Origin of the sequence: Microbacterium oleivorans NBRC 103075 (assembly GCF_001552475.1) — a bacterium.
Taxonomy (GTDB): Bacteria; Actinomycetota; Actinomycetes; order Actinomycetales; family Microbacteriaceae; genus Microbacterium; species Microbacterium oleivorans.
Genome location: NZ_BCRG01000008.1, coordinates 1 through 113,729 on the forward strand (window position 1 = coordinate 1; position 113,729 = coordinate 113,729).

Annotated in this window: 106 protein-coding genes and 1 riboswitch (1 of these 107 running past the window's edge); of the genes, 53 read left to right on the top strand and 53 right to left on the bottom strand. The window is 70.3% G+C overall.

The genetic code is table 11. The annotated features are described in order from the left end of the window. Positions 1-425: LPXTG cell wall anchor domain-containing protein (locus tag MO1_RS08965; protein ID WP_157526402.1), on the top strand; the 425-nt coding region annotated here is incomplete at its 5' end. A gap of 63 nt (positions 426-488) precedes the next feature. Here the strand turns inward: MO1_RS08965 and MO1_RS08970 are convergent. The 6 genes from MO1_RS08970 to MO1_RS08995 form a co-directional block, all read right to left on the bottom strand. After that, positions 489-1,673, bottom strand: coding sequence for a thiolase family protein (locus MO1_RS08970; RefSeq protein ID WP_036309751.1), 1,185 nt, complete (start codon positions 1,671-1,673; stop codon positions 489-491). Further along, positions 1,670-2,860, bottom strand: a complete 1,191-nt coding sequence (locus tag MO1_RS08975) for a bifunctional 2-methylcitrate synthase/citrate synthase (protein WP_036309749.1) — start codon at positions 2,858-2,860, stop codon at positions 1,670-1,672. The genes MO1_RS08970 and MO1_RS08975 overlap by 4 nt, the downstream gene beginning before the upstream one ends. Before the next feature lie 22 nt (positions 2,861-2,882). Continuing rightward, positions 2,883-3,782, bottom strand: coding sequence for a methylisocitrate lyase (gene prpB / locus MO1_RS08980; protein ID WP_036309748.1), 900 nt, complete (start codon positions 3,780-3,782; stop codon positions 2,883-2,885). 157 nt (positions 3,783-3,939) lie between these two features. Then, a complete protein-coding gene (locus MO1_RS08985) occupies positions 3,940-5,466 on the bottom strand; it encodes an MmgE/PrpD family protein (protein WP_036309746.1) in 1,527 nt (508 codons plus the stop codon). Continuing rightward, complete coding sequence (locus MO1_RS08990) at positions 5,463-6,131, bottom strand: GntR family transcriptional regulator (RefSeq protein ID WP_036309744.1); 669 nt, start codon at positions 6,129-6,131, stop codon at positions 5,463-5,465. Before MO1_RS08990 ends, MO1_RS08985 begins: the two co-directional genes overlap by 4 nt. Positions 6,132-6,218: 87 nt before the next feature. Beyond that, positions 6,219-6,806: a TetR/AcrR family transcriptional regulator gene (locus MO1_RS08995; protein WP_036309742.1), complete on the bottom strand. Its 588-nt coding sequence runs from the start codon at positions 6,804-6,806 to the stop codon at positions 6,219-6,221. A 68-nt stretch (positions 6,807-6,874) separates the two neighbouring features. On the opposite strand from MO1_RS08995, the gene MO1_RS09000 reads away from it, so the two are divergent. Together MO1_RS09000 and MO1_RS09005 are read left to right on the top strand one after the other, a co-directional pair. Beyond that, entirely contained in the window at positions 6,875-7,852 is a 978-nt protein-coding gene (locus MO1_RS09000) for a zinc-binding dehydrogenase (RefSeq protein WP_036309741.1), read from the top strand. A gap of 49 nt (positions 7,853-7,901) precedes the next feature. Further along, positions 7,902-8,435 (top strand): ribonuclease H family protein, encoded by a 534-nt coding sequence (locus MO1_RS09005; protein WP_036309740.1) that lies wholly within the window; start codon positions 7,902-7,904, stop codon positions 8,433-8,435. Position 8,436: 1 nt separating this feature from the next. Here the strand turns inward: MO1_RS09005 and MO1_RS09010 are convergent, their stop codons facing one another. Next, positions 8,437-8,913: an NUDIX hydrolase gene (locus MO1_RS09010; protein WP_060915838.1), complete on the bottom strand. Its 477-nt coding sequence runs from the start codon at positions 8,911-8,913 to the stop codon at positions 8,437-8,439. 16 nt (positions 8,914-8,929) lie between these two features. After that, a complete protein-coding gene (locus MO1_RS09015; RefSeq protein ID WP_060915839.1) occupies positions 8,930-9,943 on the bottom strand; it encodes an aldo/keto reductase family protein in 1,014 nt (337 codons plus the stop codon). A gap of 160 nt (positions 9,944-10,103) precedes the next feature. Between MO1_RS09015 and MO1_RS09020 the strand changes: the two genes are divergently transcribed. Genes MO1_RS09020 through MO1_RS09030 form a run of 3 tightly spaced genes read left to right on the top strand, consistent with a single transcriptional unit; the run spans position 10,104 to position 12,954 of the window. Beyond that, positions 10,104-11,147, top strand: a complete 1,044-nt coding sequence (locus MO1_RS09020; protein ID WP_036309736.1) for an ABC transporter substrate-binding protein — start codon at positions 10,104-10,106, stop codon at positions 11,145-11,147. Continuing rightward, entirely contained in the window at positions 11,120-12,196 is a 1,077-nt protein-coding gene (locus MO1_RS09025) for a FecCD family ABC transporter permease (RefSeq protein ID WP_036309845.1), read from the top strand. Before MO1_RS09020 ends, MO1_RS09025 begins: the two co-directional genes overlap by 28 nt. Further along, positions 12,193-12,954, top strand: a complete 762-nt coding sequence (locus MO1_RS09030) for an ABC transporter ATP-binding protein (protein WP_060915840.1) — start codon at positions 12,193-12,195, stop codon at positions 12,952-12,954. Before MO1_RS09025 ends, MO1_RS09030 begins: the two co-directional genes overlap by 4 nt. Before the next feature lie 60 nt (positions 12,955-13,014). Here the strand turns inward: MO1_RS09030 and rlmN are convergent, their stop codons facing one another. Beyond that, entirely contained in the window at positions 13,015-14,271 is a 1,257-nt protein-coding gene (rlmN, locus tag MO1_RS09035) for a dual-specificity RNA methyltransferase RlmN (RefSeq protein ID WP_036309732.1), read from the bottom strand. A 58-nt stretch (positions 14,272-14,329) separates the two neighbouring features. Here rlmN and MO1_RS09040 point away from each other — a divergent pair, with 58 nt between their 5' ends. The 3 genes from MO1_RS09040 (at position 14,330) to MO1_RS09050 (ending at position 18,804) form a co-directional block, all read left to right on the top strand. Further along, positions 14,330-15,223 (top strand): PRD domain-containing protein, encoded by an 894-nt coding sequence (locus MO1_RS09040; RefSeq protein ID WP_036309730.1) that lies wholly within the window; start codon positions 14,330-14,332, stop codon positions 15,221-15,223. A 216-nt stretch (positions 15,224-15,439) separates the two neighbouring features. After that, on the top strand, positions 15,440-17,299 hold the full coding sequence (locus tag MO1_RS09045) for a beta-glucoside-specific PTS transporter subunit IIABC (protein WP_036309728.1): 1,860 nt from the start codon (positions 15,440-15,442) through the stop codon (positions 17,297-17,299). Between the two features lie 86 nt (positions 17,300-17,385). Next, positions 17,386-18,804 (top strand): glycoside hydrolase family 1 protein, encoded by a 1,419-nt coding sequence (locus MO1_RS09050; protein WP_060915841.1) that lies wholly within the window; start codon positions 17,386-17,388, stop codon positions 18,802-18,804. A gap of 17 nt (positions 18,805-18,821) precedes the next feature. Here MO1_RS09050 and mmuM read toward each other — a convergent pair whose 3' ends face one another. Next, positions 18,822-19,697 carry a homocysteine S-methyltransferase gene (gene mmuM / locus MO1_RS09055; protein WP_060915842.1) on the bottom strand — a complete coding sequence of 292 codons (876 nt, stop codon included), beginning with the start codon at positions 19,695-19,697 and terminating at the stop codon, positions 18,822-18,824. A gap of 55 nt (positions 19,698-19,752) precedes the next feature. Between mmuM and MO1_RS09060 the strand changes: the two genes are divergently transcribed. Beyond that, a complete protein-coding gene (locus tag MO1_RS09060; protein ID WP_060915843.1) occupies positions 19,753-20,220 on the top strand; it encodes a GNAT family N-acetyltransferase in 468 nt (155 codons plus the stop codon). Positions 20,221-20,255: 35 nt separating this feature from the next. After that, positions 20,256-21,104 (top strand): Cof-type HAD-IIB family hydrolase, encoded by an 849-nt coding sequence (locus MO1_RS09065; RefSeq protein WP_036309720.1) that lies wholly within the window; start codon positions 20,256-20,258, stop codon positions 21,102-21,104. A 121-nt stretch (positions 21,105-21,225) separates the two neighbouring features. Here MO1_RS09065 and MO1_RS09070 read toward each other — a convergent pair whose 3' ends face one another. Genes MO1_RS09070 through MO1_RS09080 form a run of 3 tightly spaced genes read right to left on the bottom strand, consistent with a single transcriptional unit; the run spans position 21,226 to position 23,631 of the window. Further along, a complete protein-coding gene (locus MO1_RS09070; protein WP_036309718.1) occupies positions 21,226-22,056 on the bottom strand; it encodes an SDR family oxidoreductase in 831 nt (276 codons plus the stop codon). A gap of 16 nt (positions 22,057-22,072) precedes the next feature. After that, on the bottom strand, positions 22,073-22,843 hold the full coding sequence (locus tag MO1_RS09075) for an enoyl-CoA hydratase/isomerase family protein (RefSeq protein ID WP_060915922.1): 771 nt from the start codon (positions 22,841-22,843) through the stop codon (positions 22,073-22,075). A 26-nt stretch (positions 22,844-22,869) separates the two neighbouring features. Further along, positions 22,870-23,631, bottom strand: a complete 762-nt coding sequence (locus tag MO1_RS09080; RefSeq protein WP_036309714.1) for an SDR family NAD(P)-dependent oxidoreductase — start codon at positions 23,629-23,631, stop codon at positions 22,870-22,872. Positions 23,632-23,756: 125 nt separating this feature from the next. Here MO1_RS09080 and MO1_RS09085 point away from each other — a divergent pair, with 125 nt between their 5' ends. Then, positions 23,757-24,482, top strand: a complete 726-nt coding sequence (locus MO1_RS09085; protein ID WP_060915844.1) for an aminoglycoside 3'-phosphotransferase — start codon at positions 23,757-23,759, stop codon at positions 24,480-24,482. Positions 24,483-24,486: 4 nt separating this feature from the next. Here the strand turns inward: MO1_RS09085 and MO1_RS09090 are convergent, their stop codons facing one another. Then, positions 24,487-24,681, bottom strand: coding sequence for a hypothetical protein (locus MO1_RS09090; protein WP_060915845.1), 195 nt, complete (start codon positions 24,679-24,681; stop codon positions 24,487-24,489). Positions 24,682-24,734: 53 nt separating this feature from the next. Between MO1_RS09090 and MO1_RS09095 the strand changes: the two genes are divergently transcribed. Beyond that, on the top strand, positions 24,735-25,136 hold the full coding sequence (locus tag MO1_RS09095; protein WP_306307176.1) for an MmcQ/YjbR family DNA-binding protein: 402 nt from the start codon (positions 24,735-24,737) through the stop codon (positions 25,134-25,136). A gap of 9 nt (positions 25,137-25,145) precedes the next feature. Next, positions 25,146-25,649 (top strand): GNAT family N-acetyltransferase, encoded by a 504-nt coding sequence (locus MO1_RS09100; RefSeq protein WP_060915846.1) that lies wholly within the window; start codon positions 25,146-25,148, stop codon positions 25,647-25,649. Positions 25,650-25,782: 133 nt separating this feature from the next. On the opposite strand, the gene MO1_RS09105 is transcribed toward MO1_RS09100, so the two are convergent. The 3 genes from MO1_RS09105 to MO1_RS09115 form a co-directional block, all read right to left on the bottom strand. Beyond that, positions 25,783-26,577, bottom strand: a complete 795-nt coding sequence (locus tag MO1_RS09105; protein ID WP_060915847.1) for an energy-coupling factor transporter transmembrane component T family protein — start codon at positions 26,575-26,577, stop codon at positions 25,783-25,785. Continuing rightward, positions 26,574-27,959 (bottom strand): ABC transporter ATP-binding protein, encoded by a 1,386-nt coding sequence (locus MO1_RS09110; protein WP_060915848.1) that lies wholly within the window; start codon positions 27,957-27,959, stop codon positions 26,574-26,576. The genes MO1_RS09105 and MO1_RS09110 overlap by 4 nt, the downstream gene beginning before the upstream one ends. A 74-nt stretch (positions 27,960-28,033) precedes the next feature. After that, the gene (locus MO1_RS09115; protein ID WP_060915849.1) at positions 28,034-28,672 is read right to left on the bottom strand and encodes an ECF transporter S component; all 639 of its coding nucleotides are present in this window, start codon (positions 28,670-28,672) and stop codon (positions 28,034-28,036) included. Then, positions 28,665-28,774, bottom strand: a riboswitch (TPP riboswitch). Its footprint overlaps the gene before it by 8 nt. A 39-nt stretch (positions 28,775-28,813) precedes the next feature. Here MO1_RS09115 and MO1_RS09120 point away from each other — a divergent pair. Beyond that, positions 28,814-30,154, top strand: coding sequence for a D-alanyl-D-alanine carboxypeptidase family protein (locus MO1_RS09120; protein ID WP_060915850.1), 1,341 nt, complete (start codon positions 28,814-28,816; stop codon positions 30,152-30,154). 3 nt (positions 30,155-30,157) lie between these two features. Here MO1_RS09120 and MO1_RS09125 read toward each other — a convergent pair whose 3' ends face one another. From MO1_RS09125 to MO1_RS09160, 8 genes are all read right to left on the bottom strand, one after another. After that, a complete protein-coding gene (locus MO1_RS09125) occupies positions 30,158-31,090 on the bottom strand; it encodes a J domain-containing protein (protein WP_036309702.1) in 933 nt (310 codons plus the stop codon). 1 nt (position 31,091) lies between these two features. Next, entirely contained in the window at positions 31,092-32,153 is a 1,062-nt protein-coding gene (locus MO1_RS09130; RefSeq protein ID WP_036309700.1) for an enoyl-CoA hydratase/isomerase family protein, read from the bottom strand. A gap of 44 nt (positions 32,154-32,197) precedes the next feature. After that, positions 32,198-32,674, bottom strand: a complete 477-nt coding sequence (locus tag MO1_RS09135) for a hypothetical protein (RefSeq protein WP_036309699.1) — start codon at positions 32,672-32,674, stop codon at positions 32,198-32,200. A 71-nt stretch (positions 32,675-32,745) separates the two neighbouring features. Further along, positions 32,746-33,573 carry a uroporphyrinogen-III synthase gene (locus tag MO1_RS09140; protein ID WP_060915851.1) on the bottom strand — a complete coding sequence of 276 codons (828 nt, stop codon included), beginning with the start codon at positions 33,571-33,573 and terminating at the stop codon, positions 32,746-32,748. A 174-nt stretch (positions 33,574-33,747) separates the two neighbouring features. After that, positions 33,748-34,014: a hypothetical protein gene (locus MO1_RS09145; RefSeq protein WP_036309695.1), complete on the bottom strand. Its 267-nt coding sequence runs from the start codon at positions 34,012-34,014 to the stop codon at positions 33,748-33,750. Beyond that, complete coding sequence (locus MO1_RS09150; RefSeq protein WP_060915852.1) at positions 34,004-34,414, bottom strand: phage holin family protein; 411 nt, start codon at positions 34,412-34,414, stop codon at positions 34,004-34,006. Before MO1_RS09150 ends, MO1_RS09145 begins: the two co-directional genes overlap by 11 nt. Next, positions 34,411-34,821 (bottom strand): hypothetical protein, encoded by a 411-nt coding sequence (locus MO1_RS09155; protein WP_060915853.1) that lies wholly within the window; start codon positions 34,819-34,821, stop codon positions 34,411-34,413. Before MO1_RS09155 ends, MO1_RS09150 begins: the two co-directional genes overlap by 4 nt. Before the next feature lie 88 nt (positions 34,822-34,909). Further along, positions 34,910-36,325, bottom strand: coding sequence for a protoporphyrinogen/coproporphyrinogen oxidase (locus MO1_RS09160; RefSeq protein ID WP_060915854.1), 1,416 nt, complete (start codon positions 36,323-36,325; stop codon positions 34,910-34,912). Between the two features lie 50 nt (positions 36,326-36,375). Here MO1_RS09160 and MO1_RS09165 point away from each other — a divergent pair, with 50 nt between their 5' ends. Beyond that, positions 36,376-36,951, top strand: a complete 576-nt coding sequence (locus MO1_RS09165; RefSeq protein WP_036309688.1) for an HhH-GPD-type base excision DNA repair protein — start codon at positions 36,376-36,378, stop codon at positions 36,949-36,951. An 83-nt stretch (positions 36,952-37,034) separates the two neighbouring features. Here the strand turns inward: MO1_RS09165 and MO1_RS09170 are convergent, their stop codons facing one another. After that, the gene (locus tag MO1_RS09170) at positions 37,035-38,423 is read right to left on the bottom strand and encodes a glycine--tRNA ligase (RefSeq protein WP_036309687.1); all 1,389 of its coding nucleotides are present in this window, start codon (positions 38,421-38,423) and stop codon (positions 37,035-37,037) included. Positions 38,424-38,526: 103 nt separating this feature from the next. Then, complete coding sequence (locus tag MO1_RS09175) at positions 38,527-38,901, bottom strand: DUF4870 domain-containing protein (protein WP_036309838.1); 375 nt, start codon at positions 38,899-38,901, stop codon at positions 38,527-38,529. Between the two features lie 133 nt (positions 38,902-39,034). Here MO1_RS09175 and MO1_RS09180 point away from each other — a divergent pair, with 133 nt between their 5' ends. The 4 genes from MO1_RS09180 to MO1_RS09195 all read left to right on the top strand — a co-directional run bounded on the left by MO1_RS09180 (position 39,035) and on the right by MO1_RS09195 (position 43,361). Next, complete coding sequence (locus tag MO1_RS09180; RefSeq protein ID WP_036309685.1) at positions 39,035-40,507, top strand: SPFH domain-containing protein; 1,473 nt, start codon at positions 39,035-39,037, stop codon at positions 40,505-40,507. Further along, positions 40,504-40,995: a hypothetical protein gene (locus tag MO1_RS09185; protein WP_036309684.1), complete on the top strand. Its 492-nt coding sequence runs from the start codon at positions 40,504-40,506 to the stop codon at positions 40,993-40,995. Before MO1_RS09180 ends, MO1_RS09185 begins: the two co-directional genes overlap by 4 nt. Positions 40,996-41,077: 82 nt before the next feature. Next, complete coding sequence (locus tag MO1_RS09190; protein ID WP_036309682.1) at positions 41,078-41,878, top strand: SDR family oxidoreductase; 801 nt, start codon at positions 41,078-41,080, stop codon at positions 41,876-41,878. A gap of 82 nt (positions 41,879-41,960) precedes the next feature. Further along, positions 41,961-43,361, top strand: coding sequence for an MFS transporter (locus MO1_RS09195; protein WP_060915855.1), 1,401 nt, complete (start codon positions 41,961-41,963; stop codon positions 43,359-43,361). 118 nt (positions 43,362-43,479) lie between these two features. On the opposite strand, the gene MO1_RS09200 is transcribed toward MO1_RS09195, so the two are convergent. Further along, entirely contained in the window at positions 43,480-44,691 is a 1,212-nt protein-coding gene (locus MO1_RS09200) for an MFS transporter (protein WP_060915856.1), read from the bottom strand. Positions 44,692-44,746: 55 nt separating this feature from the next. Between MO1_RS09200 and MO1_RS09205 the strand changes: the two genes are divergently transcribed. Both MO1_RS09205 and MO1_RS09210 read left to right on the top strand, forming a co-directional pair. Next, positions 44,747-45,121: a MerR family transcriptional regulator gene (locus MO1_RS09205; RefSeq protein WP_060915857.1), complete on the top strand. Its 375-nt coding sequence runs from the start codon at positions 44,747-44,749 to the stop codon at positions 45,119-45,121. Between the two features lie 69 nt (positions 45,122-45,190). Continuing rightward, complete coding sequence (locus tag MO1_RS09210) at positions 45,191-45,460, top strand: hypothetical protein (RefSeq protein WP_060915858.1); 270 nt, start codon at positions 45,191-45,193, stop codon at positions 45,458-45,460. A gap of 17 nt (positions 45,461-45,477) precedes the next feature. Here the strand turns inward: MO1_RS09210 and menC are convergent, their stop codons facing one another. Beyond that, positions 45,478-46,611 (bottom strand): o-succinylbenzoate synthase, encoded by a 1,134-nt coding sequence (gene menC / locus MO1_RS09215; protein ID WP_060915859.1) that lies wholly within the window; start codon positions 46,609-46,611, stop codon positions 45,478-45,480. Between the two features lie 66 nt (positions 46,612-46,677). On the opposite strand from menC, the gene MO1_RS09220 reads away from it, so the two are divergent. Then, on the top strand, positions 46,678-47,859 hold the full coding sequence (locus tag MO1_RS09220; protein ID WP_060915860.1) for a cobalamin-independent methionine synthase II family protein: 1,182 nt from the start codon (positions 46,678-46,680) through the stop codon (positions 47,857-47,859). 9 nt (positions 47,860-47,868) lie between these two features. Here the strand turns inward: MO1_RS09220 and MO1_RS09225 are convergent, their stop codons facing one another. Together MO1_RS09225 and MO1_RS09230 are read right to left on the bottom strand one after the other, a co-directional pair. Continuing rightward, positions 47,869-48,564, bottom strand: a complete 696-nt coding sequence (locus MO1_RS09225) for a hypothetical protein (protein ID WP_060915861.1) — start codon at positions 48,562-48,564, stop codon at positions 47,869-47,871. A gap of 18 nt (positions 48,565-48,582) precedes the next feature. Beyond that, entirely contained in the window at positions 48,583-49,473 is an 891-nt protein-coding gene (locus MO1_RS09230) for a WcbI family polysaccharide biosynthesis putative acetyltransferase (RefSeq protein WP_060915862.1), read from the bottom strand. Between the two features lie 132 nt (positions 49,474-49,605). Between MO1_RS09230 and MO1_RS09235 the strand changes: the two genes are divergently transcribed. Together MO1_RS09235 and purU are read left to right on the top strand one after the other, a co-directional pair. Beyond that, entirely contained in the window at positions 49,606-51,090 is a 1,485-nt protein-coding gene (locus MO1_RS09235; RefSeq protein ID WP_060915863.1) for a peptide MFS transporter, read from the top strand. Positions 51,091-51,154: 64 nt separating this feature from the next. Then, on the top strand, positions 51,155-52,033 hold the full coding sequence (purU, locus tag MO1_RS09240; RefSeq protein ID WP_036309658.1) for a formyltetrahydrofolate deformylase: 879 nt from the start codon (positions 51,155-51,157) through the stop codon (positions 52,031-52,033). 194 nt (positions 52,034-52,227) lie between these two features. Here the strand turns inward: purU and MO1_RS09245 are convergent, their stop codons facing one another. From MO1_RS09245 to MO1_RS09255, 3 genes are read right to left on the bottom strand one after another with little or no spacing between them, the layout of a single operon-like run. Then, positions 52,228-52,752 (bottom strand): 2'-5' RNA ligase family protein, encoded by a 525-nt coding sequence (locus MO1_RS09245; RefSeq protein ID WP_060915864.1) that lies wholly within the window; start codon positions 52,750-52,752, stop codon positions 52,228-52,230. Next, positions 52,749-54,731 carry a M13 family metallopeptidase gene (locus MO1_RS09250; RefSeq protein WP_060915865.1) on the bottom strand — a complete coding sequence of 661 codons (1,983 nt, stop codon included), beginning with the start codon at positions 54,729-54,731 and terminating at the stop codon, positions 52,749-52,751. The genes MO1_RS09245 and MO1_RS09250 overlap by 4 nt, the downstream gene beginning before the upstream one ends. Before the next feature lie 34 nt (positions 54,732-54,765). Then, on the bottom strand, positions 54,766-56,556 hold the full coding sequence (locus MO1_RS09255) for an alpha/beta fold hydrolase (protein WP_060915866.1): 1,791 nt from the start codon (positions 56,554-56,556) through the stop codon (positions 54,766-54,768). Between the two features lie 129 nt (positions 56,557-56,685). On the opposite strand from MO1_RS09255, the gene MO1_RS09260 reads away from it, so the two are divergent. The 4 genes from MO1_RS09260 to araA all read left to right on the top strand — a co-directional run bounded on the left by MO1_RS09260 (position 56,686) and on the right by araA (position 61,704). Further along, positions 56,686-57,678 carry a substrate-binding domain-containing protein gene (locus tag MO1_RS09260; protein ID WP_060915867.1) on the top strand — a complete coding sequence of 331 codons (993 nt, stop codon included), beginning with the start codon at positions 56,686-56,688 and terminating at the stop codon, positions 57,676-57,678. Positions 57,679-57,893: 215 nt separating this feature from the next. After that, positions 57,894-58,589 (top strand): L-ribulose-5-phosphate 4-epimerase, encoded by a 696-nt coding sequence (locus tag MO1_RS09265; protein ID WP_036309653.1) that lies wholly within the window; start codon positions 57,894-57,896, stop codon positions 58,587-58,589. After that, positions 58,586-60,205, top strand: a complete 1,620-nt coding sequence (locus MO1_RS09270) for a xylulokinase (RefSeq protein WP_060915868.1) — start codon at positions 58,586-58,588, stop codon at positions 60,203-60,205. The genes MO1_RS09265 and MO1_RS09270 overlap by 4 nt, the downstream gene beginning before the upstream one ends. Beyond that, positions 60,202-61,704, top strand: a complete 1,503-nt coding sequence (gene araA, locus MO1_RS09275) for an L-arabinose isomerase (protein ID WP_036309650.1) — start codon at positions 60,202-60,204, stop codon at positions 61,702-61,704. Before MO1_RS09270 ends, araA begins: the two co-directional genes overlap by 4 nt. A gap of 166 nt (positions 61,705-61,870) precedes the next feature. On the opposite strand, the gene MO1_RS09280 is transcribed toward araA, so the two are convergent. From MO1_RS09280 to MO1_RS09315, 8 genes are all read right to left on the bottom strand, one after another. Then, positions 61,871-62,404, bottom strand: coding sequence for a hypothetical protein (locus tag MO1_RS09280; protein ID WP_060915869.1), 534 nt, complete (start codon positions 62,402-62,404; stop codon positions 61,871-61,873). Then, positions 62,404-62,814: a DUF4383 domain-containing protein gene (locus MO1_RS09285; protein WP_036309646.1), complete on the bottom strand. Its 411-nt coding sequence runs from the start codon at positions 62,812-62,814 to the stop codon at positions 62,404-62,406. The genes MO1_RS09280 and MO1_RS09285 overlap by 1 nt, the downstream gene beginning before the upstream one ends. A 164-nt stretch (positions 62,815-62,978) precedes the next feature. Further along, positions 62,979-64,919 carry a DUF2264 domain-containing protein gene (locus MO1_RS09290; RefSeq protein WP_060915870.1) on the bottom strand — a complete coding sequence of 647 codons (1,941 nt, stop codon included), beginning with the start codon at positions 64,917-64,919 and terminating at the stop codon, positions 62,979-62,981. Positions 64,920-64,932: 13 nt separating this feature from the next. Further along, positions 64,933-66,039, bottom strand: a complete 1,107-nt coding sequence (locus MO1_RS09295; protein ID WP_060915871.1) for a glycerate kinase — start codon at positions 66,037-66,039, stop codon at positions 64,933-64,935. After that, positions 66,036-67,079: a LacI family DNA-binding transcriptional regulator gene (locus MO1_RS09300; protein ID WP_036309641.1), complete on the bottom strand. Its 1,044-nt coding sequence runs from the start codon at positions 67,077-67,079 to the stop codon at positions 66,036-66,038. The genes MO1_RS09295 and MO1_RS09300 overlap by 4 nt, the downstream gene beginning before the upstream one ends. A 45-nt stretch (positions 67,080-67,124) precedes the next feature. Further along, positions 67,125-67,997, bottom strand: a complete 873-nt coding sequence (locus MO1_RS09305) for a sugar phosphate isomerase/epimerase family protein (RefSeq protein WP_036309639.1) — start codon at positions 67,995-67,997, stop codon at positions 67,125-67,127. Beyond that, positions 67,994-69,196, bottom strand: a complete 1,203-nt coding sequence (locus MO1_RS09310; protein ID WP_060915872.1) for a dihydrodipicolinate synthase family protein — start codon at positions 69,194-69,196, stop codon at positions 67,994-67,996. The genes MO1_RS09305 and MO1_RS09310 overlap by 4 nt, the downstream gene beginning before the upstream one ends. 3 nt (positions 69,197-69,199) lie before the next feature. Beyond that, complete coding sequence (locus MO1_RS09315) at positions 69,200-70,327, bottom strand: Gfo/Idh/MocA family protein (RefSeq protein WP_036309836.1); 1,128 nt, start codon at positions 70,325-70,327, stop codon at positions 69,200-69,202. Positions 70,328-70,723: 396 nt separating this feature from the next. Here MO1_RS09315 and MO1_RS09320 point away from each other — a divergent pair, with 396 nt between their 5' ends. From MO1_RS09320 to MO1_RS09340, 5 genes are read left to right on the top strand one after another with little or no spacing between them, the layout of a single operon-like run. After that, complete coding sequence (locus tag MO1_RS09320) at positions 70,724-71,989, top strand: ABC transporter substrate-binding protein (RefSeq protein WP_036309636.1); 1,266 nt, start codon at positions 70,724-70,726, stop codon at positions 71,987-71,989. A 19-nt stretch (positions 71,990-72,008) separates the two neighbouring features. Beyond that, positions 72,009-72,959 carry a carbohydrate ABC transporter permease gene (locus MO1_RS09325; RefSeq protein ID WP_036309634.1) on the top strand — a complete coding sequence of 317 codons (951 nt, stop codon included), beginning with the start codon at positions 72,009-72,011 and terminating at the stop codon, positions 72,957-72,959. Further along, positions 72,953-73,846: a carbohydrate ABC transporter permease gene (locus tag MO1_RS09330; protein WP_036309633.1), complete on the top strand. Its 894-nt coding sequence runs from the start codon at positions 72,953-72,955 to the stop codon at positions 73,844-73,846. Before MO1_RS09325 ends, MO1_RS09330 begins: the two co-directional genes overlap by 7 nt. Continuing rightward, positions 73,846-76,905, top strand: a complete 3,060-nt coding sequence (locus tag MO1_RS09335; RefSeq protein ID WP_060915873.1) for an alpha-mannosidase — start codon at positions 73,846-73,848, stop codon at positions 76,903-76,905. The genes MO1_RS09330 and MO1_RS09335 overlap by 1 nt, the downstream gene beginning before the upstream one ends. A 12-nt stretch (positions 76,906-76,917) precedes the next feature. Further along, complete coding sequence (locus tag MO1_RS09340) at positions 76,918-78,603, top strand: hypothetical protein (RefSeq protein WP_060915874.1); 1,686 nt, start codon at positions 76,918-76,920, stop codon at positions 78,601-78,603. Positions 78,604-78,615: 12 nt separating this feature from the next. On the opposite strand, the gene MO1_RS09345 is transcribed toward MO1_RS09340, so the two are convergent. The 6 genes from MO1_RS09345 to MO1_RS09370 all read right to left on the bottom strand — a co-directional run bounded on the left by MO1_RS09345 (position 78,616) and on the right by MO1_RS09370 (position 85,470). Next, positions 78,616-79,278, bottom strand: coding sequence for a hypothetical protein (locus MO1_RS09345; protein WP_036309627.1), 663 nt, complete (start codon positions 79,276-79,278; stop codon positions 78,616-78,618). 1 nt (position 79,279) lies between these two features. Beyond that, on the bottom strand, positions 79,280-80,215 hold the full coding sequence (locus MO1_RS09350) for a carbohydrate ABC transporter permease (RefSeq protein WP_018187507.1): 936 nt from the start codon (positions 80,213-80,215) through the stop codon (positions 79,280-79,282). Continuing rightward, on the bottom strand, positions 80,212-81,204 hold the full coding sequence (locus MO1_RS09355; protein WP_060915875.1) for a carbohydrate ABC transporter permease: 993 nt from the start codon (positions 81,202-81,204) through the stop codon (positions 80,212-80,214). The genes MO1_RS09350 and MO1_RS09355 overlap by 4 nt, the downstream gene beginning before the upstream one ends. 67 nt (positions 81,205-81,271) lie before the next feature. Beyond that, complete coding sequence (locus tag MO1_RS09360) at positions 81,272-82,558, bottom strand: ABC transporter substrate-binding protein (RefSeq protein WP_036309623.1); 1,287 nt, start codon at positions 82,556-82,558, stop codon at positions 81,272-81,274. A gap of 234 nt (positions 82,559-82,792) precedes the next feature. After that, positions 82,793-83,698, bottom strand: a complete 906-nt coding sequence (locus MO1_RS09365) for a glycoside hydrolase family protein (protein ID WP_036309621.1) — start codon at positions 83,696-83,698, stop codon at positions 82,793-82,795. Next, positions 83,695-85,470, bottom strand: coding sequence for an ABC transporter ATP-binding protein (locus tag MO1_RS09370; protein WP_060915876.1), 1,776 nt, complete (start codon positions 85,468-85,470; stop codon positions 83,695-83,697). The genes MO1_RS09365 and MO1_RS09370 overlap by 4 nt, the downstream gene beginning before the upstream one ends. Positions 85,471-85,643: 173 nt before the next feature. Between MO1_RS09370 and MO1_RS09375 the strand changes: the two genes are divergently transcribed. The 4 genes from MO1_RS09375 (at position 85,644) to MO1_RS09390 (ending at position 89,024) form a co-directional block, all read left to right on the top strand. Continuing rightward, a complete protein-coding gene (locus MO1_RS09375; RefSeq protein ID WP_060915877.1) occupies positions 85,644-85,976 on the top strand; it encodes a hypothetical protein in 333 nt (110 codons plus the stop codon). Positions 85,977-86,197: 221 nt separating this feature from the next. Further along, positions 86,198-86,608 carry a fluoride efflux transporter FluC gene (locus MO1_RS09380; protein WP_036309834.1) on the top strand — a complete coding sequence of 137 codons (411 nt, stop codon included), beginning with the start codon at positions 86,198-86,200 and terminating at the stop codon, positions 86,606-86,608. After that, positions 86,605-86,985, top strand: a complete 381-nt coding sequence (crcB, locus tag MO1_RS09385) for a fluoride efflux transporter CrcB (RefSeq protein ID WP_060915878.1) — start codon at positions 86,605-86,607, stop codon at positions 86,983-86,985. The genes MO1_RS09380 and crcB overlap by 4 nt, the downstream gene beginning before the upstream one ends. Before the next feature lie 80 nt (positions 86,986-87,065). Further along, a complete protein-coding gene (locus MO1_RS09390; protein WP_060915879.1) occupies positions 87,066-89,024 on the top strand; it encodes a DUF6807 family protein in 1,959 nt (652 codons plus the stop codon). 83 nt (positions 89,025-89,107) lie between these two features. On the opposite strand, the gene MO1_RS09395 is transcribed toward MO1_RS09390, so the two are convergent. Next, positions 89,108-90,025, bottom strand: coding sequence for a carbohydrate ABC transporter permease (locus MO1_RS09395; RefSeq protein ID WP_036309609.1), 918 nt, complete (start codon positions 90,023-90,025; stop codon positions 89,108-89,110). Continuing rightward, complete coding sequence (locus MO1_RS09400) at positions 90,015-90,950, bottom strand: carbohydrate ABC transporter permease (protein WP_036309607.1); 936 nt, start codon at positions 90,948-90,950, stop codon at positions 90,015-90,017. Before MO1_RS09400 ends, MO1_RS09395 begins: the two co-directional genes overlap by 11 nt. Before the next feature lie 125 nt (positions 90,951-91,075). On the opposite strand from MO1_RS09400, the gene MO1_RS09405 reads away from it, so the two are divergent. The 4 genes from MO1_RS09405 (at position 91,076) to MO1_RS09420 (ending at position 94,749) form a co-directional block, all read left to right on the top strand. Further along, complete coding sequence (locus MO1_RS09405; RefSeq protein ID WP_060915880.1) at positions 91,076-92,206, top strand: hypothetical protein; 1,131 nt, start codon at positions 91,076-91,078, stop codon at positions 92,204-92,206. 238 nt (positions 92,207-92,444) lie between these two features. Further along, positions 92,445-93,728 carry an ABC transporter substrate-binding protein gene (locus MO1_RS09410; protein ID WP_036309604.1) on the top strand — a complete coding sequence of 428 codons (1,284 nt, stop codon included), beginning with the start codon at positions 92,445-92,447 and terminating at the stop codon, positions 93,726-93,728. Between the two features lie 69 nt (positions 93,729-93,797). Beyond that, complete coding sequence (locus MO1_RS09415; protein ID WP_060915881.1) at positions 93,798-94,472, top strand: rhamnogalacturonan acetylesterase; 675 nt, start codon at positions 93,798-93,800, stop codon at positions 94,470-94,472. Positions 94,473-94,488: 16 nt separating this feature from the next. Further along, entirely contained in the window at positions 94,489-94,749 is a 261-nt protein-coding gene (locus tag MO1_RS09420; protein ID WP_255209248.1) for a hypothetical protein, read from the top strand. A 7-nt stretch (positions 94,750-94,756) separates the two neighbouring features. Here the strand turns inward: MO1_RS09420 and MO1_RS09425 are convergent, their stop codons facing one another. Then, positions 94,757-95,713 carry a M24 family metallopeptidase gene (locus tag MO1_RS09425; protein WP_060915924.1) on the bottom strand — a complete coding sequence of 319 codons (957 nt, stop codon included), beginning with the start codon at positions 95,711-95,713 and terminating at the stop codon, positions 94,757-94,759. Positions 95,714-95,883: 170 nt separating this feature from the next. On the opposite strand from MO1_RS09425, the gene MO1_RS09430 reads away from it, so the two are divergent. The 7 genes from MO1_RS09430 to MO1_RS09460 all read left to right on the top strand — a co-directional run bounded on the left by MO1_RS09430 (position 95,884) and on the right by MO1_RS09460 (position 103,672). Beyond that, positions 95,884-96,876, top strand: a complete 993-nt coding sequence (locus MO1_RS09430) for a LacI family DNA-binding transcriptional regulator (protein ID WP_060915882.1) — start codon at positions 95,884-95,886, stop codon at positions 96,874-96,876. Between the two features lie 120 nt (positions 96,877-96,996). Further along, the gene (locus MO1_RS09435; protein WP_060915883.1) at positions 96,997-98,358 is read left to right on the top strand and encodes a Gfo/Idh/MocA family protein; all 1,362 of its coding nucleotides are present in this window, start codon (positions 96,997-96,999) and stop codon (positions 98,356-98,358) included. Beyond that, entirely contained in the window at positions 98,355-99,287 is a 933-nt protein-coding gene (locus MO1_RS09440) for an NAD-dependent epimerase/dehydratase family protein (protein ID WP_060915884.1), read from the top strand. Before MO1_RS09435 ends, MO1_RS09440 begins: the two co-directional genes overlap by 4 nt. After that, entirely contained in the window at positions 99,284-100,183 is a 900-nt protein-coding gene (locus MO1_RS09445; protein ID WP_060915885.1) for a 5-dehydro-4-deoxyglucarate dehydratase, read from the top strand. Before MO1_RS09440 ends, MO1_RS09445 begins: the two co-directional genes overlap by 4 nt. Continuing rightward, complete coding sequence (locus MO1_RS09450; protein ID WP_060915886.1) at positions 100,180-101,271, top strand: mandelate racemase/muconate lactonizing enzyme family protein; 1,092 nt, start codon at positions 100,180-100,182, stop codon at positions 101,269-101,271. The genes MO1_RS09445 and MO1_RS09450 overlap by 4 nt, the downstream gene beginning before the upstream one ends. After that, complete coding sequence (locus MO1_RS09455; RefSeq protein ID WP_060915887.1) at positions 101,268-102,716, top strand: aldehyde dehydrogenase (NADP(+)); 1,449 nt, start codon at positions 101,268-101,270, stop codon at positions 102,714-102,716. Before MO1_RS09450 ends, MO1_RS09455 begins: the two co-directional genes overlap by 4 nt. After that, complete coding sequence (locus MO1_RS09460) at positions 102,713-103,672, top strand: serine hydrolase domain-containing protein (RefSeq protein WP_060915888.1); 960 nt, start codon at positions 102,713-102,715, stop codon at positions 103,670-103,672. Before MO1_RS09455 ends, MO1_RS09460 begins: the two co-directional genes overlap by 4 nt. Before the next feature lie 299 nt (positions 103,673-103,971). On the opposite strand, the gene MO1_RS09465 is transcribed toward MO1_RS09460, so the two are convergent. Beyond that, entirely contained in the window at positions 103,972-106,098 is a 2,127-nt protein-coding gene (locus MO1_RS09465; protein WP_060915889.1) for a beta-galactosidase, read from the bottom strand. A 137-nt stretch (positions 106,099-106,235) separates the two neighbouring features. Here MO1_RS09465 and MO1_RS09470 point away from each other — a divergent pair, with 137 nt between their 5' ends. Together MO1_RS09470 and MO1_RS09475 are read left to right on the top strand one after the other, a co-directional pair. After that, positions 106,236-106,919 (top strand): hypothetical protein, encoded by a 684-nt coding sequence (locus MO1_RS09470; RefSeq protein ID WP_060915890.1) that lies wholly within the window; start codon positions 106,236-106,238, stop codon positions 106,917-106,919. 595 nt (positions 106,920-107,514) lie between these two features. Next, positions 107,515-108,297, top strand: coding sequence for an alpha/beta fold hydrolase (locus MO1_RS09475; RefSeq protein ID WP_060915891.1), 783 nt, complete (start codon positions 107,515-107,517; stop codon positions 108,295-108,297). A 48-nt stretch (positions 108,298-108,345) separates the two neighbouring features. Here MO1_RS09475 and MO1_RS09480 read toward each other — a convergent pair whose 3' ends face one another. Further along, on the bottom strand, positions 108,346-109,209 hold the full coding sequence (locus tag MO1_RS09480; protein ID WP_060915892.1) for an AraC family transcriptional regulator: 864 nt from the start codon (positions 109,207-109,209) through the stop codon (positions 108,346-108,348). 93 nt (positions 109,210-109,302) lie between these two features. On the opposite strand from MO1_RS09480, the gene MO1_RS09485 reads away from it, so the two are divergent. Then, positions 109,303-112,527, top strand: coding sequence for a DUF5107 domain-containing protein (locus MO1_RS09485; protein WP_060915893.1), 3,225 nt, complete (start codon positions 109,303-109,305; stop codon positions 112,525-112,527). Then, positions 112,524-113,729, top strand: partial view of a cellulase-like family protein gene (locus MO1_RS09490; RefSeq protein ID WP_060915894.1) — the 5' portion only. Its footprint extends 99 nt past the window's final position; the window shows 1,206 of its 1,305 coding nt (coding positions 1-1,206); its start codon is at positions 112,524-112,526; its stop codon lies beyond the right edge, outside the window. The genes MO1_RS09485 and MO1_RS09490 overlap by 4 nt, the downstream gene beginning before the upstream one ends.

Here is a 113,729-nt window from a genome sequence, read left to right on the forward strand (position 1 = left end):
CCGAGCCCAGCGAGCCGGTCGCAGGCGGGGACGCCGAAGCGTGGGCGACCGTGACGCTGAGCGCCACCAGGGTCGAGCAGGGTGGGTCGTTCCGCGCCGAGGTGTCGGGCCTGACCGCGGGGCAGCGGATCACGGCGACGCTGTTCAGCGATCCGATCGTGATCACCGGGATTCCGGCAGCGGACGCCGACGGTCGCCTTGCGTTCACCGTCGCCGTCCCGGACGACCTCGAGACCGGCGCCCACACTCTGGTCCTGCGCACCGACGGCGAGGAGGACATTCGCATCCCGATCACCGTGGTCCTGGCCGGGAGTCTCGCGAACACCGGCGGCGACCCCGTGCCACTCATCGCGCTGGTCGGCGGAGCGGGCGTCCTGCTGGTGCTCGGCGCGATGCTGATGCGCCGACGTCGTCAGCAGGTCTGATCGTGTGACAGTGACGGCCCTCGCCGACAGGCGGGGGCCGTCACTGGTGAACGGATGCCGCGGTCAGGCGTCCCAGCGTCGCAGCAACGCCGCGAGCGCCTGCCCGCCGCCGATGCACATCGTCACGATCGCGTACTCCCCACCCGTCCGCTGCAGCGTCAGCGCGGCGCGGACGGTCAGGATCGTGCCGGTCGCACCTACGGGGTGGCCGAGCGCGATCGCGCCACCGTACGGATTGGTCCGTTCCGGATCGAGCCCCGTATCGCGCATCACCGCGATCACCTGCGACGCGAACGCCTCGTTGAGCTCGACCGTCGCGACGTCGGCAGGACTCAGCCCCGTCTGGGCGAACAGCTTCCGGAGCGCGAGTGTCGGCGCGTACCCCATGATCGCCGGGTCGAGCGCCGCGGTCGTGACGGCCTCGATCGTCGCGAGTGCCGGCAGTCCCTCGGCACGCACGTCGGACTCGCGCATCAGCACGGTCGCCGCGGCGCCGTCGTTGATGCCCGACGCGTTCCCCGCCGTCACCGTGCCGTCCGCGGTGAACGCCGGGCGCAGCCGTGCGAGCGCCTCGAGCGTGGTGTCCGGACGCGGATGCTCATCGAGCGTCACCTCCACGGGCCGCCGGTCGGTGGTCGTCGTGGCGACGATCTCCTCCCCGAACGCGGCGCGCGCGGCATCCGTCGATGCGCGACGCTGGGACTCGACGGCGTAGGCGTCCTGCTCAGCGCGCGTCACGGCGAACCGCTCGGCGACGGTCTCGGCGGTCGTCCCCATGTGCCGACCGCTGAACGGGTCGGTGAGCATCGCAAGGGTGCCGTCGAGCAGCTGGCGGTGCCCCAGGGTGGCACCCGAGCGGGCATCCATGTCGTAGAACGGCATCCGCGTCATGTTCTCGGCACCGCCCGCGACGGCGGCGTCGATGCCGCCCCAGCGCAGCTCCTGCGCCGCCGACCAGATGGACTGCAACCCCGACCCGCACAGCCGGTTGACCGTGAAGGCGGGGGTGTCGTCGGCGAGACCGGCGGCGAGCGCGATGCGCCGGGCGATGTACGCGTCGCCCGCGACCTGACCGATCGTCCCGATCACGACCTCGCCGACACGCGCGGAGTCGACTCCGGAGCGCCCGAGCGCGGCCGACACGGCCTGCGCTCCGAGTTCGTGGGCAGGAGTGCCGCGGAACGCACCGTCGAACCGGCCGACGGGGGTGCGTGCTCCGGCGACGACGACGATGCGCTCGACACTCATCCGGCGGCTTCCTCCGGCCGCTCCAGCGCCTCGACCTCGGCGGCATCCGGAACGTAGCCCTCGATGTGCCGTTCGTTCGAACCGCTGTACGCGGCGAGGGGACGGATGAGTGCGTTGGATGCCTGCTGTTCCATGATGTGCGCCGTCCAGCCGGTGATGCGCGCGGCGATGAACAGGGGCGTGAACGTCAGCGTGTCGAAGCCCATGAGGCTGTACGCCGGACCCGACGGATAGTCGAGGTTCGGGTAGATGCCCTTCCGCGACACGAACTCGGACTCGAGCGTCTCGTAGAGCTCGGCGACGTCGGGGCGGTCGTAGTGCGCGACGAGCGTGTCGAGCGCGGCCTTCATCGTGGGCACGCGCGAGTCGCCGCGCTTGTAGACGCGGTGACCGAACCCCATGATCTTGCGCTTGGCGGCGAGGGCGTCGTCGAGCCAGGCCACGACGGCGTCGGCCGAACCGATCTCGTCGAAGATATGCATGACGGCCTCGTTCGCGCCGCCGTGGAGCGGTCCTTTCAGCGCGCCGATCGCACCGACGACGGACGAGTACAGGTCGCTTAGCGTCGACGCGATGACGCGGGCGGTGAACGTCGACGCGTTGAAGGAGTGCTCGGCGTACAGGATCATCGAGCGGTTGAACGCGTCGACGACGGCCTCGTCGGGCTCCTCGCCGAACGTCATCCAGAGGAAGTTCGCGGCGTAGCCGAGGTCCTCCCGCGGCTCGACGATCTCCTGGCCGCGGCGACGGCGCTGACCGTACGCGACGATCGCGGGGAGGATCGCGAACAGACGGATGCTGCGGTCCAGGTTCTCCGCCGGGGTGCCCGCGGCATCCAGCACGTTCGCGATACCCGCGGTCTCGAACGATCCGAGCAGGCTCACGACGGTTCGCGCCTCGTCCATCGGGTGCGCCGAGGTCGGCATCGCGTCGATGAAGGCGCGGATGTCGTCGGGAAGCGAACGGTTCGCCCGCTCGACCGCCTGCAGTTCGGCGAGCTGATCGGCCGTCGGCAGTTCGCCGTGCCACAGGAGGTACGCGACCGCTTCGAACGGCTGCGTCGCGGCCAGCTCCTGAACGGGATAGCCCCGGTACAGCAGCGAGTTCGTCTCGGGGTTGACCTTGCTGATCGCCGTCGTGTCGGCGTGGACGCCGGCCAGGCCCTTCTTGATGTCGGGGTCGGTCATGCTCGCTCCTGCTCCTCGACCGTCATCGGTCGATCCGGAAAGTGAAGACGTTCGTGTCGAAGTGGTTGTACGACTCGTAGTCGATGAGGTCGTACAGATCGGCGCGGTGCTGCATCTCGCCGAGACGGGGCGTGAGGTGCCCCTCATCGATCAGCGTATCGAGCGCACGCTCGGCCGCGCCCATCGCGATCCGCAGGAGCGACACCGGCCAGATGACGATGTTCACCCCGACGTCTCGCAGCTGATCGACGGAGAAGAGGTCGCTCTTGCCGAACTCGGTCATGTTGGCGAGGATCGGCACGTCCACGGCGGCCCGCACCGCGGCGAACTCCTCGAGGCTCCGCATGGCCTCGGGGAAGATCGCGTCGGCGCCCGCGTCGACGAGTTTGCGGGCGCGGTCGGTCGCGGCATCCAACCCGTCGACGGCGCGGATGTCGGTGCGCGCCATCACGAGGAAGTTCGGGTCGCGGCGCGCGTCGACGGCGGCACGGATGCGCTTGAGCGCCGTGTCCTCGTCGACGACCGCCTTGCCGTCGAGGTGGCCGCACCGCTTGGGGTTCACCTGGTCCTCGATGTGCGCACCGGCGATGCCGGCGTCCTCGAGGGTCTGAATCGTCCGCGCGACGTTCATCGGCTCGCCGAAGCCTGTGTCGGCGTCGATGATCGCGGGCAGCTCGGTCGTGCGGGCGATCTGCTGACCGCGAGCGGCGACCTCGGTGAGCGTCGTCAGCCCGATGTCGGGCAGTCCCAGGTCGGCCGAGAGGACGGCGCCCGAGATGTAGACACCCTCGAACCCCTTCCGCTCGATGAGTCGGGCCGACAGCGGGTTGAACGCGCCGGGGAAGCGGAGGAGCTCCCCGGTCGCGAGCCGCTCACGGAAGAGGCGGCGCTTCTCGTGCGCGGGAGTCTGTGCGTACAGCATCAGCAGGCCTTCCTCTCGACGGACTGTTCCGTCCTCAGCCTCGACGGATCGGAGCCCCCGACCGGGACCGCGGAATCCCGCGGATGCAGACCGCCGCCCGGCCGAACGCGCGAGCGCAGAGACTGAATCCCGAACGCCCGGCCCATCAGACCGATCATCAGAAGAGTCCCTTCGGTGCCGGCGCGGCCTCGAGGACGCCCGCCTTCGCGACGACGTCGAGCTGACGCACCTCTTCGGCGGTCAGCTCGGGCAGCCGCTCGACGAGCGCGAGGAACCGGTCGATCTCGGCGGGTTCGAGTACGGGCTCGGCCAGCAGGCGGAACTTCCGGACGTAGTCCGCCCGCGCGAATGGGCGGGCGCCGAGCGGGTGCGCGTCGGCGACGGCGATCTCGTCGACGACGGTAGAGCCGTCGGTGAGGGTGATCTCGACCCGACCGCCGAACGCCTTCTCGTCGGGGTCCTCCGAGTGGTAGCGCCTCGTCCACTCAGGATCCTCGGCGGTCGTCACCCTGTGCCAGAGCTCGACCGTGTCGGGCCTGCCGGCGCGCTCGGGTGCGTAGGAGTCGACGTGGTGCCAGCCGCCGTCCTGCAGCGCGACGGCGAAGATGTACGGGATCGAGTGGTCGAGCGTCTCGCGCGACGCGGTGGGGTCGTACTTCTGCGGGTCGCCGGCGCCCGAGCCGATCACGTAGTGCGTGTGGTGGCTGGTGTGCAGCACGACCGAGGCGATGTTCGCCGGGTCGCGCAGCTCGGGACGCTCGGTGCCGAGCTTCCGGGCCAGGTCGATCCACGCCTGCGCCTGGTACTCGGCCGAGTGCTCCTTCGTGTACGTGTCGAGGACGCCGCGCTTCGGTTCGCCTGCGGCAGGCAGCGGCACGTCGTACGCGGCGTCCTTGCCGTCGAGGAGCCAGGCGATGACGCCGTCCTCCCCCTCGTAGATGGGCGAAGGGGAAGTCTCGCCGCGCATCGCCCGGTCGACGGCCTCGACCGCCATCTTCCCGGCGAAGGCGGGAGCATGCGCCTTCCACGTGGAGATCTCGCCCTTGCGCGACTGTCGGGTCGCGGTCGTGGTGTGGAGGGCCTGTCCGACGGCCTGGTAGATCGTGTCGACGTCGAGGCCGAGGAGGGTTCCGATGCCGGCGGCGGCCGACGGGCCGAGGTGGGCGACGTGGTCGATCTTGTGCTTGTGCAGGCTGATCGCGCGCACGAGGTCGACCTGGATCTCGTAGCCCGTCGCGAGCCCGCGGACGAGTGCCGCACCGTCGGCACCGACGTGCTGCGCGACCGCGAGGATCGCGGGGATGTTGTCACCCGGGTGCGAGTACTCCGCGGCCAGGAACGTGTCGTGGTAGTCGAGTTCACGGACGGCGACGCCGTTCGCCCACGCCGCCCATTCGGGGCTCGTGCGGGTCTCGTTCGGGACGCCGAAGACCGTCCCGCCGTGACCGTTCGCCGACACCGGGTGCGACAGCGCCTGCGAGCGTGCGGCGCTGACGGGGCGACGGGTGAGGGATGCCGCGGCCACCGCCGCGTTGTCGATGATCCGGTTGACGATCATGTCGACGACGTCGGCCTCGACGGCGACCGGGTCGACGGCGACCCGCGCGATCTTGTACGCGAGCTGCTCTTCGCGGGGCAGGGGTTCGTCGCTGCGGTACACGCGGACGTGGTGGGTGACAGTCATGTCGGTTCCTCCGGAGAGTCGGTGGTCAACGAATCGAGAATCGAGGTCAGGGCGTTGTGCAGGTGGACATGCGTCGCGTGGGCGGCGAGGTCGACGTCGCCCGCCGCGATCGCACGCGCGATGAGCTGGTGTTCGGCGACGGAGGCGATCAGCCGCTCGGGCTTGTCGCGCGCCAGCCGGCGCACGCGGACGAGGTGCGTCCGAACGGTCCGGAGCGCCGAGCTGAGGTAATCGTTGCCGACCGCGGCATCCAATTCGGCGTCGAACCGACCGATGAGGCGGTAGTAGGCGTCGGCGTCGGATGCCGGTCCGCCCGCGGTCTGCGTCGCCGCGAACTCCTCGGCGAGCGCATCGAAGACCGCCCGATCGGCGGTTCGCGCCGCGAGCCTCGCCGCGGTCTCCTCGAGTGCGCGGCGCACGTCGAAGAGGGCGCGGATGTCGTCGGCATCGATGCCGCTGACCGCCGTCACTCGAGGCGACACCTGGGTGACCAGGCCGTGGGAGGCGAGCCGGGCGAGCGCTTCGCGGAGCGGGGTCCGGCTCACGCCCAGGCGTGCCGCCTGCTCCGCCTCACCGAGCACGGTGCCTGGGGCGAGCGCGCCGGACTGGATCTCGTCGAGCAGGGTTGCGTACGCGCGATCGCTGGCGCGCTTCCCGTGACTCACTCCATCAGTGTATGCACTGTCGTGCTCGAGTGAGTCTAGAAAGAGATATCAGAGCGCTTGGGTATACACACAAGTGCGACGGACGAATCAGCCGCGCCAGCCTGCGACCAGTGGGCCGACCGCGTCGAGACCCCGGATCGCGGCATCCGCATCGGTCCGCGCGAGGGCGAGAGCGGCGATGACGAGGGATGCCGTGGCTTCGGCGAGCGGCGAGGTCGACGCCGGCGTGAGGTCGGGACGGGCGGCGGCAACCCCGGTCGCGACGGCGCCACGCACGTCGTCGAGGTAGGCGTTGACCAGCTGACGGACCTCGGGTTCATCGTCGACGAGGGGGCCGCAGGCCGCATTGATGAGGAGGCATCCCGACCGGGCGCGCGACGACCCGTCGGCGATCGCCCCGCGCATGCCGGCGATGTACTCGCTGAGCGCTTCGGGACCGGGCTCGGAGTTCCGGAGCGGCTCGAGTCGCACGCGCACCACCTCGTCGAGGTACCGGGCCACGACCGCCTCGAAGAGACCCTTCTTGCTGCCGAAGGCGTGGTAGATGCTCGATCGCTTGAGTCCGGTCGCCTGTTCGAGCTCGCCGATGCCGGTTTCGGCGTAGCCGCGCGCCCAGAAGACGTCGCGCGCGGCGCGGATGACGTCGTCGCGGTCGTATGCGCTGGTGCGACCCATGGTGGATCCTCTCGGTCACTCGTAGTATATTGTACCGATCGTTACAAAATGACGCTATGGAGGAAAACATGCGCGCAGTCACCCACCCCGTTTTCGGCGAACCGGCCGACGTCCTCGAGACGACCGACGTCTTCGACCCGACGCCCGGTGCCGGCGAGGTCCGCGTACGTCTCCTCGCATCGCCCATCCACAACCACGACCTGTGGACGATCCGCGGCACCTACGGCTTCAAGCCCGAACTTCCCGCCCGCTCCGGCACCGAGGCTGTCGGCGTCGTCGAAGAGCTCGGCGAGGGTGTCGAGAACCTCCAGGTCGGCCAGCGCGTCGCCACCGGCGGCACCTTCGGCGTGTGGGCCGAGCAGTTCGTCGCTCGCGCGGCAGGCCTCATCCCCGTCCCCGAGGGCCTCCCCGACGAGCAGGCCGCTCAGCTGGTCTCGATGCCGTTCAGCGCCATCAGCCTCATCGACTTCCTCGACCTGAAGCCCGGTGACTGGATCGTCCAGAACGCCGCCAACGGCGCCGTCGGCCGGATGGTCGCCCAGATGGGTCGTGCTCGCGGCCTCAACGTCGTCGGCCTCGTCCGCCGCAGCGCCGCCGTCGCGGAACTCGCCGAGCAGGGCATCGACCGCATCGTCGCCGTCGACACCGACGACTGGCAGGACCAGGTCGCCGAGATCACAGGCGGCGCCTCGATCGTCGCCGGCGTCGACTCGGTCGGCGGCGAGTCGAGCGGCCACGTCCTCTCCCTCCTCGGCGAGAACGCCACGCTCGTCGTCTTCGGCGCGATGGACGCTCCCGTCATGCAGCTCGCCTCGGGACCGGTCATCTTCCGCCACATCACGATCAAGGGCTTCTGGGGCAGCAAGGTCAGCACCGAGATGGATGCCGCCAAGCGCGGCCAGCTGTTCGGCGAGCTCGCTCAGCACCTCTCGTCCGGCGTCCTGACGCTGCCCGTTTCGGCGACGTTCCCGCTCGAGCAGGCGCGCGAAGCCGCCCGCGCGAGCCTCACCGCCGGTCGCGTCGGCAAGGTCCTGCTGCGCCCGTGAGGCGCGACCCGCGCGCAGCCACCGTGTCGCGCGCGGGTAGCGTGGTCGGGTGACCGATTCCTCCCGTTATGTCGTGGCCACCGACGGCGCCTGCAAGGGCAACCCCGGACCGACCGGATGGGCGTGGGTCGGTGAAGACGGCCACTGGGCCGCGGGCTCCGTCATCCAAGGCACAAACAACGTCGGCGAGCTGCTCGGACTCCTGAAGGCGATCGAGGACCACGCCGACGTCAGCGAGCTCGTCGTGCAGGCCGACTCGAAGTACGCCATCGACACCTATGAGAAGTGGATGGACGGACACCGCCGGCGCGGCTGGAAGACCTCGACGGGCGCGCCGACGAAGAACGTCGACCTCCTGGAGCAGCTGATCGTCGCGCGCGACGCCCGCCGGGCCGCGGGGCTCCCCGACGTCGTGCTCGAGCACGTCCGCGGCCACCGCGGCCATGTCCTCAACGAGTGGGCTGACGAGCGCGCCGTGCGCGGGGCGGAACACGCGGCATCCGGCAAGGAGTCGGCATGGTCCTCGCTCGGCGGCCGTCACGAGAAGCTCGACGTGTCCGAGGCGCCCAAGAAGAAGCGCTGACTCAGCGAGCCTGGGCGAGCACGTCACCCAGCCGGTCCAGTGCGGGCCGCTGGCCCTTCACCACTCGCTCGCGCGCGCGGTCCAGCGGCATCCATTCGGCCCGGTCGACCTCGGGGAACGATGCCGTTTTGCCCGACCGCGGCGGCCATTCCATCTCGAACTCACCGAAGACGAACTCGGATGCCTCGAACCCCGATCCGTCGACGACGAAGACCGTCACGCGCTTGCCCGATGAGTACGCGAACGTGCCGAGCTCGGCGTAGTCGGCCTCGGGCGGCTCGACGCCGAGCTCCTCGCGGAACTCCCGCTTCGCGGCATCCAGCGCATCCTCGCCCTCGTCGAGTTCCCCCTTCGGGATCGACCACGCACCCTCGTCCTTCTTCGCCCAGTACGGCCCGCCCATGTGAGCGACGAACGCCGACACCCCGCCCGTTCCGTCGAGACGGTAGAGCAGGATGCCGGCGCTGTGCGTGGCCACGGACGGGCGGCGCTCGTCAGATCAGGCGCGCCTTCGGCGAGACGGAGTACGTCTCCTCCGGGTCGGTGACCGCGACGGGTGCTAGCGCGTCGTTGATCGCCGCGTACGTGTCGTCGTCGAGTTCGATACCCGAGGCCTTGACGGTGTCCTCGAGCTGCTCGGGACGCGACGCCCCGATGATCGCCGCGGCGATGTTCGGGTTGTGCAGCACCCAGGCGAGGGCGAGCTGCGGCATCGTGATGCCTGCCCCCTCGGCGATCGGCTGCAGCTTCTGCACGGCGGTGAGGGTCTCATCCTTCATGAAGCGCTTGATCATGTCGGATCCGCCCTTCTCATCCGTCGCGCGCGAGCCTTCGGGCAGCGGCTGGCCGGGCTGGTACTTGCCGGTCAGCACGCCCTGCGCCAGGGGCGACCAGACGATCTGCGAGATGCCGAGCTCTTCGGAGGTGGGGACGACCTTGCCCTCGATGACCCGCCACAGCGCGGAGTACTGCGGCTGGTTCGAGACGAGCTGGAAGCCGAGCTCCTTCGACAGCGCGTGTCCGGCGCGGAGCTGCTCGGCGGTCCACTCGCTGACACCGATGTAGAGCGCCTTACCCTGGCGGACGATGTCGGCGAACGCCTGCATCGTCTCCTCGAGCGGAGTCTCGTAGTCGTAGCGGTGCGCCTGGTAGAGGTCGACGTAGTCGGTGTTCAGTCGCTTGAGCGAGCCGTTGATGCCCTCGAGGAGATGCTTGCGCGACAGACCGTGGTCGTTCGGCCCCTTGGGACCGGTCGGCCAGTAGACCTTCGTGAAGATTTCGAGTGACTCGCGCCGCTGGCCCTTCAGCGCGTCGGCGAGAACCGACTCTGCCGCCGTGTTGGCATACGCGTCAGCCGTGTCGAACGAGCTGATACCGAGATCGAGGGCCTTGTGGACCGTCGCGATCGCCGCGTCGTTCTCGACCTGCGATCCATGCGTGAGCCAGTTGCCGTAGGTGAGTTCCGTGACCTTGAGGCCGCTGTTGCCGAGAAATCGATAGTTGACCATGGCTTCGACGCTACTCCCGCCGCCCGCGGGTGGGGCGCGGCCTTGACACGGTCACGCCGACAGCGAAAGCGAACGGCCCCGCACCCGTCGGCGGAAAGGTAAGGCTTACCTTGCTACCATCGATCATCGACGTCCCCGGCCCCCCGACGAGAGACCATCGATGCCCTTCCCCCGCCGTTCCGCCCTGCTCGCCACCTTCACCGCCCTCGCGCTCGCCCTGTCCGGATGCGGCGCTTCTGAGGTCGTCACCGAGAAGGCGGCCGCGACCGGCGAGCGCTCGACCGACTACCCCGTGACGATCCAGAACTGCGGCCGGACCGTCGAGGTCGATGAGGCGCCGCAGCGAGTCGTCTCGCTCGACCAGAACTCCACCGAGATCCTGCTGTCTCTCGGCCTCGCCGACCGCATCGTGGGCACCGCGTCGTGGACCGACCCGGTCCTCCCCTCGCTCGCCGACGAGAACGCGAAGGTGCCGCGCCTGGCCGACAACGCACCCACGTACGAGGTCCTGCTCGGCGCCGACCCCGACTTCGTGACCGCCTCGTTCGGGCGCCACTACGCCGAGGGCGGCGTCGTCACACGAGACCGGCTCGCTGAGACGGGCATCGGCTCCTACCTCTCCCCCACCGACTGCGCCGATGACCGCAGCGTCAACGCCGGCGGAACGCGCACGACCGCGCTGACGGTCGACGATCTCTACACCGAGATCCGTGAACTCGCGACCATCTTCGACGTCCCCTCCCGCGGCGACGCACTCATCGCCTCGCTCGAGAAGCGCGCCGCAGCGGCCGTGGAGGGTGTCGATTTCGGCGGCCAGAAGGTCGTCTTCTGGTTCGCCGACACCCGCACGCCGTACATGGCCGGTGGCCGCGGAGCAGCCGCGATCCTCGCCGACAAGACGGGGATGACGGGTGCGTTCGCCGACCAGACCGACGACTGGCCGGCCGTGTCGTGGGAGGCCGTCGTCGACGCCGACCCCGACGTCATCGTCCTCGGTGATCTGCAGCGGGACCGCTTCCCCGGCGACCGCCTCGACGACAAGATCGCCTTCCTCGAGAACGATCCCGTGACCCGCGTCCTCCCCGCCGTGAAGGAGAAGCGGTTCATCGCCCTTCACGGCGCGGAGATGAACCCCTCCATCCGCTTCGTCGACGGGCTCGAGAAGATCCGCACGTGGTGGGACGAGAACGAGGCAGGGCGCTGACTTCCGCCGCCGTCCTGCCGCAGCGCAGGACCCGCCGCATCCCGACCCTCGTGCTCGCGACGGTCGCTTCGCTCGGCGTCATCATCCTCACGATCGCTGTCGCGCTGACACTCGGGCCGGCGAACGTGTCCCTCGTCAACGTCCGCGATGTCATCACGAATCACCTCGGCGTCACCGACATCCCGGTGCGCGTCGCAGCCGATGCGATCGTCTGGCAGGAGCGGCTGCCGAGGGCGCTCGTAGCCGCCGCGTGCGGCGCAGGCCTCGGCCTCTGCGGCGTCATCCTGCAGTCGCTGCTGCGAAACCCGCTCGCCGACCCATTCGTCCTCGGCGTCTCATCGGGAGCGTCGACGGGCGCCGTTCTGTTCGGCGTGTTCGGTCTCGGCGGCGGTGTCCTCACCCTGTCGGGCGGCGCGTTCGCGGGAGCGCTCGTCGCGTTCGCCCTCGTCCTCGTCATCGCGCGTTTCACCGGCGGCGGCACCGCCTCGTTCGTCCTCGCCGGGATCGCTGCCACCCAGTTCTTCTCCGCTCTCACCTCCCTCGCTGTGTTCGCGTTCGCCGACTCCGATGAGACCCGCGGCGTGATGTTCTGGCTGCTCGGCTCTCTCGAGGGCGTCCGCTGGGATGACGTCGCGCTCTGCGCCGCCGTCGTCCTCCTCGGCGCGATCGTCGCGTTCGCCTCGGTGCGCCCGCTCGACGCGTTCGCGTTCGGCGACGACGTCGCGGCATCCCTCGGCATCCACGTCGCACGCACTCGAATGCTGCTCCTCGTCCTCACCGCGTTGATCGCCGCGACCCTCGTCAGCGTCGCCGGCGCGATCGGGTTCGTCGGGCTCGTCCTCCCGCACGCCGCACGCCTGCTCGTCGGCTCGCGTCACGCCCGCGTCATCCCCGTGACGATCGCCCTCGGCATGGTCTTCATGATCACGGTGGATGCCGTCTCCCGGGTCGCGTTCGCGCCGGTGCCGCTCCCGGTGGGCGTCGGCACGGCGCTCATCGGCGTGCCGGTCTTCGTCGCCCTCCTCGTTCGGCGGAGGAGGCGCGCATGAGTCTCGTCGCGGAACACGTGTCGTGGCGTCGCGGCGGGACGCTCGTCGTCGACGATGTCTCGCTCGCGCCGACGCCCGGATCGGTCGTCGGACTCCTCGGCCCCAACGGCTCGGGCAAGTCCTCGCTCCTCCGCGTCCTGCAGGGCATCTCCCACCCGGACGCCGGCCGCGTGCTCCTCGACGGGTCCGACATCCGTCACCAGCGCCGCCGCGACCTCGCTCGCAGCGTCGCCGCCGTCACGCAGCACGCGACGACCGAGGTCGACCTCACGGTCCGCGATGTCGTGCGGCTCGGCCGCACCCCGCATGCCTCGCTCTGGGGTTCGAACGGCGCCCGCGACGACGCGATCGTCGACGCCGCCCTCGCGCAGGCGGGTCTGACCGCGAAGTCGGACTCCCGGTGGCACTCGCTCTCAGGCGGGGAGCAGCAGCGGGCACAGATCGCGCGGGCCCTCGCGCAGGAAACCCGCGAGCTGCTCCTCGACGAGCCGACGAACCACCTCGACATCCGCCACCAGCTCGAGCTCCTCACGCTCGTGAGGAGCCTTCCGGTGACGGTCGTCGTCGCCCTGCACGACCTGAACCTCGCCGCGATGTTCTGCGACGAGGTGCTCGTCATGGCCGCGGGCCGGGCTGTTGCGGCAGGCCCGCCGGCCGAAGTCCTCACGGACGGCCTCATCGAAGAGGTCTACGGCGTGAAGTGCCGCGTCACGATCGACGGCGGTCGGCCGTCGATCGCCTTCACGCCACCGGCGTGAGGAAGAACACACACGCCACCGGCGTGAGGAAGGACACAGACCCCGCCGGAGTGATCCGGATCAGACGGATGCCGCTGCGACCTGGTCCTCTTCGGTCGCCACGAGCTGGCCGCAGGCACCGTCGATCTCCTTGCCGCGGGTGTCGCGGAGGGTCGTCGGGATGCCGGCCTCGTTGAGGCGTCGGACGAACTCGTTCTGCACGTCGACATCCGACGAGGTCCAGATGGAGCCGGGGGTCGGGTTCAGCGGGATCGGGTTGACGTGCACCCAGCCGCGACCGCGCGCGTTGAGCTTGTCGGCGAGCAGATCGGCGCGCCAGGCGTGGTCGTTCATGTCCTTGATGAGCGCGTACTCGATCGACACGCGGCGCCCGGTCTTCTCGAAGTACTCGCGGGCGGCGTCGAGCGCCTCGTCGACCTTCCAGCGCGAGTTCACCGGGATGAGCTCGTCACGCAGGAGGTCGTCGGGAGCGTGCAGCGACAGCGCGAAGGTGACCGGGATCTCCTCGTTGCTCAGTTTGCGGATCGCCGGCACGAGGCCGACGGTCGAGATCGTGATGCCGCGGGCGCTCATGCCGAGGCCGTGCTTCTTGTCGACCATCGTGCGGACGGCCGTCATGACGCGGGCGTAGTTGGCGAGGGGCTCGCCCATCCCCATGAAGACGATGTTCGTGACGCGCTCGTCCTTGTGTCCCACCTTGCGGGGGTCACCGAGGCCGCCGTCGGCGATGAGGCGGTTGGCGCGCACGACCTGGTCGACGATCTCGGCCGCCGACATGTTGCGGGTGAGACCCGCCTGGCCGGTGGCGCAGAACGGGCAGTTCATGCCGCACCCGGCCTGGCTCGACACGCACAGCGTGATGCGGCCGGTGTACCGCATGAGGACGGACTCGACGAGGGCGCCGTCGTGCAGCCGCCACAGGAACTTGATCGTGTCGCCACCGTCAGTCTCGAGCCGGCGCACCTCGGTCATGAGGTTCGGCATCAGACCTGTGACGAGCTCGTCGCGGTTGCCCGCGGGCAGGTCGGTCATGTGCGCGGGGTCGGAGGTGTAGTGCTGGAAGTAGTGCTTCTCGAGCTGACCGGCGCGGAAGCCCGGCATCCCGAGCTCCTTCAGCTTCTCGACCCGCTGGTCGTGGGTGAGGTCGGCGAGGTGGACGGGCGGCTTGCCGCGCTTGGGGCTCGCGAACTGCAGAAGCGGGCGACCCTCGGCATCCTTCGCCTGGGTCCACCCCTCGGTCGTGGGACGCACCTGCTTGGGCGTCGTCGTGCGCACGGCGGACATGCCCTCAGGGCGCGCGGGAGTGGACTCGGTCATAGGTTCCAGGCTACCGGGACGGGCTGGGCGGATGCCGGGCGGCCCTAGACTCGTCGCCATGACGGATGGGGCTCCGCAGCGACGCGGAACGGTTGTGCACAAGGTGCTCAACAACAACGTCGTCATCTCGCTCGACGAGCAGGGCCGCGAGCGCGTCCTCATGGGGCGCGGGCTCGGGTTCCAGCTCAAGGCGTCGGACACCCTCGACACCGCCAAGGTCGAGAAGACCTTCATCCTCGACACCGGGGAGGACGGCGAGCGCGAACGTCGGATGCTGACCGACACCCCGTATCCGATCGTCGAAGCGGTCACCCGCGCGGTCGACCAGGCCGAACGCATGCTCGGCCACCAGCTGGGCCGTCCCCTCACGATCGCCGTCATCGACCACGTCCAGTTCGTGCTCGACCGACTGTCCCAGGGCATCCGCATCCCCGTGGCGAACATGCCCGAACTGCGCGTGCTCCACCCCGCCGAGTTCGCCGCGGCGAAGACCATGGCCGAATCGATCTCGGCGGCGCTCGAGACGGAGCTCCCCTCCGAAGAGGCCGTCTTCCTGACGATGCACGTGCTCAACGCGACCCGCGACGAACCGAACGGCACCGCCGCGCTCCTGTTCCGTCGGGTGCAGCACGTCGTGAGGACGGTGGAGAACGGTCTCGGAGTGACCCTCGACGTCGAAAGCCCTGATTACGCACGCTTCGTCCTGCACATCCAGTTCCTGCTGCAGCGTCTCGTGTCGCGGACGATGCTCCGCAGCGGAGACAGCTCGTTCTTCGAGTTCGCGAAGCACAGCTACCCCCGATCGTTCGAGATCGCGCAGGAGGTGAAGGCGTACGTGAAGGCGGCGACGGAATCCGAGCTGACGGATGAGGAGCTGCTGTACGTCATCGTCCACGTCGAGCGCCTGGCGACGCAGGTCGGTGCGGAGCCCGCCGCCACGACCGAGAAATGACCCTCGCATCCCATTCGGATGCATGCTAACGTGACGTCTCGCAGGGCGATGTCGCCTTGCACGCGACGGATTGTTACTGCGGCAGCAGGCAAAACCTGAACTCACATCGCTTTCGAGCGATGAACGAGTTCAGGTTTTTTTATTGCCCGGAAACAGGCCCGACGCGTGTGCCACCCGAGACTGCCGCGCCGATGCGGCAAGGAAGAGCGTGTCCCCATGGACTACTCGAAGACCGCGGCCGGCGTCCTCCAGGGCGTCGGCGGAGAAGAGAACGTGAGTTCTCTCGTGCACTGCGCAACCCGTCTGCGCTTCGTGCTGAAGGACGAAGCGAAGGCCGATACCGCCGCCGTCAAGGCGACTCCCGGTGTCGTGACCGTGGCACAGGCCGGCGGCCAGTACCAGGTCGTCATCGGCAACGACGTCCCCGACGTCTACGCCGAGATCGGCAAGATCTCGAAGCTCGGCTCGGCTGCAGCCGACGGAGCCGCGAACACTGCCCCGAAGGGCAACCTGTTCAACCGCTTCATCTCGATGATCTCGTCGATCTTCACCCCCGTCCTCTGGGCGCTCGCCGGAACCGGTCTGCTGAAGGCGTTCCTCGCCGCCGCGGTCACGTTCACCTGGCTCGCGACCGACACGACGACGTACGCCGTGCTGAACGCACTCTCCGACGCCTTCATCAACTTCCTGCCGATCGCCCTGTCGATCACCGCCGCCCGCTATTTCAAGGCGAATGAGTGGACCTCGCTCGCCATCGCCGGCGCGCTCGTCTACCCGACGATGACCGGACTCGTCGGCCAGCCGGACCTCACCTTCTTCGGCATCCCGTTCACGATGGTCAGCTACGTCTCGAGCGTCATCCCGATCATCGTGATCGTGTGGCTGCAGAGCTACGCGGAGAAGTTCCTCTACCGCGTTCTCCCGGGTGCTGTGAAGCGCTTCATGACCCCGATGATCGTCGTGCTGCTCGCCGTGCCGCTCGTCTTCGTCGTGGTCGGTCCCATCTCGGACCTCATCGGCGGCGGCCTCGGCAAGGGCATCGGCTGGGTCTTCGAAAACGCACCGTGGGCCGGTGGCGCCATCATGGGCGGGCTCTGGCAGGTCTTCGTGATCTTCGGTCTGCACTGGGGCCTCGTGCCGCTGTTCACCCTCGAGTTCCAGACCACGGGTCAGATCCTGCTCGTCGGCCCCGTCTTCGCCGCAGTCCTCGCGCAGGCCGCCGCCGTCGCCGGTGTCTGGGTGCGCGCACGCAACAAGAACCTCAAGTCGCTCGCCGCTCCCGCCACCCTGTCGGGCTTCCTGGCCGGCATCACCGAGCCCGCCATCTACGGCATCAACCTGCCGCTGAAGCGCCCGTTCGCCTTCGGCATCGTCGGCGGCGCCCTCGGTGGCGCGATCATCGCCCTCGGCGGCGTCTTCGCGAAGGCATTCGTCGTCCCGTCGGGACTCGCCCTGCCTGCCCTCCTCGGCAACGGCAACATGATCATGCTCGGCATCGGTCTGCTCGTCGCGATCGTCGTGCCGTTCCTGCTGACCGTGATCGTCGGCTTCGTCGAGCCGACCGAGGATGCCGCCCCCGCACCGGCCTCGGCGGAGAACGACCTCGCCGTCCTCAGCCCGCTCGACGGCACGGTCGTCGACCTGTCCGAGACCCCGGATGCCGCGTTCGCCGAAGGCGCGCTCGGTGACGGCGTCGCGGTCCTCCCCCGCAGCGGCGCTCTGTACGCGCCGTTCGACGCCACGGTAGCGGCGGCGTTCCCGACCGGCCACGCGATCGGCCTGCGTCACGCGGACGGCGCCGAGGTGCTCATCCACATCGGCATCGACACCGTGAAGCTCGGCGGGAAGCACTTCGACGTGAAGGTCACGACGGGTCAGCAGGTGAAGGCCGGCGACCTGCTCGTCGAATTCGACGTCGACGCGATCACTGCGTCCGGGTACGACCTCACGACACCGATCGTCGTCACCAACGGCGAGCTCTACCCGGCGATCGCCGACCGCGCCTCGGGCCCCATCGCCCACGGTGAGCCGCTCTTCACGGCCGTCTCGGTCGAGTCCGCGGCCGTCTCGGCCTGATCCCACGGATGCCGGGTGCCGCCGCACCCGAAGCGGCGGCACCCGGCATCCCCCCCCGTACACACGACACGAAACGAAAGCGACTCATGAGCACCATCTCGTTCCCCGACGGCTTCCTCTGGGGCGGCGCGACCGCCGCGAACCAGCTCGAGGGCGCGTACCTCGAAGACGGCAAGGGTCTCTCGATCCAGGACGTCATGCCGCAGGGCATCATGACCCCGCGGACCGACGGCCCCACCGACGACAACCTCAAGCAGGTCGGCATCGACTTCTACCATCGCTACGCGGAGGACATCGCCCTCTTCGCGGAGATGGGCTTCAAGACCTTCCGATTCTCGATCGCCTGGAGCCGCATCTTCCCGAAGGGCGACGAGACCGAGCCGAACGAAGCCGGCCTCGCCTTCTACGATCGGGTCCTCGACGAGCTCGAGCGCCACGGCATCGAGCCGCTCGTGACCATCTCGCACTACGAGACGCCGCTGCACCTCGCCGAGACCTACGACGGCTGGGTCAATCGCGACATGATCGGCTTCTACGAGCGCTACGTCCGGACGCTCTTCACCCGCTACGGCGCTCGTGTGAAGTACTGGCTGACGTTCAATGAGATCAACTCGATCGTCCACGCCCCGTTCATGTCGGGTGGCATCAACACCTCCAAAGACCAGCTGTCGCCGACCGACCTGTACCAGGCGATCCACCACGAGCTCGTGGCTTCGGCCCTCGCGACCAAGGCCGCCCGCGAGCTGGCCCCGAACGCGCAGATCGGCTGCATGGTGCTGTCGATGCCGGTCTACCCGCTCACGCCGAACCCCGACGACGTGTTCGCCGCCCTCACCACCGAGCGGGTGAACCTGGCCTTCGGCGACATCCACGTGCGCGGCGAGTACCCCGGGTACTACCTGCGGAGCCTCCGCGAACAGGGCGTCGAGCTGACCATCACCGACGAGGACCGGACGCTCCTCAAGGAGAACACCGTCGACTTCGTGTCGTTCAGCTACTACTCCTCGATCTGCGAGACGACGGACGAGTCGAAGCGCGTCATGGGCGAGGGAAACCTGTTCGGCGGCGTCAAGAACCCGACGCTGAAAGAGTCGGAGTGGGGCTGGCAGATCGACCCGGTGGGCTTGCGCCTCGTCCTGAACCAGTTCTGGGACCGGTGGCAGAAGCCGCTGTTCATCGTGGAGAACGGTCTCGGCGCGAAGGACCAGCTGGTCGAGATCGACGGCGTGAAGACCGTCGCGGACGACTACCGCATCGCTTACCTCCAGGCTCACCTCGAAGCGGTCGGCGAAGCCGTCGCCGACGGCGTCGACCTCATGGGGTACACGACGTGGGGCTGCATCGACCTCGTCTCGGCCTCGACGGCGCAGCTCAGCAAGCGCTACGGCTTCATCTACGTCGACCGCAACGACGACGGCAGCGGCTCGCTCGATCGCTACAAGAAGAAGTCGTTCGACTGGTACGCCGAGGTCATCCGCACCAACGGAGCGTCGCTGAGCAGCTGACCCGATCGCCTCGTGCGTCAGCTCTCGAGCTGGTGCACGAGGCCGGCGATGTCGGTGGGAGTCGTCCGGCAACAGCCGCCGATAAGGCGGGCACCGGCATCCATCCAGGCGTCGGCATCGGCGAAGGTCGCTCCCGCATCGCCGTGCCAGGACCGGGATGCCGCGTCCCACGTCTCGCCGCTGTTGGGGTACGCGACGGCCGCCACTCCCGCGGGCACCCGGTCGAGCACCGTGGAGATCAGCGACGGCGGGCAGCAGTTCGCGCCCACGGCGATCACCTCCGGTGCGGCGGCGGCCACGGCGAGCGCAGAGGCGTATCCGGCGTCGTCGAAGGCCGTACTCGCGGCGGACAGCGCGATCCACGCCGGCACTCCGACGCCCTCGAGCGCCGCGACCACCGCCTCGACCTCGGCGGGCGACGCGATCGTCTCGAGCGCGAGCAGGTCGGGGGCGGCGTCGGCCAGCACCTGGATGCGGCGCCGATGCCACCGCGTGAGGTCGGCTACCGACACCCCGTACGCCCCGGTGTACTCGCTGCCGTCGGCGCGCACCGCTCCGAACGGACCGACGGATGCCGCGACCCACGCCCGCCCTTCCGTCGCCTCACGGGCGAGCCGGACAGAGGCTGCGAGGAGCGCGTCGACGGCGGCCTGGTCGTGGCCGGCCGCCGCGAGGTTGTCGTAGCCGAGCTGATACGACGCGGTCGTGACCACGTCGGCGCCCGCCGCCACGAACTCGGCGTGCACGGCGCGGACGTCGCCGGGCGAGTCGAGCAGGACTCCCGCCGACCAGAGCGAGCCTGTGAGGTCGTGCCCGCGGGCTTCGAGCATCGTGCCGAGTCCGCCGTCGAGCACGAGCGGACGGTCGGCGAGGGCGGCGCGGACATCGGGCATGCGGTCACTCTAGGCTCGCGGCTCCCGACCCCCGGTGCCGCATTACGCTGAATGAGTGACGACTCCCCGCATCCGACCGATCTCCACCGACGATGCAGGCGAAGTCCTCACCCTGCAGCGCGCGGCCTTCGTGCAGGAGGCGCTCATCTACGACGCCGTCGACATGCCGCCTCTCACGCAGACCCTCGACGAGGTCCGCGCCGAGCTGGAAGAGAACCTCGGATGCGTCGCCCTCGACGGCGAGCGCATCGTCGGGTGCGTGCGTGCCCGGCTCGACGGCGACCTGCTGCTCATCGGCCGCATCGCCATCGCGCCCGATCAGCAGGGTTCGGGGCTCGGGACCACGCTGCTGGCCGCTGTCGAGGAGCGCGGCCGCGAGGCCGGCGCGACGACCGCCGAACTGTTCACCGGCTCGCTCAGCAAGGCAAACATCCGCCTCTACGAGCGCGAGGGCTACGTCGAGAGCGAGCGGGTGCCGGGCGACGACGGCACCGCGCAGGTCTTCCTCCGCAAGCAGCTCTGAACCGAGCGCCCCTCTCCGTCCAGGAGAATGGAGACATGACGCGCATCGCTTTCCTGGACGTGGACGGAACCATCCTCGAGCACGGGACGGCGATCGCCGACTCGACGATCACGGCGATCCGGACGGCGCGAGAGAACGGCCACCTCGTCTACCTCTGCACGGGACGCGCGGCCGGTGACATCCACCGGAAGGTCCGCGACATCGGGTACGACGGCGCGATCACGAACGGTGGCGCCTACGCCGTGCGCGGTGACGAGCTGCTCTTCGCCGAGCCGATGCCCCGCGAGGACACCGACCGACTCATCTCGTACTTCGACTCGGAGGACATCGACTACTTCCTGCAGTCGAACGAGGCCGTGTACGCGAGCGAGGGCGTCGGCGGGATGCTGGACGTCTATTTCGCCGAGCGTCGCAAGCGCCACCTCGAGGACGCCCGCCGCCTCGGTCAGACGGATGCCGTCGAGCCGAAGCCCATCGTGACGTACCGCCCGATCAGCGAGGCCGACCTCGACAAGATCGCGAAGACGACCTTCATCAGCAAGCGCTCCGACAGCGTCGACAGGGCCCAGACCGACCTGGGCGAACGCTTCCACGTGATTCCCGGCAGCATCCCGCTCCCCGGTGGATCGAACGGCGAGATCGGGCTGGCGGGAACGAACAAGGGGACGGCGATCGTGCGGGTGCTCGACATCCTCGGCCTCGACGCCGCCGACGCGGTCGGCATCGGCGACAGCTGGAACGACGCCGAGATGTTCGACGTCGTCGGCTCCCCCGTCGCGATGGGCAACGCCGATCCCGCACTCAAGGAGCGCGCCGGGAACGTCACCACCGACGTGCTCGACGATGGGGTGTGGAACGCGTTCGTGAAGCTCGGTCTCGTCTGACGCGGCGCCCGGCGCCGTGCGCGCGGATGCAAGGGATCGTGCGCGGCACACCGGCATCCGCTCGTGATCCGCGGCGTGTCGGCCCGGATCCCTTGCATCCGCGAACGGGTGCCGGCAGACCTCAGTCGAGGAAGATGTCCGGGAACAGCTCGGTGTCGGGCGTGCCGGGCGTCGCCGCGTAGCCCGAGAAGTCGGTCACACCGGCGTCCCGCAGCACGTCCTCGACGATGAGGGTCTGCCCGGTGTACTCACGGGCCGGCTTGCAGAGCACCTCGTAGGCGGCGTCGGCGTAGACCTCGGGCGTGCGGCTGACCTTCATCATCCGGTCGCCGCCGAGGGCGAACTGCACGGCGGCGGTCGCGATCGTCGTCTGCGGCCAGAGCGTGTTGGCGGCGACACCGTCCTTCGCGAACTCCGCCGCCATGCCGAGGGTCGCCATCGTCATGCCGTACTTCGCGAGCGTGTAGCCCGTGTGCGCTCCGAGCCACTTCGGCGACAGGTTGAGGGGCGGCGACAGCGAGAGGATGTGGGGGTTCGCGGCATCCTTCAGAATCGGCAGCGCCGCGCGGGACAGCATGAACGCGCCGCGCACGTTGACGTCCTGCATGAGGTCGTACTTCTTCGTGGCGAGGTCGAGTGAGCCCGACAGGTCGATGACCGAGGCGTTGTTGACGACGATGTCGATGCCGCCGAACTCGCCCTGCGTCTTCATGACGGCCTCGGTGATGTCACCGTCGTCGCGGACGTCGCCGACGATCGGCAGCGCGTTGCCGCCCGCCGCGCGGATCTGCTCGGCTGCGGAGTGCACGGTGCCCTCGAGCTTGGGATGCGGGGTGTCGGTCTTGGCGAGCAGGGCGATGTTCGCACCGTCGCGGGCCGCGCGCAGCGCGATCGAGAGGCCGATGCCGCGGCTGCCGCCCGACATGAGGATGGTCTTTCCGGCGAGGGTCATGGGTTCTCCAGGAGGGTCAGGCGCGACGCGAGCGGGATGCCGCGGCGAAAGCGGCGACGCGGGCTTTCGAGTCGTCGGTGTCGAACGCGGCGCCGATCGTACGGGCCTCGTCGTCGAGGTTGTCGGCGAACGGGCGGTGGGCACCGGTGCGGACCAGGCGCTTCGCCTGGCCGAACGCGGCGGTCGCACCCTCAAGCCACGATCGGGCGATCTCGTCGGCCCGGTCGCCGGGCTGATCGACGACCTCGGCGACGAGGCCCCACTCGAGCGCGGTCGGCGCGTCGATCGTCGTGTCGGTGAGCAGCAGCTGCAGCGCGCGGCGCTGGCCGACCGCGGCAGGCAGCAGCGTCGAGACGCCGAGGTCGGGGGTCAGCCCGATGTTCGCGTATTTGCTGACGAACACCGCGCGGGGTGCGGCGACGATGTAGTCGGCCGCCAGCATGAGGCCGAGACCTCCGCCGGCCACCGCGCCCTGCACCGAGGCCACGATCGGGATGGACGACTCCACAAAGGTGCGGATGCCGTCGTGGATGACGCCGGCCATCTCGGTGATCGTGTCATTGCTGCCGCCCGAGGTCGCCATCTGCACGACGTCGCCGCCGGCGCAGAAGGCCGGGCCGGCGGCATCCAGCACGATCGCACCGACCGTGTCGTCGGCCGTCAGTTCGTGTGCGAGATCACGCCAGCGGGTCCCCATCTCGAAGTCCATCGCGTTGAGGGATGCCGGGCGGTTGAAGGTCAGCCGCGCGAGACCGCCGTCGCGCTGCAGCAGGATCGTGTCGCTCATCTGTTCTCCCATCGGATCGGGCGTGCTCATCTGGGCGCCATGCGGATCGAGCCGTCGAGGCGGATCGTCTCGCCGTTGAGGTACCCGTTCTCCACGATGTGCTGCACGAGAGCCGCGTACTCGTCGGGCTTACCGAGACGCGCGGGGTACGGCACCTGCTGGCCGAGGGACTCCTGGGCCGCTTCGGGGAGTCCGGCGAGCATGGGCGTCTCCATGATCCCCGGTGCGATCGTGCAGACGCGAATGCCGGAGCGTGCCAGCTCGCGGGCGATCGGCAGCGTCATGGCGTGCACGCCGCCCTTGCTCGCGGAGTAAGCCGGCTGCCCGATCTGTCCGTCGAACGCGGCGACCGAGGCGGTGTTCACGATGACGCCGCGGTCTCCGGATGCCGTCGGCTCGGTCGCGGCCATCGCCGCGGCCGCGTGCGCGATGACGGTGTAGGTGCCGATGAGGTTGATACGGACGATCCGCTCGAAGTCGGCGATCGGGTTGGGTGATCCGTCGCGGGCGAGAACTTTCGCAGGCGGCGCGATCCCGGCGCAGTTGACGGCGATGCGGAGCGGGGCGACGGCGGATGCGGCGGCCACCGCCGCGCCGACCTGGGCGGCATCCGTCACATCGGCTGCGGCGAACGTGCCGCCGAACTCCGCCGCGACGTCGGCACCGGCGGACGACGGCAGATCGACGACGACGACGTGCGCGCCCTGCGCGGCGAGGCGGCGAGCGGTCGCCAGCCCCAGGCCGCTGGCGCCGCCGGTGACGAGGGCGGATGCTCCGGCGATGTCCATGCGCTCTCCTTCGAACGGGATCGGGTTCCACGCCGGACGCGACTGGGTGCCACGTCGAGGGGATGCCTCCAGGGTAGCCGCCCGAGCCTCGACACACAGCACGGCTGGCCCGCCAGTATGGAGGGGTGTCCATCCCCCTGACCGACGCCCCCGTCCCGCCACTCGTCCGCCGGCTCGCTCGCGGCGCTCAGGTGCGTCCGATCTGGGAGAACAAGCTCGGCGGGATGACGTTCCGCACCGACGACGAGCGGTTCATCAAGGTCGGCCCCGTGCACCTCGAGACGTCGATGGCGGACGAGGCGGAACGGATGTCGTGGGCCGCCCCCTTCATCCGCGTGCCCACCGTCGTCGAGCAGGGCGACGACGGGGAGACCGAATGGCTCGTCACCCGGTCGATCGCGGGCCTGTCGGCGGTGCATCCGCAGTGGATCGCGCAGCCGGAGAGGGCGGTCCGGGCGATCGGCGAGGGCCTTCGCGCTCTGCACGAGAGCCTGACGGTGGCATCCTGTCCCTTCGATTGGACGGTGCCGTCGCGGATCGCCAACGCTGCAGCGCGTGGCGTCATCGTTCCCGACGGCCTGCGCGTGGCACCGCCGATCGACGCCCTCGTCGTCTGCCACGGTGACGCCTGCGCGCCGAACACCCTCATCGGCGAGAACGGCCGGTGGAGCGGTCACGTCGACATGGGCCAGCTCGGCCTCGGTGACCGATGGGGCGACATCGCCGTCGCCGCGATGAGCACCGGCTGGAATTACGGTCCCGGCTGGGACGGCCTGCTGCTGGAGGCCTACGGCGTCGAGCCGGACGAGGAGCGGCTGGCGTACTACCGCGACCTCTGGAACGCGACCTGACGCGTCAGCGCATCGCGCTGTCGACCAGTGTGACGGCCGCGAGGTAGCCGGCGACGACGAGAGCGGTCGAGACGAGCGGCACCCACGCGAGGTCCCGCCCCGAGCGCCAGGCGAGAACGGCCGCCGCGCCCGTGATCACCGCGACGACGGCGCCCGCACCACTGCGGCAAACGCGCGAGGCAACGTCTCCGGCCGCCATACCGCGGACGCTACCAGCAGGTGCGTGTCGGCGGGAGCCGCCATGATGGAGCCGTGGCCGAGCACCCCCGCATGTTTCGCGACGACGATCCGCACCTGGCGATCGTCCGCCGACACGCGCTCGCCCTGCCCGACGCCCAGGAGAAGGTGAGTCACGGACGCCCCGCCTTCTACACGACGAAGGTGTTCGCGTACTTCGGCGGGTCGGTCCGGCTCGGCCCGGGTGACTTCGAGCAGCACGACGCGGCGGTGATGGTGCTGCCGGATGCCGCCGACGAACCGGCGCTTCGTCAGGATCCGCGTTTCTGGTCGCCCGCCTATCTTGGACCGTCCGGATGGCTCGGGATCGACCTCGTCGACCTCGTCGAGACGGAACTCGGTGAGCTTCTCGACGCGTCGTATCGACGCACGGCATCCGCCAGGCTCATCCGCCGACTCGATGCCTCGGACGCATAAGCTCGTCCGGTGAGCGAACGGACGAGCATCGGGTCCCGCATCCTCGATGTCGCATGGGACGACCCGCGCGCGAAGGCACTGCGCGATGAGCTGGATGCCGACCTCGGCGCCCGCTACGACGGATTCCACGGCGACGAGCCGGCCGAACGCCGCGCCGCGCGCTCGCGAGCGCTGGCGATGCACCCCGAGGAGATCGTCGCCACGCTGATCTCGGTGGATGCCGACGGCACCCCGACCGGCCACGTCATCCTCCGCCGCCTCGGCGAGGAGTGGGAGATCAAACGCCTCGTCGTCACGTCCACCGCGCGGGGGCGCGGGCTCGCGCGCGCCCTCATGACGAAGGCTCTCGACCGGGCTCGGGCGGACGGCGCCGACCGCGTCATCTTGCAGACCGGCATCCCGCAACCGGAATCGGTCGCCCTCTACGAGTCGCTCGGGTTCATCCGCATCCCCGTCTACGAGCCCTACGCCGAGACGATGCCGCGCTCGATCTGCTTCGCGTACGCGTTCTGAGCGCAGCCGGGCCGCACCTTCGGTGACATCTGCACGATCGGTGGTGCAGGAGTGGGCTCAGCGAGCGCCGGAGGCAACTCCCGCCCCGCCGGTCGTGCATCCGTCACCGCAACGCGCCGCGCCGCGCCGGCCGTCACATCCACACGAACCGGAACGACCCGACCGCAACAGCGACCGCGATCGCCGCCACCATGATCGCGACCGCGCCGACGATCGCGACGCCGTCCCGCGACGACAGCCGCGACGTGCGCGCCCAGGTGCGCTCGATGGGCGAGCCGAATCCACGCGCCTCCATGGCCGTCGCCAGCCGCGTACCGCGACGCACCGCGAACACGAGCAGCACGAACGCCATCGAGAAGAACCGTCGGATCGGGTTCCGGTCCCCCACGCCGCGTGCCCGCCGCGCGAGGCTCATGGCCCGCCAATCGTCGACGAACAGTCCGAGCGTCCGCGTGCCGGCGAGGACCCCGAGCACGAGTCGCGCCGGCAGGCGCACGATCTGAGCGAGCGCCGCCGCCAGCTCGATCGGGTCGACGCGGCTGAACAACAGGATCGTGGGCAGCGCGAGGGCGATGACGCGGATGCCGACCGCCACCGCGAAGGCGATCGAATCGTCGCTGATCGTCGCGTACCAGAACGAGGCGTACACGCGTCCGCCCGGTTCCGCGTAGAGGAGCATGCTCAGCCCTGCGACCGGCATGAGCAGGAGCACCGGCGCCATCCGCCGGAGGACCGTGCCGAACCCGATGCCGGTGAGCGGGATGCAGAGCACCAGCAGCAGAACGGCGACACCGGCGCTCACGGCGTCGATCGTCGTCAGCAGGGGGATCGACAGGAGGAAGGCGACCAGGATGCGGACCGCCGGGTTCACCCCATCGAGCCACGCGCTCCGCGTCGCAGTCGCTTCTTCCCCGCGGGCGAGGGTCATGCTCGCACCGTCGTGAAATCGATGCGGCGGCCTCCGAGCAAGCGCACCACGTCGTCGTCGTGGGTGACCGCGACGACCGCACGGCCGTCGGCGATCTGTGCCTGCAGGAGCGAGACGATGCTCGCCCACCCGCGCCGGTCCTGCCCGAACGTGGGCTCGTCGAGGACGATGACCTCGGGCGACGTGGCCAGCACGGTCGCGACTGACAGTCGCCGCTTCTGACCGCCCGACAGCGTGAACGGGTTGGCCCGAGCGAGCGCCGTGAGTCCGAGCCGCTCGAGCAGGCCGTCGACGATGCCGTCGATCTCCCGCGGCGCCAGCTTCAGCGCGCGCGGCCCCACCTCGAGCTCGGCGCGGACGGTCGAGGCGAGGAACTGGTGCTCGGGGTCCTGGAAGACGGTGCCGATGCGGGTCAGCAGTTCCCGCGACGTCCAGCGCGAGGGTCGGGCGCCCTTCCGTCCGCCCGGGACGACGTCCGCCTCGACGGTCCCGGCGAACTCGGGCAGCAGCCCGGCGAGAGTGAGGGCGAGGGTCGACTTGCCGACGCCGTTCGGCCCGGTGATGACGGATGCCGCCCCCGCAGCGACCTCGAGGTCGACCCCCTCGCGCACCGGAGTCTTCCCGTCGCGCGAGACGCTGAGTCCCCGAGCACGGAGCGCCGCCGGGGCGTCGGCCGGGGCCGCAGGGAGCTCGGGCAGGTCGACGGGATGACCCGGTAGCCATACCCCCGCCGCAAGGAGGGTGTCTGCGTGCCGGGTGAAGACCTCACCCGGCGGCCCGTCGGCGAGGAGTCCGCCGTCCGCGTCGAGGACGATCACCCGTGTCATCAGATCGACCCAGACGTCCGTGCGGTGCTCGATCACAACGAGCGTGGCGCCCGTGGCATCCACTGCCCGCCCCACCGCTGCACGGACTTCTCGCACCCCGTCGGGGTCGAGATTCGCGGTCGGCTCGTCGAGGAGGAGGAGTCCCGGATCCATCGCCAGCACCCCCGCGATCGCGAGGCGCTGCTTCTGCCCGCCCGAGAGCTTCGCGGTCTCGCGGTCGAGCGCCACATCGAGACCGACGGCGTCGAGCGACGCGCGCACCCGGCCGGGGATGCGCGCCGGGAGGACGCCGAGGTTCTCGCAGCCGAAGGCGACGTCGTCGCCGACGCGGGAGAGCACGACACCCGCATCGGGATCCTGCAGGACGAGCCCGACACGGCCTCGCTGCGTGGCCGGGTCGGCGTCGTCGACGGTCATCCGGCCGAACGACTGCCCGTCCTCGTCGCCGCCGAGCAGGCCCGCCATACCCGCGAGGAGCGTCGACTTGCCGGCGCCCGAGGCACCGAGGAGGAGAACCCGTTCACCGGGCGCGATGTCGAGATCGACGTCCTGCACGGCGGGGAGGCGGCGCCCGGCGTAGCGCCACCCCCAGCCGCGGGCGCGGAGGCCGGCCGGCCGGGACTCGGTGGTCAGACCTCGTCCGCCTGTTCACGACCCGCGGCGAACCGGCTCAGGGCACCCGTCTTGGCGAGTGCCCGGACGAGCAGCCATCCGACGACTCCTGCGAGCGCGATGCCAGACACGATGATCGCGCCGAGGTAGATCAGGTTGAACTCGAGCGTCTTCGCGATGTTCGGCGATGAGCCGAAGAAGAGCTCGAAGATCCACGCGGCGACCCCCGCGCCGACACCGGCGAGCGCGGCCACCCCGATGCCGAAGCGCCGATAAAGGAACACGGCGAAGATGAGTTCCGCGCCAAGGCCCTGAACGAGCCCGGATAGGAGCGTCGACGCACCCCAGACGTTGCCGATGATCATCGAGACCACGGCGGCGACGACCTCCACCAGCAGCGCGGCGCCGGGCTTGCGGATCACGAGGCCGCCGATGACGCCACCGATCAGCCAGATCCCGACCGCGAAGCCGCCGAGGCCGGGGGTCGCGGCATCCATCACTTCGAACCAGCCGTAGCCGACTCCGTTCCAGAACCAGAACAGGAGTCCCACGGCGACGCCGAGGACGGCGGCGACGACGATGTCGACGACCCGCCAGCGATAGCGGTTCGGCGACGAGGTCGTCGGGGTGTCGGTTGCGGACGCGACAGCGTGCATTTTCTCTCCTCCCTGCGCCGGCATGATCCGGATCAGGTTCGACGGTCGAAGCGTGGATCGCTTCCTCTCAGCCCGGCTCACCGGACTCCCGTGGTTGTGCGTCGAGTATAGCCGTCACGCGCGGCGCGATAGCGTGGTCCGGTGACCCCTGATGACGCCGCGGCCGCCCGAGGCCGCGTGGCTCTCGGATGGGTCGATGACGAGGGCCTGTCGAGCCCCTCATCCCGGAGCGCGGCGACCGAGGATCTCCTGCCACCCCTGCGCCGCCGACGACGCGTCGGCGGCCGCGTCTTCGCGATTCCGGCGGTCGCGACCCTCCTCCTCGCCGTCGCCTACGTCGCGGCCGCCCTCCTCTGGCCGCTGTCCGCGTTGACGCCGACGACCACCGCAGCAGAGGTAGCCCCGCTCACGGGTGCGACGAGCAGGATCACGTGGCCCGCCGAGGGTGAGGCCGCCGTCGGCATCGACGGCTTCGCGGCCGCCGTCTCCTCGCCGGACCCTGCGCAGATGGCGAGCACCGCCAAACTCGTGACCGCTCTGGTCATCCTCGACAAGGCCCCGCTCACGCCCGGCGATCAGGGCCCTGCCTACGACTTCACGTTCGCCGACCGCCAGGAGTACTGGCGGTACGTCGCGCAGAACCAGTCAGCGCTGAACGTGCCGGAGAACGCCCCACTGACGGAGTACCAGATGCTCCAGGGCATGCTCATGGCCTCGGCCAGCAACTACGCCAACCGCCTCGCGACCGACGCGTTCGGATCGGTCGACGACTACGCCACCGCGGCCAACGCCTGGCTCGCGAAGAACGGCATCGACGGCATCACGGTGACGGATGCCTCCGGCTACGGCCGCGACAACGTCGCCACCCCCGCGGCCATGATCGCCCTCGCGGAGAAGGCGCTCGAGAACCCGGTGATCGCGGAGATCGTCGGCACGACGTCGGCGGAGCTCCCCGGCGCCGGACTTGTCCAGAACACGAATGCCCTCCTCGGCACCGACGGGGTCGTGGGTCTGAAGACAGGCAGTTACGTCGGCTACTACAACCTCGTCGCCGCTCAGAAGGTGGACGTCGGCGGCACCCCGACGACCCTGTTCGCTTCGGTCACCGGGCAGCCCACCGACAGCGCGCGCGCCGACGAGGCAGAGCGCCTGCTCGGCGACCTCGCCGCGGAGGCCGGCACGCCGTCGACGCTCGCCGCCGGCACCGTCGTCGGCGAGGTCACGACGGCGTGGGGAGCCTCCAGCCGGATCGTCACCGAAAAGGACGCGTCGCTGCTGCTGTGGAACGGTGCGAAGGCCGAAGCCGCGGCATCCTTCGATATCGGCGGCGACGTCGACGCCGGGGCGGAGGCGGGAACACTCACCCTCACGGGGCCTGCGGCGAAGATCGACGTGCCGATCGGTGTCGAGAAGGCACTCCCCGGCCCCGACGCCTGGTGGCGGCTGACGCACCCGCTCGAACTCGTCGGCGTGAACGACTGACGATCAGGCGAAGCGCACGGTCTGCTGCAGGCGCGTCCGCACGTCGAAGAGCTCGTTGCCGCCGATCTCGCGCGCGCCGGCGACGCCTCGGCGGAGCACCGTCGCAAGCGCGCTGCGGGCGACGACGACGACGGGGAGGCCCTTGACCTTGCCGAGCTCCTCGATCGCCATGATCACGTCGTCGTCCGGGAGGACGACGATCGCGGCACTGAATTTGACCTTGGCGGCGCGCCCGAGACCACGGGCGGCGAGCACGAGCTGGGCGACCGGCGACCCGACGACGGCATCACCCTCGAGTTCGCCCCGTCGGGTCCGGACGGGTGCGCCGAAGTCCTCTGACAGCACCGCGTAGAGACCGCTGGGCCCGAGCACGATGTGGTCGAGCTTCACGTCGGGGTCGCGGCGGTCGGCCGCGACGTCGTGCCATACGGTGAAGCCCATCCCCAACTCGGCGACGATCCGCGCAGTCGCCTCCTCCGCGAGGGCATCCGCGAGGAGGCGCCTGACCTCGTGCGGAGCGCTCCGCACGAGCGCGGGTTCGTACGGATCGGGAAGATCCACGCCCCGACCCGCCCACTCGCGGATCAGGTCGAGGTAGCGCTCCCGGCGCCATCCCCCGGGTTGGCCGAACGAGCGGGCGCGCGGACGGGTGTCGGCCTGCCGGGTGCGCGGACGCCACACGGGTGCGTCGCCGTCCGGCGCGTATGACGTCGTCGCGCCGAAGCCGTGACCCCGGTCATACGCGGCGCGAGCGTCGGCGGTGCCGATGAGCTCCCACGCGCGCTGCACCTGCACGAACTGCGCGGCGTCGCCGCCGGTGTCGGGATGCGTCTGGCGCAGCCGCAGCCGGTAGGCCTTCCGGAGGTCGTCGTCGCTGGCGTCGACCGCGACCCCGAGCACGTCGTAGGCCGAAGCGGAGAGGGGACTGTCGAACACGTCAGCTCCAGAGGGGGGCGGTGGGGGTGAACGACAGCGCCCGGTCAGCGGTGTCAGCGGGCACCTCGGCGAGGGAGGCCGGCTTCCAGCGGGGCGAGCGGTCCTTGTCGACGAGCTGCGCGCGGATACCTTCGACCAGGTCGGGTTGGGTGCGGCCGAACCACTCGACGAGCGCGTACTCCTGCGCGAGCGCCGACCGGAGACCGGACAGGCCCCGCGCGGAACGCACGGCCGCGAGTGTCACGGTGAGCGCTGTCGGAGCCTGTGTCTCGAGCAGATCTGCGGTGGTGAGAGCCTCCGCCTCGGGACGCTCCCTCAGCCGCGCGATGATCTCGAACACCGTCTCGGCGGCGAACGCATCGTCGATCCACGCCCGCGCCCCCTCGAAGCGCGATGCGTCGGGCGTCTCGTCGAACAGCATCGCGATCTCGGTCGGGGTGTCGGGGTCGGCGCGCGTCACGAGCGCGTGGCGGACGTCGTCGAGCCGGTCTGCGGGTACGAAGTGGTCCGCGAATCCGGCGTAGATCGCGTCGGCGGCATCCATCGTCCCGCCGGTCAGCGCGAGGTACTCGCCGATGCGCCCGGGAGCGTGCGCGAGGAGCCAGGAACCGCCGACGTCGGGGGTGAAGCCGATGCGGGTCTCGGGCATCGCGAGGCGCGAGCGTTCCGTGACGATCCGCACCGAAGCGTGACTGGCCAGTCCGATCCCGCCGCCCATCGTGACGCCGTCGGCGAAGACCACGATCTGCTTCGGGTACTCGGCGATGCGGGCGTTCAGCGCGTACTCGTCACGGAAGAAGCCCATCGCAGCCGCGGCATCCCCCGCGAGGATCTGCTCGCGGAGCGCACGGACGTCGCCACCCGCGCAGAACCCGCGGTCACCGGATCCATCGAGCAGGATGAGGCGGATGTCGGGATGGTGCTCCCATGCATCGAGCGCCTCGGCGATGCCACTGATCATGCCGTGGTCGACGGCGTTGATCGCTTCGGGGCGGTCGAGCGTGATGCGCCCCACACTCCCCTCCGCACGGACGAGCAGGCGGGATGCCGCGGGTTCACTCACTCGGGCAACGTTACCGGCCCGCTGCTCGGCGTCTGCCGTGCGGGTCAGGCCTGGGCCGGTCGCGGCGCCCGCCGACGTGCCGGCCGACCCGCTGCGGCAGATTCGGAATCGGGCCGCTGCACGGGGATCTCGGTCGTCACGAGGTCGACGACGTCGATGGGCTCGTCCTCAGCTTCGAGGCGGAGAGCCTGCACGAGAGCGAGACCGTGGCGAGTCGTGATGACGAGGCGCTGGAACTCGGGGTCGCCCTCGAGGTCGATGACGACCGAGGCGCGCCGACGCCGGACGAGCACGAAATCATCGCCGCCCGCGGAACGCCAGATGCCCATCGCGATCGTTCGCGGGACGACGGAGCCGGGGTTCGGAACACCCCGCAGCCACGACCACGGGTCGTCGACCAGCTGAACCTTGGTGATGTGTGCGCGCTCGACGCGGACGGCATCCTTCCGGAACGCCAGCACACGCTCCGTGGCGGAGAGCGCGACCTCCAGTCGCGACGAATCGAGCAGTAGCGTCACCATGAGATCAGTCTGCCAAACCCGCCCGCCGTGACGGATGCCGGGGCCGCAACGATCCGGTCTCGACCTCGGCGTCAGCCCTGGATGCGGGGAAAAGAGCCGGTCGGTGGAGCGAGCTCGTCGATCGCGTGCGGCAGGGGGAACTGCCCGACGGCGGAGATGAGGCCCGCGACCGTCTGCTCCTTCGCGGTGACGCTCACGCCGAGGCCGGCACGGCGGGCATCCTTCGCGGTACGGGGACCGATCGCGGCAATGACGGTCGACTCCGGGATGTCGGAGAACTGCTCGTGCACCTGCTCTGCGACCGATCCACTGGTCACGAGGATCGCGTTGATGCGTCCCGGCCGGACGTCGGCCGCGACCTTGTCGGTCACGGGCACGCCAACGGTGCGATAGGCGACGACGCTGCGCACGTCGTGGCCGGCCTCCTCGAGGAGACGGGTGAGCACCGGCTTGGCGAGCTCACTGCGGAGCGTGAGGACCCGCATGGGGTTGGGCTCCAGCGCGATGAGCTGACCGGCCATCCCGGCGGCGGAGTTGTCCTCTTCGGGGACGAGATCGACGCGATAGCCGACAGCTCCGAGCGCGGCCGCCGTCGTCTCGCCCACGGCGGCGACCTTCGTCGAGTGAGGGATGACGGCACGGTACGCGTGCAGGACGTCCACCGTCGTGGAGCTCGTGAGCGTCACCCAGTCGAACACTCCTGCCGCGAGGTCGCGCAGCGCCGACTCGAGATCGGTGGGGTCCTCGGACGGAGCGAAGTTGATGAGCGGGGCGATGACCGGGGTCGCACCCTGTGCCCGCAGAGCCGCAGCGACGCTGTCTCCCCAGGGACCTCCGCGCGGGACGAGCACACGCCAGCCCTTGAGGGGCTTCGGTGCTGTCGCAGCGGATGTGTTCATGGTTCGGGCTCTCGTGTAGGCGGTGGCCGCCCCTGAGCGTGACGGCCGACGCTCAGCAGAAGAATGAGCGCAGTTGCGCACGTTCGGGACCGTGTCGTCGGCAGCAATCGCGCCATCGCCGCTGCCTGAACCGAGCATACCCCCGGCGTCGGCAGCGGCGACGCGACGTGATCGTCAGCGCGTGTACAGCCGGACGGCGCCCCAGACGAGCAAACCGACGGCGACCGCGGCACCGACGGCGGCGATCGCAGCGCCCGACGGGTTACGGTCGGCGAACTCGCGAGCGGACACCTGCGCACGTCGGGTGGCGCGTGCCGTGCGCTTGGGGATGTTCGCCTTCTCTTCGATCGCGACCAGGGCCGCTTTCAGTTCAGCGCGCGCACGCTCGACCGGGTCGGTGATGCCGAGCGGGACGGCGGTGCGGGGGAGGTCAGAACTCATCGGCCACTTCCTTCACGATTCGGGCGTCGGTCGACAGGGCCTTCGCGGGGTTCTCGCGATTCTTCATGCGCCGCACACGGAGGAGTCCGAGGAGGGCGGTGATGACCACGAGAAGGAGTCCGAGCCCAACGAGGATGAGCGCCGCGAGCCACGGTGCGATCCACGATGAGAGCCCGATGATGGTGAACGCGCCGATCGCCGGCAACGTCCAGAACAAGAAGAACAGGGCCAGAACGAACCAGAGCCCGACGACTCCGGCATCCTTCCCGGTACGCGCCGCCCACGTCTTCGCCGCGTTGATCTCGGCGACGATGAGGTTCTTGACCAGCTCGGGCAGGTCTCCGACAAGACCGAGGAAGCTGTCGTCGCCTCGATCCCGGAATCCGCGCGGCGTGCTCATGAGGCGGACGAGGGCTTCTTGGCCGTGCTCGACGATGCGGAGCTGCGGGTCGACGACGCGCGGCCGGTCGACTTCTTCGCGGCATCGGCCGTGGTCTTGGCGGCATCCTTCACGTCGTCGGCGGCATCCTCGGATGCGTCGAGCGCAGCGTCGAGCTTCTGCCCGGGAGTGCCGGAGGTGGTGGCGGCGCGGGTGACCTTGACGGCCCCGTTCCAGAGCACGCTCGGCAGGGCGAAGGCGGCGGACTTGCCGAACTCGCCGACCTTGTCGACCTGCTTTTTGACGGCCGGCGTGTTGTACACACGCAGGTAGGCGTCCTTGATCTGCTCGTAGCGCTGGCGGCCCGCGCGGGCCCCGAGGACATAGCCGGCGGTGAGCCCGACGACGATTCCGATCTTGCCCTTCATGGCGATTCCTCACGTTCGAAGCGATGTGATGCCGTGGTCCCAGCGTATCGGCGCATGCCGTTCGCGGTATCCACCCTTGACAGGTGGCTCAGGTCGAGGCACCCTCACTGTCCGCGTGCCACAGCAGACCCGACCGGATGCGTTCCGCTTCCATCTTCGCGTCGGTCGCAACGCGTGCCAGGCCGGTCCCGTCGATCCACGCCCCGACGACGCCGAGGCGCGCATCGGTGCGGGCAGCGCGGCGGACCTCGTCCCGCTCGGGCGACAGCGCCGATGACGGCAGTGCACGCGGCCAGCGCGCACGCGACGACGCGCGGACGGCGCCCAGGCCAGTGCCGAGCAACTCGGCGGCGGCGGCGGTCGACGCGGCGATCGCCTCGGCATCCGTCTGCTCGCTGGCCGGGAGCGTCACCCGGACGATGTGCGGAGCGCCGGGCGCGTGCGGCCACGTCGCGGTCGCGTGCACGACGGCGAGCGCGGACGCCTCGCCCGGCACGGCGTAGACGGCGTGACCGCGCGGGCGGGAGTCCAACGCGGGAGCGTCGAGAACGAGGGTCACGACGTCGACGTCGTCGGGAGAGAAGACGGGGCCGTCGAGCCCCGTGAGGTGCGCCGCGATCAGTCCGCGCGCAGGGCGCTCGGGCGTCGCGACGATCACCGCGTCGACGTCGAGCGTGTCGCCATCGCCCGCCGTCGTCACCGTCCATCCGTCCGCCGTCGGCGAGACCGCGGTGACCTCGGCCTCGGTCCGGATCTCCACGTCGAGGTCGGCGAGTCGGGCGGCGAGGGCGTCGACGAACACCGACATCCCGCCGTCGATCGTCCCGCGCGAGGGGCGCGTCGCGGCATCCGCGTCGGGCAGCTGCTGCGCGACGGCGCCCGAGAGCGACCCGGTGCGCGTGAGGGCGGAGTTGAGGCCCCGAGCGGCGCGATCGACGTCGACCTGCTCGGGAGGGACGCCGTGGATGCCGTAGGTGAGGGGCGCCACCATCCGTTCGAGCACGCGCGCACCCATCCGCTTCTGCACGAGGGTGCCGAGGTTGTGCTCGACGCCGATCGTGAGAGGCGGCCGGAGGCGGTCGACGTACGCGCGCCACGAACCCGCCGTGCCGACGATCCGGCGCACGCGGGCGTCGAACGGGTTCGCGGGGATGCCGAGGACCGATGCGTCGGGAAGGGGCGCGACGCCGTGCGGCCCGGCCACCCAGGTCTCGGCGTCGCGGGCGGTCACGATCCGGTCCCGGAGACCCAGCTCGTCGACGAGGTCCTGGAGGGCGCCGGGGGCGATGCGGAAGCCGTCCGCCGCGATATCCGTCATCGTCCCGTCGAGCTCCTCGGAGGAGACGATGCCCCCGAGCCGATCGCTCGCCTCGAGCATCGTGACCCGGATGCCGACCTTCGCGCAGTGCAGGGCCGCGACGAGCCCGGCGATCCCGCCCCCGACGACGGCGACGCGCGCGCGGCGCGCCTGCGAGATCAGGTCGGTGGCAGCGTCGGACGTCATCCCCCCATCCTCTCCCACGGTGGCGATGCGGACGGTGGGAACATGGATCCATGGCTCTTCACATCACCGGCGACGAGGCCGCCGACGCGCTCCTCACCGACGAACCACTCGCCCTGCTCATCGGGATGCTGCTCGACCAGCAAATTGCGATGGAGACGGCGTTCGCGGGCCCTCTGAAGATCCGCGATCGGACAGGTGCGCTCGATGCCGCCGGGATCGCGGCCGCCGACCCCGAGGAGTTCGCGGCCGCCTTCAGTCAGTCCCCTGCCGTCCACCGCTTCCCCGGCTCGATGGCGGGCCGCGTCCAAGCCCTCTGCCAAGCGCTCGCCGACGACTGGAAGGGCGATGCCGCGGCCCTCTGGACCGCGGGCGAACCGGACGGCGCGACCGTGCTGAAGCGACTCAAGGCGCTGCCGGGCTTCGGCGAGCAGAAGGCGCGGATCTTCGTCGCGCTCCTCGGCAAGCAGTACGGCTTCTCCGGCGACGGATGGCGCGAGGCCGCCGGCGCGTACGGCGAGGAGGGCTCGTTCCGTTCGGTCGCTGACATCGTCTCGCCCGAGTCACTCACCAAGGTGCGCGAGCATAAGCGCGCCGCGAAGGCGGCGGCGAAGGCCGCGAAGGGCTGACTCGCACGATCGACCCTTCCAGGGACGTCAGACGTCGCGGATGACTCTCCGCGGCGACCGATCGTGTCCCTGGAGCGGTCGGCTCAGGCGCCGCGCAGGCGCGGGGCGAGGTACGCGTGCAGCTCCGACAGTGCGACGCGCTCCTGCGCCATCGAGTCGCGGTCGCGGATCGTCACGGCGTCGTCGTCGAGCGAGTCGAAGTCGACCGTGACGCAGAACGGCGTACCGATCTCGTCCTGGCGGCGGTAGCGGCGTCCGATCGCCCCGGCGTCGTCGAAGTCCACGTTCCAGCCGTTGGAGCGCAGGTCGTCGGCCACCTTGCGGGCCAGCGGTGACAGGCGCTCGTTGCGGCTGAGGGGCAGCACGGCGACCTTGACGGGCGCGAGCCGGGGGTCGAGACCGAGGACGGTGCGGGTGTCGGTGCCGCCCTTCGCGTTCGGCACCTCCTCCTCGCGGTACGAGTCCACGAGGAACGCCATCATCGCGCGCGTGAGCCCGAACGACGGCTCGATGACGAACGGGACGTAGGTCTCACCGGATGCCTGGTCGAAGTATGCGAGCTTCTGCCCCGACGCCTCGATGTGGCTCGACAGGTCGTAGTCGGTGCGGTTGGCGACACCCATGAGCTCGCCCCACTCCTTGCCGGCGAAGCCGAAGCGGTACTCCACGTCGATGGTGCCGGCGGAGTAGTGCGCGCGATCCTCTTCCGGGACGTCGAACTGACGCATGTTCTCGGGATCGATGCCGAGGTCGATGAACCAGTTCCAGCACGCCTCCACCCAGTGGTCGAACCACTCGCCGGCCTCGGCGGGCGGCGTGAAGAACTCGATCTCCATCTGCTCGAACTCGCGGGTGCGGAAGATGAAGTTCCCGGGGGTGATCTCGTTGCGGAACGCCTTGCCGACCTGGCCGATGCCGAACGGCGGCTTCTTGCGGCTTGCGGTGAGGACGTTCGAGAAGTTGACGAAGATGCCCTGCGCCGTCTCGGGGCGGAGGAAGTGCAGGCCGCTCTCGTCGCCCGTGACACCGAGATAGGTCTTCACCAGGCCGGAGAACGACTTCGGCTCGGTGTACTGGCCCTTCGTGCCGCAGTTCGGGCACGGGACGTCGCCGAGACCGTTCTCGGCCTTACGGCCCTTGCGTGCTTCGAAGTCCTCGATGAGCGTGTCCTCGCGGAAGCGCTTGTGGCACTGCAGGCACTCCACGAGCGGGTCGGTGAACGTCGCGACGTGACCCGACGCCTCCCACACGCGCTTGGGCAGGATGATCGAGGAGTCGAGCCCGACCATGTCGCCGCGCCCGCGGACGAAGGTCTGCCACCACTGGCGACGGATGTTCTCCTTGAGCTCCGTCCCGAGGGGGCCGTAATCCCACGCCGACCGCGACCCGCCGTAGATCTCGCCCGCCTGGAAGACGAACCCGCGGTGACGGGCGAGGGCGATGACTTTGTCGAGACGGGACTGCTCGGCCACGGTGGCTCCAATGGTCGTTGTGAAGAGGGCGCAGGAAAGCGCGGATGCCGCAGAACACGGCATCCGTCAGTCTATCCGGGCGTTTTCGCGGGGACGACGCCGCTCAGGACACGAAAGGGATGCTGAGAGGCGCCGTATACCACTGCCCCTGGCTCGCCTTCACGGCCGCGACGATCTCGATGATGAGTGCGTAGATGCCGACGCCGATCAGCAGGAGGATGCCGATGCCGAAGAACGACAGCGGAATGCAGACCAGAGCGGCGATCAGGACCGTGAGCTGGAAGTTCAGGGCGGTGGCGCTGTGCGCACGGATGAAGGGACCGCGCTCGCGCAGGACGAGGTAGATCACGAGAGGGCCGAGGAAGTAGAACAAGATGCCGCTGACGTGCGTGAGCGTCGCCCACATCTTCTCGTCCTGCGGGTTCATCGGCTGCACGGTCGGATAGGGGTGCTGAGGCGGGCGCGGTGGCATCGTCATGGCGTCAGCGTAGAGGCTCACGGCGGGTTGTCAGGAACCTCGTCACGCGGCTGGAGTAACCGATACGTTCGTACTCGGCACGTGCACCGTGCCGGTCACGACAGATCATCGAAACTCAGGGGGAACACACGTCATGGACGTACTTGCAGCAGGAGGCGCATTCGTGATCGGTGGCATCGCCATCGTCGCCGTCATCGTCTTCATCATCATCTTCATGGTCGTCCTGCGAGCCTGGTACAAGGTCGCCAAGGCCGACCAGGCGCTCGTGATCGTCGGACGCAACCAGAAGAACGCGTCGGGCGACTCGTCGCGCATCTCCGTCATCACCGGCGGCGGCGCGCTCGTGAACCCCCTCACCCAGCGCGCCGAGATGATCTCGCTCCGCGCTCGCCAGATCAAGATGGAGCCGACCGCGCAGTCGTCGACCGGTGTCACGGTCAACGTGAGCGGCGTCGCGCTCGTCAAGATCGGCTCCGACCCCGAGCTCGTCCGCCGCGCCGCCGAGCGCTTCCTCTCGCAGGACGGCGCGATCGAGCAGTTCACGACGGAGCAGCTCGAGGGTGCTCTCCGCGGTGTCGTCGCGACGCTGACCGTCGAGCAGCTCATGAACGACCGCCAGAAGCTGAGCGACCAGATCGCCGACGGCATCAAGAGCGACCTCCTGTCGCAGGGCCTCATCCTCGACTCGTTCCAGATCCAGGGCGTCACCGACAAGAACGGCTACATCGACGCCCTCGGCGCGACCGAGGTCGAGCGCGTCCGCCGCGAGGCCGAGGTGGCCCGCATCAACGCCGCCCGCGAGGTCAAAGCACGCCAGATCGCGACCGACGAGGCGAACCTGATCGAGCAGACGGCGTATGACAAGAACTCCGCCGCCGCTGCGGCCGAGGTCGGTCGCGCCCGCGCCGAGGCCGAGCAGGCCGAAGCCCTCGCCCGCGCCGAGCGCGAGCAGGCCGTCCTCCTGCAGCAGGCCGAGAACCGTCAGGCCCAGCTCGACGCCGACGTCAAGAAGGTCGCCGACGCGTCGCTCTACGAGCGGGAGCGCTCGGCCGACGCCGACGCGTACACCCAGGTCAAGGCGGCCGAGGCTCGCGCTCAGATCGCCGCCCAGGAAGCCGAGGCGACGCGGCTGCGCGCCGAAGCCGACGCCGCCGCCGTGCGACTCGAGGGTGAGGCTCGCGCCGCGGCCCTCACGGCCGAAGCCCTCGCCCTCGCCGAGAACCAGCAGGCGCTGCTCGCCCAGCGTGCGATCGAGGCCCTCGTGCCGCTCATGACCGAGTTCGCCCGCGGGTTCGACAAGGTCGGATCGATCACGGTCCTCGGCGGCGAAGGCGCGTCGAGCCACATCGCGAGCGAGAGCGCCTCGAGTATGCGCGCGACCTTCGACGCCGTGCAGGCGGCGACGGGCATCGACCTCCGCGGCATCATCCAGGGCCAGGCCACCGGCCGCGGTATCGCCCAAGGCCTGCAGAACGAGCAGGGCCTGCAGAGCGCGCAGTCCGCGCAGTCGCAGGACGCGGCGCCGCTGCGTCGACGGACTGCTGAGGCCGTCGCGCCGGCCGAGACGGCAGCGCCCGCCGACGCTCCGTCGCCGGACGCCGTGTGAGCACGCCCGAGGGAGGCCGGTCGCTCGTCGTCGACGAGCAGCTGGCCTCCCGCCTCGCGCGCGGCTTCCTCCGCTGGCAGCTGACGCGACCGTCGTGGATCGCGCTCATGGGGTTCACCGCTCTGGTCGTCGCCCTGAGCGTGTTCCTCACCGTCACGGGGAGTGAGGGCGCTGCGTGGGTGGGCATCGCCATGGTGGTCATCTTGTGCGGAGCGGTGATCGCATCCTGGGTCGCCGTCCGATCCTCGATCCTCCGCGCCTACCCGGTGGGCTTCGTCGCGACGGCGAACCTCACGGCCGAGGGCCTGCAGGCGACCTCGGCACTCGGGACGAGCGACATCCGCTACACGGCGTTCCGCCGAGTGGATGCCGCCGGCGACGCGCTCCTGCTGAAAGTCGGTTCGTCGATCGGACCGGTTGCGGTCATGCCGCGGTCGCTCCTCTCCGACGCCGACATCACTCACCTGCGCTCGATCACCTCGCGCTGACCCACCGCGGCCCCGGTACGTCCGGGGCCGCGGTGCTGTCAACCGGGTGCGCCGAGGGCGCGTCGGTTCGTAGCGTCGCATCATGACCTTCTCGCCCCGCCGCGCCATCGTGACCGCCTCCGACTCCGGGATCGGGCGTGCAACCGCCCTCGCTCTCGCCGACGCCGGGCTGGATGTCGGTGTGACATGGCATTCGGACGAGGACGGCGCGAACGAGACCGCCGAAGAGGTCCGCCGCCGCGGTCGGAAGGCCGTCGTCGCGCAGTTCGACGCGACCGAACTCGAGTCGGTCCCCGGCATCATCCGTCATCTGGCCGAGGAGCTCGGCGGCCTCGATGTGTTCGTCAACAACGCGGGCGGCGGGACGGGCGGCCCGTTCCTCGACATGGACATCGAGGGCTGGCGCACGGTTGTCGGCCTCAACCTCGACGGGGCCTTCGTCGGCATGCACACCGCCGCGACCCTCATGGCGGATGCCGGCCAGGAAGGCCGCATCATCGCGGTCACGAGCGTTCACGGCTCGCAGCCGCGTGTCGGCTCGGCCGCCTACGTCGCATCGAAGCACGGCCTCGAGGGTCTCGTGAAGACGATGGCGCAGGAGCTCGGCGCCAAGGGCATCACCGTCAATTCGGTCGCCCCTGGTGAGATCGCCACCCCCATCAACGACATGGAGGGCGAGGACGCCGAGAACACGCACCGCCCCGGCATCCCGATCCCCCGCCCCGGAAAGCCCGAAGAGATCGCGGACGTCATCGCCTTCCTCGCCTCGCCGGCGTCGTCGTACGTGACGGGCGCGACGTGGGTCGTCGACGGCGGGATGCTGCAGATGGGCCCGCAGGCGGGCTCGCACCTCGAGTCCGACGCCTGGCGCTCCGCCGGCTGACGCTTCCCCTCCGCGTCCGGGGGCATCGTGCCGGGGTTAACCTGGAGGGATGCCCTCGGACGACAGACGCAGACTCACCCGCATGCCACGACAGGGCGCCATCGTCGCCGTTCTGGCGATCGCGGGACTCGCGTCGTCGTTCATGTTCACGCTCGTGGTGCCGATCCAGGCGAAGCTTCCCGAGCTCCTGAACGCCAGCCGCGAAGACACCGCGTGGGTCGTCACAGCGACCCTCCTCGCCGCTGCCGTCTCGACGCCGATCGCCGGTCGGCTCGGCGACATGTACGGCAAGCGCCGCATCGTCCTCATCCTGCTGGGGCTCCTCATCGCCGGCTCCGTGACCGCGGCGCTCTCCCCGGGAATCGGCGGGATCATCGTCGGACGAGCGCTGCAGGGCGCCGTGACGGGTGTCGTCCCGCTCGGCATCTCGATCATGCGCGACGTGCTGCACGAGGACCGTGTGGATGCCGCGATCGCCCTGATGTCGGCGACCCTCGGCGTCGGCGGTGCAATCGGCATGCCGGTCAGCGCCATCATCACCGAGACGAGTGATTGGCACGTCCTCTTCTGGATGGCCGCCGGGCTCGGTGTCGTCGTCTTCATTCTCGTCGCGCTCGTGGTGCCGGCGAGCGTGCTCCGCACCGCGGGTCGGTTCGACTTCGCAGGGGCCGCGGGCCTCGCAGTCGGTCTCACGGGAGTCCTCCTCGCCGTGTCGCGCGGCAACGAATGGGGATGGACCTCGCCTGCCACGCTCGCGCTCGGCCTGGGCGGCCTCGTCGTCCTCCTCGCCTGGGGCTGGTTCGAGCTGCGCATCACGGAGCCGCTCCTCGACCTCCGGGTCGCGGCCCGGCCCGCCGTGCTGCTCACGAACCTCGCATCGGTCGCGATGGGCTTCTCGCTGTTCGCCTCGAACGTGTCGTACCCGCAGATGCTGGAGCTCCCGGCATCCGTCGGCGGCTTCGGACTCACTCTCTTCCAGGCCAGCCTGATCGTCATGCCCGCAGGTCTCGTGATGATGGTGCTCTCGCCGTTCTCCGGGCGCCTCGCGCGCACGATCGGTCCGCGCGTGCTGCTCATCATGGGCGCGAGCGCCCTCGTCGTCGCCTACGGCTACTCGCTCCTCTGGGCTTCGGAGGTCTGGCACCTGCTGGTCGCCAACCTGCTGATCGGCGTGGGCATCGGGTTCGGCTACGCCGGGATGCCGATGCTCATCATGCGCTCGGTACCGCAGCACGAGACCGGCGCCTCGAACGGTCTGAACGCCCTGTTCCGATCGCTCGGCACCTCGATCGCCGCCGCCGTCGTCGGCGCGGTGCTCGCCGCACTCACGGTCGACCACGGCGGCGTCGCCGTGCCGTCACCCGACGCCTTCCGGCTCTCCTTCGCGCTCGGCCTGGGCGCCGCGGCGGCGGCCCTGGCGGTCGCACTCTTCATCCCGCAGCGCCGCGACCCGCACGAGGCGCGGCCGAGCCTGCGCAGCTGACGCCTCCACCCGGGCGCCGGGCCCGGGGGTGGATGTCACGGGATGCAAGGGATGCCGCGCGGCGCGCCGCGGCATCGGCCTCTTCACCGGCGTGTCGCCGGGAATCCATTGCATCCGCTTACGCGGCGTACCGGCGGCGTAAGCGGCTGACGGCCACGACGACGAGCACGAGCGAGACGAGGACGGCACCGCCCGAGAGCGCCGTCGCACCGGTGGGCTGCGCGGCACCGCCCACGAGGTCGCCGAGCCAGGGACCCACAGCGATCCCGATGTTGAAGGTGACGACCGTGCCCGCGCTCGCCAGGGTGCGCGTGCGGTCGGTGGCGATGCGCATGAGGAGAGCAGACTGCAGGGGGAAGAACGCACCGATCGCCACACCCCAGGCCGCGAGCGCGACGTACACGAGTGGGGAGTCGGCGGCGAAGGTCAGGATGCCGAAGGCCACCGCGAGTCCCACGAGAATGACCACGATCGACGCTCGCGGCCATCGGTCGGCGAGCGGGCCCGCGATCGCAACGCCGGCGAGCCCGGCAGCGCCGTAGGCGAGCAGGAGGAGAGGCACCTGCGCCTCGGGCACTCCCGCCGACACCTCGAGCAGTGGGCGGACGTACGTGAACGTCGCGAACTGACCGAGCGCGAAGACGAGGGACGCAGCAGCGAACAGCACGATGGGTCCGAGGGAGGCGTCCGCGCCCCGTGGGCGGCCAGCGGGTCGAAGGGCGGGCTCGGGCAGACGATGCGGCAGCCGGATGACGATCGTCACGGCGAGGGCGAAAGCGATGGCCGCGAGCACCCCGAAGGCCCATCGCCACGAGAACAGCTGGGCGATGAGAGTGGCTGCGGGCAGGCCCGCGAGGGTCGCCAGGGTTCCCCCGGCCGTCACGAGTGCGAGTCCACGTCCGAGGTGCGATGGCGCGAGCAGCGAGGTGGCGTAGACGATCACGATCGCCCAGAAGAGACCGTGTGCGACGCCGCCGGCGATGCGCGTCGCGACCGCCGCCGCGTACGTCGGGGCGAAGGCTGTGGCGGCGTTGGCGATCGCGAAGAAGACGAGAGCGCCGCCGGCGACCAGACGCCGATCGAACCGCGCGGTCGCCCGGGCGAGCGGGATGCTCGTGACGATCACGGTGAGGGCCCACACCGAGATGAGCAGGCCGACCCCGAGCGGATCGGTTTCGAGACCCTGGACCATCTCCGGCAGCAGGCCCGCTGGCAGTGATTCCGCGGTGACGGTGACGAAGACCGCGAGACCCAGCAGCAGGAGGGGTCCGAGGGGGAACCGCGGTGCGGACGTGGCCGACGTGGGGAGGGAGGCGGTGGTCGTGCTCATTCCTCGAGCGTAGAGTCTGACATCAATGTGAGGGTCAAGCGGGATCGGGGAGCGGATGAAGATCGGCGAGGTCACGGCGCGCACCGGCATCCCCCAGCGGATGCTGCGCTATTACGAGGAGCAGGGTCTGCTGGCGTCGAAACGCACCGACAACGGCTACCGGGACTACGACGAGGACGCCGTCGACCGCGCCCGGCGGGTGCGCGGTCTCATCCAGGCCGGGCTGTCGACCCGGATGGTCAAGGTCGTGCTGGACCTCGAAGCGGACTGCCGCTCGACACAGCCTCCCTCGTGCACACGGGCGCTCGCTGAAGAGCTCGCCGCTGAACTGCAGGTGCTGGATGATCGGATGGCATGCCTCTCCAAGAGTCGCGACTCTGTCGCCCTCTACCTCCGCAGGTCTCCCCACGCCGATCTCCTCCCGCGCTGATGCCTAGCACGACGGATGGTTCGGGACAGCCCCATCGCGCCGGCCAGGACGGTCCGCGAGGATGTACACATGTCTTACGCCACCGAACGCCGCACGAATCCGACCGCCTGGGCCGCCTTCTGGGTGGGGCTCGCGGGCCTGCTCCTCATGCCGATCCCGCTGTTCATCGGCTTTGTGCTTGGCGGAGGGCTCTCGCTCGTCGCAACGGTGCTCGTCGTGATCGCCCTGTTCAAAGGCCTCGCACGCAGCGGCAAAGGCATCGCCCCGGTCGTCTTCGCGGCGATCTTCGTACTGCTGACGTGGGGCGGCATCTCGGTCGGCGGCGGCATCCTCTGGTGACGACCCCGCGCTGAGCCTCAGGCGCGCAGGGTCTCCCGCGCGACGGTGAACGCCTTGAGCGCCTCGGAATCGATCTCGACCCCGAGCCCCGGCCCGGTCGGCACCCGCACGTGCCCGTCCTCGAGCACGGCGGGCTGCGTCACGATGTCCCGCGCGTAGAAGCGAGCGGATGCCGAGACGTCGCCCGGCAGCGTGAAGCCGGGGTGCGCGGCGAGCGCCGCGTTGGCGGCTCGGCCGATGCCCGTCTCGAGCATTCCACCGCACCACACCGGGATGCCGGCCGACGCGCAGAGGTCCGCGATCCGGAGGGCCTCGAGGTACCCGCCGACGCGGCCCGCTTTCACATTGATGACGGTCGTCGCGCCCAGGGCGAGCGCGTCGCGCGCCGCTTTGACCGACGTGATCGATTCGTCGAGACAGATCGGCGTCTTGAGCTGCTGGGCGAGCGCGGCGTGGTCGACGATGTCGTCCTCCTGCAGCGGTTGCTCGATGAGCAGGAGTCCGAAGCGGTCGAGCTGCGCGAGCAGGTCGGCATCGGCGAGCGTGTACGCGGAGTTCGCGTCGACCTGCAGGGGGATGTCGGGAAACGCGGAGCGCACGGCATCCGTCTCGGCGATGTCGCGGCCGGGCTTGATCTTGATCTTGATCCGCACGTAGCCCTCATCGAGGTAGCCGCGGACGGTCTCCACCAGGGCCGCGGGATCGGGTTGGATGCCGACGCTCACCCCCGACGGGATCATCGCCGCCGCTCCGCCCAGGTACGACGCGAAGGAGCGCCCTTCGGAGCGGAGCGCCGCGTCGATGACGGCGAGCTCAAGACCCGCCTTCGCCATGCGATGCCCGACGAACGGCTCGAGCGTCGGAGCCACGTCCTCGGGCGCGAGCGCACGGCGGTCGAGCAGCGCGGGGACGAGCCAGCGCGTCGCGACGTCCCACGCCCCCTGCGTGTACTCGTTCGAGTAGAGGGGTGCGCTCTGGGTGACGATCTCCCCCCAGCCCTCGCCGACGTCGGTGCGGGCCCGGACGACGATGACCTCGCGCACGGTCTCAGTGCCGAACGACGTCGTGAACGGGGCGACCAGCGGGATCTGGAGCACCCGCAGTTCGATCTCTTCAAGACGGACGGATGCGGCGTGCGAAGCGAGCGGCATAGGGGTCAGGTTACGGGCGGTTGCGCGCCGGATGCACCGACGGCACCGGATTCCTAGACTCGGGCAATGCCCCTCTCAACGACCACCTCCGGCAGCCTGCCCCGCTCCACCGCACTCATCGAGGCCAACGCGGCCCGCGCGTTCGCCGAGGACGGCTTCACCCTGCTTCCCAGCCCCGAGGCCGAAGCGCTCACCGCCCTCGCGGTGGCCGAGGTCGTCGAGCGCCAGCGCGCTGCGGGGATCACGCTCGTCGGAGACGGCGAGTTCGGCAAAGCGATGACGAACCCGGTCGACTACGGCGCGTGGTGGGGCTACTCGTTCCAGCGCGTCTCGGGGCTGTCCCTCACCGAGGTCAACGCGTTCACCGAGCCACCGACCCTGTCGACTCCCGGCCAGATCCGCCTCACGAGCTTCCTCGGCCGTCGTGACCGTCAGCGCTTCCCCTCGGTCTACGCCGAGGCCGTCGAGTCCGGCCGCATCGCCACCGCTTTCCCGACGACGACCGGGCCGATCACCTACCGCGGCCACGAGGCCGTGGCCGCCGACATCCGGAACCTCACCGCGGCGCTCCGAGACGGCGAGCAGGGTTTCCTCACGGCGATCGCGCCGGGCTCCGCGGCGCGCGTGCACAACGACTACTACGCGACCGACGAGGAACACATCGAGGCATGGGCGGACGCGCTCCGCGAGGAGTACCGGGCGATCACCGACGCCGGCCTCATCCTGCAGCTCGACGACCCGTCGCTCGCCGAGAACTTCGATCAGATCGACCCCGAGCCCTCGATCGCGGACTACCAGGCGTTCACCCGCGTCCGCATCGAGGCGATCAACCGGGCGATCGAGGGGCTCCCGAAGGAGCAGGTGCGCCTGCACCTCTGTTGGGGCTCGTGGCACGGCCCGCACACGACCGACGTCGAGCTGAAGGACATCCTCCCGGTCGTCCTCGAAGCGAACGTCGGGTCGATCTCGTTCGAGGCGGGGAACGTGCGACACGAACACGAGTTCGCCGTCTGGGCCGATGCGAAGATCCCCGACGACCTCGTCCTCGTGCCGGGCGTCGTCAGCCACGCCACGAACGTCGTCGAGCACCCCGAGCTCGTCGCGCAGCGCATCCGCCGCTACACCGACATCGTCGGGGCCGACCGCGTCATCGCCTCGACGGACTGCGGCCTCGGCGGACGCATCCACCCCGACATCGCGTGGGCGAAGCTCGAGGCCCTCGGCGAGGGCGCCCGGCGAGCAGGCTGACCGCGCGGCTCAGCTCCGCGTGAACAGGTAGCCCTCGCTCGTGCGGAACCCGCCGACGACCAGGCCCGCGGCGAGGTGCGTGTGGAACGCGTCTCGCACCTCGCGGCGTGCTCGGGCCGCGGCATCCGGATCATCCACGCGGAGACGCTCGACGTCGGCGGGGATGGGGACCACGGCCACCACGTCGGCGGCGTCCGGAGTGGGGACCGGCGAGGCGAGGTGCCACGCGACATGGAGCCGGTCGCTCTCGTCGCCGCTGTTGATCGCGTCGCCCATGTCGCCGTAGTGGTCGACGAGGTAGTCGGTCACGCGCCCACCGAGCACCTCGAGGTTGAAGTGCGCGTTCCGGGCGATGAGCGGGTCGAACGTCCACGTGATCGTGCCGACGTCGTGCGCGAACGCCCACTCGCGCTGGTGCGCCTTCAGCACCCGCCCGATCCCGCGCGCCTGCGCGTCGGCCAGCACGCCGGTCACGTGGGAGTGCATGCTCCGCGATCCCGGGGGACCGAAGAACGCCGCGGATGCCGCGACCATCCGCTCGCCGTCGTAGACCCCGACGACGTAGTTGCCGGAGTGCTCCAGGGCGCGCAGCAGGTTGGGCGGCATCCCCCCGTCCGGCGAACCCCAGACCGCCTCGAAGACACCGCTCGCCGCGACCATCTCGTCGATCGTGTGCAGTTCGCGGATGTCGAGCGCGTCAGCCATGCCGCCACGCTACGCCGATCAGCGCCGCCAGCGCTCGATGCTCGGCCGCAGCCGCTCGAGAGCACCGCGCACGAAATCAGGATGTCGCCGGTACCACTCGAGATGCGCCTCGCGGACCTCGGCCGGGTCGAGGGGAAGCGCGTTCAGGGTCCAGCCGGTGCGCGGCTCGGCATCGAGCCCCCACGCGTCGATCACCCACGGCTCGCGGGGCGCGTGCACCACGTCGAGGAGCGGCCGGCCGGGGTCGGTCGCGGTGCCCGGACGTCCGAGCGCGCGGAGGACGCGGTCGCCGATCTCGAGGATCACCTCGTTGCCGGGGTGATTCACGGTGCGGACGAGCTCGAAGCGCGGCTCGGCGAAGAGATCCGAGATCGAGACGTCGAGGGACTGCTCACGACGCTCCAGTTCCGCGAGCGAATCGGCCGCCTCGGCCCGCACCGCGTCGGCGCTCAGCTCTGACCGGACGGGGGTACCGGCGGCCTCCGCGAGCGTGCGGACGTCGTGGTACGCCACGATCGGCGGCACCTCTTCCGTCCCGGGCACGTGAAGCGCGGCTTGGAACGGATACAGGCCGGTGAACCGGACGACGGGGAACGTGACGGCGCGACCGGAGGGCGGGAGGGATGCCGCGAGCTGCCGCGTGCCGAGCGGGAGGCCGTGGTAGTCGGCCTTCACCGGCTGAGCGATGAGCACCGAGGCGCCCGCGAGCACCTCGTGGAGGCGGGCGGCGTCGGCGGCATCCAGTTCGTGGACGGGCGGCATCCGGAGAAGCGGCAGCTCGTCGGAGTCGAGGACCAGGCGCACCGACTCCGCCTGGCAGTTGCCGACGACGACCCCGTACCCCGCGGCGGGTAGGTCGCCATAGAACGTGGCGTAGTGGGCGCGACGGGCGGTCTGCGGATCGGTCATCGCTCGAGAATCGCAGGCGGCATCCGTTCGCACCAACGGCTTGCGCATCCGACGGACAGCCTCATGTACACCCGCGGCGGATGCCTCGCAACCTGTGCGACTGATCCAGGATCGCCGCCTAGCCTGGCACGAATGCGGAACGTACCTCCCGTCGACCTGCCCTCCTCCGACGCCGCCGCAGAGCGCGACACCCGATTCTTCGGTCAGCCGTTCGCGCTCGCGCACGTGTTCGGCGTCGAGATGTGGGAGCGCTTCAGCTTCTACGGCATGCAGGGCATCCTGCTCCTGTACCTGTACTTCTCGGTCGCCGACGGCGGCCTCGGCGTCGACAAGACCGTCGCGGCGAGCATCGTCGGCGCGTACGGCGGCGCCGTCTACCTGTCCACCGTTCTCGGCGCGTGGGTCGCCGACCGGATCCTCGGCGCCGAGCGCGTGCTCTTCTTCAGCGCGATCGTCATCATGGCGGGGCACATCGCCCTGGCGCTGCTCCCCGGCTTCGCGGGCGTGACGGTCGGCCTCATCCTCGTCGCGTTCGGATCCGGCGGGCTCAAGGCGACCGCGACGAGCGTCGTCGGCACCCTCTACACCGCCGATGATGCGCGACGGGATGCCGGTTTCTCGCTGTTCTATCTCGGCATCAACCTCGGCGCCTTCGCCGGCCCCATCCTGACCGGACTGCTGCAGAGCGCGCTCGGCTTCCACTGGGGGTTCGGGCTCGCCGCGCTCGGCATGGCGCTCGGGCTGACGCAGTACTCGTTCGGTCGGCGGAGCCTCCCCGCCGAATCGCGTCACGTCCCCAACCCGCTGCCGCGCGGGCGGTACCCGCTCGTCGCAGGGATCGGCGTGGCGGCGGTCGTCGTCGTCGTCGCGCTCGTGCTCACCGGCGTCGTCCGCGCCGACAACCTGGCGCTCATCGTCATCGGCGCGGTCATCCTCGCCGCGATCGCGTACTTCGCGGTCATTCTGTTGAGCCGTCAGATCACCGCGACCGAACGCAGTCGGGTGTGGGGCTTCCTGCCGCTGTTCGTCACGTCGGTCGTGTTCTGGTCCCTCTACCAGCAGCAGTTCACGGTCGTGACGCTGTACTCGGCGGAGCGCCTGAACCGGAACCTGTTCGGCTGGGAGATGCCCATCCCGTGGGTGCAGTCGATCAACCCGGTGTTCATCATCCTGCTGGCGGGTGTGTTCACCGCCATCTGGTCGAAGCTCGGCTCACGCCAACCGTCGACACCGGTCAAGTTCGCCGTCGGCGTCGCCGTCATGGGCGTCGCGTTCCTGCTGTTCCTGCCGTTCGCGGGCGGCGGGGAGAACTCGACGCCGCTCTTGGCGATCGTCGGCATCCTGCTCGTCTTCACGGTCGCCGAGCTGATGCTCTCGCCCGTCGGGCTCTCCGCGGCGACGAAGCTCGCACCGGAACGGTTCCAGACGCAGATGGTCGCGCTGTTCTTCCTCTCGGTGTCGCTCGGCACCGCGATCTCGGGGCAGCTCGCGACGCTCTACGACCCGACGAACGAGGTTCCCTACTTCGCGACGCTCGGTCTGATCTCGATCGTGATGGGCGTCCTGCTCCTCGTCTGCGTGAAGCCGGTGCTCGCGCTCATGAAGGGCGTCCGCTGAGAGTTCGCGCGCGTCGCGGCCGGGGCGGTCGGCGGCATCCTTCGTCGCAGGGCAGAATCAAAGGATGACGTCGCCCGCCCCACAGCTCCACCCCGACCACGCCTGCCTCATCGTGCACGGCAAGGACAGCCCGGGGATCATCGCTGCCGTCTCGGCGATGATCACGCGCATCGGCGGCAACATCGTGCAGTTCGATCAGTACTCCGACGACCCGCGCGGCGGAGCGTACTTCCAGCGCGTCGTCTTCTACCGCCCGGACTTCGCCGGCCAGCGTCCCGTCATCGAGACGGAGATCGCCGACACGCTGAAGCCGTTCGACCTGGAGTGGTCTCTCACCGACCAGTCGGTGCCCAAGCGCATGGCGATCCTGTCGTCGAAGCAGGACCACTGCCTGCTCGACCTGCTATGGCGCAACCGCCGCGGCGAGCTGCCCACCAGCATCCCGATGGTCATCTCGAACCACACGTCGTCGGCCGATGACGTGCGCTCGTTCGGCGTGCCGTTCTTCCACGTGCCGTCGACGCCCGGGCCCGACAAGTCGGCCTCTGAGGCGAAGATCCTCGAGCTTTTGAAGGGCAACGTCGATTTCGTCGTGCTCGCCCGGTACATGCAGATCCTGTCGCCGGAGTTCCTCGACGAGCTCGGCGTGCCGGTCATCAACATCCACCACTCGTTCCTGCCCGCGTTCATCGGCGCCGAGCCGTACCGCAAGGCGAAGGAGCGCGGCGTCAAGCTCATCGGCGCGACGAGCCACTACGTCACGGGCGACCTCGACGAGGGCCCGATCATCGAGCAGGACACGATCCGCGTCACGCACGCCGACACGACCGCCGAGCTCGTCCGTCGCGGCGCCGACGTCGAGCGCCAGGTGCTCTCGCGTGCCGTCCGCTGGCACTCCGAGGACCGCGTCATCCGCCACGGAAACCACACGATCGTCTTCTGACGCGGGGGCGGGTTCCGGGGACTCGATTCGTCGTCTGCGCGGTGCCGGAGCGACATCACAGGTCCCCGGAATGAGACCTCGGCACGCTTCAGGGACGCGAGTCGTCGCGCGCGTTCAGGGACGCGACTGCAGCACCACACGGCGGGTCGTGACAGGGGAACGCGCAGGCATCGCGGACGAGCCGTGCACCGGGGTCAGCCGCCGAACTCCCCCAGCTCGGTGACGGTGGCGGACGCCGCGTCCCACCGCCGGAGGCCGCGGGCGACGCCGACGATCGGGTCACCCAGGAGGGGCAGCGCGCGCTCGAGGTCGGCGACCTTGATCCGGCGCGCGAGGGTGACGTGCGGCATCCACTCGCCGGGTGCGGTGTGCGGAGCGTCGTCACCCGGTCCCGCGGCGGCGTGCATAGCCGCGTGCAGCGCGAGCAGGTCGGCCGAGGGAACGATCGAGCGGGCGAGCACACGCCGCTCCCCCGCACCGAACAGCACGACGGCACCCAACGTCACGGGGAACGCGACGGGCAGCGGCACCGACGACAGAAACACAGCGGAACGCACGAGCAGCGTCACGTGCGGAGCGTTCGACGGCGAGGTGTGCGCGGCGAGGCTCGACAACCCCGCATCGGCGAGCGCCTGCCACTCCGCGCGCACGGCGCGCTCGGTCGTCGCATCGAACTCGAGCTCAATGCTGACGACCGGCGCGCCGCGCACCGCGGTCACCAGATCGTGACGCGCTTGTCCTGATCGAGCCAGAGCGCATCGGCCTCGGTCACGTCGAAGGCGGCGTAGAACTCGTCGATGTTGCGGACGATCTGGTTGCAGCGGAACTCGTTCGGCGAGTGCGGGTCGATCGTGAGCAGGCGGATCGTCTCGGCATCCCGCCCCTTCTGCTGCCAGATCTGACCCCAGCTGAGGAGCAGTCGCTGGATGCCGGTGAGTCCGTCGATGACGGGACCGTCGGCATCCGTCGACCCGGTCGACGCCAGGTGCAGCCGGTAGGCCTTGATCGCGATGCCGAGACCGCCGAGGTCGCCGATGTTCTCGCCGATCGTCAGGGCGCCGTTGACGGTGTTGTCCTCCGACAGCCCTCGGGGCACGAGCTCGTTGTACTGCTCGATGAGCGTCTTCGTGCGCTCCGTGAACGATGCGCGGTCCTCGTCGGTCCACCAGTCGTTGAGCGCACCGGTGCCGTCGAACGCGCTCCCCTGGTCGTCGAAGCCGTGACCGATCTCGTGACCGATCACCGCGCCGATACCGCCGTAGTTGGCTGCCGGGTCGCGCTCCATGTCGAAGAACGGGAACTGCAGGATGGCCGCGGGGAAGACGATCTCGTTCATGAGCGGGTTGTAGTACGCGTTGACCGTCTGGGGCGTCATGAACCACTCGTCGCGGTCGATCGGCGCACCCAGCTTCGCGAGCTGCTCGTCATGCTGCCATGCGTTCGAGCGGCGGACGTTGCCGATGAGGTCGGATGCGTCGATCTCGAGAGCCGAGTAGTCCTTCCACTTCACGGGGTAGCCGACCTTCGGGGTGAACGCCTCGAGCTTCTCGAGCGCGCGCTCGCGCGTGGCGGGCGTCATCCACTCGAGTGACGAGATCGACTGCCGGTACGCCGCGATCAGGTTGTCGACGAGGACGTCCATCTCCTCCTTCGCACGCGGCGGGAAGTGACGCTCGACGTAGACCTTGCCGACTGCTTCACCGAGCGCGGCCTCGACGAGGGAGACACCGCGCTTCCAGCGCTCGCGGTTGACGGGCACCCCGGTCATCTCGGTGCCGTAGAACGCGAAGTTCGCGTCGACGAACGCCTGTGACAGGAACGGCGCCGACGAGCGGATGACCTGCAGTCGCAGCCACGCCTTCCAGTCCTCGAGCCGATTCTCGGCGAGGAGCGTGCCGAGACCCTCGAAGAAGCTCGGCTGGTTGACGTCGACCTCCTCGATGATGCCCGCCTTGCCGGGGGCGACGGCGTCGCGCCAGGGTGCGAGATCGACGCCCGTGAGCTGGACGACGGCATCCCACGACATCAGGTTGTAGGTCGCGACGGCGTCACGGCTGCGGACGTTGTCCCAGTGGTGCGACGCGATCTGCGTCTCGAGGTCGACGACGCGGTCGGCCTGCTCGTCCGCATTCTCGACGCCCGCGAGAGTGAAGAGCTTCGCGACGTACGCGCGGAACGCGGCGCGGGTCTTCTCGAAGTTGTCGAGGCGGTAGTAGCTCTCGTCGGGGAGCGACAGCCCACCCTGCACGAGGAACATCACATACCGCTGCGGGCCTCCCGGGTCGGGCTCGATGTAGGTGCCGAAGATCCCAGGCACGCCCTCGCGCTCTAGAGACCCGGCGGTGCTCAGCAGGGTCGGGATGCCGGTGATCCGATCGACGAGCGCCAGCTGGGGCGCGATCGCCTCGGCGCCTTTCTCCTCGATCGCGTCGGTGTCCATGAAGCTCGCGTAGAGGTCGCCGATCTTGCGCGTCTCGGTGCCCGGCTCGGCATCCGTCGACTCTTCGATGATCGTCTTGACGTCTTTCTCGGCCTGCTCGGCAATGAGGTGGAAGGAGCCCCAGCGCGCCTTGTCCTCGGGGATGTCGGTGCGCTCGAGCCACGAGCCGTTCACGTGGCGGAACAGGTCGTCCTGCGGGCGGACCTCGGTGCTCAGTTCGTCGAGGTCGATGCCGGAGGGAAGGGTGTTCTCGGTCATGCGTCCCACCCTATGGCCGCGTTCGGACCCCGGCTCATTCCCGCGTGGTCGAGCACTTCTCCGGCGCCGGCTCACCCGCGAAACGGGCCGTCGTCCACGCGATGAGCTCATCGAGGAGGGGCGAGGGGCGTTCGACGACCCCGGCGTGTTCGTAGCCGTCGTAGATGCGGTAGTCGACGACCTGCCCGGCCGCGCACATCTCCCGGACGAACGCGGTCTGGGTCGCGACCGGGATGACGCTGTCCGCCCCGCCATGAGCCAGGAGCACCGGGGCGTTCTGGGTGAGCGGCGCCCGGTTGGCACGGAGGTGCACCCCGAGGGGACCGGATGCCGGGGGTTCGGAGAACAGGCGTGGATCACCGCTCATCCCGAGCGACGCCGCGACCGACACGACGATCGCGGGATCGCTCAGACAGCGCTCGGACATCTGTCTGAGCACGGTGTCGGCACCCGGGCGCACGTAATCGTCGTACGAGACGTCGTCGTAGATCGACGAGAACGACGCGAAGGCGTAGGACGCGAAGATGCTGCCGCCCGTCACGCTCGAGATGTTCTGCACGAGCGCGGGCGGATCGCTCGCGGGAGCCAGCGCCGCGACACCCTGCACGTACAGCTCCGGGGCGTACTCGCGGGCCATCGACCCCGCCCAGAGGGCCGCTGCGCCTCCCTGCGAGTGGCCCCAGATGACCGTGCGGGTGCCGAGGTCGGCATCCTGCAGCTCACGCGCGGCGCGCACGGAGTCGAGGGATGCCGTCGCGCTCGGCGGGCCGATGAGGTACGGATGCGGCCCCTCGGTGCCCAGGCCGATGTAGTCCGTCGCGACGACCGCCCACCCCTGCCGGATGATCGTCGGCAGGATGTAGAGCGCGCCCGACCACAGTCCGCGCGGCTGCAGCGAGGGGGCGCAGTTCTCGGAGTAGCCGGTGGTCCCGTGGTTCCAGTCGATGATCGGCCACTTCCCGTCGCCCTCCTTCGGCACGACGACCACGCCGCTCGCGACCCGCACGTCGCCCTCGACGCCCGTGGTCGTGTAGAGGATGCGCCAGGCCGTCGCCGACACCGGGATGCCGGCGGTGAACGCCTCCGCCCGAATGAGCCGCCCCGGCTCGCTCGGCATGTCACGCGGCGCGGCGTAGAAGTCGTCGACGACGGTGGATCCTTCGCGAAGCGGCACCGTCACGAGTGCCGTCGTCACGGCGAGCGCCACCGAGACGAGAGCCGTCACCGTGCGCCCCCACCGGCGGAACGGGCGGGGCTCATGACGGCGCGCGGCTTGCGTGTCGCGGCGACGGCGGATCCGCGTCCACAGGTCGGCGACGCCGCTCATGATGAGGCGCGCCCCGAAGACCACGGCGACGACGAGGAGCGTGATGTCGGGCCAGAAGAGCGCGAGGACGCCGAAGATCACGCCGGAGATCGAGAAGGCGGCATCCGCGATGCGGGCATCGAGCGTGCGGCCCTTCGCGAAGACCGCGACGATCCCCAGCGCGCCCGCGGCAAGGAGCAGGATGCCGACGAGCGTCGCGACGACCCGCACGGTCAGCCCGGGGGTGAGGAGCACGACGAGTCCGCCGAGCAGCCACGCCGCCCCCGTCACGGTGCGCCAGCGCGGACGCTTACCCTCGCCGTCGCGCCCCGTCAGCTCGAGGACGCCGGTGAGCACCATGCCGCCGCCGATGAGCCACGCGAGCACGCCGAGAGCCGTCGTCGGGCGGATGACGATGACGATCCCGAGGACGACCGCGCTCACCGCGACGACGACGCGGACCCATTCGGGCAGGCGCGCGTAGAAGCGCCCGAGCGCGAGTCGCTGCAGCAGCCGCATCCGGTCCCTCCTCCGTTGTCGGCGTCGAAACGTCCACGCTAATCGCCCGCGCGGGATCGCTCCGTCTCCTCGACAGCGGACCGCGACCCGTGCAAGGGGCCTTGCCCGCCGAGGGATACAGTGAGCGCCATGGGACGGGCCGGGACGATGCGCGCCAGTGTGCGCGACGTCGCCGCGCGGGCGGGGGTATCGACGCAGACCGTGTCGCGCGTCATCAACGACAGCCCGAACCTCCGCCCCGAGACCCGCGCTCGCGTCGAGGCGGCGATGGCCGAACTCGGCTACCGCGTCAACAACGCCGCGCGTTCGCTCGGCACCTCGACGACGCGCACCGTCGGCGTCGTTGCCTCCGATGCGACCCTGTGGGGCCCCGGCGCCGGCATCGCCGCGCTCGACGCCGCGGCCCGCGAGGCGGACCGCTGGCTGGCGACGGCTTACGCGGATGCCGCGGACCCGGCATCCGTCACCGATGCCGCCCAGCGACTGCTCGCCCAGGGCGTCGACGCGCTGATCGTCGTCGCTGCGCACACCGCGACACTCCCCGCCCTCCGCCGCGTCGCCGGCGAGACTCCGCTCGCGGCACTGCACACCGGTGACGGTGCGGAGCGGCAGCGCTTCGGGGCGGCCCTCGCGATCGATCACCTCGTCGCGCTCGGGCATCGCCGTATCGCACTGCTCGCCGGACCGACCGACTGGCTCGAGGCGACGGCCCGCGACGAGGGTGCCGAGGCGGCGTTGGCGACCGCCGGCATCCGTCCGGCGGCGGTTTGGCGCGGCGACTGGAGTGCGTCCACCGGGGCGGCCCTGGCCGGCGAGGTGGCTGCAGCGGTGCGAGGCGAGATCGGGCCGACGGCGGTCGCGGCGGCGAACGACCAGATGGCGCTCGGGCTCATCGCGGGACTCGTCGCCGCGGGGGTGCGCGTTCCCGAGGACGTCTCGGTGACCGGGTTCGACGACAACGCGGATGCCGCCTTCTACACACCGGCGCTGACCACGGTCCGCGTCGACACCGCGGGCGAAGCGCGTCGAGTCGTGGCGGAGGCGTTGGGGCTGCCGGCGGCGGGAGCAGCGGCGGAGCCGGTGCTGGTCGCCCGCGCGTCGACGGCGGTGCCGCGCGACTGAGGGTGGGCGCCCGCCGGGTGCGCTCCCGCCGGGTGCCCGGCGGCGCGGTGCGCGGCCGGCCGCGGGCCGTTCTCCGGAGGATCCGGGGTCCGCGGGGCGCCGATCGGGCCGATCGGGCGATCCATCCGGAGTTCGGCCCGCCGGGTCCGGGCGCCGCCGGCGGATGCTCCGATCCCGTCGTGGCCAAACCGGGATGTTACCGATAACATCAGAGCATGACCGATCTCGACGAGGCGATCGCCGCCGTCCGCGCGGACGTGGCCGCTCTCCACGCTGAACTCGTCCGCTACGGCCTGGTGGTCTGGACCGGCGGCAACGTCTCGGGCCGCGTCCCGGGCGCCGACCTGTTCGTCATCAAGCCGTCGGGCGTCTCCTACGACGACCTCACGCCCGAGAACATGATCCTCTGCGACCTCGACGGCACCGTCGTTCCGGGCACCCCCGGCAGCGACCGCTCGCCCTCGAGCGACACCGCCGCGCACGCCTACGTGTACCGGAACATGCCCGACGTCGGCGGTGTCGTGCACACCCACTCCCCCTACGCGGTCGCCTGGGCGGCGCGCGGCGAGGAGATCCCCTGCGTCATCACCGGCATGGCCGACGAGTTCGGCGGCCCGATCCCCGTCGGACCGTTCGCGATCATCGGCGACGACTCGATCGGGCGCGGCATCGTCGAGACCCTGAGCGGCCACCGGTCGCGCGCCGTCCTCATGCAGAACCACGGACCGTTCACGATCGGCGTCAGCGCGAAGGATGCCGTGAAGGCAGCCGTCATGTGCGAGGACGCCGCCCGGACGGTCCACTTCGCGCGCCAGGGCGGCGAGCTGATTCCGATCCCGCAGGAGAAGATCGACGCCCTCTACAACCGCTATCAGAACGTGTACGGCCAGAGCACGGACGCGCGCCGATGAGCGCCGCGCTCATCTCTTCGGGCGGCGCAGTGCTGGGCATCGAGCTCGGCTCGACCCGCATCAAGGCGTGCCTCGTCGATGCGAAGAACCCGACCACCGTGCTCGCCGTCGGCAGCCACGAGTGGGAGAACGCGCTCGAGGGCGGCGTCTGGACCTACGCCGAGGACGCGATCTGGTCAGGCCTGCAGGCCGCCTACGCCGACCTCGTCGCCGACGTCCGCCGCCAGGGCGCTGAGCTCACCGACCTCGCCGGCATCGGCGTCTCGGCGATGATGCACGGCTACCTGGCCTTCGATGCCGACGGCACCCTGCTCGTCCCGTTCCGCACGTGGCGGAACACCTCGACGGGAGCGGCGGCCGCGGAACTGACCGACCTGCTGGGCGTCAACATCCCGCTCCGATGGTCGATCGCACACCTTCACCAGGCCGTGCTCGACGACGAGGCGCACGTCGCGTCGATCGCGAAGATCAACACCCTCGCCGGCTGGGTGCACGAGAAGCTCACGGGCCGCTTCGCGCTCGGCGTCGGCGACGCGTCTGGCATGTTTCCGATCGACACCGCCGGCGGCTACGACCGCGACCGCGTCGCCGCGTACGACGCGCACGCCGCGGACTTCCTCGCCGGCCGCAGCCTCACCGACCTCCTCCCCGAGGTCCTCCCCGCGGGAGCGGATGCCGGAACGCTCACCCCCGACGGTGCCACCCTCCTCGACCCGACCGGCACCCTCCGTCCCGGGGCGCTCGCCGCGCCGGCCGAGGGCGATGCCGGCACCGGCATGGTCGCCACCAATGCCGTCTCGCCGCGAACGGGCAACGTCAGCGCAGGCACGAGCATCTTCGCGATGGTCGTCCTCGAGCGTCCGCTCGAGCGGGTCCACACCGAGATCGACCTCGTCACGACGCCCGCCGGCGACCCGGTCGCAATGGTCCACTGCAACAACGGAGCGAGCGAGCTGGCGTCGTTCGCAGGACTGTTCGCGCGGTTCGCCGCGGCATCCGGTCAGTCTCTCTCGACGGACGCCGTGTACGAGACACTCCTCCGCGAAGCTCTCGAGGGCAGAGCAGATGCCGGTGGGGTCCTCGCGTACAACCACCTGAGCGGCGAGCCGATCGCCGGCCTCGACGAGGGCCGCCCCCTCGTCGTGCGGACGCCGGACGCGGACTTCTCGCTAGCGAACGTCATGCGCGCACAGGTCTACGGGGTCTTCGCGACGCTCGCGATCGGCATGCAGACGCTCGCCGAGGAGGGTGTGGAGCTCGACGAGATGTTCGCGCACGGCGGCGTGTTCCGCACCGCGGGGGTCGCGCAGCGGTTCCTCGCGGGCGCCCTCAACGCCCCCGTCACGGTCGGCGACACGGCGGCCGAAGGCGGCGCGTGGGGCATGGCCGTGCTCGCGACGTTCGCGGCAGCGCAGCGCGGGACCGACCTGTCCTCCTACCTCACCGACCACGTCTTCGCGGGGGCGGCATCCGCCACCGTGAACCCCGACCCGGCCGACGTCGCCGGGTTCACCGACTATCTCGCGCGCTACCGCGACGGTCTCGCCGTCGAGTCCGCCGCCGTCACCGCGCTGCCGCTTCGCGGCATCCACTCATCGAACGAAGGAACAGCATGACCCTCTCCACCAGCCTCGAGCAGTACACCGTCTGGTTCGTCACCGGCAGCCAGAACCTCTACGGCGAGGAGACGCTGCGGCAGGTCGCCGAGCAGTCCCAGGCCGTCGCCGACGGGCTCGCCGGCCTCCCCGTCAGGGTCGAGTGGAAGCCCGTCCTCAAGGACTCGGAGTCGATCCGCCGCCTCGCGCTCGACGCGAACGCTGACGACTCGGTGATCGGCGTCATCGCGTGGATGCACACGTTCAGCCCCGCGAAGATGTGGATCTCCGGCCTCGACGCGCTCCGCAAGCCGCTCCTGCACCTGCACACGCAGGCGAACGTCGAGCTGCCCTGGAACGACATCGACTTCGACTTCATGAACCTGAACCAGGCCGCTCACGGCGACCGCGAGTTCGGCTACATCCAGACGCGCCTCGGGGTTCCCCGCAAGACCGTCGTCGGCCACGTCTCGAACCCGGTCGTCGTGCAGCAGATCGAGGACTGGGAGCGCGCCGCCGCCGGCTGGCAGGCCGTCAAGACACTCAAACTCGCCCGCTTCGGCGACAACATGCGCTACGTCGCCGTCACCGAGGGCGACAAGACCGAAGCCGAGCTGCAGTTCGGCGTGCAGGTCAACACGTGGGGCGTGAACGAGTTGGCGGATGCCGTGGCCCAGGCATCCGACGCGCAGATCGACTCGCTCGTCGAGGAGTACGTGGCCTCCTACGACGTGGCCGCGGAGCTGCTGCCCGGCGCCGACCGGCACCAGTCGCTCCGCGACGGCGCGGCGATCGAGATCGGCCTGCGCTCGTTCCTCGAAGCCGGCGGCTTCGGGGCGTTCACGACGTCGTTCGAGGACCTCGGCGCGCTGACGCAGCTGCCCGGCCTCGCCGTGCAGCGCCTCATGGCCGAGGGCTACGGCTTCGGCGCCGAGGGCGACTGGAAGACGGCGATCCTCGTGCGCGTCGCGAACGTCATGGGTTCGGGCCTTCCCGGCGGGGCGAGCCTCATGGAGGACTACACCTACGACCTCGTGCCCGGCAACGAGCGGATCCTCGGCGCGCACATGCTCGAGGTGTCGCCCTCGCTCACGACGTCGAAGCCGCGCCTCGAGGTGCACGAGCTCGGCATCGGCGGCAAAGCCGACCCCGTGCGCCTGGTGTTCACGGCGGATGCCGGTCCTGCCCTCGTCGTCGCGATGAGCGACATGCGCGATCGGTTCCGCCTCGTCGCGAACGTCGTCGAGAACGTCGACGCCCCCGACCTGCCGAAGCTACCGGTGGGCCGCGCGGTCTGGAAGCCGTCGCCGGACTTCGCGACCTCGGCATCCTGCTGGCTCGCGGCCGGCGCCGCGCACCACACCGTCATGACGACGGCCGTGGGCATCGAGGTGTTCCGCGACTTCGCCGACATCGCCGGCACCGAGTTGCTCGTCATCGACGAGGACACGACCGTCCGCGGGTTCCAGAAGGAGATCCGCTGGAACCAGGCGTACTACCGCCTCGCGCGCGGTCTGTAAGACGCACACCAGAACGCCCCGACATCCTCACGGATGTCGGGGCGTTCTCTCGTCTAACACGGTGCCGGGCGTCACGCGATGCAAGGGATGTCGGGCGGCTCGCCGCGGCATCCGACCAGGTGTCGGCGTGTCACCGCCGATCCATTGCATCCGCAACCGGACGAGCTCAGTGCCCGTGGCCCGGCATGAACACCTCGTTGACCGACGCCCCGGGAGCATCGCTGCCGATCGGCGTCGCGGCGAGAGCCGGCGTCACCAGACCCGCAAGCAGAAAGGCGCCGACGATGAGGCCGCCGACGCTGGTCCGGGCCGCGGTGCGAGCGACCGGGTGGGCACGCCCTCGGCCGTCACGGCGCAGGGCGACGGCCGAGACGACCCCGACGGCCAGCGCCAGCGCCATCGATACGACCACCGGGTAGATGCTCATCTGCCGCGGGCCGGCCAGCATGACGGCGGCGAGCGCCACGATGCCGACGAGGGAGACGGCAGCGCCCGACCGCGGCGCCACCCGTCCCCGCGAAAGAGTGATGACGCCCCACACGAGGGTGGTCGCGCCGACAGTTGCCAGCAGGATGCCGATACCGCGGTCGGCGGCATCGGCACCCTTCACGATCGCGCCCGCACCCAGCCCGAGCTCCACCAGTCCGGCTCCCCACGCGGCGAGCGCGGGCCAGGAGCGGACCAGGGCGGACGGCGACATCAGACGGCCGCGCGCGGCGAGACCTGCTTGTCAGCGGCGACGCCGACGCCGAGGAGCACGAGAGCGCTCGCGAGGTGCAGGAAGTGGTCAGCCGTGTTCAGCGCGAGGATGTTGGCCGCGCTTCCGACGATGAAGAAGCCGACGATGCCGAGCAGCAGGTAAGCGGCTCCGACGACGATGTTGACGCCCTTGGCGGCGCGGACGTTCGACAGCCCGCCGATCAGCAGCGCGGCACCGATCAGGAGGTGCGCGATGTTGTGGAGCGGGTTGACCATGAAGATGCCGAGCAACAGTCCGCCGTCGGTGGCCAGGAAGTCGACGCCTGCGGTGGCGGTGAAGCCGAGCAGCCCGACGAGGATGTAGACGGCGCCGAAGATGACGGCGACGAGGCGGTTGGGTGAGCTGGTCATGGGATTTCCCTCCGTTGGTGCGACGGGTGCCGCGATCCCTGCATGTGGTGGTGCTGCAGGTGATTCGTTACGACGGCCGGATCGGATCTTTTTCGGCCGTGAGGGCGACATTAGGGAGGCGCGTGCACCTTGGTCTCGGGCTTGTGACGACCCGGAGGGGGATGCTATGAGTGCGCTGTGAGAGGGAGGAGTGCCGTCCGAGACCGGCAGCCATCGGGCCAGGTGATCGCGACATCGTCGGCCTCGAAAGTCACCATCACCTCGGTCCGCACGGGAGCGCCGGCACCGCGCAGTTCCACCGCCACAGCTACGACATCGTCAACGAGAGCGTCGACCTCGAGGACGGGAACGAGTGCGCTGGCGCCGAGCGGACTGGCATCCTCTCGCCGCACCACCTGGGCCGTGCCCCCGCTCAATGAACGGACGCCGCTCGTCAGCCCCTCCGACGCGACCTCGGCCGTCCCCCCGGACACCCGCACCCGCGGATCGCTGCCGGCCACCGGCCAGCCCCCGACTCGGAGGCGGAGCTCGCCCACGCCGGCCGCGATGTCTGTCACGCGGATGAGCCGGATCTCGAGACTGCCGCGCACCAGCGAGTCCACCCGGAGGCGACCGGCGTACCGCGCGGCCCCCGAGAAGCCGGATCCGTGCGCATGGGTCGTCTGCTGGGGCTCGATGCCGTGCGCGTCCCAGACCGCCGACGCCACCCCGACCCGGCACGACGGCCCGTCGTCGACGCGCACGCCGAGTAGGTGCATCCCGCTCCGGTGCGTGATGCGCCCAGAGGCGTCTCGCAGCACGACCGACTGCTCGAGCGGCTCGAGCCAAGCGCGGGCGTCCAGGAGCGGCGCCGTGGCTGTCGAGTACCCGATGCGCGCGTAGAGCGGCGAGTCGGTCGAGACCGCTCCCGGCGCCGAGTGATCGGTCCCGTGATTGATGACGCGGACGATGCCGTCGTCGGCGGTACCCGAGACGATCCACCCCGGCGACGTCACCGCGCGCAACACGTCGCCCGTCTCGACCGGCACCGGCTCACGGGGCGCGCTCCACACCGGATGGTCGGCGGGGAGCATGATCCCCATCAGCCCCTTCACCGCCCAGTACGGCGACCCCGGACCGGAGTAGGACTGCGCAAGAGCGCGCCACTCGCCGTGCCACCCCATCGTGAGCAGCCCGTCCGCGTCGGGCGCCCCTCGCTCGGCGAAGTGCCGCACGATCTTCTCCGCCGCATGCCGGAGTCGACCGGCCGAGTGGGACGGGGTCTCCGCAATCACGCCGATCCAGAAGACGGCCGCCGCCGCGAACCGGTAGATCAGGCTCCGACCCTGGATGAGCGGCGACCCGTCGCCCCCGACCAGCGCGAGCGCGTCGTCGAGGAACCGGTCCAGCCGCGCGATGTCGCCCGTCGTCCGGCCGCCCGCGAGATCGGCGGCCCCTGACATCCGCGACCACAGGACGGGATACACGTGCAGCGCCCATCCGACGTAATGGTCGTACGAGCGTTCCTCCCCGTCGGAGAGCCAGCCGCCCTCGCGCACGAACGAGTCGTGGCACGCGAGGTCGGCCGCGATGTCGTCCGCCGACCACGGACCGCCGACCGACCGCAGGAACGTCTCGACCACGATCCGGAACCAGACCCAGTTCGTCCGCGGATACGTGTCGTCGCCCACCACGGGCGCGAACCAGTCGATCGCCCGCTGCCGCGTCACCGGGTCGAGAGCCTGCCACACCCACGGACGGGTGAGGTCGAGGACGAGGGCGATGGATGCCGCTTCGACCTTCGCCTGGCCGTGCTCGTCCGGGCGGACCCACCGGTCGGGCGCGCTCGGGTCGACCCCGGTCGTGATCCCGCGTCGGACGAAGGCGATCACCTCGTCGACGCCGAGCCCGCGCTCGCCCGCGATGCGGAACCCCGCGAGCAGCAGTGTGCGCGCGAACCCCTCCAGCCCGTCGACATCGCGGCCGTACCCGCCTTCGGCGCCGGGGAAGAGGATGCGCCCGCCGCCGGGCGACGCGTGCCGCATCGCCGCTCCCAGGAGTGTGTCCGCGTGCGCGACCCAATCGGCTCGGCCCCACTCCCGCGACGGCGGACCCTCGACTGCCATCGTGGCTCCTCCGTCAGGCCCCGTGGCGCGCGAGACTCCGCCCGGCGTCCTGCAGCCAGCGCACGGGGTCAGCCATCGACGCTTCCGCGCTGCCGGCGAGCTCGGTCAGCGACACCGCGTGCGCGAACCCGGACGTATCGGCATCCGTCCCGATCCGACCGGCGACCACCGCGACCGGCACGCCCCACCCCGCGGCGAGACCGTGCACGAACGCGGGCACCTTGCCCGCCGCTGACTGCCCGTCGAACGAGCCTTCGCCCGTGACGACGAGGGATGCCGCAGCCACCGCGCCGGCCAGGTCGACCAGGTCGGCGACTCGCTCCGCTCCGCGCACCAGCTTGGCACCCCACGCGGCGAGGGCGAAGCCCGACCCTCCGGCCGCCCCCGCACCGGCAAGGAGCGGATCGACGCCGTCGACGTGGCGGGCGATGCAGGCGGCGTAGCGCTCGAGTACGCCATCGACCACGACGATGTCCGCTGAGGTCAGGCCCTTCTGCGGTCCGAACACGGCCGCCGCCCCCGACGGCCCGGTGAGCGGATTGGTGACGTCGCTGAGCACCGTCACGCCGCCCACCGGAAGCGCCCGCAGACGCGTGAGGTCGATGGCCGACACGGCCGCGAGCCCGCGGGCTCCGGCGGGAACGTCGCACCCGTCGGCGTCGACCATCCGCGCACCGAGAGCCCGCAGCATCCCGCTGCCGCCGTCGGTGGATGCCGAGGATCCGATCCCGAGGACGAGCCGCGACACCCCTGCATCGAGGGCGGCGGCGATCGCCTGCCCGAAGCCCGTCGTGTCGGCGTCCCACGGCAGCCTGTCCTCACCGAGCAGTTCGATGCCGCTGGTCGAGGCGAGCTCGACGACGCCGGTGCCGTCCGGGAGCAGCAGCCACTCCGCGTCGACGAGGGTGCCACGCGGGCCGCGGACGCGAACCGGTCGCCGCTCTGCCCCCGGAACCGCGGCGGCGAACGCGTCGAGAGTGCCCTCCCCGCCGTCCGCCATGGGACGGAGGATCAGCTTCGCGGCCGGGTCGACCTCGCGCCAACCGTCGGCGAACGCCGCCGACGCGGCGGCAGCGGGGAGGGAGCCCTTGAAGCTGTCGAGGGCGACGACGACGCTCATGCGCGCGGCGGGGTGCTTTCGCGCAGCAGTACCTCGAGCGTCAGGTCGTCGGGGTGCGCCTCCCACTCGGCATCGGTCGCGGCTCGGAAGGCCTGGTAGCCGACCTCCTCGAGCGGGACCCGCACGGTCGTGAGGGCCGGCGTCACATCGCGTCCGGTGGGGATGTCGTCGAAGCCGGCGAGCGCGATGTCGTCGCCCGCTGCGCGACCGGCGGCCCGGATCGCGGTGAGCGCTCCGATCGCGACGACGTCGCTGATGCCGAAGACGACCGTCCCGGGCTCGACACCGTCCTCCAGAGCTCGCGTCATCGTCTCGTATCCCGCCTCACGCGTGAACCCGCCCCGATAGACCCGCGGCTCGGCGCCGCCCGCGCCGGTGAATCCCGCGGAGAACCCCTCGAGGCGCGTGTCGCTCGTTGCGGTTCCCTCCTCTGCGGCCAGGACGACGGACTCGCGGTAGCCGCGCTCCACGAGCGCTCGCCCGAGCGCCTCGGCGCCGCGGCGGTTGTCGAGGATGAGCGAGCGCACCCCACCGGCACCGGGACCGAGCGCCACGACCTGACCACCCATCGCGCCGAGCAGGTCGAGCTCGCGCGTGAGGTCGGGGTCGGGGCCCGACGTGGTCCGTGACGCTGCCAGGATGAGCCCGCGCGGACGCTGTCCGCGGAGCGCCCGGACGAGTCGGACCTCGCGCTCGGGGTCGCGTTCGGTGATCGCCACCGTGACGACGAGACCCGCCTCATCCGCCCCCCGGGCGACGCCCGAAGCGATGAGCCCGAAGTACGGGTCGGCGATGTCGGCGACGAGCAACGCGATGATCGCCGACGTCCCCCGCGCCGTGGCCTGCGCTGACAGGTTCGCGGTGTACCCGAGTCGCGCCGCTGCCTCCTCGACCCGCTCCCGGTAGGAGTCGGCGACCTTGCGGGTCGAGCCGTTGAGGGCGCGCGAGGCAGTTGCGAGCGACACGCCCGCCTCACGTGCGACGTCGTCGAGGGTGACCGCGCTGTGGGCGGCGGGTCGACGCAGGGTGCGGTCGGTCATGGTGCGCAGTCTACGGGCGGCTCTTCAGGCGATCCGGGAGGAGCGTCATCGACCTGCGAGAGCCGGTGACACGGATGCCGCGAACCTCTCGGCCGTCCGACGCACCGCCTCGAGCGGGTCGGTCGCCCACACATCGGCGTTGAAGATCTCGACCTCGACGTCACCGGTGTAGCCGGTGTCGACGACAGCGCGCGTGAGGCCCGCCAGGTCGATGACGCCGTCGCCCGGGTAGTGGCGTCCCAAGAGGACGTCCGCGGGAAGCGGCGTCCTCCAGTCGCATACCTGATACGTCGCGATGCGGCCCTCTCGCCCCGCGCGCTCGATCGAGTCGAGCACGTCGGGGTCCCAGAAGATGTGGAACGTGTCGACGGCGGCGCCCACGACCGACGGGTCGAAGTCGGCCGCGATGTCGAGCGCCTGCCCGAGGGTCGAAACGACGCATCGGTCGGTCGCGTACATCGGATGCAGCGGCTCGATCGCCAGCGTCACGCCCGCGGCAGCGGCGTGCGGCGCGAGTTCGCCGAGCGCATCGCGCACCCGCTCGCGCGCACCCACCAGGTCGCGGGAGCCCTCGGGGAGTCCGCCCGCGACGAGCACGAGTACAGCCGCCGAACCCGGCGCACCGGCGGCGGCGAGGGTCGCGGCCTCGTCGATGGCGACGAGGTTGTCGTCGATGGACGCGCGTCGCGCCGGCCCCTCGGGCATCGTGAAGAAACCCGAGCGGCAGTGCGTCGAGAACCGGAGCCCCGAATCGGTCAGCATCGACGCGGCCGTCGCGAGTCCGACCTCCTGCACGGGCTCGCGCCACAGGCCGATGGACGGCACGCCCGCCTCGACGGTCACGCGGAGCGCGGTCGCGAGGTCGGCGTACTTGATGGTCCCCTGATTGATCGACAGGCGCGGGTCGACGGCGCTCACGCGTCGAGACCGTTCAGGCGCAGCATCCCGTTCCAGCGTTCCGCAGCGAGCTCGGGCCGCTCGAAGGCCTTCGCGTCGTTCGCGAGTTCGACGATTCGGGACAGGTGCGACAGGCTCCGCGCGGAGTGCAGCCCCCCGACCATCTGGAACGCGGGCTGGTGCCCGTTGAGCCACGCGAGGAACGCGACACCCGTCTTGTAATAGAAGGTGGGCGCGGCGAACACCTGGCGCGAGAGCTCCTCGGTCGGCGCGAGCACCTCGAGGTACCGCGCCGGGTCGCCCGCGTCGAGCGCCTGGATCGCGGCCGAGGCCACGGGCGTCAGCGCGGCGAACGCGCCGAGCAGCGCGTCGGAGTGCTGCCGAGCGGATGCCGGGTCTCGCCGCGGCTGCGGCGCGTCGGGCACGTCCGCACCGCCGATGAGGCCGACGTAGTTGAAGTCGTCTCCCGTGAACATCCGCACCGATTCCGGCAGACGCTCGCGCACCGAGACCTCGGAGGAGGCGTCGAGGAGGCTCATCTTGACGCCCGCGATCTTGTCGGCGTTCGCCTCGATGATCTCGAGCAGCACCGCGGAGGCGCTCTGCCAGTCGGGGGCGCCGAAGTATCCCGCGAGCTGCGGGTCGAAAGCGGTCCCGAGCCAGTGCAGCACGACCGGCGCCGTCGCCCGCGACAGCACGGCGTCGTAGACGCGGCGATAGTCGTCGGCGCTCTCGGCGACACGGGCGAGGTGGCGCGAGGCCATGAGGACCGGCCCCGCCCCCTGCTCCTCGGTGAAGTGGAGCTGCTCGAGGTAGGCCGAGATGACCTCGTCGAGCGTGATCCGCTCCTCCTCGACGTGATCGGTGTTCACACCGACGACGACGGAGCCGCCCTCTTCGCGGGCAACCTCCGCGGAGCGGGAGATCAGCTCGCGGGTGGCCGCGGCATCCAGCCCCATGTTCCGCTGCGCGGTGTCCATGGCATCGGCGACGCCGAGACCCCAGGAGTACACGTTGCGGCGGAACGCGAGGGTCGCATCCCAGTCGATGTCGGCCGGCTGGCCGGGGGTGTTGTCGGCGTGCGTCTTCGGCACGACGTGGGCGGCCGCGTAGGCGACACGGCTGCGAAGCGGTCCCTCGGGGCGGGTATAGCCCGAGGTGTCGACGAGCGGCACGCGGCGGAGGGCTCCGTCGCCCGAGAGCAGGGTGAGGTCGGTCATCGATCAGTCCAGCGACAGCGCGTCGAGCTCGATCTTGCGGCCCTCGCGGCTGGAGCGGAGGCCCGCCTCGGCGAGCTGCACGCCGCGAGCGCCGGCGAGGAGGTCGAACTCGTAGTCGGTGCCCTCTACGTAGGAGATCAGGAACTCCTCCCACTGCTGGCGGAAGCCGTTCATGAACACGTCGTTGACGGGGATGCTCTGCCAGTCGGCGTCGTAGTCGTGGGTGTCCTCGAGGTCGGGGTTCCACACCGGCTTCGGCGTCGCGTTCCGCGGCTGGATCTTGGCGCCGAACAGGCCCACGACGGCGGAACCGTGCGTGCCGTCGACGTGGAACTCGACGAGTTCGTCGCGGTTCACGCGAACGGTCCACGACGAGTTGATCTGGGCGACGACGCCGCCCTCGAGCTCGAACACGCCGTAAGCGGCGTCCTCGGCGGTGGCGGTGTAGTGCTCGCCGTTCTCGTCCCAGCGGTCCGCGATGTGCACGGCCGCCTGCGCGTAGACGGAGTCGACCTTGCCGAAGAGGTTCTCGAGCACGTAGTTCCAGTGCGGGAACATGTCGACGATGATGCCGCCGCCGTCCTCGGCGCGGTAGTTCCAGGAGGGACGCTGCGCGGGCTGCCAGTCACCCTCGAAGACCCAGTAGCCGAACTCGCCGCGGACCGACAGGATGCGGCCGAAGAAGCCCGAGTCGATGAGGCGCTTCAGCTTCTGGAGGCCGGGGAGGTAGAGCTTGTCGTGAACGACGCCCGTCTTGACGCCGGCGTCGGCGGCGAGCTTCGCGAGCTCCAGAGCCTCCTCGAGCGACTCGGCGGTCGGCTTCTCGGTGTAGATGGTCTTGCCGGCGGCGATCGCCTTCCGGAGAGCCGTCGCGCGGGCCTTCGTGACCAGGAAGTCGGCGTAGATCTCCCAGCGCGGGTCGGCGAGGGCGGCATCCAGGTCGGTCGTGTAGTCCTCGATGCCGTGCTTCGCGGCGAGCTCGGCGAGCTTCGCCTCACTACGACCCACGAGGAGCGGCTTGACGGTGACCTTCGAGCCGTCGGGCAGTTCGATCCCGCCCTGCTCACGGATCGCGAGGATGGAGCGCACGAGGTGCTGGCGGTACCCCATGCGGCCCGAGACGCCGTTCATGATGATGCCGATCTCGCGGACGGCGGGGGCGACAGCTGCGGCCTCCGAGGCGGGGGCGGTGATGGTCGTCTCTGACACGGTGTGTTCCTGTCTGTTCTTCGCGTGCGATGTCGGCACGGTCTTCTACCGACGATGGGTAAGCGCTTTCCCCCAGTGTGACATCGGTCTTGGGAATACGCAACAACCCCGCCATTCGTGCGATCGAGGACCCCCGGGAGAGGATGGATACCGGCGTTGTCGCAAAGACGTTACATACCCGACACCGGTAAGCGCTTGCCGTCGGGGGGCTCCACGGTTACCTTATGAGCACCCCTTGTCATGACATGCCGACAAATCCCGTTCGGACGGCCCATGACCCACCCGCGCTCACCGAAGAGCGCACGCGAAGGAGAAGCAGTGAAGAGTTCCCGCACCATCCGATCCGCCACCATCATCGCCGCGGCAGTGGGCGCACTCGTGCTCGCCGGCTGCTCCTCGTCGGGGGGCGGTGGGGGCGACGACGTCACCCTCGAATTCGTCCAGTCCGGCGACGCAGCCCAGGGTGGCGGCTACGCGATGCTCGCCAAGAAGTACGAGAAGGAGACCGGCGTCAAGGTCAAGGTCGTCGAGGTCCCGAGCGACGACCTCCGCACCCGCCTCCGCACCGCTTCGCAGGCCAACGACCTCCCCGCGCTCGCCGCCGCTCCCGACGCCGACCCCGCGTGGACCGACCGCATGCTCGACCTCACCGACATCGCCGCGGACGCCAAGATCGTCCCCGCGCTGCGCGTCGAGGACCCTGAGGACGGCAAGGTCAAGGCGCTCCCGACCACCCTCACCGGCGTCGGCATGTTCCTCAACAAGACCCTCTGGGACGAGGCCGGCGTCGAGTACCCGACCTCGCTCGACCAGAAGTGGACCTGGGACGAGTACGTCCAGAAGGCCACCGAGGTCGTCGACAAGACGGATGCCGAGTTCGGCGCCGTCGTCGACAGCTCGGCACACCGCCTCCGCGCGTTCATGTTCGAGTTCGGCAGCAAGGGTGTCACCGAGCAGTCCGACGGCACCTGGGCGCTGGACTCCGAGGGCGCGAAGGCTCTCGAGTACTTCAAGAAGCTGAATGACGACGGGTTCATGCCGAAGGCCGTCTGGGCCGCCGGTGACGACCCCAGCGCGACCTTCAAGAGCGGCCGCGTCGCCGGCTACATGTCAGGCGTCTGGCAGATCGCCGACTTCCAGGCCAACATCAAGGACTTCGACTGGATCTCGGTGCCGCTGCCGCAGCAGCCCGTCCGCTCGACCAACTACGGTGCCGCCTCCTGGATCGTCGCCTACGACGGCACGGGCGTCGAGAAGCAGACTCTCGACTTCGTGAAGTGGATGTACCAGCCGGAGAACTACAAGGAATACTGCGAGATCTCGGGCTGCCTCCCCGCCGTCGAGGACGTCGACATCACCTACAAGGACGACGCGTACGCCTTCGACCTCTACAACGGTGAGATCGCCGCATCCCCCGAGATCGCTGCTCGCCAGACCGTCGACGGCCTGAAGAACAGCTACACCGGTCTCGCGATCGACAGCGAGCCGCTGAAGGACGAGACGGTCAAGTACCTCAACGGCGAGCAGACGCTCGAGCAGACCGTCACGGCGATCAACACGATCTCCACCGAACAGATGAAGTGACTCCCTAGGGGAACCTCGCATGACTGCAACAATCACGCCGGACGCCTCCGCCCCCGCGGCGGGGGCGCCCGGCGCGCCCTCCCGCCGCCGCAAGCGCGCCTTCGGCCGGTACCGGATGGCGCCGTTCCTGTTCACCATCGTCACGGCCGCCCTCTTCGCCCTGTTCTTCCTGTGGCCGGGCGTCCTCGGGCTGTCGTACTCGCTGACGGACTTCCGCGGCTGGGGCGACGCCAACTTCGTCGGCCTCGACAACTACACCAAGCTCTTCGGCGACCCGAGCTTCTACGGGGCCCTTGCCCGCACCTTCGTCTTCGCCCTGTTCTCTGTCCCGCTGAGTTACGCCCTCTCCCTCGGCATGGCGGTCGCGATCAACGCGACGCACGCCAAGGGCAAGACCGCAGCGCGCATCATCTTCTTCCTGCCGTGGCTCGTCTCCCCCATCGTCACCGGTGTCATCTGGCGGTGGATGTTCGGCGAGAGCTTCGGCTTCGTGAACTTCGTGATCGGGATGCTCGGCGGCGAGCGCCTGCCCTGGTCGTCGAACGCCGACCTGTCGCTCTTCGTCGTCATCGTGGCGTCGTCGTGGGGTGGCGCAGCGTTCAACATGCTGCTGTTCGTGGCCGCGCTGAACAACGTCCCGCAGTCCTACTACGAGGCGGCTGAGCTCGACGGCGCCAACGGCTGGCAGCGGTTCCGCAGCATCACGCTGCCGTCCATCGCGCCCACCTCCGTGCTCGTGATCCTGCTGTCGACACTCGGGCATATGAAGGAGTTCGCGCTCATCCAGTCGCTCAACGGCGGTGGCCCCGGCACACAGAATCGGCTGGTCGTCCAGTACATCTACGAGACCGGCTTCAAGCAGTCCGAGATCGGCTACGCCAGTGCGGCGTCGATGGTCCTCCTGGTGATCCTCATGATCATCGCGATCATCCAGCTGCGCATCAGCCGGAGGAGCAACAACTCATGGTGACCACCTACGCCATCACCGTCCCCGACGAGAAGCAGACGGAGCGTTTCGAGCGCCGCCGTCGAAACAAGAACCTCCGGCGCCGCGCGGTCCTGCCGACCACGATGCTCTGGGTGCTCGCGCTCCTGATGCTGTTCCCCCTGGCCTGGTTCCTCCTCTCCTCGTTCAAGCCGGGCAGTGAGCTCTTCAGCTATCCGCTGTCCTTCTTTCCGAAGGAATGGACGCTCGACGGCTACTCGGCGGCGCTCGATCGCATCGACTTTGCGCGCTACTTCCTGAACACGGCGATCGTCGCGACGGTGTCGACGGTGTTCACCGTCTTCCTCTGCGCCACGACCGGCTACGCGTTGGCGAAGTACAAGAACCCCTGGCTCAGCGTCCTCGGACTCTTCATCCTCTCGATGACGATGCTGCCGGGCGAGGTCATCCTCAACCCCATGTTCGTCGTCATCCGCGACCTCGGGCTCTACAACCAGCTCGCCGGTGTGATCATCCCCTCGATCGTCACCCCCACCGGCGTCTTCATGTTCCGCCAGTTCTTCATCTCGGTTCCGGATGAGCTCATGCAGGCGGCACGCATCGACGGCGCGAGCGAGTACGGCATCTTCTTCCGGATCATGCTGCCGCTGGCCCGGCCCATCGCGCTGACGCTGGCGATCATGTCCTTCCAGTGGCGCTGGAACGACTACATCTTCCCGCTCATCATCCTGGGCGACCCCGATCAGTTCACGCTGCAGATCGCACTGCGTGCTCTCGTCGGAGCCGAGAACATCGAGTGGACGATCCTGCTGTCGGCATCCGTGCTGTCGATGATCCCGCTGGTCGCGCTGTACTTGGTCTTCCAGAAGTACGTGACCTCGTCGAACATCAACGCAGGACTCAAGGACTGATGCACTCTCGGGACCACCTCGTCCTGGAACGCGTCGACCGCTTCATCGGGGAGTACCTCGATCAGGCCGTCGTCGCGGACCGCACGCCCCTCCAGGTCTCCGCCTGGCAGGTACCCGATGAGGGTGACCTGCCAGGCGAGCCGGTGTCGGTGGAACGGATGCGGCAGAGCGCCGCGTTCGCTCCCGTCGACCCCGGCCACCGGTGGGGGCGGGCGTGGGGCACGACGTGGTTCACCGTCGAGGGGGAGATCCCCTCGGCCTGGGCAGGCCGCGAGGGCCGGATCGAGCTCTCGCTCGATCTCGGTTTCTCGCAGGCCAAGCCCGGCTTCCAGTGCGAGGGACTCGTCCGGACTCCCGCCGGCAGTGTCGTCAAAGGTCTCGAGCCGCGGAACCATCACGTCCCTGTGACGAGCGGGCCCGGTGAACGGGTCTCGTTCACGGTCGAAGCGGCGGCGAACCCCGACGTGTCCGGCGGGGACGACTTCAAGAGCCCTCTCGCCTTCGCACCCACCCCGCTGGGCGACCCGGCGACCGCAGGCGCCGATCCGCTGTACCGCCTGGGCCGGATGGAGGTGCGCCTCGTCGACGAGACCGTGGAACGCCTCCGCCGCGAGGTCATCGTCCTCGTGGGCCTCGCGCGCGAACTCGTCGACTCCGACCCGCGCCGCGCGCGGATCCTCGACGGCCTCGAGCGCGCGCTGTATGCGATCGACCCCGACTCCCCCGCCGGCGGCGCTGCGGCAGCCCGCAGCATCCTCGCACCGCTGCTCGCGGCGCCCGCCACGGTATCCGCTCATCGCATCACCGCGACGGGGCACGCGCACATCGACTCGGCGTGGCTGTGGCCGAGCCGCGAGACGGTGCGGAAGGTGACCCGCACGTACGCGAACGTGCTCGAACTGATGGCGAGCGACCCCGACGCCCTCTTCGTGAGCTCCTCGGCGCAGCACTTCGAGTGGGTGCGCCGGAGCGACCCCGAACTCTTCGAGCGCATCAAGGAGCGTGTCGCGGAAGGCCGCTTCATCCCCGTCGGCAACATGTGGGTCGAATCCGACGTCAACATGCCCTCCGGCGAATCGCTCGCGCGTCAGCTGCTGGCAGGAACCCGCTTCTTCGAGGAGCACTTCGGCGCCCGCAGCGACGTCGGCTGGCTGCCCGACTCGTTCGGCTTCCCGGCCGGACTCCCGCAGCTGCTCCGCGGCGCGGGGCTGGAGTGGTTCTTCACCCAGAAGATGTGCTGGAACGACATCGACACGATGCCCCACCACTCCTTCGTCTGGGAGGGCCTCGACGGGTCGCGCATCTTCACGCACTTCCCGCCGAACAACACCTACAGCGGCGACATGCGCCCGACGGAGCTCGCTCGGAGCGTTCGGAACTTCGCCGATCACGCCGGCAGTACGCGCTCGCTCATGCCGTTCGGCTTCGGCGACGGCGGCGGCGGACCGACCCGCGAGATGATGGCCGATGCGCGACTGCAGGCCGACCTCGAAGGGTCGCCGACGGTCGCCTTCGGAACGCCCCGGGAGTTCTTCTTCGAGGCGGCCGACGAGCCGGTCGATCCGCCCGTCTGGTCGGGTGAGATGTACCTGCAGTTCCACCGCGGCATCTTCACGTCGCAGATGCGCACGAAGCGCGGCAACCGGCGGAACGAAGCCCTGCTCGTCGAGGCGGAGCACTGGAGTGCGGCCGCGGCGGTGCGCCGCGGCATCCCATATCCCGCTTCGGAACTCGACGAACTCTGGCGCGAGGTGCTGCTGCTGCAGTTCCACGACATCCTCCCGGGCAGCGCGATCGCCTGGGTGCACCGTGAGGCCGAGCGCTCCCACGACGCCACGACGGCGCGACTCGAGGTGCTCATCGCGGATGCCGTCGCGGCCCTCGTCGGCGACGGCTCGGAACGCCTCGTGCTCAACCCGGCCACCGCTCCCGTCGGCGCGATCGCCTCCGGCGGCGCGGGCCCCGCCCCGCAGCCCGCGCGTGTCTCGACGGAGACTGTCGAGGGCGGTTTCCGGCTGCGCTCCGACCTCCTCGACGTCGTGGTCGGTCCTGACGGGACCCTCCGGAGCGTCGTCGACCTCGCCACCGGATGCGACCTGATCCCGGCCGGCCACCGCGGCGGCCTGCTGCAGCTGCACGTCGACGCCCCGTCGAAGTGGGACGCGTGGGAGCTCGACGCCTCGTACCGCCTCGCGACGACCGACGTCGACGGCGGCACCGCGACCCTCATCGACGACGGCGTCGTGCACGTCGTGCACCCGCTCCCCCACGGCACCGTCGAGCAGTGGATCGACATCCACCCGGCCGACGGCGCTGTCCGCATCCGCACCCGGGTCGACTGGCACGAGCGGCACCGCTTGCTGAAGCTCGCGTTCCCCGTCGCCGTGCACGCACAGGACGCCGCCTACGAGACCCAGTTCGGTCACGTGCGTCGCGCGCTCCACACCAACACGTCATGGGATGCCGCCCGCTACGAGGTGTGCGCGCACCGGTGGGTGCATGTCGCCGAGCCGGGCACCGGCGCCGCGATCGTGAACGACGGCATGTACGGTCACGATGCGACGAGGACGACCGACGCTCACGGCACCGTCACGACCGTCCGTCAGTCCCTGCTGCGGGCCCCGATGTTCCCCGACCCCGACGCCGACCAGGGCGTGCACGAGTTCACCTCGGTCTTCGCTCCCGCGGAGTCGACGACGGATGCCGCCCGCTGGGGCACGCTCGTCGGTTCCCCGCTCCGCGAGGTCACCGGCGGTGAGGCCGTCGCACCGCTCGTGGCGAGCTCGTCGGAGAGCATCGTCGTGTCGGCGGTCAAGCTCGCCGCCGACGGCAGCGGCGATCTCATCGTCCGCGTGTTCGAGCAGCGCGGGGCCCGCACCCGCGGCATCCTGCGCGTCGATCTCGCCGTCGCGTCGCTCGAGGTCTGCGACCTCGTCGAGACCCCCGGCCGTGGTCGGGACGACGCCGCACTCCTGCACGACGACCACAGCGTCGCCCTCGACCTCCGCGCGTTCGAGGTCGTCACGCTGCGCGCCCGCCTGCACGATCGTTCTGCCTGATCCGGAGCACCGATGACCCCCGAAACCGACACGTTCGTCACCGATGTGATCACCGCGGCGGATGCCGCGGCCACCGCGCTCCTGTACGCGTCGACCGATGTGTCGGCCGCCCCGCTCGGCCCGCACCGCGAATCGATGCGCCGGGCGAAGCTCCTCGTCGCGGTGTACCTCGAGCCGGCGTCGGCGTTCGCGGACGACCCGACCGTCGTCGCTCTCGCCGAGGCGTACGCGGAGGTGCTCCGCGGGTTGCAGTCGCCGACCGGCCTGTTCCTCGGGGGCGACAACGTCGAGTCGCCGCCCGACACGGGCTTCACGATCAATGACGTCGGCGACATCCTCGAACTCGTCCGCCGCTCCGGCGACGCGCGTCTCGACGTCGTCGCGGAGGTGCTCGGCGGTATCGCCGACCGCGCCGCGCCAGCCCTGCTCGCGGGCGGCGTGCACACCCCGAACCACCGCTGGGAGCTGACCGCTGCGCTCATGCGGCTGCACCGCCACCGCCCCGACCCCCGCCTCGAGGCGCGGGCGCGGGAGTGGCTGGCTGAGGGCATCGACATCGACGCGGACGGTCTCTACTCCGAGCGCAGTGCGAACTACGCGGTCTACGTCTCGAACCCGTCGCTCCTCCTCATCGGCGATGTCCTCGACCTGCCCGAGCTGCACGAGATCGTGGCGCGGAACCTCGAGGCGACGCTCGGGCTCATCCACCCCGACGGCTCGCTCGAGACCGTCCACTCCCGTCGCCAGGACCAGCGCGAGCCGCAGTTCCCCCTCGCGCCGTACGCGCTGCACTTCCGCCGCCTCGCCCTCGAGACGGGTCGTGGCGACTTCGTGTGGGCGGCTCGGGCCGCGGCATCCGCCCCCGTCATCGACCCGCAGACGGCCCTCGCCGACATGCTGCTGCACCCGGCGCTTCGCGAAACGCTCCCGGCGGGCGAGGCACCGGCCGATCGCAGCCGGACCACGTGGTCGGTGTCGGGTCTCGTCGTCGACCGCACGCCCGAGCGCACCCTCGCCGTCTTCGGCGGCACGGACTACTCCGTCGCGAGGCGCATCCGGTCGGGTCTCGCGACCAACCCGACCTTCCTCCGACTGTTCGCGGGTGACGCCGTGCTCGACTCCGTCCGGCTGTCGCGCCACTTCTTCGGCCTCGGCCCGTTCCGCAGCGAGGAGATGACGATCGCGGACGAGCGGATCGTGCTCGAGGAGCACCTCTCGCCCGCCTACTTCGGGCCGCTGGATGCCGCGCGTCGCCGCCCCGGCGGTGACTACCGCGTCGTCGACGAGGGGCGCTTCTCCGCCGCGATGTCGTTCGACGAGCGTCCGCGCGACGAGGTTCCGCTCCGCACCCGCATCGATGTCGTGCCTTCCGAGGACGGCGTGGAGCTCACGATCGACACCGACGGACCGATCTGCGCGTGGAGCCTCGAGTTCGCGTTCCGCGACGGCGGCACGTTCGAGGACGTCGATGTGCGAGGCGACGGCACCGCCGTCCTGACGTCCGGCTCGGGGCGCTACCGGGTCGGCGGCGATGCGATCGAGGTCGGACCCGGCACGGGCTCGACTGCCCCCGCCGCCTACCTTCCCGGCGAGGACTACGACTACCTGGGCGGCACGGACGCCCTGGGCGGTCCGCGCCTCTACGTCACGGGCACGACGCCCGGTCGCGCCACGGTCCGGATCCGCCGGGTCAGCTGACCTCTCGCAGCGTCAGCGACCGTGGCGACGCTGCGGCACGGCCACGACGGCGAGCACAGCGCATCCGAGTGCGGCAGGCAGCAGGGGCGGCAGCATCCACGTCAGGATGACGACGAGCGCGACGGCGGCGATGTAGAAGACGAGTCCGCGCACGTCGTCGCGAACGATGGCCGGGACCTGCCGGACGGCCGTGCGCCATCCGGAGTGGGGGTCCCACGCTCCGGACGCGATGAGCAGGCCGACGGCGAGAGCGGCGAGCCCGGTCCACCCGACGGCTTCGATGACGACACCGCCGGGGAGCATCCCCGACCGCGCGAGGATGATGTCGACCGCCAGCACCGCGGCGATCACGACGGCGATGAGCCCGATCAGGCTGCCGCCGGCGAGCCCCGCGCGGACATCACGCCAGAACAACGCGAGTCGGGAGTCCTCCGCCGCGATGTAGCGCCCCAGGTGGCGGATGCCGGCCGCCAGTGCCACCGGCAGGGTCACGATGACCACGCCCACGAGCAGGACCAGCAGCCCGATCATCAGGACTTCGCCGAAGAGCGCGAACTTCGCCGCGGCACCCGGGAACCGCGCAGCCGGTCGCTCTTCGAGCACGGGTCCGCTGCCGGAGCGGTCCGCGCGTACGGCGGCGCGCTCCGCGCGGCGGTCGGCTCGAGTCCCCGTCATGTCAGCCCTTGAGGCCCTGGGTCGCGACGCCGTCGACGAGGAAGCGCTGGAACACGAGGAAGAACAGGAGGACGGGGACGAGGGCAAGGAACGAGGCGGTCACCGTCGCGCCGAAGTCGCTCGTCGACGACTGGTCGTTGTAGAGGCGCAGGGCGATCGGGAGCGGGTAGTTCTCAGGGCTCGTCAGGTAGAGGAGCGGCCCGAGGAAGTCGTTCCACGACCAGATGAACGCGAAGATCGCGCACGTGATGAGGGCGGGCTTCACGAGGGGCAGGATGATCGCCCAGAAGATCCGGACGTGACCCGCACCGTCGATGCGGGCCGCCTCATCCATGTCGCGCGGCATCTGCCGCATGAACTGCACGAGGAGGAAGACGAAGAACGCCTCGGTCGCGAGGAACTTCGGCAGCACGAGCGGCCAGAACGTGTCGACCAGGCCCAGATTGTTGAACAGGATGTACTGCGGGATGATCACCACGTGGAACGGCAGCAGCAGCGTGCCGATCATCGCCGCGAACAGGATGCCGAGCCCCTTGAACTGGATGCGGGCGAACGCGTAGGCGGCCAGCGCGCTCGAGAACACGGTGCCGACGACCGCCAGGACCGCAAGGATGAGCGAGTTGCCGAAGAACTGCCACAGGGGGACGCCGGCGATGCCGTCGAACACCTTCAGATAGTTGTCGAAGGTCGGCTGCTGCGGGATGAGTCCGGGGTTCTGACCGAACTCGGAGTTCGGCTTCAGCGTCGAGATGCCGAGCCACACGAGCGGGTACAGGACGAGGGCGGTCAGCGCGATCAGGACGACGAGCCAGATGACCGTCTGCCAGGTCTTACGCTTCACGCGGCGTCGCCGCGGCGGAGCGGCGATCGTCTGCTGAGCGGCGAAGACCGGGGTGGATGCCGCGCCCGAGGTCGTGGCGACGTTGGAGGTGCTCATCGGTTGTCTCCGGCGTAGTGCACCCAGGAGCGCTGGGTGCGGAAGAGGATGAAGGCGATGATCGCGACGACGATCAGCAGGACCCAGGCGATCGCGGCGGCGTAGCCCATCTGGCCGTCGCTGAAGCCTCGCTTGTAGAGGTAGATCGTGATGAAGTTCGTCATACCGGCGGGGCCGCCGGAGCCGTTCGAGATGATGTACGCCGAGGCGAACACCTGGAACGCGCCGATCAGGCCCAGCAGCAGGTTGAAGAAGATGACGGGCGACAGCATCGGCAGGGTGACCGCACGGAAGCGGTACCAGGGTCCGGCGCCGTCCATCTCGGCCGCCTCGTAGAGTTCCTTCGGCACCTGCTTGAGCCCGGCGAGGAAGATGACCATCGTCGCGCCGAACTGCCAGATCGACAGGATGATCATGGCGGGCAGGACGAGGCTCGGGTTTCCGATCCACCCGCCGAGGTCGATGCCGATGGCCGACAGGGACGAGTCGACAGGACCCTCGGAACCGAACATCGCGCGCCAGACGATCGCGACCGATACCGACCCGCCGATGAGCGACGGTGCGTAGAACGCGGAGCGGAAGAACCCGGCGCCCTTGTCTCGGTAGTTCAGCAGCATCGCCACGAGGAGGGCGGCGATCAGAGTGATGGGGGTGCCGACGAAGACGTAGACGAGAGTGATCTGCGCCGACTGGATGAACTGTGGGTCGTTCGTGAACAGCCGGACGTAGTTGTCGAACCCGATCCAGCGGGGAGGGGTGAAGATGTTGTATCGCGTGAACGATAGGTACAGCGAGTACCCCATCGGGATGATTGTCAGCCCGAAGAAGCCGACCAGCCACGGGATGAGGAATCCGTAACCGGCGAGTGTCTCCTTGCGGGCGCGCGAGCGCTGGGTGGGACGGCCGAGGTTTTCGGGCCGGCGCTTGTTCGCGAGTGCGCGACGCCGCTTCTCGCCGGTGACGATGACTCTCGTCGCGGTGGTGCTCACGGGTGGCTCCTGATGTCGGGGGACGGTGCGGGGTCCGGATGCCGCGGCATCCGGACCCCGCGATCGGTCACGAGTTGAGGGCGACGTCCATCTCGGTGAAGAACTGCGAGACGGCCTCGTCCACGGTCATGGTCCCGAAGTTCAGTTCGACGCCGAGCTGACGGAACTTCTCCTCGAGGGTGCCATAGCCGACGATCGGGACGGGAGGTGCGTCGCCGAGGCGGTCGGCGATGGACTCCTCGTAGGCCTTGACCTGCTGGCTGAGCGGGTCGAGGTCAGCGGCCGCCAGGGCCGTCTCCGACGCGGGCAGACCGCGGTTGGTGCCGAAGATCTCACCCGACTCGGGCGAGTTGACGAGGAAGTTCACGAGCGTCGCCGCAGCCTCGGGGTGGTCGGTGTTGGCCGCGATCGAGTGCAGCATGGAGGGCTTCAGGTAGAGGTCCTTCGCGCCTTCCTCGGTCACCGGCGGGGCGACGAGGCCGAGCTCGGTGTAACTCTCGCCGAGGTTCCCGAGGTAGCCGGCGCCGAAGTTATCCCAGGTGAGTTCGCTGGCGGTGATGGCCGTGTCGAACGGACCGAGCGGCAGAGCCTCTTCGACGGTCTGCTGCGGCGCCCCGATGCCGTCACGGATCGACTGGCCCTCCTCCCAGAACGCCGTGAGGCGCGCCTCGTCGAAACCGGGCTTGCCGTCCTCGGTGAAGAGGTTGCCACCCTCCGCGCGCAACTGAAGTTCGAAGTTCTGAATGCGGCCGGTGTAGTCGCTGCCGCCCCAGTACTCGCCGCCGCTGGCGTCGGTGATGTCCTTCATCCAGGCGGTGTAGTCGTCCCAGGAACCGCCGGGGAACTCGTCGGCGCCGGCCTTCTCGAGCAGGACCGGGTTGGTGAACAGGCCCCAGGCGTTCGTCGAGGTCGCGATGCCGTAAGTGGTGTCGTTCACGACGCCGATGTCGAGGATGTTCTTCGGGAGGGGGTCGGTCTCGATGATGCCGCCGAGGTACGGGTCGAGGTCGAGGAGGAGCCCGTTCTCGGAGTACTGGCGCAGGTACGAGTAGTCGAACTGCATGACGTCGGGAAGGTTCTTGCCCGCCGCCTCCGTCTGCCGCTTCTCCCAGAACTCGGGGAACGCGAGGAAGCTCGTGCTGACCTTGATGTTGGGGTACTTCTCGTTGAACGCGTCGATCGCCTTGTTGTAGAGATCAGCACGGACGTCGTTGCCCCAGAAGGCGAGGTCGAGCGACACCTTCTCGTCGGGGTCGTAGGTACCGGCGGGCTCCGGCGAGCCGGCGCAGCCGGCAAGGGCGATGACTGACCCCGTCGCGAGTGCGACGGCGGCGAGTGCGCGTTTGCTGAACATCTTTGTCCTCTCTCGAACGTCCGTGTTGCGAGTGCTGGTGGACGTCATGGTCCGTGATTGCGACTTCCTTCGGTGCCGTGGATCGATGCCCACAGGAAAGCGCTTGCCCCGAGAGTAGCGCCAATTGAAACGTTTTTCAAGAAGATTGAAACGTTTTTACCCGATTCCTGTGACCGGTCCCAATTCAACCCTACGACCCTGACATCGATCTCGAGCGGGCCCGCCGGACGCGAGTCAGTGCACCGCGACGAGCTCGCCGCCGCGCACCTCGAGCCGCGCGCGCAGCACAGCGCACCGCCGGCCCTCGGGCTCATCCCCCACGCCCGGGTGGGTGAAGAAGTAGAACCAGAGGTCGGTGCCGTCGCGAACGGACGCCCCGTGATGACCGAACCCCGGACTCGACACTGCGCCGGCGCCGAGGATGACGTCATCCGCTCCACCCTGCCGCTGCCACGAGATCGCATCGCCCGAGCGGTACACCCCCATGCCCCGCCACTCGTCGACGATCATCCACCAGAATCCGCCGAGCTCGAACGCCGTCGGGCCCTCGTGAGGCTGCCCGCCGATCGCGGTGCCCTCGGATTCCCAGGTAGCCAGGTCGTCCGAGACGGCCACCTTCGTGACCGATTCCGCGGCCTCGTCCTTGTACCAGAGGCGCCAGCGCCCGTCGGGGGTGCGGGCGACGCCCGCATCGATCACGCGGTCGCTGTCGAGAGTGAGCGCGCCGATCCGATGCCACCCGCACAGGTCCGCGGACCGGTACTCGACGATGTGACGCGCGTGCCCCGGCCACCGGTCGGGGACGCCGTCGATCTCGGTCACGTACATGCGCCAGATCTGCCCGTCGAACACGACCTCGGGCGCCCAGTGGGTGCGGTCCGTCTCCGCCGGGGGGCCGCCGGCATCCAATCGCAGTCCGTCGGCGACGGGCTCGAGCGTTCCGGCGTAGGACCAGCGGATGCCGTCGGCAGAGCGTGCGACGCCGATGCGGCTGCCGTGCACCCACGCGACACCCGGACCGGGATCGGGATGGGTCGCCCGGCGCTGCGTATAGAACATCCACCAGTCGTCGGGCCCGGCGATCACGACGAGCGGATCGGTGGCCCCGTCGTAGACCGGGTCGCGGTAGAGCTCGATCATGCGAGGCCCGCCTGCGTGAGGTGCAGGTGCGCGTAACGGCCGCCACGGGCGAGCAGCTCGTCGTGCGATCCGCGCTCGACGAGCTCGCCGTGCTCGAGGACCACGATGACGTCTGCGCGACGCACGGTCGACAGGCGGTGGGCGACGACGAGGGTGGTGCGTCCCGTCATGAGGCGACCGAGGGCATCCTGCACCAGCTCCTCCGATTCGGGATCGAGCGCGCTCGTGGCTTCGTCGAGCAGCAGGATGCGCGGGTCGCGGATGAGCGCTCGCGCGATCGCAAGCCGCTGCCGCTGCCCGCCTGACAGCCGCGCACCGCGTTCGCCGACCACGGTGTCCCAGCCCTGCGGCTGGTCACGGACGAACTCCCACGCGTTCGCGTCGCGGAGCGCCCGTTCGATGCGCGCGTCGTCGACGTCGCCGAGACCGTACGCGACGTTCTCGCGGATCGTCCCCTCGAAGAGCACGGACTCCTGCGGCACGACCGAGACGAAACGGCGGACCGTGCGGAGGTCCAGCTCCTGCATATCGCGTCCGTCGATGAGGATGCGGCCCGCGGTCGGGCGGAGGAAGCCCAGGATCAGGTTGAGCATCGTCGACTTGCCCGATCCCGACGATCCGACGAACGCGACGGTCGCCCCGGCGGGAATCCGCAGGTCGATCTCATGCAGCGCGTCGTCATTCGCCCCGGCGTAGCGGTGCGAGGCCCGCTCGAGGGTCAGCTCGCCCGCAACCTCGTCGATCCGGCGCTTGCCGGCGTTCTGCTCGAGGTCGGGCTCCTGCATGACCTCGCCGATCGAACGCACCGACTCGAGCCCGCGCGCGCCGACGGGGATGAGCATGAGCAGCTGCGTGAGGCCCTGGGTCAGGAGCGTGAAGTAGGCCGAGAGCAGCACGACCTCGCCCGGCGTGATCGGCAGGATGCCGGTGAGCGAGAAGGTCGCGGCGAGGACGAGGCATCCCACTCCGAGCAACTGCATCGCGACCCACGACACCGAAGCGACGTGGCCGTTGAGCATGTCGAGGTGCAGCCCCGCACGGCGCACCCCGTCGGCGCCGGTCGCGACCCGCGTGACGGCGGTCTGCTCGAGGCCGTGGGCACGGGTGACGGGGATGAGGGAGGCCATCTCGCCCACGCGGGCCGAGAGGGTCTCGACCTCGCGCCGGAAGTGCGCGTTGCGCTCGTGCGAGCGCTTGCGCATGCCGTAACGGATGCCGATCGCGATCGGGACGGCGAGCGCGTAGACCGGCAAGAAGGCGGGGACGGCGATCGCGGTCATCGAGATCGCGCCGATCATGACCATGGTCGCCGACAGCAGCGGGTGGGTCACCTGCTGCAGCATGAGCTCGACGTTCTCGACGTCGCGCACGAGCTTGGTCTGCACGATCGAGGAGCTGACCCGGGAGTGGTACCCGAGCGACAGGCTCTGCAGCCGTTCGGCGAGGGCGTTGCGGAGGTCAGCGCCGGCATCGCGGACGACGGTCATGAAGCTGCGCGTGTAGAGGATGTGGTTCGGGTAGTTCTGCAGCAAGAGCACCGCGGCCACGATGAACCACCACATCACCTGCTGCACGTCGCCGCGATCGGCGACCACATCGATCACGGCCGCCGTCACGACCGGCAGGAACCACAGCGGGATCTCCTTGGCGGCGAACGCGACGACCGCGACGGTCATCCGTCCCGGTCGCCGCGCGAGCAGGCGCACCACCGAGCGCGCCGGATGGTCACCATCGATGAGGGAGGAGATGTCGGAAAGCGGTTTCCGCGTCATGGGTTTCATCGTAGGTGTGGGGGATGCAAGCCGGAACCCCCTGGGTGACGGCGGTGTTCGCGATGTTCCGGGGACGCGACATGCCGTGCGGCGGGGCCGATAGCGACCAAAGGCGCCCCTGGAGCCGGGCGGGCGGGCCTGGACCCCCGCGACACCCCGCAGTACCGTGGGGCATGGCGATCATGGCCCTCAGGCGATTCGCGCCGCTGATCATCGCGGCGGCCGGTCTCGCTGCGCTCGTGCTGGCGAGCGCGACCCGCGCATCGCTGTGGGTGCACCTCGTCGTCCTCGTCGTCACGCTCGGACTGGCATCCGTCATGGGCCGTCGCCGACGCGCCCCGACCGCGCAGGCGCAGGAGCTCTACGCCTCGGACGCGTACTCGGACGCCTCCCTCGGCAGGCGCGCGCCCACGCACCCCGCGATCGACACCCGACCCCAGGGGCAGTGCGGCCCGGGGCTGCCGATCGATCCGCTGCGGCTTCCCGAGGAGCGCCCGCGCGCCTGACCGCGCTCGCTCTCGCGTTCCCGGGACGCGACCTGCCGCTTCCCCGCGCCGGCAGCGACACGTCGCGTCCCCGGAACGTTCCCCGCGCCAAGACCCGCGCCCAGCCCGGGTCTATCGTGGAACCCGCCCCGCCCCTCGATCACCGGGACCCGATGACCACCCCACGCCGCGAGCCCGAGCTCCCGATCGACAGCGACCCCACGTCGACGGGGTCCCCGCCGGTGCACCTCGCCGGCTCATCGATCCTGCTCGTCCTCCTCGGCGGCACCGCGGGCACGGCGGCTCGCGAAGGACTCTCGCTCGCGATCCCTGCCGTGGGCGGCATCCCGGTTGCGATCTTCGCGATCAACATCGTCGGAGCCCTCTTCCTCGGCGCGCTCCTCGAATCCCTCGCCCGGCGCGGAGCCGACGTCGGTCGCCGCCGCTCGCTCAGGCTGCTGCTGGGCACCGGGTTCGCGGGCGGGTTCACGACCTACAGCGCGCTCGCCGTCGACAGCGGCCTGTTGCTGACCGGCGGCGATCCGCTCGGCGGCATCCTGTACGCACTCGGCACCGTCGTCGTCGGCGCCCTCGCGACCGTCGCCGGGATCGCGCTCGCCGCAGCGCACCACCGCCGAGCGGTGAGCCGATGACGCCCGTCCTCTTTCTCGCGCTCTCGCTCGCCGGGGGCGTCGGCGCGGCACTCCGCCTCGTCGTCGACGGGTCCGTCAAGACCCGCGTGAAGACCGCGTTGCCCGTCGGTACACTCCTCATCAACGTGTCGGGCTCGCTGGTGCTCGGGTTCGTGACGGAGCTCGCACTCGGCGCCATCCTCGACGAATCGTGGCGGCTCATCATCGGCACGGGCCTCTGCGGCGGGTTCACGACGTTCAGCACCGCGAGTTTCGAGACGGTTCGACTCGTGCAGGAACGCCGGTACGCACTCGCTTCCGTCAATGCGATCGGGATGCTGGTGGCCGCCGTCGCAGCCGGGCTCGGCGGCATCCTGCTCGCCCGTCTGGTCGGATGACCCGAGCGGATGCCGCACCCGAGAACCACACGGGGAAAGCGCTTGCTGGCATACTCGAAGGAGCCGACGAAGGAGTCCCTGTGACTGTCACCCGACGAACCCGCATCGTCCTCGCCGGAGCCCAGGGCTTCGGTACCGTCCACCTCGAGAACCTGCGCCGTCTCGGTGACCGCGTCGAGCTCGTCGCAGTCGCGGACCCGACTCCCGTCCCGCCCGAGAACCTCCCCGCGGGCACCCAGGCCTTCGCGTCGCTCGCCGAGGCGCTCGACGCCGTCGATGACGTCCACGTCGTGATCGTCGCGACGCCGCTGCACACCCACGCGGCGCTCGCCGGTCTCGTCGTCTCGCGTGGAATCGACCTCTATCTCGAGAAGCCGCCCGTGCTCTCGTCGGCCGACCTCGCGGTGCTCGCCGACGCCGCAGCAGCCTCGGGCGCCCGCGTGCAGGTCGGCTTCCAGAGCCTTGGCTCGCTCGCGATCCCCGCCCTGATCGGCGACGAGTTCGGCCTCGGCCCGATCCAGGCGATCGGCGCCGTCGGACTCTGGTGCCGCGACCGGGCGTACTGGTCGCGCAGCCGCTGGGCGGGCCACCGTGTGCTCGACGGGTTCCCCGTCCTCGACGGCGTCGTCGCCAATCCGCTCGCCCACGCGACCGCGACCGCCCTGGCCGTGGCGCAGTCGACCGCCGCATCGGACGTCAACCAGGTCACCGCCGACCTCTACCGGGCCAACGACATCGAAGGCGACGACACCAGCGTCATCCGTCTGTCGACGGGGCGCGGCGTCCGTGTGACGTCCGCCCTGACTCTCTGCGCGGAGGACTCCGAGGAGCCGTACGTCCTCGTTCGCGGAACCCGCGGGTCGGCGAAGTTCTACTACACCGAGGACATCGTCGAGACGGCGGACCGCCGCGTCGAATTCGGCCGCATCGACCTGGTCGAGAACCTGCTCGATCACCGCGACCACGGCACGCCGATGTTGGCTCCGCTGCACGAGACGGGCGCCTTCGTCCGCGTGATGGATGCTGTCGCCGACACCGAGCCCGCGGCGGTCGATGCCGCTTTCGTGACATGGAACGACGACGGCCCGTCGCCGCGAGTCGTCATCGCGGGGATCCGCGACGCCGTGGAGCGGGCGGTGGATGCCGAGGCGACCTTCGCGGAACTGCACCTGCCCTGGACCGTGAAGACCGAGCCCGCGGTCCTGGCCGAGCTGAGCTCGTCGGGCGAGCCGCGGCATCCGGTCGCCGTCCTCGTCGACGGCGCCGACGTGACCCGCTCGTCGAGCCCGCGGCCCTACCTGCACCCCGTCCGGACGCCCGGCGGCGTCGTCGTGTCGGACACGCACCCGGCCGACCACGATTGGCACCTCGGCATCAGCGTGACGCTGCAGGACGTCTCAGGCGTCAACTTCTGGGGCGGACGCACCTACACGCCCGGCCGCGACTACGTCTGGCGCGATGACCACGGTCGCATCGTCGCCACGCGCGTCGAGGGCGAGGCCTCCGCTCTCGAAGCCGAGTTCGCGTGGATCGGACGCGACGGCGCGCACATGCTGACCGAGTGCCGGCGGATGACCGTGGCCGACGCCGGCTCCGGTGCGACCACGATCGATCTCAGCTTCGAGCTCACGACGCGTGCGGGCACGCTGCACCTCGGCGGGCCGGGCAGCAACGGACGCGTCGGCGGCGGCTACGGCGGACTCGCTTGGCGCCTGCCCGCCGCAACGGACGTCGATGTGCGGACCGCGTCGGCGCGCGGCGAGGAGGCGGTGCACGGCACGGTCGCCCCCTGGCTCGCCTGGTCGGCGGAGTTCGAGGGCGGTCCGGCGACGGTCGCGCTGGCTCCCCTCGACGAGGCCTCGGCCGCCGACCCGTGGTTCGTCCGCGTCGCGGGCTACCCCGGCGTCGGCGCAGCCCTCGCCTGGGACCGTGCAGTGGACCTGGCTCCCGGCATCCCCGTGTCGCGCTCCTACCGCCTGCTCGTCGCCGACGGCCGCCTCACCGACGACGAGGTCGTCGCCGCACTGTCGCTGGGTTGACTCACGGGGGGCGGGCCACTCGCGGTGCTCCGCCCGCACGACGAAGGCGGCGACCCCCAGGGCCGCCGCCTTCGCGTGGTCGCTTACTTGATGCCGGTGGTGGCGATGCCTCGGATGAGGAAGCGCTGACCGAACAGGAAGGCCAGGAACACCGGGACGAGGGACACGACCGACATCGCGAACATCCCGCCGAAGTTCGATGCGCCCTGCGCCGACATGAACTGCCGGAGCGCCAGCGGCACTGTGAACAGGTCGGGGTTGTTCAAGTAGATGAGGGCGCCGAAGAAGTCGTTCCACACCCAGACGAAGGTGAAGATCGCCGTCGTCGCGAGGGCCGGCGTCATCATCGGCAGCAGGATCTGCAAGAAGATGCGCGCGTGACCGGCGCCGTCGATGCGGGCCGCCTCATCGAGATCGCGAGGGATGCCTCGGATGAACTGCACCATCAGGAAGATGAAGAACGCGTCGGTCGCCAGGGCCTTCGGGAGGATGAGCGGCCAGAACGTGTTCACCATGCCGAGCTGGCTGAACATGATGTACTGCGGCACGATCACGATGTGCACGGGGAGCATGATCGTGACGAGCATGATCGCGAACATCGTGCGCTTGAAGTGGAAGTTCAGCCGGGCGAACGCGTACGCCGCCATGGAGCACGAGATCAGGTTGCCGACGATGGAGCCGGCGACCACGACGATCGAGTTCCAGAGGTACGTGCCGAACGAGGGCGAGAGGGCGTTCCAGCCCTCCGTGTAGTTCGACACCTCGAACGACAAGGGCCAGAGCCCCGGCAGGCGGAAGATCTCGTCGTTGGGTCGCAGCGAGCTGACGACCATCCACAGCAGCGGATAGAGCATCAGGGCGGACGTCGCGATGAGGAAGACGTGGCGGACGACCACGCTCACCTTCGAGCGTCCTCCGAGGCCGGCGGACTGCCGGCGGCGGATCCGCTGACGCTCCTGAGCGAAGCGGCGGTCGCGGGTCGTGATCAGTTCAGTCGTCATAGAACACCCACAGCTTGGAGAGAGCGAAGTTCACGGCCGTGAATCCCGCGATGATGGCGACGAGCAGCCAGGCCATGGCCGAGGCGTAGCCCATGTCGAACGACGTGAACCCCTTCTGGTAGAGGTACAGCGTGTAGAAGAGGGTCGAGTCCGACGGGCCACCCGACCCGCCCGAGATGATGAAGGCCTGCGTGAAGGCCTGGAACGCACCGATCATCGACAGCACGAGGTTGAAGAAGATGATCGGGCTGAGAAGCGGCATCGTGATCGAGAAGAACTGCCGGACGGGTCCGGCTCCGTCGACCGATGCGGCCTCGTAGTACATGACAGGGATCTGGCGGAGGCCGGCGAGGAAGATCACCATCGGGGCGCCGAAGCCCCAGACGCTCAGCAGGATGATCGTCGACAGCGCCGTGTCGGGGTTCGAGATCCAGCCTGGTCCCTCGATACCGAACACCGCGAGGAACTGGTTGACGATGCCGTCGACCCCGAAGATCTGCTTCCACAGGATGGCGACGGCGACCGACGAGCCGAGCAGCGACGGCAGGTAGAACATCGACCGGTAGAAGGCGAGCCCCCGAAGGCCCTTGTCGAGCAGGAGCGCGACGCCGAGTGCCGCGATCATGGCCAGCGGGACGCCGACCAGCACGTATACGAAGGTGACGCCGAGGGATGCCCCGAGTCGGGGGTCCTGCGACATCCGCACGTAGTTGTCGAGGCCGATCCACTCCGGGGCGTTGAAGAGGTCGTACTTCGTGAACGACAGGTACAGGGATGCCCCGATGGGCAGCACCGTGACCAGGATGAGTCCGAGCAGCCACGGGGCCAGGAAGACCAGGGCGGCCTTCGTGTCCTTGGGTCGCTCTCGCGCGCCTCGCTTGCCGCTGACGCGGCGTATCTTGGACAGCTCGCTGATCGCGCTCATCCGGGTCCTCCTCGACACTTCCGACGGTCATCTGCGACCGCCGTCGACACGCTCAGAAAGCGCTTTCTGTGACGATACACTATCGAGCGGAGCGCACAAGCGGTCCCCGAAGACGAGGAGCCGCCATGGCCGATCCCGCCCGCGTCGACGAGTCGGCACAGACTCTCGGACCGATCGCCGGATACCCCGATTGGCCCGCTTTTCTCGAGCGGGAGCCGGTTCGGACCGACGGTTCGGACACCGGCCGCGCGCTCGCTGCAGCGCTCGGCATCCGTCGCACCGCAGCCGATGACGTCCACGTCGAGCGCGAGTGGCGCGCCGCCGGCATCCACGGCCGCGAGCTCACGTGGCAGCTCCCCTACGGGCCCCGCACGCGAGCGTGGCTGCTGCGCCCCGACGACGATGGGCGCCCGCTGCCGGCGCTCCTCGGACTCCACTGCCACGGCGGCGTGCGTTCGGTCGGTGCGGAGCAGTTGGTCGAGACCGACCACGCGCCGCACCCGTCGGCATCCCGTCTGCGCGAGACCGTGTACGGCGGTCTCGCACCGGCGAACGATCTGGCACGCGATGGGTTCGTCGTCCTCGCGCACGACACGTTCTCGTGGGGCAGTCGCGCGTTCGATCTCTCGCACCCGACGCCGCGGCTCGCGGGACTCATCGCAGCCCGCGAAGCGCTCTGGCGCGAGGAGGGAGTGACGCCCACCGAAGCCGAACGCTTCGATGCCGTCTCATCGCTCCACGAGGATTCGCTTGCGAAGGCCGCCGGCATGCTGGGCACCTCACTCGCCGGCGCCGTCGCGACCGAGGACGTCGCCGCGCTCGACGTCCTCCTCGGCCTGGGCGAGGTGGATGCCGCCCGCGTCGGCACGTTCGGGCTGTCGGGCGGCGGCGGGCGCGCCACACTGCTCCGCGCCCTCGACGACCGCGTCCGCTCGACCGTCGTGACGTGCATGATGGCGACGTTCGCCTCGCTGGTGCCGCGTGAGCTCGACACGCACTCGTGGCTGCTGAACAGCCCCGGCATCCGCTCGGCGGGAGACCTGCCGGAGATCGCGGCATCCGCTGCTCCCCGCGACCTCCTCGTGCAGTACGGGACGACCGATCCGCTGTTCCCGCTCGAGGGGATGCGGGATGCCGACCGCGCCCTGCAGGCGACGCCGGGATACCGCGGCTCGTTCTTCGACGACGGGCACGTCTCGAGCTCCGCGATGCAGGGCGAAGTGCGCGCGTTCTTCGCCGCGACACTCGCGGCGTGACCCAAGCGAGACACAGCGGTCGTTGACAACCTCGCAGCTCCGACGCTACCGTCCGTCAGTAAGCGTTTTCTCACCGCTGAGAAAACGTTTGATCCGCGAAGGAGCGGCATGACCTCGATCACTACCGGCCAGACCCGATCTGGCCTCATGGCCACCGGTCGATCGACCCTCCGCTTCGCTCGGATCACCCCTGTCCTGCTGCGTGCCTTCCGCCGCCGCACCGTCTGAGAGGAACCTCATGAAGAATCGACGCCTCCTCGCCATCGCCGCTGCCGGCGTGGCGCTGGCCGTCACGCTGACCGGTTGCGGCGGTGGATCCGGCGCCGGGAACGGCGACGAGAAGATCACGCTGCGCTTCGCCTGGTGGGGCAGCGATGAGCTGAACGCCATCAAGGCCGAGCAGATCAAGCTCTTCGAAAAGGCAAACCCGAACATCAAGGTCGAGGGTGAGCCCAGCGAGTACAACGGCTACTACGACAAGCTCGCCACCCAGGTGGCCGGTGGCGGCGCACCTGACGCGCTGCAGATCACGTACGACGCGCTGCCGCTCTACAAGAGCAAGAACGCGATCGCGGACATCAGCGGTGACATCGACCAGTCGGCCTTCCAGGCCGGCTCGCTCGACGCCGGCATCATCGACGGCAAGCTCTACGCCCTGCCGACCGGTGTCGGTTCGCGTGGCATCATCGTCAACCCCGCCGTCTTCGAGAAGGCCGGCGTCGCGCTTCCCGACGACACGTCGTGGACGTGGGACGACTACATCTCGATCGCCAAGGAACTCTCCGAAAAGGCCGGCAAGGGCACCTACGGCTCGTCGGCGATTTCGAACGACCAGTCGCTCATGGCCTTCGCCCGCCAGAACGGCGAGGACCTTTACACGGCTGACGGCAAGTTCGGCGTCAGCGAGGGCACGGCTGAGAAGTTCTTCCAGTTCTCGAAGGACCTGCAGGAGTCGGGCGGCTCACCCGATGCCTCCACGGCTGCCGAGGACGCGTCGGCGTCGCTCGAGCAGAGCCTCATGGGTCAGGGCAAGGTCGGCATGACCTTCGCGCCGCTCAACTTCATCAGCATCTACGCGGGTGCGTCGGGCCAGGAGCTGAAGATCCTCAACGTTCCCGGCGACAGCGCCGGCAAGGTGGGTCTCGTCATCCAGCCGACCGTGCAGTACGCGGTCTACTCGAAGTCGAAGCACCCCAAGGAAGCCGCGAAGCTGATCGACTTCCTGCTGAACAGCGAGGAAGCGGGCCCGCTCAACAAGCTGACCCTCGGCATCCCGGCCGACCCGAAGGTCCTCGAGGCCATCACGCCCGATCTGACGGAGTCCGAGAAGGAGCAGGTGGCCTTCATCGACCGCCTGTCCCAGGCCGGTGGCACGCCGCAGAACCCGATCGCGCTGCCGACCTCGCAGCTCGGCCCGATCATCACCAAGCTGCTCGACGACGTCACCTTCGACAAGACGACCCCCGCGGATGCCGCGAAGGAGCTCGTCTCGCAGGTGGAGACGGCACTCGCCGCGAGCTGATCGACGGATGCGGCGGTCGGAACCTCCCGGCCGCCGCATCGCCATGTCCGGAATCAACGGAGGATGCGGATGATCTATCACCTGGCCGGAGACTCGACCGTCGCGCCGATGAAGGCGGGTGAGGAGCCGATGGCCGGCTGGGGCGAATGCCTCGACGAGTTCGTGTCGGCGCCGGTCCTGAATCATGCGTTCGGCGGTGCGACGACCGAGTCGTTCCTCGCGAGCGGGACGTGGGGCGAACTGCTGACCGGTGTGGCGGACGGCGACACCGTCGTCATCCAGTTCGGCCACAACGACCAGAAGCAGCCTGAGCTGCTCGCCTCCCGCGGCGGATACACGGATCGGCTGCGGCGGATGGTGGCGGACGTGCGCGAGCGCGGCTCGCGCCCCGTGCTCTGCACGTCGTGCGAGCGGCGCTGGTTCGATGGCGAGCGCGTGACGCCGACCCACGGCGACTACCCGAATGCCGTGCGCGACCTCGCCGCGGAGGAGGGCGTCGACCTCATCGACCTCACGGCGTTCACGACCTGGCTCTACGAGGACCTCGGGGACGAGGCATCCGCTCGATTGTTGTCGCACTACGCGCCGGGCGAGACCGTCGCGTGGCCCGAGGGCTTGGTAGACGACACGCATTTCCGCGTCGACGGGGCGCGGCGGATTGCGCGCTTCGTGGCGAAGAGTCTGCGGGCGATCGAGCGTCGTGACGGGGATCAGCCGGCGAAGGGGTCGACGTTCACGGCGTGACCGAGATGGTCGTACGGTGAGAAGCGTCATCCACGTTCCGAGGGAGATCCTGATGCGCCTCACCGTCGGCACCGCACTCATCCTCGCGGGCCTCGCGATCGTCGTACTCGCGCAGATGAACCTCTCCGCGCAGATGGACCGCGTCGATCGGGACGGCACCGCGGGCAACCTCTTCGCTCTGGACGTCTTCTGGCTCGGACTCGCCGGCGTCGTCGCGATTGCGGCCGGGGTGGGAGCGCTCATGGCGCGCCGACGCGGAGCCGGCACGTCGGCCTGACGGCCGGTCAGTCGAACGCGCGCGCCACCGGCCGGCGGAACCCGCCGAACTCCACGGTCGGCCAGACCGGATCCGCCGTCAGCACCTCGACACGCGACTCCGTCACGAGGACGGTGTCCTCGACCTTCGCGCCCGGTGCGCTCGGGTTCCACGCGAACGCGTGGTTCGAGACCACGGAATCCGTCGTCAGGGTCGTCGCGCGAGGGTCGCGCCCGGCGTACCCGGTCGGTCCGCCCTGGTGGTGCTTCGTCCACTCGTCCGCATCGAACCCGGATGCCGCATACCCGGCGGTCCCGGCTGCGAAGACGTCGTTCAACCGGGCGCCCGGACGGGTCGCGGCGAAGAACGCCGCCTCTACCTCCAGAATGCGTGCGTCATCCGCCCCCGCCTCGCCGACCCAGCGCGTCGCGTTGGCGATCAAGCCGTGCCGCCGACCGCACACCACGAGCATCGCCCGACGCCCGAGCGGTCCCTCGGTGGGGAGCGGATGCCGGTGCGGCAAGCGCTCCTCCCCCGCGACGAGGATCACGAGCGGATCGATCCCCCGCGCGGCGAGACCCGACGCGAGCGCCGCCGCGACAGACCGCTCGGACGACGACGCCTGCAGCCCGCGCGCGACAGCCGTCAGTACCTCCGCCGTCTCGCGCCCGAGCGCGCGGTATCGGTCCGCCTCGGCGGGGAGGAGCGACGCGCGTGCCGCCCGCAGCGCGGCAGCCACCTCAGCCTCGGCCACCCCGGCGCCCGCAGCCTCGAGCACCGGCTGATGCCACGGCACCCGGACGACGCGATCGGCATCCTCGGGCAGCAACTCCTCGGCGATCAGCCGGTCGGCCTCGTTCGCGCTCACGAACAGGGTGTCGCCGTCATCGTCCACGCGGACGGCGAGAACGGGAGGCCCGGCGAGCGAGACATGCGTGCGGGCACCCTCGAGGTACCAGGTGAGCGCTTCGTGCGACGAGAGCACGAGCGGGCGACCACCGGCATCCCGCCGCACATCGGCCACCCGCTCGCGTTTGGCGGCTCGGTCAGCAGCAGATCCGGACATCGTCGTCTCCCGTCATAAAACGTTTCCTCGCATAGTATGGCCACACCGGCGCGCGCACGGCGCACGCCGGAAGGCGCGAAGGGGAGCCGATGGCAGGGCAGAAGCAGACCACGATCACTGACGTGGCCAAGCACGCCGGCGTCTCGCTGGCGACCGTCTCCCGCGTGATGAACGGGAACGCGACCGTCGATCCGGCTCTGGCCGAACGGGTCCGCACCTCGGCCACCGAGCTCGGCTACTCCGCGAACCCCCTCGCCCGCAGCCTCGTCCTCGGCAAGACTCAGACGATCTCGGTCGTCGTCCCCGACCTGTCGAACCCGACGTTCCAAGGCATGCTCCGCGGCCTCAGCCGCGCCGCCGTCGCCGATGGGTACCACGTGCTCGTCGCCGACTCCGACGAGCACGAGGACCAGGAACGCCTCCTCGCGCTCGAATCGCGTCGCCGCTCCGACGGCCTCGTGCTCTGCGCTCCGCGTATGTCGGATGCCGCCCTGGCCGAGGTCCTGGCCGAGGTAGCGCCCGTCGTGCTCGTCAACCGCGCGGGTGACGCCCCCAGCGTCGCCGCGGACTACCGCACCCCTCTCCGCGAGGTCATCGACCACCTCTACGGACTCGGCCACCGCCGCATCGCCTACCTCGCCGGCGCCAAGCGGAGCGCCTCGAACGCTCAGCGCCTCGCCGCGCTCGACGACGCCCGCGCGACCCTCGACGGGTGCGAGATCTACGAGATCCCGGCGGGTGTCGATTTCGCCGCCGGCGCCGACTCGCTCGATGCCGTCCTCGACTCGGGCGCCACGGGCGTCCTCGCATTCAACGACCTGTCCGCCATGGGCCTTCTCAGCGCCGCCACCGAGCGCGGCCTGACCGTACCCGGCGACCTGTCCATCGCGGGCTTCGACGACATCCCCTTCGCGCGCTACACCTCCCCCGGGCTGACGACCGCCGCCGTCCCGACCGCCGAGCTCGGCGCCCTGGCGTGGCACGCGCTCCGCGCCCTCCTGCAGGGCGAATCGCCCGAGACGACGCACACCGTCGTCCCTCAGGTCATCTTGCGCGGCACCACGGCGGCACCGACCCGCTGAAACGATCGAACGCCGCGCAGAGAACAGTCCTCGCGGTCTCGGCGTCTTCCGTGCTACGGTCGAGAAAACGTTTCCTGAGCCTGTTTCCCGGCTCGGAGGAGTCCGGCACGAAGGAGAGCCATGACCACCCGGTACGCCCTCGTCGGCGCAGGCCACCGCGCACAGATGTACGTGGACGCCATCGCCGACGACTACCGCGACCGCGCCGACCTCGTCGCGATCTGCGAGCCGAACCCGACCCGCGCACAGTTCTACGTCGACCGCCTCGTCGACCACGGCCTCGCCGCTCCGAGCACCTGGCAGCCCGACCAGCTCGAGGAGATGATCCGCGCCGAGCGCATCGAGCGGGTCATCGTGACCGCGCGGGACGACCTGCACGCCGAGCTGATCGTCCGATCGATGGACGCCGGGGCCGACGTCGTCGTCGAGAAGCCCCTCACCATCGACGCGGCCAGCGCCGCCGCGATCGAGGCGGCCGCCGAACGCACGGGGCGATCGGTCGTCCTGACCTTCAACTACCGGTACGCGCCGCGCAACACCGCCCTCCGCCAGGTCATCGCCGAGGGCCGGATCGGTCGCGTCACCTCCATCGACTTCTCCTGGATGCTCGACACGCAGCACGGCGCGGACTACTTCCGCCGCTGGCACCGCGAGAAGGAGCACTCCGGCGGCCTCCTGGTGCACAAGTCCAGCCACCACTTCGACCTCGTCAACTGGTGGATCGGGCAGCGCCCGCGCCGCGTCTTCGCCTCGGGAGCCCTCCGCTTCTACGGCGCCGAGAACGCCGCCGCCCGTGGCCTCGGCGACCGCCCCGACCGCGGCACGCACGACGGCGACCGCGACCCGTTCGAGCTCGACCTGCGCGGCGACGAGCGCCTACGAGCGCTGTACCTCGACGCCGAGCAGCACGACGGCTACGTCCGCGACCGCGACGTGTTCGGTCCCGGCATCACGATCGAGGACAACCTCGCCCTCGTCGTCGACTACTCGGACGGCGCGACGCTGTCGTACTCCCTCAACGCGCACGCCCCCTGGGAGGGCTACCGCGTCGCGATCAACGGCACCGAGGGCCGCGCCGAGCTCGAGGTCGTCGAGCGGGGCGCCGTCCTCGTCGGCGACGGGCTGCACCCGGTGGTAGACCCGAGTGCGGTGCAGGATGCCGCCCACTCGAGCCTCCGCCCTATGGGCGAGCGCCTGCTCGTGCAGCGGCACTGGGAGGAAGCCGTCGAGGTCCCGATCGTCTCGGGCGAATCCGCCCACGGCGGCGGCGACGCCCTCCTGCTGGCCGACGTCTTCGCGGGGCCGGTGAACGACCCGCTCGGCCGTCCTGCCGACTGGACCGACGGCGTCCGATCGATCGCGGTCGGCATCGCCGGCAACCGCTCGCTCGAGACCGGCCTGCCCGTGCAGGTCGCCGACCTCGGCGTCGCGATCCTCCGCGACTCGACCCCCGGAAATCAGACGCCCAGGGCCACCCGATGAGTCGCGTCGTCGTCACCGGCGGGTCCGGCAGGCTCGGCCGCAACCTCGTCACCGGCCTCGCCGCGTTCGGCCACGAGGTCGTCTCGCTCGACCGGGCACCGTCCGAGGACCTCCGCATCGACGGGGTCGAGCAGATCTCGATCGACCTCCTCGACGCGGCCGCGACCGCCGAGACGCTCGTGCGGGCGAGGGCCGACTCCCTGGTCCACCTCGCCGCGATCGCCGTGCCTTTCAGCGCGCCCGAAGACGTGATCATGCGGACGAACACCGGCCTCGCGGTCTCCGTCCTCGGCGGAGCAGTGGATGCCGGCATTGGGCGGATCGTGGCGGCATCCAGCCCCACCGTCCTCGGCTACGGCAACCCATCGGGCTGGCTGCCCGACTCGCTGCCCCTCGACGAAGAGTCGACGCCGCGGCCGTGGAACGCGTACGCGCTGTCGAAGCTCATGATCGAGCAGACCGTGTCGATGCTGCACCGACGCACCGGCGACGACGTCCGCTACGCGACGTTCCGCCCCTGCTACGTCATCGCGCCCGAGGAGTGGCGCGGCGCCCCGACCCAGCAGGGCCACACGGTCGCCGAGCGCGTCGCGGATCCCGCACTGTCGGCACCCGCCCTCTTCAACTACGTCGACGCCCGCGACGTCGCGTCGTTCACCGACCTGCTGCTCGGCGCGCTCCCCGACATCCCGAACGCCGAGGTGTTCTTCGTCGGCGCCGACGATGCACTGGCCGACGGCCCGCTCGCCGATCTCCTGCCGCGCTTCGTGCCCGGCACGGGCGACCTCGCGAGTGGCCTCACCGGCACCGCCCCCGCCTTCTCGAATGCGAAGGCGGCGCGCGTGCTCGGCTGGCACCCGCAGCACTCCTGGCGTACCGAACTCACCGCACCGTCGTCCACCCTCGACCGAAAGGACGTGCCGGTATGAACTTCGACGGCATCCTCTTCTTCCCCGTCACGCCCTTCGACTCGGCCGACCGCGTCGAAACCGACCTCCTGACGCAGCACGTCTCGAAGGGTGTGGATGCCGGTGCGGGCGGCGTCTTCCCCGCGTGCGGCACGGGCGAGTTCCACGCCCTGTCCGCCGCCGAATCCGCGCTCGTGGTCCGGACCGCGGTCGACGCGGTCGCCGGTCGCGTCCCCGTCATCGCCGGAGCCGGTGGCCCGCTCGGCCACGCCGTCGAGGTCGCGCGCTCCGCCGCCGATGCGGGCGCCGACGGCCTCCTCGTCCTGCCGCCGTACCTCGTCGGCGCTCCCCAGCGCGGGCTCATCGCCTATGTCGAGGCGATCGCTGCGGCATCCGATCTGCCCGTCATCATCTACCACCGCGGCTCGGCGGCGTTCACGGCCGAGTCGATCCGCACCCTCGCGGCGAACCCGAAGGTGGTCGGCTTCAAGGATGGCGTCGGCGACATCGGTGCGACGCAGCTGATCGTGCGCGCCGTCGCGGATGCCGGGCGTGAGGACTTCGCGTTCTTCAACGGCCTGCTGACCGCGGAGCTGACGCAGGGCGCGTACCGCGGCATCGGCGTGCCGCTGTACTCGTCGGCGGCCTTCGCGATGATCCCCGAGGTCGCGAACGCGTACTACCGCGCGTACATCGACGGCGACGAGGCGCGGCGCCTGGCGATCCTCGACGGCTTCTACGCTCCGCTCGTCGCCCTCCGCGATGAGACGCCGGGCTTCGGCGTCTCGCTCATCAAGGCGGGCCTGCGTCTCGAGGGCCTGCCCGTGGGCTCGGTCCGCGCGCCGCTCGTCGACCCGACCCCGGTGCAGGAAGCGCGACTGTCCGAGATTCTCGCTGCCGGCCGCGCACTGCTGTGACCACGATCGCCTCGCTCGGCGCCCGGCTGATCCGGGTGCCGCTGACGCGCCCGTGGGCCGCCGACGTCACCTCGGTCGGCGTCATCGCGACCCACGTCGTGCGGTCGGATGGCGCCGAGGGGTGGGGCTTCTCGTGGACTCCGCAGATCGGCGCCGAGGCGGTTCTCGCGCTCCTGCAGCACGACATCCCCGCCTTCGCCGTCGGCCGCTCGGCCGAGCCGGCGGAGGTGTGGCCCGAGCTGTGGCGACACCTGCACGAGGCGGGTGGCGGCGGTCTCACGACGATCGCGATCGCGGGGCTCGACCTCGCGCTGTGGGATGCCGCGGCGCGCGCCGCCGGCACCTCGGTGTCGACGTCGATCGGTCGGCGCCGTGAGTCGGTGCGCTCCTACGGGAGCGGCATCAACCTGCACTACGAACTCGACGATCTGCTTGCGCAGGCGCAGCGCTGGGTGGATGCCGGTTTCGACGCCGTGAAGATGAAGGTCGGCAGCCCCGACCTCGCCCGCGACGTCGACCGCGTCGCCGCGGTGCGTGACGTCATCGGGCCCGACCGGGCGCTCATGATCGATGCGAATCAGCGGTGGGACCTCACCCGGGCGACGACCGCCGTCGAGGCACTCGCGGCATCCGGTATCGCCTGGATCGAGGAACCGCTCCGCGCCGACGACCTCGCCGGCCACATCGAACTCGCTCGTCGCCTTCGATCCGGGTCGGCCGTGCCGATCGCCCTCGGCGAGAACGTGCACACCCGCTACCGCTTCGACGACTTCGTCCGCTCGGGCGCTGCGCAGGTCGTGCAGCCGAACATCGTCCGCGTCGGCGGGATCACCCCGTTCCTCGAGATCGCGAGCGACGCGCACGCCGCGGGCGTCGACCTGCATCCCCACCTGCTGCCCGAGCTCTCGGGCCAGCTCGCAATGACCCTGCCGCAGGAGGTCCTCGTCGAGGACATCGAGGATGCCGCGTTCGGCGCCCTCGGTGCGCTCGACGCCCCCTCCCCCGTCACCATCGCCGACGGAACGCTGACCGAGGTGCCCCACGAGGGCCTCGGCCTGCGCTTCACCGACCCGGAAGGACTCCGATGACCACGTCACCCGAAGAACTCGCCCGCCTCACCGACGCCGCCGCGGCCGCCGCGCCGATCTGGCGCACGTCGTCCGCCGACGATCGCGCGCGCTGGCTGACGGCCGTCGCCGACGCCCTCGACGCGCACGCCGACGAACTCGTCGCGATCGCCGACCGCGAGACCCGTCTTGGGGCCGTCCGCCTTCGCGGCGAGGTCGGCCGCACGACGGGGCAGCTGCGCCTGTTCGCCTCGGTCGTCCGCGAGGGCTCGTACCTCGAGCTGACCGTCGACGACGCGGATGCCGCGGCCACTCCGCCCCGGCCGGAGCTGCGTCGCCTGCTCGTCGGCGTCGGCCCGGTCGCCGTGTTCTCGGCATCCAACTTCCCGTTCGCCTTCTCGGTCTGCGGCGGCGACACCGCCTCGGCGTGGGCGGCCGGCAACCCGGTCATCGTGAAGGCGCACTCGGGGCACCCCGAGCTGTCGGAGCGCACCGCTGCGATCGCGATCGACGCGCTGACGGCCGCGGGCGCTCCCGCCGGGTCGCTCGCACTCATCGAGGGCCGAGAGGCGGGGAACGCGCTCGTGCAGCACCCCGTCATCCAGGCCGCCGGGTTCACAGGCTCGCTCTCGGGCGGACGTGCACTGTTCGACCTCGCGAGCGGGCGCCCCGACCCGATCCCGTTCTACGGCGAACTCGGCAGCGTGAACCCCGTCGTCGTCACGACGGGCGCCGCAGCGGCTCGCGGCGCGGTGCTCGCGACTGGACTCGTCGGCTCGTTCACGCTCGGCGCGGGGCAGTTCTGCACGAAGCCCGGTGTCGTGTTCATCCCGCGGGATGCCGGTATCGAGCAGCTCGTGGCGGACGCCGTCGCCGGTGCTGCCGGTGGACCGCTGCTCACCGAGCGCATCACGACGGCCTTCCCCGACGGCATCCGCGAGCTCGAGGCCGACCCGTCGGTCGAGGTGCTCGCGTACGGTGCCGAGACCCCCGACGGTGCTCGCCCAGTCGTGCTGACGACGGATGCCGCGGCGGTCGCCGAGCGCGCCGAGACGCTCATCGCCGAGGTGTTCGGACCGGTCACGCTGCTCGTCCGCTACAGCGACCAGGCCGAGCTGCTGCGGGCCCTGCGTGCCGTGCCGGGAAGCCTCACCGCGACCCTCCACAGCGAGGCGGGCGAGGACGTCGCTGAGGTGCTCGAGCTGCTGCAGCTGCGCGCCGGACGCGTCCTGTTCGCGGGCTGGCCGACCGGTGTCGCCGTGACGTGGTCGCAGCAGCACGGCGGACCGTGGCCCGCGACGACGTCGCTGCACACCTCCGTCGGCGCGACCGCGATCCGCCGGTTCCTGCGGCCGGTCGCGTTCCAGGATGCGCCCGACGCACTGCTGCCTGAGGCGCTCCGCGACGCGTCGCTGGCTCGACTGCCGCACCGCCGCAACGGCGTCCTGCAGGTGCCGTCGGCATGAGCGCCGCGTTCGACCTCGTTCGCGATCACGTCGCGTCGGGCCGGCTGCCGTCGGCCGTGCTCGGCGTGGCGACCGCAGAGGGGACGGTGGCGCTGGAGGGGTTCGGGGCCGCGGCATCCGATCGGTACCCGCTCTTCTCGATCACCAAGCCCCTGTTGGGGATCGCGGCAGCGCGGGCGATCGAGCGCGGACTGTTGACGACCGAGACGCCGCTTCGGGATGCTGTGCCGGAATTCGGCGCGGGGCGCGACGACGTCGTGCTGCTGCGGCACCTCGCCTCGCACACCGCCGGCATCGCCGAGCCGCCGCTCGACCCCGTGGTGCCGCTTCGCGACGAGCTCATCACCCGCGGGCGGGACTTCGCCGCGGGCAGCGCCTCGAGGTATTCGTCGCTCGCGTTCGAGGGCATCGCGGCGCTCGTCGAGCACGCGACCGGCCGGGACTGGGCGGATGCCGTCGCCCAGTGGGCCGGCGAGATCGGGGCGGATGGGCTCAGCCTCGATCACACCGGTGCGGTGCCGGTGGTGGATGCCGCGGCGTCAGGCGTCGACATGGCGCGGTTCGCCGCGGTGCGGCATCCGGGGGCCGGTCTCGTCGGCCGGGTTGAGGATCTGCTGCGGCTGGGGTCGGAGCTGCTGCGGATCGAAGGCGGGGCGACCGGCGGCATCCTGAAGCCGGCAACGCTGGCGATGATGCGACGGCCTCTGACGGGCCACATCCCCCGGCTTGAGCCGTACACCGCCGAGCGCGGGCAGGACTGGGGGTTCACGTGGAACCTCCGCACGCGCGCACCCGGCCTCATCGACCAGGACGTCTACGGCCACGGCGGCTGGGCGGGCACCGAGTTCTGGGTGCACCCGACCGCCGGCATCGCCTGGGTGCTGCTCACGAACGCCGTCTCGCGCCCCGGCGTCGACCTCGACGCGCTCGACAATGCGGTGGTCGCAGGGCGCTGAGGGGCACGCGGCTACATGATGTGGATGCAGGTGGCCTTCGGGCGTTGATGCCACCACGTGCGGGAACCCCGACAGCACCCGCAGTGCAGTGAGTTCCCCGGACCCGGCCCGGCTCGAACGGGCGGCCACCCTCTCCGAACTGCGGGCTGGGCGCGCCCTTACCGGGTAGATGCGCCTTGGGCGGGCTCGCCCGAAAACTAGCACGGGACACGTGATCGAGTGCCTGTGGATGCCTGTGCGCGAGCCGACCCCCGCATCCCCCTCGCACAGAGTGGGTTCGAGCCGTAGGCGTGGACGCCTCAGACCCGCGCGTGCGTGCGGCCTTCGAGCTCCGCACGCGTGATCCCCGCCCCTACGGGCGCGGGGCTGGGGAAGCGCACGCGTGCGGACGGCTTGCCGGGCAGGATCTCGATCCGCAGCTCGGTCGCGTCGCCGCGAAGGTCGGCCGGGATGCGCCAGGGGCGCCCGGTCCACAGGGCATCCGACACGAGCCGGTCGCCGACCCAGGCGCGGGCGACATCGCCGATCCACTCCAGGCGCAACGTGCGCTCGTCGGCCGGGTCGACCGCGATCGTCACGATCGCGGCGGCATCCCACTCCGCCGGGATCGACGCGCGACCGCCCTGTTCGGCACCGGCCGGGGGCGCCCCGGCGGACCGTTCGAGCGTCACCGCGACCTCCGCGGCATGTCCAGGCTCGACCTCGACTGCCACCCACCCGCCGTCGTCGAGCACCTCGAGACGCGGGGACGCAGCGGCATCCCCCGCGAACGAGACCGCCCCGCCGTCGGTCACGACCGCGCCGAGCGCCCAGACGACCCGCCCGTCGGCGACCGCGATCGCATCGGCATCCGCCTCGTCGAGGACGAGCACCCGCGCGACCACCCCGCCGTCGCGGGTCAGTTCCCACATGCGCCCGCGGTCCGCAGCGATCTCCGTGACGTCCGCGTCGGCCGAGAGCAGCGGCGGGATGCCGTCGGTCGCCGCCGCGACCAGCAGCGGCGCCCCGCGCCACACCACCTCGGTCACCGGTTGCGCGGTGAGCCAGTGCACGGTCGCGTCGCCGAGCGGCATCCCGAACGGCCAGGCGAACACCGCGCCGGTCGGGATGTCGACCTCGGGGAACACCGTCTCACCCACCTCGAACCGCACCCCTTCGTGGGCGGGCAGGTCGACCCCGGGATGCCGGTTCACGACGAACACGAAACCGCTCGATCCGTGGGAGCGCACCGACCACCGCAGCCCCGAGACGTCAGGCGAGTCGACGGCGTCCTCGGCGAAGAAGGCGGGCATGGCGGCGAGCGTGGAGCCCCACCGCGCGAGCATGAGGTGCTGTCGGCGAAGCGCCGCCCAGCTCGGCCGCGTCGCGCCGTCGACCTGCACGGGCGCACCGAAGTCGTAGGCGATCTCGGGGAAGTCGTTCGGTCCCGCCGCGGCGTGCGACTCCTGCAGGCCGCGCCGCGGATTGCGGCCGTCGGCGTACATGTAGTACCCCTGCCAGACGCTGCCTGAGGCGAGCTTGGCCATCGCGAGGGCCGCGACGTCGGCGGCGGGCACGTCGAGACGGCGGTGGTAGGCCGACGTCATGCCCGAGCCGAGTTCGCAGGTCGTGAAGGGATGCGGCGCCCGCACCGCTTCAGCGACCGGTTCGCCGGCGCGGTGGTCGGCGCCGATCGAATCGTCGTCGCGGCGCGGTGACGGGTAGAAGTTCGCGTGGCTGCGCAGGTCGGGCTCGACGTCGGCGTCGACCCAGAACGACTCGGGGTATCCGCCGTAGACCGGCAGGAATCCGTCCGGCAGCTGGGCTCCGCCCCACCCGGTCGCTGTCCAGACGGGCGCGCGCAGGCCGAGCCGCTCCGCCATCTCGCGCAGCCGGGAGAGGTGGTCGGCGCCGTCGTAGAGCTCGTTGTCGACCTGGATCGAGAAGAACGGGATGCCGCGCACCTGCTCAGCGAGCAGCGCGTACCACCGCTCGACCTCGGCGAGGTACGCCGGGTCGTTGGTGCGCAGCGGCAGGGCGGAGTCTACGAGCCAGTCGGGCAGTCCGCCGTGTCGGGCCTCCGCGTGCGCGTAGGGTCCGATCCGCAGGATGAGCCCGAGCCCGACCTCGCGGGCTGTCTCGAGGAACGCGCGCACGTCGAGGTCACCGGTGAAGTCCGGCCGCCCGCGCACCGGCTCGTGGTGATTCCAGAGGACGTAGGTCGACACGTGGGTGAGGCCGCCGGCGCGGGCGGCGGTGAGCACCGGCATCCACTTCTCGCGAGGGATGCGTGAGTAGTGGATCTCTCCGGAGATCGGGAAGACCGGGATGCCGCCCTGGCGCACCGACTGCGTGGTGACGTCGACGTCCGAGACCGCCGACGGCCGGATGGCCGCCTGCTCCTCGGCGGCCGGCGTGGGAAGAGGAAGCGTGTGGACGCGGGTCATTGGGGCTCCAGACTCGGGTGTCCCTTGAGCCTAGGATCGCGCGGTTGGCTGTCTCGCTGCGAGCGCGAATCGTCCAGGCATCCCGTCCCCGGACACTCAGGGCGAAGACGCGACCGCGGCACCACTAATCTCGCCTCATGGGCGCTGACGGCACACAGAAGTGGTCACGCGGCCATAGCACCCGCGAGCTGAACCGGGTGTTCCTCGCCGCCGGCTTCGAACGCCGCGGCGAGGAATGGGTCCTCGACACCGCGGAGTTGCGGTGGTGGGTGTACCTGGCGACGGCGAAGCACGACCCTCACCAGCATGAACTCGCCGTCGGCTCGCTCGTGCTGCGCGACGGTGAGCCCGACGCGGAGGCGATGCGGCCAGCCACCTTTTCGCTGGACGACCTTCCCGGCGCATCGCGGCGCGTGTATCGGGATACGGACGAAGCTGCGCACGACCCCCTGGTGCTGGATGCCGAGACGCTCCTGATCCCTCTGCTGAAACGTCTGCCGACGATCGATTCGGTGATCGAGCTCTGGCTCGCCGGCGACATCTCGGCCGGCACGCCCTCAAGCAGCCGGCCGATGCAGATCTGGACTGCGTGGCGACTCGCGACGGAGTGCGACCGGTCCGTCCTCGCGGATCGTGCGCTGCGGATGGCTGAGACTGCGCGCTGGACCCCGGGCGCGAGGCGGCTTCTCATCGATCTCGGAATGCCGCTTGAGGGACGGCCAGGAAAGTACAGGAACGTCTCATTCGTGGACAGACTGGTGCAGCGTGCGTACGTTCGGCGCTTCAGCCCCGTTACCGACGAGAGGCGGATGCCGCTCTAGCCCCTGCGGCACCCCGCAACCGGGGAGAGCGCGCGGGAGGCGTACGAGGTGTTTCTTGCTGGGGCACCGCTGCCTGGGCGCGAGAACGGCTGATCTCGGTCGCCGGAAGGGTGAAACCATGCACTGGTGGCTGCTCAAGCTGTCCGAGCTGTCGGCGGGATAGTCTTCGGGCTCTTGCTCGTATGGCTGTCGTTCTCGCTGACGAGTCGGGACGGGACAGCCCTCTGGAGTCTCCTCGTGCCCGCATCCATCGTGCTGGTCGTGTCGGTACTCACCCTCGTGTTTGGCAATACCCGCCGCGCCCGCGATAAGTGGCAGCAGTACGTCCTCGATGATGACGATGACGATGACAGCAGACGGACGCGTCCGTCGGAGTCAGCTCAGGTTCATGATGCCAGCCGTTCGCGGGATTCCTTCAGGTGGCTGGGCGCGGCGCCCAGCTCATCGTCGAGCGGACGCAACGGTGACAGATCCTGTGCACAGCTCGTGGGTGGGTCAGGCCCACGCGCTACGAGCGCCACGCGAGAGCGGCGTGAGTCGTTCCGCTTCTGACAATCCGGCCCTCCCCAGATCCGCGCGGGATAGCGTTGCCTGGGTGACGCTGAACCATATTCGACGCGGGAACGGCAGCCCTCTGCTGCTCGTGCATGGCCTGGGCGCGGGGTGGCGGTCTTGGACACCGATCCTCGACCGACTGGCGGAACACCGTGAGGTCATCGCTGTCGACCTACCCGGGTTCGGTGAGACACCGCCCTTGGCCGGTGAGGTCTCGATCGCCACGCTGACCGACGCTGTCGCGGACTTCATCCGCGAGCAGGGGCTGGACGGGGTCTCGACAGCAGGCCAGTCGATGGGCGGCCGAATCGTGCTCGAGCTCGCGCGGCGCGGGGTCGGCGGTGACACTGTGGCGTTGGACCCGGGCGGCTTCTGGAGTCACCGCGAGCTCATCGTCTTCGGCGCCACGTTGCGGCCCTCGATCACTCTGGTCAGAGCGCTGCGAGGCATGCTGCCGACCCTCCTAGGCAACCCCGTCGGACGGGCTCTGCTGCTGGCGCAGCTGTCGGCGCGGCCGTGGGCCCTCTCGCCCGAGACCGTGCTGCCGGACGTGCGCGGACTGGCCGATTCGCCGTCGACCGGTGCCGCCATGAACGCCCTCACAAAAGGACCCAAGCAACAGGGCGCACCGGCCGGGACGGTACCTGGCCGGGTCACGATCGGGTGGGGGCGGCGCGATCTGGTGACGGTACCCCGCCAGGCCGCTCGCGCCACAAAACTGTTCCCGGACGCCGAGCTGCACTGGTTCGAGCGCTGCGGCCACTTTCCGCAATGGGACGCAGCGCATGAAGCGACCCGACTCATTCTCGACGGCACCCACTAGCATCCGCGGCCTGCTCTGCCGGCGACTGCGATCGTCACCGTAGGCCGATCACCCCTTCCCCTGCCCCCGATACGCCGTCGGCGACACTCCGTGGGCGACGCGGAACCTCCGCGAGAAGTAGAACGCATCGTCCATGCCGACGCGGCGCGCGACCTCCGCCACGGGTAGGTCGGTCCCATCGAGCAGGTGCCGGGCGTGGGCCATCTTCAGCGCGAGGTGGTGCGCGATGACACCGCCGCCGGTCGCATCGCGGAAAAGCGCGGCGAGGTGCGAGGGCGAGACCCCGACCATCGCTGCGAGTTCGCCCACATGGACAGTGCCATCGATGCGGTCCTCGAGGTAGCGCAGCGCGCGCTCGACGGGCGTCCCGTGCTCGGGCAGCAGCCGGTCGACGGCGAGCTGCGTGAACAGCCGCCACGCCATCCCGGATGCCGCGACCATCCGCGCCGGCGTCGTGTCTCGCGCCAGCGAGGTCGAGATCTCGTCGAGCAGGGCGGTCGCCCGGTCGACGGCGCGCAGCGGCAGCACCACACGGTCCGCCGAGACCCCCGCGGCCCCGACCAGTTCCGGCACGTCCGAGCCGCGCACGTGACACCACCAGATCGTCCAGGGATCACCGGCATCCGCCCCGTAGGAGTGCGTCACACCGCCGGGGATGACGATCGCCGTCGACGACCCGACGCGCGTCCGCTGACCGCCCGCGTCAACCCACCCGGCCCCCGAGACGCAGACGATGACGATCGTCTCGGGCGCGCCGGTGGGGCGATGGCGCCCGTGACCCGTCGCGCGCGGGAAGTAGCCGGCATCCGTCACCACCATCCGCCGGGTGACCGGCTTCGCGAGGGCGGCCTCGACGACCGGACGCGGCACGACGCTCAGACGCTGCCGCTCGAACCCTTCCGCCCGCTGCATCCCCCCATCCTGCCGCACCGCACCAGCGGATCGTCCAGGCCGCCCGCATCCCCGCCCATGGCCCCGCCGCCTCGACACTCGTAGATTCGCCCCATGCCCGACGCCGCGCCCAGCCGCATCCAGCTCCCCGACGCCCCCGCCGACCAGCAGGCGCTACTCGCCGACGGCGGGGTCGCGTGCTGGACCGAGGACGTCGTCATCGACACCTACGAGCCCGGCGATCCTGACCCGTACCCCGCGTTCCTCGACCGGCGCGTCTACCAGGGCTCGAGCGGGCGGGTCTATCCGCTGCCGATGATCGAGGCGATCTCGCACGAGAAACACCCGCGGGTGTGGCGGGCGATCCACCTCGAGAACGCGTACGTCCGGCTGATGCTGCTGCCCGAGCTCGGCGGACGCATCCACATCGGCTACGACAAGGTCGCGGGCTACGACTTCTTCTACCGGAACAACGTCATCAAACCGGCGCTCGTCGGCCTCGCCGGTCCGTGGATCTCGGGCGGCGTCGAGTTCAACTGGCCGCAGCACCACCGCCCGGCGACGTTCCTCCCCGTCGACAACCGCATCGAGCGCGAGGACGACGGCAGCGCGATCGTCTGGCACAGCGACCTCGACCCCCTGCAACGGATGCGGGGCGTCCACGGCGTGCGCCTGCGCCCGGGTTCGTCGCTCATCGAGCTCGACGTGCGCCTCCACAACCGCACCGACGTACCGCAGACCTTCCTGTGGTGGGCGAATGTCGCCGCCCGGTCACACGAGCGGTACCAGTCGTTCTTCCCCGACGACGTGCACTACGTCGCCGACCACGCCCGCCGCGCGATCACCGCGTTCCCCCGCGCCGACCGCCCGTACTACGGCGTCGACTACCCCGCCCTCGCCGCCGAGCGCCCCGACGCCGACCGCATCGACGTCTACAGCAACATCCCCGTCCCCACGTCGTACATGATCACCGACACCGACGACGGCTTCTTCGGGGGCTACGACCACGCCGCCGACGCGGGCTTCGTGCACTGGGCCGACCCGGCGATCTCGCCTGGCAAGAAGCAATGGACCTGGGGCGACGGCCCCATCGGCCGCGCCTGGGACGACCAGCTCACCGACACCGACGGCCCATACGTCGAGCTCATGGCCGGGGTCTACACCGACAACCAGCCCGACTTCGCGTGGCTCGTCCCCGGCGAGACGAAGACGTTCTCGCAGCACTGGTTCCCGATCCACGCGATCGGTCCGGCGCGGCAGGCGACGACGGATGCCGCGGTCTCGGTCACGACCGACGGCGGCCGATCGCGGGTCGGGGTCATCACAACGCACGCGCACGGGACGGCCCGCGTCGAGGTCGAGGTCGACGGCGGCGGGCAGGAGACGTTCGACGTCGCCGTCGGACCCGACTCCCCCGCCATCATCGAGGTCGCCGGGACGGCGATCGCGGTGGGGCTGGTCGCTGGAGATGCGACGCTCGTCCGATGGGTCCGGCGCGACGCGGCGCCCGCCGAGCCCTGGGTCGCGACAGCGCCCGAGCCGGCCGAGCGCCTCGCGGGCACCGACGAGCTGCTGCTCACCGCGACCCACCTGGTGCAGTACCGGCATCCCACCCGGTCGCCCCTCCCCTACCTGCGCGAGGTGCTGCGGCGCGATCCGGACGACGGCCGCGCTCACACGATGCTCGGCTCCTGGCGCCTCGCGCGGGGCGAGTACACCGCGGCGCGCGAGCACCTCGAGGCGGCCGTCGCCCGCGAGACGCGCCGGAACCTCAACCCCCGCGACGGCGAGACGCACTACCTGCTCGGGCTCGCGCTCGAGCGGCTCGGCGAGCGCATCGACGCCGATCGCCGGTTCGCGCGTGCGGCGTGGAACGCGGTGTGGGCGGCACCAGCATCCCTCGCTCGCGCCCGACTCGCGCTGGCGGACGGGCGACCGGCCGACGCCCTCCGACTGGCAGACACCGCTGGGCCGATCGCCGAGGCACGACGCCTTCGCGTGCTCGCCCTGCGCCGGCTCGGGCGGGACGATCGGGCGGCACTCGACGCTCTGATCGCGACCGACCCCCTCGACCCGATCACCGTCTGCCTCACCGGCGCGGCACCGTCGGACCCGCGCGCCGCGCTCGACGCCGGCGCCGAGTTCGCCCGCGCCGGCGCGCTCGACGAGGCCCTCGCCGCGACCGCACGCGAGGCGACCGGCGACGCCGGATTCGGCAACCTCGAGCCGGTCCGGCTGATCCTGCGCGCCGCATGGGCGGATGCCGCGGGTCGCCCCGACCTCGCCGCCGCAGAGCGCAGCGCAGCCGATCGGCTGGATCTGGGCGGCGCTTTCCCCGCCGGACTCGACCAGCACGATGCCCTCGTGGCGGGCGCCGCGGCCGGATCCTCCGCCGCCGCGGCCATGCTCGGCGCCTGGCTGCTCGACGCCGGGCGCGACGACGACGCCCGCGCGGCTCTCCAGCGCGCACGGGACCTGGGTTCTGATGACCCCGTCGCGCTGCGCAACCTCGCCCTTGCGACCGTCCGCACCGGCGGCGACCCCGCCGAGGCGGCCGACCTGTATGAGGCCGGCCTCGGTCACCGCCCCGACCCGCGTCTCGTCCTCGAGCGCGACCTGCTCGCGCAGCTGACGGGAACGGATGCCGCCGCCCGCCTCGCGCTCATGGAACGCCACCCCGCCGCGCTCGATGCCCGCGACGACCTCGCCATCAGCCACGTGGGGCTTCTGCTCGATACAGACCGGGTCGACGATGCGTGGCGCATCCTGACGACGCGCGTGTTCCGCCCGTTCGAGGGCGGCGAGGGGATCGTGCTGGCCGCCTACGACCGCGCGGCCTGCCTCCTGGCGCGACGCTCATGCGCCGAGGGACGAGCGGATGCCGCCATCGCCCTGCTCGAGGCGGGGATCGCCGCTCCGGCGAACCTCGGCGAGGGGAGGCATCCTGCCGTCCCTCAGGGCGAACGGTTCGTGGCCCTCGGCGATGCGCACCGCCTTGCGGGCGACGGTGCCGCCGCTCGCGCCGCCTGGGAGCGGGCCTGTGCGGCGACGCCGCTCGCGGTCGCTCCGCGTCCCGCCGATGAGGCGACGTTCTGGATCGGCGTCGCCCACACCCGCCTCGGCGAGACCTCGGCGGCCGACGCGATCTGGGACGCGCTCGATGCGCGCGCCGCGCAGATCGAGGCGGCACCCGACGAGGTCGACTACTTCGCAACCTCCCTGCCGGAGTTGCTCGTGTTCGACCTGGACACTGCCGACCGGCGCCGGGCGCACGCGGCCGCGCTGCGCGACCTGGCCACCGACGGCCGCACCATCGCGAACGAGAGGATGAACGCATGACCGATCGCTACCTGGGGTCGGGCAATCTCCCCGAGACCCCGTACGGGCCGACAGGCCCGGTGCCCGCTCACCTCCCCAACCGTCTCGCCATCACCCTGTGGGACTTCTCCTGGTACACCCGCGCCGGAGAAGGCGACGTGTACGCCGACCTCGATGCCGGGTGCGCCGACGCCGCTTCGCTCGGCTACAACGCGATCCGGATCTGCGCGGCGCCCCTGTTGCTGTTCGGCGACCTGGGCCTCGACGACCTCGCCCGCGACCTGCGGATCGAGGGGTTGGGGCAGACGGCATCCGGCGGCTATTACGGGCAGCGCACGCGCTGGTACGACACACCCGGCGGCTATGCGATCGACGTGCACGCGCACCTCGCCGCGCTCCTTGCCGCCGCACGGCGGCACGGCCTCGTGCTCATCCTGTCGAGCTGGGAGTACCAGCAGTCCTGCGCGCTCGCCGCGTCGCCCCGATGGTTCGAGGCCATCGACGCCGTGCCGTTCGAGGACCGCTACCGGGTGCTCGCGGACGCGTGGGACCGGATGCTCGCGTGGATCGACGCACAGGGCGCCCGTGACCTCGTCGCCCTCGTCGAGATCCACAACGAGGTCGATTTCTCGATCCTCCCGGCGGTGACCGACGGCGGGGCGACCGCGTTGGAGGGACTGCAACAGCGGCATCCCGATCTCATCGTGACGGCGAGCATCGGCAAGCCGCCGCACCTCGCGATGCACCAGCTGCCCGCGGGGCTGGGCGCCGCGCAGTGCCACGTCTACAGCTACGGCGTGCTCGATGCGCTGCAGAAGCGCATCGACATCCGCTCCGAGGGGAGCGGAGACTTCCCGAACGCCGAGCTGCGCGCGCTCCTGCGGCCCGACGCGCCGACCCCCGACGAGTACGGCCGCCCCGCCGAGTGGAAGCTTCGCGCGACGGTCGTCACCGACCAGATGATCTACGGCTACGACTGGGTGGATGCCGCGGCCTGGGACGCCTGGCTCGACACGGAGTACCCGCGCTACGCCGAGGTGATGCACCGTGAGATCGAATCCCGCGTGATCGCGATCGCCGAGTGGGCGCGCTGGCAGGGCGTACCGGCGCTGATCGGCGAGGGCTGGGTCGGCTACACGCCGCTGCACGGCGGGTTCGAGGAGTCCGAGACCGGTCGCGAGCTGGCGGAACACGGCATCCGCACCGCCCTCGACCGCGGCGTC

Excerpts from the sequence above, each read along its gene's own strand:
- MO1_RS09115 (WP_060915849.1), bottom strand. The coding sequence starts at position 28,672 with ATGCACGCTGTCGCGTCCGCAACCGACACCCCGACGACCTCGTCGCCG.
- MO1_RS09430 (WP_060915882.1), top strand. The coding sequence starts at position 95,884 with ATGGCAGGGCAGAAGCAGACCACGATCACTGACGTGGCCAAGCACGCC.
- MO1_RS09480 (WP_060915892.1), bottom strand. The coding sequence starts at position 109,209 with ATGCAGCGGGCGGAAGGGTTCGAGCGGCAGCGTCTGAGCGTCGTGCCG.
- MO1_RS09040 (WP_036309730.1), top strand. The coding sequence starts at position 14,330 with ATGACGGATGGGGCTCCGCAGCGACGCGGAACGGTTGTGCACAAGGTG.
- prpB (WP_036309748.1), bottom strand. The coding sequence starts at position 3,782 with ATGCTGTACGCACAGACTCCCGCGCACGAGAAGCGCCGCCTCTTCCGT.
- MO1_RS09195 (WP_060915855.1), top strand. The coding sequence starts at position 41,961 with ATGCCACGACAGGGCGCCATCGTCGCCGTTCTGGCGATCGCGGGACTC.
- MO1_RS09415 (WP_060915881.1), top strand. The coding sequence starts at position 93,798 with ATGATCTATCACCTGGCCGGAGACTCGACCGTCGCGCCGATGAAGGCG.
- MO1_RS09460 (WP_060915888.1), top strand. The coding sequence starts at position 102,713 with ATGAGCGCCGCGTTCGACCTCGTTCGCGATCACGTCGCGTCGGGCCGG.
- MO1_RS09365 (WP_036309621.1), bottom strand. The coding sequence starts at position 83,698 with ATGATCGAGCTCTACCGCGACCCGGTCTACGACGGGGCCACCGATCCG.
- MO1_RS09030 (WP_060915840.1), top strand. The coding sequence starts at position 12,193 with ATGAGTCTCGTCGCGGAACACGTGTCGTGGCGTCGCGGCGGGACGCTC.
- MO1_RS09155 (WP_060915853.1), bottom strand. The coding sequence starts at position 34,821 with ATGAAGGGCAAGATCGGAATCGTCGTCGGGCTCACCGCCGGCTATGTC.
- MO1_RS09230 (WP_060915862.1), bottom strand. The coding sequence starts at position 49,473 with ATGACCGATCCGCAGACCGCCCGTCGCGCCCACTACGCCACGTTCTAT.
- MO1_RS09300 (WP_036309641.1), bottom strand. The coding sequence starts at position 67,079 with ATGACCGACCGCACCCTGCGTCGACCCGCCGCCCACAGCGCGGTCACC.
- MO1_RS09400 (WP_036309607.1), bottom strand. The coding sequence starts at position 90,950 with ATGAGCGCGATCAGCGAGCTGTCCAAGATACGCCGCGTCAGCGGCAAG.
- MO1_RS09290 (WP_060915870.1), bottom strand. The coding sequence starts at position 64,919 with ATGGCAGTCGAGGGTCCGCCGTCGCGGGAGTGGGGCCGAGCCGATTGG.
- purU (WP_036309658.1), top strand. The coding sequence starts at position 51,155 with ATGACGTCGCCCGCCCCACAGCTCCACCCCGACCACGCCTGCCTCATC.
- MO1_RS09065 (WP_036309720.1), top strand. The coding sequence starts at position 20,256 with ATGACGCGCATCGCTTTCCTGGACGTGGACGGAACCATCCTCGAGCAC.
- MO1_RS09485 (WP_060915893.1), top strand. The coding sequence starts at position 109,303 with ATGCCCGACGCCGCGCCCAGCCGCATCCAGCTCCCCGACGCCCCCGCC.
- MO1_RS09470 (WP_060915890.1), top strand. The coding sequence starts at position 106,236 with ATGGGCGCTGACGGCACACAGAAGTGGTCACGCGGCCATAGCACCCGC.
- mmuM (WP_060915842.1), bottom strand. The coding sequence starts at position 19,697 with ATGCCCGATGTCCGCGCCGCCCTCGCCGACCGTCCGCTCGTGCTCGAC.
- MO1_RS09335 (WP_060915873.1), top strand. The coding sequence starts at position 73,846 with ATGCACTCTCGGGACCACCTCGTCCTGGAACGCGTCGACCGCTTCATC.
- MO1_RS09280 (WP_060915869.1), bottom strand. The coding sequence starts at position 62,404 with ATGTCGCCGTCCGCCCTGGTCCGCTCCTGGCCCGCGCTCGCCGCGTGG.
- MO1_RS09375 (WP_060915877.1), top strand. The coding sequence starts at position 85,644 with ATGGCGATCATGGCCCTCAGGCGATTCGCGCCGCTGATCATCGCGGCG.
- MO1_RS09235 (WP_060915863.1), top strand. The coding sequence starts at position 49,606 with ATGCGGAACGTACCTCCCGTCGACCTGCCCTCCTCCGACGCCGCCGCA.
- MO1_RS09445 (WP_060915885.1), top strand. The coding sequence starts at position 99,284 with ATGAACTTCGACGGCATCCTCTTCTTCCCCGTCACGCCCTTCGACTCG.
- MO1_RS09435 (WP_060915883.1), top strand. The coding sequence starts at position 96,997 with ATGACCACCCGGTACGCCCTCGTCGGCGCAGGCCACCGCGCACAGATG.
- MO1_RS08970 (WP_036309751.1), bottom strand. The coding sequence starts at position 1,673 with ATGAGTGTCGAGCGCATCGTCGTCGTCGCCGGAGCACGCACCCCCGTC.
- MO1_RS09135 (WP_036309699.1), bottom strand. The coding sequence starts at position 32,674 with ATGGTGACGCTACTGCTCGATTCGTCGCGACTGGAGGTCGCGCTCTCC.
- MO1_RS09000 (WP_036309741.1), top strand. The coding sequence starts at position 6,875 with ATGCGCGCAGTCACCCACCCCGTTTTCGGCGAACCGGCCGACGTCCTC.
- MO1_RS09255 (WP_060915866.1), bottom strand. The coding sequence starts at position 56,556 with ATGCGGCTGCTGCAGCGACTCGCGCTCGGGCGCTTCTACGCGCGCCTG.
- MO1_RS09180 (WP_036309685.1), top strand. The coding sequence starts at position 39,035 with ATGGACGTACTTGCAGCAGGAGGCGCATTCGTGATCGGTGGCATCGCC.
- MO1_RS09145 (WP_036309695.1), bottom strand. The coding sequence starts at position 34,014 with ATGAGTTCTGACCTCCCCCGCACCGCCGTCCCGCTCGGCATCACCGAC.
- rlmN (WP_036309732.1), bottom strand. The coding sequence starts at position 14,271 with ATGACCGAGTCCACTCCCGCGCGCCCTGAGGGCATGTCCGCCGTGCGC.
- MO1_RS09295 (WP_060915871.1), bottom strand. The coding sequence starts at position 66,039 with ATGAGCGTCGTCGTCGCCCTCGACAGCTTCAAGGGCTCCCTCCCCGCT.
- MO1_RS09150 (WP_060915852.1), bottom strand. The coding sequence starts at position 34,414 with ATGAGCACGCCGCGCGGATTCCGGGATCGAGGCGACGACAGCTTCCTC.
- MO1_RS09265 (WP_036309653.1), top strand. The coding sequence starts at position 57,894 with ATGACCGATCTCGACGAGGCGATCGCCGCCGTCCGCGCGGACGTGGCC.
- MO1_RS09190 (WP_036309682.1), top strand. The coding sequence starts at position 41,078 with ATGACCTTCTCGCCCCGCCGCGCCATCGTGACCGCCTCCGACTCCGGG.
- MO1_RS09225 (WP_060915861.1), bottom strand. The coding sequence starts at position 48,564 with ATGGCTGACGCGCTCGACATCCGCGAACTGCACACGATCGACGAGATG.
- MO1_RS09270 (WP_060915868.1), top strand. The coding sequence starts at position 58,586 with ATGAGCGCCGCGCTCATCTCTTCGGGCGGCGCAGTGCTGGGCATCGAG.
- MO1_RS09340 (WP_060915874.1), top strand. The coding sequence starts at position 76,918 with ATGACCCCCGAAACCGACACGTTCGTCACCGATGTGATCACCGCGGCG.
- MO1_RS09345 (WP_036309627.1), bottom strand. The coding sequence starts at position 79,278 with ATGACGGGGACTCGAGCCGACCGCCGCGCGGAGCGCGCCGCCGTACGC.
- MO1_RS09045 (WP_036309728.1), top strand. The coding sequence starts at position 15,440 with ATGGACTACTCGAAGACCGCGGCCGGCGTCCTCCAGGGCGTCGGCGGA.
- MO1_RS09310 (WP_060915872.1), bottom strand. The coding sequence starts at position 69,196 with ATGACCGACCTCACCCTGCTCTCGGGCGACGGAGCCCTCCGCCGCGTG.
- MO1_RS09105 (WP_060915847.1), bottom strand. The coding sequence starts at position 26,577 with ATGACCCTCGCCCGCGGGGAAGAAGCGACTGCGACGCGGAGCGCGTGG.
- MO1_RS09395 (WP_036309609.1), bottom strand. The coding sequence starts at position 90,025 with ATGACGACTGAACTGATCACGACCCGCGACCGCCGCTTCGCTCAGGAG.
- MO1_RS09165 (WP_036309688.1), top strand. The coding sequence starts at position 36,376 with ATGGCTCTTCACATCACCGGCGACGAGGCCGCCGACGCGCTCCTCACC.
- MO1_RS09015 (WP_060915839.1), bottom strand. The coding sequence starts at position 9,943 with ATGGTCAACTATCGATTTCTCGGCAACAGCGGCCTCAAGGTCACGGAA.
- MO1_RS09160 (WP_060915854.1), bottom strand. The coding sequence starts at position 36,325 with ATGACGTCCGACGCTGCCACCGACCTGATCTCGCAGGCGCGCCGCGCG.
- MO1_RS09205 (WP_060915857.1), top strand. The coding sequence starts at position 44,747 with ATGAAGATCGGCGAGGTCACGGCGCGCACCGGCATCCCCCAGCGGATG.
- MO1_RS09360 (WP_036309623.1), bottom strand. The coding sequence starts at position 82,558 with ATGTTCAGCAAACGCGCACTCGCCGCCGTCGCACTCGCGACGGGGTCA.
- MO1_RS09260 (WP_060915867.1), top strand. The coding sequence starts at position 56,686 with ATGGGACGGGCCGGGACGATGCGCGCCAGTGTGCGCGACGTCGCCGCG.
- MO1_RS09210 (WP_060915858.1), top strand. The coding sequence starts at position 45,191 with ATGTCTTACGCCACCGAACGCCGCACGAATCCGACCGCCTGGGCCGCC.
- MO1_RS08975 (WP_036309749.1), bottom strand. The coding sequence starts at position 2,860 with ATGACCGACCCCGACATCAAGAAGGGCCTGGCCGGCGTCCACGCCGAC.
- MO1_RS09220 (WP_060915860.1), top strand. The coding sequence starts at position 46,678 with ATGCCCCTCTCAACGACCACCTCCGGCAGCCTGCCCCGCTCCACCGCA.
- MO1_RS09440 (WP_060915884.1), top strand. The coding sequence starts at position 98,355 with ATGAGTCGCGTCGTCGTCACCGGCGGGTCCGGCAGGCTCGGCCGCAAC.
- MO1_RS09405 (WP_060915880.1), top strand. The coding sequence starts at position 91,076 with ATGGCCGATCCCGCCCGCGTCGACGAGTCGGCACAGACTCTCGGACCG.
- crcB (WP_060915878.1), top strand. The coding sequence starts at position 86,605 with ATGACGCCCGTCCTCTTTCTCGCGCTCTCGCTCGCCGGGGGCGTCGGC.
- MO1_RS09315 (WP_036309836.1), bottom strand. The coding sequence starts at position 70,327 with ATGAACGGCGTCTCGGGCCGCATGGGGTACCGCCAGCACCTCGTGCGC.
- MO1_RS08995 (WP_036309742.1), bottom strand. The coding sequence starts at position 6,806 with ATGGGTCGCACCAGCGCATACGACCGCGACGACGTCATCCGCGCCGCG.
- MO1_RS09330 (WP_036309633.1), top strand. The coding sequence starts at position 72,953 with ATGGTGACCACCTACGCCATCACCGTCCCCGACGAGAAGCAGACGGAG.
- MO1_RS09285 (WP_036309646.1), bottom strand. The coding sequence starts at position 62,814 with ATGACCAGCTCACCCAACCGCCTCGTCGCCGTCATCTTCGGCGCCGTC.
- MO1_RS09075 (WP_060915922.1), bottom strand. The coding sequence starts at position 22,843 with ATGAGCGACACGATCCTGCTGCAGCGCGACGGCGGTCTCGCGCGGCTG.
- MO1_RS09465 (WP_060915889.1), bottom strand. The coding sequence starts at position 106,098 with ATGACCCGCGTCCACACGCTTCCTCTTCCCACGCCGGCCGCCGAGGAG.
- MO1_RS09020 (WP_036309736.1), top strand. The coding sequence starts at position 10,104 with ATGCCCTTCCCCCGCCGTTCCGCCCTGCTCGCCACCTTCACCGCCCTC.
- MO1_RS08985 (WP_036309746.1), bottom strand. The coding sequence starts at position 5,466 with ATGACTGTCACCCACCACGTCCGCGTGTACCGCAGCGACGAACCCCTG.
- MO1_RS09050 (WP_060915841.1), top strand. The coding sequence starts at position 17,386 with ATGAGCACCATCTCGTTCCCCGACGGCTTCCTCTGGGGCGGCGCGACC.
- MO1_RS09070 (WP_036309718.1), bottom strand. The coding sequence starts at position 22,056 with ATGACCCTCGCCGGAAAGACCATCCTCATGTCGGGCGGCAGCCGCGGC.
- MO1_RS09200 (WP_060915856.1), bottom strand. The coding sequence starts at position 44,691 with ATGAGCACGACCACCGCCTCCCTCCCCACGTCGGCCACGTCCGCACCG.
- MO1_RS09410 (WP_036309604.1), top strand. The coding sequence starts at position 92,445 with ATGAAGAATCGACGCCTCCTCGCCATCGCCGCTGCCGGCGTGGCGCTG.
- MO1_RS09370 (WP_060915876.1), bottom strand. The coding sequence starts at position 85,470 with ATGACGCGGAAACCGCTTTCCGACATCTCCTCCCTCATCGATGGTGAC.
- MO1_RS09350 (WP_018187507.1), bottom strand. The coding sequence starts at position 80,215 with ATGAGCACCTCCAACGTCGCCACGACCTCGGGCGCGGCATCCACCCCG.
- MO1_RS09090 (WP_060915845.1), bottom strand. The coding sequence starts at position 24,681 with ATGGCGGCCGGAGACGTTGCCTCGCGCGTTTGCCGCAGTGGTGCGGGC.
- MO1_RS09175 (WP_036309838.1), bottom strand. The coding sequence starts at position 38,901 with ATGACGATGCCACCGCGCCCGCCTCAGCACCCCTATCCGACCGTGCAG.
- araA (WP_036309650.1), top strand. The coding sequence starts at position 60,202 with ATGACCCTCTCCACCAGCCTCGAGCAGTACACCGTCTGGTTCGTCACC.
- MO1_RS09250 (WP_060915865.1), bottom strand. The coding sequence starts at position 54,731 with ATGACCGAGAACACCCTTCCCTCCGGCATCGACCTCGACGAACTGAGC.
- MO1_RS09080 (WP_036309714.1), bottom strand. The coding sequence starts at position 23,631 with ATGGACATCGCCGGAGCATCCGCCCTCGTCACCGGCGGCGCCAGCGGC.
- MO1_RS09455 (WP_060915887.1), top strand. The coding sequence starts at position 101,268 with ATGACCACGTCACCCGAAGAACTCGCCCGCCTCACCGACGCCGCCGCG.
- menC (WP_060915859.1), bottom strand. The coding sequence starts at position 46,611 with ATGCCGCTCGCTTCGCACGCCGCATCCGTCCGTCTTGAAGAGATCGAA.
- MO1_RS09140 (WP_060915851.1), bottom strand. The coding sequence starts at position 33,573 with ATGAACACATCCGCTGCGACAGCACCGAAGCCCCTCAAGGGCTGGCGT.
- MO1_RS09325 (WP_036309634.1), top strand. The coding sequence starts at position 72,009 with ATGACTGCAACAATCACGCCGGACGCCTCCGCCCCCGCGGCGGGGGCG.